Origin of the sequence: Halomarina litorea, from assembly GCF_024227715.1 — an archaeon.
Lineage (GTDB): Archaea > Halobacteriota > Halobacteria > Halobacteriales > Haloarculaceae > Halomarina > Halomarina litorea.
Genome location: NZ_CP100448.1, coordinates 1,253,896 through 1,366,317, shown reverse-complemented (window position 1 = coordinate 1,366,317; position 112,422 = coordinate 1,253,896). Strand labels below are relative to the sequence as shown.

The window sequence follows — 112,422 nt, the reverse complement described above, 5'->3', positions numbered from 1 at the left end:
CCCCGCCGGCAAGCCGGGCGAACTCGTCGTCTCGGGACCGACCGTGACACCGGGCTACTACGAGGACCCGGCGGCGACGGCCCGGGCGTTCGGCCCCTACGGATTCTACACGGGCGACGTGGGCTACTTCGACGGCGACGGTCGCCTCTGGGTCCGCTCGCGCAAGGACGAGCGCATCATCACCGGCGGGCAGAACGTCGACCCGAGCGAAGTGGCGAGCGTCATCCGAGAACTCGACGGAGTGGCCGACGCCGTCGTCCTCGGCCTCCCCGACGAGGAGTGGGGTGAGTGCGTCGCCGCACTCGTCGAACCCGTGGCCGGTGCCGACCCCGATTCGGACGCCGTCGAGGCACACTGCCGCGAGCGTCTGGCGGGCTACAAACTCCCGCGCGTCGTCGCGTTCGGCACCATCCCCCGGACGGAGTCGGGGACCGCCGACCGCGAGGCCGTCCGGACGCGACTCCGTCCGGTCCGGGAGGCCGAGGACTCGGAGACGCCCGACGAACCGGGCGTGTAACTGTTAACTGTCGGGTCGCCCTACCCCGGTCCGTGTGTACCCTCACCGTTGCCTGGCAGACGTTCCCCTCGCACCCCGTCGTCGTCGCGGCGAACCGCGACGAACGCTACGACCGCCCCTCCACACCGCCACATGCCTTCGACGTCGAGGGACGGCGGGTCGTCGCGCCGACCGACGACGAGGCCGGCGGGACGTGGATGGGGTACAACGACGCGGGCCTGTTCGTCGCGCTGACGAACCGCTGGGTACAGGTTCCCGAGGGCGAACGCTCGCGGGGATTGCTCGTCCGGGACGTTCTGGGGTGTGAGAGCGCCGAGGACGCCGCCCGACTGGTCGAACGCGAACTCGACGCGACGCGCTACGAGGGGTTCTACCTCCTGCTGGCGGACGCGAACGCCTGCATCCTCGTCTCGAACGACGGCGGCACGCACGTCACCCACCTCGACCCCGGCGTCCACGTCGTGATGAACGTCGGCTACGACACCGCGTACTTCGTCCCCGAGTTCCGCCCCGAACCGGCGGAGCGACAGGCCGAGAACGGCCGCCGACTGTACGACGCGCTCCAGCCGGACCCCGGCGAGTCGGCAGTCGAGTGGCGCGACCGGGCCGGGTCGGCGCTCGGCGACCACCGCTACGGCGTCTGCATCCACAACGAGGGCGAGTCCGGTGAGACGGCCGGCTTCGGCACCGTCTCTTCCTCGCTCGTGACCATCGACGACGACGGGCGGGGGGAGTTCCACTTCGCGGACGGCCCGCCGTGCGAGACGGCCTTCGAGCGGGTGGGCGCGGAGGCCCGAACGGACAGTCAGACTTAACCCGGGGAGCCCCCGTATTGACCGTATGAGCGCTACCGCGGAGGCCGACCTCTCCGAGGACGAGTTGGCGGGCCTCGAACTCGTCCGGGAGAGCGGCGGCATCCACCAGAGCGAGTTCTGGAAGGCCCTCGACGTCTCCTCGCGCAAGGGCAGTCGCATCGTCGAATCGCTCGTCGAGAAGGGCATGGTCCAGCGCGAGGACACCGTCTACAACGGCCACAACACCTACTTCATCACCCCGGCCGCGAAGGACCTCGACTTCTCACTGTTGATGGCCGGCGACATGCTCTCGCCGTTCGTCGCGGACGACGAACTCGGTGTCCAGAGCGACGCCTTCTCGCAGTGGATCATGCGGCTGGCCTACCAATAGCCGTACCTTTTTACTCGTCGGGTGTCCTCGCTCGCGCCTTCGGCGCTCGCTCCGGGCACCCCTCCTCGCAAAAATCTACGCTATCACCAGAACGCACAGCGTTCTGGTTAACAGCCGAAAGTCAGTGACTTTCGGCGATAAAAAGGGCCGGTTCCTCGCTCGCGCTCGGAATCGGAGAACCGCGTTCGTTCCACTCGCGCGGACACAGGATGGGTTCGTCCATCGGGACCGTACGACATCCGAGGCGCACCCGAAGTGCGTCCCCGACATACAGACGACTCGCTGTTAGACAGAGAGCGTCTGTCTAACGCTACTGGGGAGGTCCGGTCTCGGAACAGGTTACTCGTACTGACGCCATAGCTTACTACAGAAAGCAGGGAGAACCGCAGTATAGCTCCGCTCGGGGAACTTCATCGTTACCTCCATCTTCCGTGGTGTAGCTTCGACAAGCGCATCGAACTCGACCTCTGGTACTGCAATGAGTGTCCCAGCACAGTCGTACGTTGCAGTGTGGCTGATGAGTGGCCCCGATTGTCCGGGCGCGTTTGAACATCGATTCGGACAGTGGGTTTTCCGAGGACTCGGTCACGTCGGCGAGGGTACTGCCACCACTCCAGACACTGACGCCTGCTTCGAGAAGTGACCGTTCTTGGAGGCGGGTTTGAACATACGTAACGGCATGGTCTGTTGCTCGAAGCGTTCAACATCGACGGTGCTCTCACCGCTCTCGCATTACCGACCACGCGCACCTTCTCGACTGAACTGACAACGCTACGCCCCCTTCCCATAGAGTGGATAGCAGCGAACGAGTCGAACGGGGTGGTACACTCGCTTATCTGCTTGTCTCAGCGAATATATCATTTGAAATACACCACTATTTCTATACGAAGTACGGTCTTATCTCTCGCCACCTAATGCCGACACGCCGTACCTACCTGGCAGTAGCCGCAGGGGCTGGGAGCAGCGCGCTCTTTGGAGCCAGTGCAGCTTTGGCACCTCAGTCCACGCAGCCGTCGCTTCGCGTCGGGGCGACAGCACCAACGCTTGCGCACTACCGAGCGGCCGAAGCGTGGACGGGCGTGCCATATTTTGTTAGTGTTCACTATGCGTCTCCGCCGACGACGACGGCCGTCCGTGAAGAGTTCTTCCAGACACTGAGTACGACCGCCGCAGAGGGGCGAATCCCGATGGTAACCTGGCAGCCCCACCCGACATCTCCACCCCAATCGACCGAAGCGTCGTTTCTCGCAGCGATTGCTGCAGGCGAGTACGACGCACTGCTGTCGAGATGGGCTGAACGCCTCGCTCGGTGGGTAGCGGAGGGTAATGGTAGCCGCCGATTCTACTTTCGCCCGTTCCCTGAGATGAACGGGAACTGGGCACCGTACTCTGTCGATGGAACGACTGGCACGAGCAGTGAATTCGTCGCTGCCTGGCGGCACGTCTATTCATACGTGATGAACAACAGTCCGCTCACAGCAGCCGATGTTCAATGGGTCTGGAACCCGATAGCGCGCGATTTCGGACCGACACCTGCAGAGGCGTACTTCCCCGGTGCTGATGTTATCGACTGGGTTGGTATCGACGGGTACAACTGGGGCGACGTCGGTGCCCACGGCTGGCGGCCACCCACTGATGTGTTCCGACCGATGGTCGAGCGCTGCCGTGCCCTCACTGACGTACCGCTGTGCATCCCCGAATTCGGTTCGTCTTCACAGATTGCTGGTCGGTTCGACCCGGCACGAAAGACTGGCTGGCTCCACAGCGCGTTCGACCTCTTCGCCGACCTCAACGTCCAGTTCGCGTGTTACTTCGACATCGACAAGGAAACCGACTGGGCCGTCTTCGACACACCGACAGCCCCAACCGTCATCAACGAACGGGGAACCCGCGTCTACCCAGCCTACAAAGTGGAACTTACGACTGCTCGTGTTGGTGGGCAGCCGACAGAGCACACCGAGGCCGTTTTCAGAGGCATGATAACACCATAGGTCGGTAGACTGTGCGGCAGCGAACGCTTTCTGCCGGAACTGGCAACACGGATTCTCGATATTCAGAAATTAGATTTTATCAGTTGTACATATATACGAAGTGGTTGCTGGCGCGTATATATCGGTTCGGTTGCTCATTCAACTGTCAATTCCAGATAATCCCTTAGTGGAAACCCCATGAGCCCGCGAAGATTCGACGAAAATAGTCACCCGCTCTATCACGGTATATTAAGATATATTGACATATTTGGCGGGGTTCGGATTGGCTGTCAACCAAATGAGAAGAGAAAACGCTACTGACCGAAGACAGCTTATTGCTGTATCAATTGCAACTATTTTCTCGCTGACGCTCTTGCTGTATGTTCTTGATTGGCAAGTCGTCATCGTCTGTGCCGCCGTCGCAGTCCTGGGATTCATCTATCAAGTGGGTACAGCGACGATTCAAGAGCGCTGGCCTAGGGCGACGACACCAATCCCTGTCTGGGGGGTGTTGTTCATCGCAGGCATTCTGCTATTCATGTACCTCTATGCCGTCAGTGGGATTCGAAACCCCGTGAGCTACGTTCTTGCGTACGCACTCACGTTCGTCTTCTTCGACGTGTGGTTCGTCCTACCACTGGCGTGGCTCCATGCCGCCGAATCACACGACGATTCGAGTGCACTCCCCGACCCAGCACCGCCCGTGGCGGTGCTCGTCCCCGCGTACAACGAAGAGCAGTATATCGGTCGCTGTGTCGAGAGTCTCGCCAAGACAACGTATCCTGGCGAGGTCGAAATCGTTGTCATCGACGATGGGAGTACTGATGGAACGTACGAGGAAGCACTGGCCATCGACAGCGACCGCATGCGCATCCTTCAGAAAGAGAACGGTGGGAAGTTCTCGGCACTGAATTACGGGCTGGAACACACAACAGCAGAACTCATCCTGACTGTCGATGCGGACTCACTGGTTGCAGAGGATGCCATCGGGAAAATGGTCGCAAAGCTCGTCGAGAGCCCTGACGTTGGTGCTGTCGCCGGCACCGTCCGATTGCTGACTCGCGAGTCATTCCTCGAAAAACTCCAGTCGCTGGAGTACGTCTTCGGTATCAATTCGTTCCGTCGAGCGTTCGATATCTGGGGCGCAGTCAATGTTGTCCCCGGGTGTCTCGGTGGCTTCCGCCGCACGGCACTCGAAGAGGCTGGTGGATACGCCGGTGATACGCTCACGGAAGACTTCGAAATCACCGTACAGATTCTCCGCCACGGCTGGCAGGTCCGAGCGTCCAATGCGACCGTCTACACGGAAGCACCGGATACACTTCGGAGCCTCTACAAGCAACGGCTTCGCTGGCGGCGCGGAACCGTCCAGACGCTTCTCAAACACCGCGATGTGCTGTTCGCCCCGCAGATAGACAACTTCACGAGCATCGTCTACCCGTACATGATGTTCTCACGGCTGTTGTTGCCATTCCCGAGTCTCGTCGCACTGGGCGTCCTCGTCCACCTCTATCTCATCGAAGCGTACGTGTTTTTAGTCGCACTCATCGTCTCCTTCCTGTTGCTGCAGACGTTCGCTATCCTGTTCGTGCTACTTCTCGACGATGAAACCTTGCTCCTCATCGGCTTCGTGCCAATATATGCGACGTTCTTCAAGTACTTCATCGACATCGTCACCCTCAAAGCGATGTTCGAGGTGGCCACACTGAGCGACCTGTCGTGGACAACGGCCGACCGACAGCGCCAACGCCAGCCCACCGCACAGACCGAGCAGACAGGTGGTCGCGGTGACTGATATACCGCGCCGAAAGGCGTTGCTCACGATGGGCGGAACTATCACCGCGAGCCTTGGGTCGTGGTGGGGGGCCGAAGCGGTCGGCCCTGACATCTACCAAGCCGCCTATGACGCGATAGATAACTCCGAGGCAGATTACCAGCTCAATCCGGTCTTACAACAGCAGAGTCGCGAGCTCGTCGCGAAGAGCGGAACGCTCGTCGACGACTTCGCAAATCCTGACCAGTGGAAGGTGCTGGCAGGTGCACTCACTCCCGAGACCGATGAGACACATGGGCAAGGACCAGCCATTCGCCTCACGACGGAGGACGACCCGGCAGTTCTTATCGAACGAGCGTTCGACGAGCCACTCGACATCACTCAGCAGAACCTCTCGATGTGGTTCCGCCACACCACGCAGAACACACCAGTCGTCCGCGTCCGCTTACTAGCGCCGGACAGAGACAATCAGGTCATCATCTCACAGTACACCGACGGACACCTCACCGAGTTCTGGCGAGCGATGGAGTGGGGACCAACTGGTGAAGTTGGTGACCCGAATCTCCAGCAGATAGAGCGGGTGCAACTCGAGATCTCTACCGACGCGACCAACGAGACGCCACAGGTTGAACCAGTGGTGCTCGACGACATCTGGAGTACGCCGAATTACCGCACGGGGAGTGCGATGATTATCTTCGACGACGGCCGTGCCTCTATCGAGAACGCCTACGAGGAGATGGGTAAGCGCAACATGCCTGGGGCGATTGCGGTCATCCCCTGGCTGTTGAATGCGCCGAGTCAAATTACTCGTGAACAACTCGATGAGTGGACCACAGCTGGCTGGGACGCCGTTGCTCACCCGCAAGTCGAGAAGCCACTCCCAGCGTATTCGCCCGACGAGCAGCGACGACTCATCCGGCGGACGAAGTCATGGCTTGTCGCCAATGGCTTCACCGAGGGCGCAAACCACATTGTAACACCGTTCGGCATCGCCAACAAGCAGACGCTGTCGATTATCGCCGACTACCACGCGACCAACTATGTCGGTGAAGGTCTCTTGAGTGGGACCCCGCCCCGTGATCCACTAACGATGGAGCGAGTCAATGTCGATAGGTCCGAACAAGCGAAAGCACAGATTCGACGCGCAGCCACATACAATCAGTTGGTTATCCTCACGGTCCACACGGTCGGCAATCCGAAAGACGACCGTATCTCGACGCCCAAATTCGTCGAGTTGCTTGACCTCATCGAGGAACTAGAGCTCAATGTGACGACCCCGACGCGGTATTGGTCGGAGGTTCTATCGGGCACTCCCTGAGAGGCTGAGAGCCACGCGAAGTATTATATAAGTGTGGGATAAGGTCATTCAGAGAATAAGTAGTTTTCTGCTCAATGGCTGTTGCACTTGCGGTACGCGTCGAACGCTACACGCAGAGCGTGGGTGTCTCAGCCCTTCTTGACAGTCACCCACAATCGGTTTGTCAGATACTTTCCGATTCACCGTATGGACGACCGTCTTCGTCGGGGGCTGCTCAATGTCCTCATCGCCGTCGTCGGGAGTCTCGCACTGGTCGTCAGTGGCCATCCACCTCCGTGGAGTCCGGGCGTGTTCGTGGGTGAGAGCAGTTCAGTGGTCGGTCCAGAACCCGTTCCCCCATGGCTGGGATGGGCTGTGGTCGGAGCCTTCCTCGGAATCGGCAGTATCTGGATTGCGCTCTGGTACTATTCGAAGTGGTCGAGGGCTCCATTCGAATTCACCAGCTGATACACTCGCGGCACGGGTCGAACGATACAGAGGGTCTGTTTTGCACCGTGAGCTGACTGTAGCCGAGGTATTCTGTCCACTACTGTTCTTCGATTGACTTATTATATCTGCAATCTATTATTCACTGATGAATATCGAGTCGTTTCGGCAGCAGCCCGCTCTCACCGGGTTGCTTCTCGGACTGGGTATCTGGACTGCAGGGTCAAGCCTCTCTGTCGGAACAGGAATCGTCGCACTACTATTTTTCGGTATTGGTGTCGTTCTCACGGTCTTCGGAGAGCGTCCGATGCGACAGGCAGGGAAGGCGTTAGTGGCTACTGGTGTGACCGCTCTCTACCGGTCGCCTCCGATGTTGCAACCGCGATACTGGACGAACTCGAACCGTCACGCTTCTGAGTGCAATCGATTATTCTGATACCTGTAAGACTCGTGGCACGCGCCGAGCGATAGACTGAGAGCGTACGTCTATCGATTGGTGATGGACTACCGTTGCGTCCCCGCCGTCATCGAATCCCGAAGACGGCGAGGCACGTTATCCAGTCGTCTCCGTCCGGGTTTGGGACGTTGATTGCCGCTGAGTACGCTCCTGAGTTGAGCGTGGCCGACTCGTTGATGTATCCGACGACCGTTTTGGCGGTCCACGTCTCCGAGTCACCGGGTGCGACCGTCAGCTTCCCGCCACCAGAACTCTCCTGTTCAATCTCGGACCAGCCGGATGCACTCTTTTTCCACACCGACCACGAGTACGGGTTGAATGTGAGGTCGGCTTCTGACTCGTTTGTGAGGGTCAGTTCGAGCGAGTCGGGCGCGTCACCGACTGTCGGCGATGGGAGGAGGTACACCGAGGCTGTATCGGTCTCAACCGTCTGCGAACACACAGTAGCGTCCCCATCCCCGGATGGAGGACACTCGAAGCTCTCAATTTCCTCTGCCGATACTGGCGTGGCCGTTTGGTCTGTGGATTGCTCAAACCCGACGGAGGTACAGCCACTCAAGAGCGTGATTCCAGTACCTATCGAGCAGAGGACCGAACGCCGGGACCAAGGGCGAGGCATAACAATAATTCAAATTCTGATTAATATATGTTTTCGGGATAACCGGACCTGAACTCGTTGATACACACGCGACACGTGTCTAACAGCTGGCTCACTCCAATCGAGGCCGAAAATATCTCCGTTGGGTTCGCCGCCGGAGGCGCAGCCCCCGCGAAAAGCCGCCGATTCCCCGCGATCGCTCAGACGGACACTGGACTGCGCTCCACTTCGTTCCACTCCCCGGCGACGCAGACTGTCCCGCCGGTCGTCAACAACCGTTATGTTCTGTCACTCTGATATGTGGCGATTGTCGTGTCACAGTCCATCGAACCCGCCGACAGCGGCGCGATTACGAAGGGCTACGAGCAGATACTCGCGGAGGCGAACGAGGCGATTCACACGTATCCCATCGAGGAGGCCGTCGAGCGGTACGAGAAGGGCGACGCGGTGTTCGTCGACGTGCTCGACGCTCCGGAGCTCCGGAAGAACGGACAGATATCGCGTCCGGTGGTCCACGCCTCGCGCGGGATGCTGGAGTTCCACCCCGACCCCGAGAGCCCTTCCTTCGTCGAGGAACTCGGGGACGGGTCCGGACTCGTCTTCCGCTGTGCGGTCAGCGGACGCTCTGCGCTCGCGGTACAGTGCGCACAGGAGATGGGCCTGCACAACGTCGCCAGCGTCGCGGGCGGGTTCGACGCGTAGCAGGGGGCCCGACAGGCCGGTCGAGGACGCGACCTCCTCGCTGTAGTCGACGTCAGAACACCGCCTCGGCGGCGAGGGCGTCCACCGCCCGGTTGTACGATCATCGACACTTCGTCCGTGGTCGGACCACGAACCGACACACACAGCGACCGCCCAATAGTCCGTCCTGACGCGTAGTCCGCCTTGCCGTGATTCTGGAGGTGGGTCGGTCGCGTCTCTCGGTTCTCGGGCGGTGAGAACCAGCCTCCATTTATATACTCCTGTCAGTCGTTCGTTCAACCGTAAGGTGAAGACAATGACCCCCAACCCGACTGCCAACACGTTCGAAAGCCGCCTCGGTGGCATCACCGTCACCGGCCGCGCGCACAGCCTCAGCGCCTGGTTCGTCCTCGCGCTCCGCCTGACCATCGGGTTCGCGTTCCTCTACTCCGGCGTGGACAAGGTCCTCAACGGCTTCGCCGCTGGTGGGTACCTGAACAACGTCGCCGCGACCAACGGCAACCCCCTCGCCGGGCTGTTCGCGTGGATGGGCTCGACACCGTGGTTCGTCGACATCGTCAACGTCGCCGTCCCCTACGGTGAAGTCGCCATCGGCCTCGGCATCATGGTCGGCCTCATGACCCGCCTCGCGGCGTTCTTCGGCGCCAGTATGATGCTGTTGTTCTACTTCGGCAACTGGGACATGGCCCACGGCTTCATCAACTCGGACTTCATGTACATGCTGGTGTTCCTCGCCGTCGCCGCCTTCGGTGCGGGCCGCATCCTCGGCCTCGACACCATCGTCGAACGATACGAACTCGGCGGGCAACCCCTCGTCGAGAAGTACCCCGCCCTCAGCTACGTCCTCGGCTGAGTGGCCGACTGATCTCACCGGCTTCTCCCCGTCGCGTTTCTGTTCTCGCTGTCCGGTGAATGCACCCTCTCAACTCCGAACGGAACCCCTACACTGATATGCCACGCTGCGAACTCCTCGATATGGCGAACGCGTGGCCCCGAACGGACACGCCGGCTCTCCAGGACGTCCTCGACGCACTCGACGATCCGGTGTGTCGAGATCTCGTCAAACACCTCGAGGGAACCGCGACCGCGAGCGACCTGTCGGAGCGTGCGGGCGTCCCTCTATCGACGACCTACAGGAAGCTCGACCGCCTCGAGGAGGCGTCGCTGTTGACGACCCGGACGGAAATTCGTCGCGACGGTCATCACACGAGCCACTACCGGGTGGATTTCGAGCGGGTCGCCGTCGCCCTCGACGAGCATCGCGAGTTCGAGGTGTCCGTCGAGCGCCCGCCACGGGGCGCCGACGAGCGCCTCGCGTCGCTCTGGTCGGAGGTTCGAAAGGAAACATGACGCACGTCACAACGGTCCTCGTCGCGCTGAAGACGATTACGCTGGGTCTCGGTGGCCTCATCACGTTCTTCGCCTATCGGGCCTATCGACGCACGAACGCACAGGCGCTTGGCGCTCTCGCACTCGGATTCGCTATCGTCACCTTCGGGGCACTGCTCGCAGGCGCCGCCCATCAGGCCTTCGGCATGAACACCGACGTCGTCCTCGTCATCGAGAGCGCACTCACGACAGCCGGCTTCGGCGTCATCGTCTACTCGCTGTACGTCGAGTAGTTCCCTGTCGGGCCCGAGACTCGTTCGCAGTCCGTCTCCAATCAGGAGTCCGTTCCGCACCGCGAGTCTTCGAGGGTTCTGTCGGGTGTTCGTGTGACGAAGACAGCGGAACACCTCGACCCGATTGGTGTCGACGAGGGCCCGGAGCGTGCCCGGACCTCGCATTGTGCCGATTCCAAGGGAGTGAGAATCGGTTTCCCCGGTTATATCAGCTACCCTCGAACGATCAACTGTACAATGACGAACTCGATTGGCGCCCCTGGAACCGGAATCTCCCGTCGACAGTTCCTCGCCGCGACCGGCAGTGCCGGCCTCTTCGCGACCGCAGGATGCACGACGCTCTCCGAGCCCACGGCGAGCGTCGTCGATCTCGGCGGTACGACCGGGGTTCAGTCGAACCTCCCCCCGACCGGCCGCCCGGAAGTGGTCGACCTCGACGAACGCGGCCACGAGGTCACGATCAAGTCGGTGATGGCGCGTCACGCTATCCACCCCGGCGAGACGATGGGTGGGCCGGTTAACTTGCCCGTCGTCTGGGCGTTCCAGGCCGACGACGGCACGCCGAGCGTGCCCGGGCCCATCCTCCGGTGTACCGAGGGAGCCGAACTGAAGATCACCCTCGACAACACCGAGATGCAGGTCCCACACACGCTGCACTTCCACGGCGTGCGCAAGACGTGGGAGAACGACGGCGTCCCGACGACGACTGGTATCACCGTCAACCCCGGCGAGACACACACCTACACGATTCCCGCGAACGTCGCCGGGACGCACCTGTATCACTGCCACTACCAGACGCCGATGCACATGGACATGGGGATGTACGGCATCCTCCGGGTCGACCCCGAGGGCTACGAGGAGGCCGACAAGGAGTACTTCATGACGGCGAAGGAGTGGGATACGCGTCTCTCCCGCCAGCACGGCGGCCAGAACGTCCAGTACGACCTGACGAATCGTCGTGCCGACGCGTTCACGCTCAACGGGAAGGCCGCGCCCGCGACACTCCACCCCGAGACGGGCTCGCCGATTATCGTCGAATCGGGTGACACCGTCCGCGTCCACTGGGTCAACGCGGGGTTCATGAGCCACCCGCTGCACGTCCACAACCACCGCTTCCGGGTCGTCGAGAAGGACGGCAGCCCGATGCCCGAAGCCCTCCAGTTCGAACAGGACGTGTTGAACATCGCGCCCGCGGAACGCTACACCGTCGAGTTCGAGGCCGACGCCGACCCCGGCATCTACCTCATGCACTGCCACAAGGTCGACCACGTCCGTAACGGCTCGTCGTACCCCGGCGGGATGCTCAGCGCCGTCGTCTACACGGAAGCGATGGACACGGACATCTTCCGGACGTTGATGGACTACGCGGGCTACGAGGCCTGATCGATGACCGTCACCACCAGCACTCGACGGCAGTTCCTCGCCACGACGGCGGGCACGGCGGTCGGCGCCAGCGTCCTCACCGACTCAGTCGGGGCCCAGTCGGGCGGCGTGGACCTCTCGGAGTGGTTCGCGAACACCGACGGCGTAAGCGAGGTCGTCGACAAACGCGGCGAGTCCCAGGTGGTCGTCGAGGTGGGCGCGCAGGGTAACGGCGGTGCGGTCGCGTTCGCTCCGGCGGCGGTCCGTGTCGACCCCGGCACGACCGTCGTCTGGGAGTGGACGGGCGACGGCGGCACGCACAACGTCGTCGCGAAGGACGGCTCGTTCGAGTCAGAGTACCAGAACGCCGCGGGTGCCACCTTCGAGTACACACCAGAGTCGACCGGCGTACTCCGGTATGTCTGTGCGCCCCACGAAGCGATGGGGATGAAGGGCGCACTCCTCGTCGGCGACGTCGCCGTCTCCCTCGGCGCGGGTACGCAACCGACACCGGAGTCCGAACCGACAGAGACGTTCGACGGATGGCTCGAAGGGACGGACAACTACGACGGCGTCGTCGACGCCCGGGGACAGGACCGCGTGACCGTCGAGGTCGGTGCGGAGGGCAACGGCGGCCAGTTCGCGTTCGCCCCGGCAGCAGTCCGTGTCGACCCCGGCACGACCGTCGTCTGGGAGTGGGTTGGGGACAAGCGCTACGACGTTGTCGATACCGACCTCGAGTTCCGCAGCGAGGCCGTTTCCGGCGCGGGCCACCGCTTCGCCGTCGAGTTCGACGGCCGAGGCTGGAGCACCTACGAGTGCTCTGAGTACGGCCACCTCGGGATGCGTGGTGTAATCGTGGTCGGCGACGGCCCTGACGCGGTCATCTCGCGGACAGGACTGGCCGTCGGCGGTGGCCTGACGGCTGTGCTGTTCGCCCCGATGTTCTACGCACTCGGACTCCACATCAGGGATACGACTCGGTCCGATTCGGGACCGGAGTGACTGTCGTCGCCATCTCGAACAGGAACTGCCCGTCCGGCACCTGCTATCGGGGACCCCTCCCACGAACGCTCCACGCGCGGTACCCGTCTGATTTTTACTGTCGAAGGCGGCCCCGTCGAACGCGCACCCCCCTCGACACGGTCAGAACACCGCCTCGATGGCGGCGTCGAGAGCGTCCACGCCCCGGTCGATCTCCTCGGGACCGGCGACCAGCGGGGGCGAACAGATGACCTGCACGTTGGGCCGGCCGCTTCCGAGGAGGACGCCACCGTCGCTGGCGGCCGCGAGGACGTCGTCGACGGGGTTGTGGTCGTCCGAGACGCGCGGGTCGGCGAACGGTTCTCCGGTGTCGGGATCGGCGAACTCCACGCCCCAGAGGTAGCCCCGGCCGTGGACGTCGTGGACCACGTCGTGGGCCTCCAGTTCGCGGACGCGCGACTCGAAGTGTCCGGCGTGCTCCCGGACGTTCTCGATGAGGCCACCGCCCTCGCCGTACTGGTCGAGGGCGGCGACACCGGCGGCGCAGGCGACGGGGTGTCCCGAGAAGGTCTGTCCGAGGGGGAATCCCTCCTCGCGGAACTCCTCGGCGATGTCAGCGCTCACGGCGACGCCCGCCAGCGGGACGTACGCCGAGGTGACACCCTTGGCGAAGGTGAGCAGGTCCGGGTCGACGCCCTCGCCCTGGACGCCGAACCAGTCGCCACAGCGGCCGAACCCGGTGATGACCTCGTCCGCTATCAGGAGGATGCCGTACTCGTCACAGAGGTCCCGCAACTGCTGAAAGTAGTCGGCGGGCGCGGGGTACGCCCCGCTGGTCCCGCCGACGGGTTCCATGAGGACGGCGGCGATGCTGTCGGGCCCCTCGTTGTGAATCACGAACCGGAGATGCTCGATGGCCCTGTCGGCGAGTTCCTGCGGGTCCTCGACACCGCCGAACGCCCGCGGGAGGGGCGGGAGGAACTTGCCCGCGCCCGTCGTCGCGGCGTGGCGTTCGAGTGGCGCGCGCGTCTCCGGGTCGCCGGTGAACGACCCCGCGCCCGCCGTGGACCCGTGATAGGAGCGCCAGCGGGTGAGGACCTTGTTCCCTCCCGTGTGCTCGCGGGCGAACCCCGCGGCGAGTTCGTTCGCCTCGCTGCCCGAGACGGAGAAACAGACGTCCGTGAGCGAGTCGGGCGTGACCTCGACCAGTCGCTCGGCGAGTTCCGAGCGGGCGTCGTTGTGCTTCGCGGCGGAGACGTACTGGACCTTCTCCAACTGGGCCTCGATTGCCTCGACGATGGCGCGGTTCCCGTGGCCCGCGTTGACACAGTAGAGCTGTGCGATGAAGTCGAGATACTCCTCGCCGTCGGCGGTCGTGACGTACGAGCCGTCGCCGTCCACGATATCGAGCGGTTCGCGCTCCGGGTCGTACCAGTGGGTGAGGGTCCGCGACCCGGCGGCCGACCGACCCGTGGGCTGCTGGCCTGACATGGCTCGTCACAGGGGGAGGCCCCCCTTGTACCTTACTGGCACACCGACTCGGCGGTCGCGTCAGTCGGCCACCGACCCGGCACACATCGGCTGTCGGCCGTCCCCGGCCGGGGGTAGAGCTATGGGACCGGCCTCTCCCTCGAACGTATGGCCACGACCGTCGACATCGACGCCGACCGGTTCCGCGAGTCGTTCGAGGCGTACTCCGCCATCGGCGCGACCGACGCGGGCGGACTGCACCGACTGGCGCTGACCGACGAGGACCGCGAGGCGCGCGACCTGTTGGCAGAGGACCTTGACGACCTCGGCCTGACCGTCCGGGTGGACGAACTCGGGAACACGTTCGCCCGCCGGCCCGGGCGGGACCCCGACGCCGCGCCGGTCCTCGTCGGGAGCCACCTCGACTCACAGCCGAACGGCGGGCGCTTCGACGGCCAGTTGGGCGTGCTGACGGCGCTGGAGACCCTGCGGGCGTTCGAGGACGCAGGCGTCGAGACGGACCGGCCCGTCGAACTCGTCAACTGGACGAACGAGGAGGGGTCGCGCTTCCAGCAGGCGATGCTCGGGTCGAGCGTCGCCGTGGGCGCGACAGACCTCGCGGACGCCCTCGCCATGGAGGACGCCGAGGGCGTCACCGTCGGCGAGGCGCTGGAACGTATCGGGTACGACGGCGACGAGTCGCCCACCATCGACCCCGGCGACGTCCACGCCTATCTCGAACTCCACGTCGAACAGGGACCGAAACTGGAGTCGAGCGGCGACAGCGTCGGCGTCGTCGACGGCGTCTTCGGCCTCTCGTGGATGGAGGTGCGGGTGGAGGGACAGGCGAACCACGCGGGACCGACCGCGATGCACGACCGGCAGGACGCCCTCGTGGCCGCGACGACGGCCGCGGGCGAGATACACGACCTGCCGAACCGACTCTCGGAGGACGCCGTCGCCACCGTCGGCCGGATGGACGTCTCGCCGAACTCCATCAACGTCGTCCCCGACGAGGTGACGTTCACCGTCGACGTGCGCTCGTACGACGAGAGGGTGGTCGCCGCCGCCCCCGACGCCGTCGAGTTCGAGGTGGCGACGGCCTGCGAGCGCGAGGGGACGACCTACGAGTTCGACCGCCTCTGGTCCATCGACCCGCTGACGTTCTCGCCGGTGGTCCGCGACGCGGTGGCGGCGGGGGCCGAAGCCGCGGGCGCGTCCCACCGACGCCTCGTGAGTGGAGCGGGCCACGACGCGAACTACATGGCGCAGGTGACGGAGTCGGGGATGCTGTTCGTCCCGAGCGTCGACGGCATCACCCACGCCGAGTCGGAGTTCACCGAGTGGGCCGACTGCGTCGCGGGCGCGGAGGCGTTCGCCAACGCGACGCTGGGACTGGCGACGGAGTAGGGGAGTCAGGACTCCCGGACGAACGAGAGGAGGGCGACGGCGACACAGCCGAGGGCGATTGCGAGCGCGACGGGGTGCCTCTCGCCGCCGAATTGCCACCCGAAGACGGTGTGGCCGACGAGGCCGCAGACGAACGCGAGGGCGCCGACGACGGTGAGCAGAGTGGACGTGGAGGGCACGTACACGGACTGTCGGCGCGGCGGTGAAAAATCCCGTGGCGGGGTTCAGCCGACGAGGCGCTCCTCGTCCTCCCAGTACTCCTCCCTGAGCTGGTACTTCTGGACCTTGCCGGTGGCCGTCTCGGGCAGGTCGTCGACGAACTCGATCCGGCGGGGAATCTTGTACGCCGCGAGGTGTTCGCGCGTGAACGCCTCGATGTCCTCGGCGGTGAGGTCCGCACCCTCCTTGGTGACGATGAGGGCCGTCACGAGTTCGCCCCACTCGTCGCTCGGGGTGGGGATGACCGCGGCCTTCGCGATGTCGGGGTGGTCGTAGAGGACGTCCTCCACCTCGATGGAGGAGACGTTCTCCCCGCCGGAGATGATGATGTCCTTCTTGCGGTCCTGGATGGATATCATCCCGTCCTCGTTCCACGTCGCGAGGTCACCGGTGTGGAAGTACCCCGGCTTGCGGGCGTTGAACGCCTCGTGGGTCTCCTCTTCCTTGTTGAGGTAGCGGTCCATCACCTGGTTGCCCTTGACGACGATTTCGCCCATCGCGCGGTTGTTCCGGGGCACGTCGTTGCCGTCCTCGTCGACGACGCGCACGTCGGTACAGAGCGTCTCCGCACCCTGGAACGTCTTGAGTTCGCGACCGTGTTCGGCCAGTCGCCGGGGGGAGTTCGAGGAGGTGATGATGGGGGCCGTCTCGGTCAGGCCGTAGAGGTGGATGATGCGCCACCCGATGTCGTCCTCGATGGCTTCGAGGGAGGCCTTCGGCGGTGCGCTCCCGGCGGTGGCGAGGCGCACCTCGTTGTCGCCGGTCGTCACGGTGTCCGGGTTGTTCTCGTGGAACTGGATGAGGCGGTTGAGGACAGTGGGCGCGCCACAGAGGAACGACACGTCGTACTCCCGCACCCGCCGGAACGTGCCCTCGGCGTCGAAGGTGCGCTGGCAGACGTGGGTGCCGCCCGTCCCCGTGATGGAGTAGGTGTGCCCCCAGCCGTTGCAGTGGAACATCGGCAGCGTCCAGAGGTAGACGTCGTCGTCCTCTATCTCGTGGTGCTGGTTGAGCACGAGCGAGTGGTAGTGCTCCGTCCGGTGGGTCCGGACGACGCCCTTCGGGTCGCCTGTCGTCCCGGAGGTGTAGTTGATGGACGCGTCGTCGTCCTCGGAGATATCGGGCCGTTCGGGCGCCTCGGCGGAGTGGTCCGCGAGGAGGTCCTCGTAGTCCGTCCAGTCGCCCTCGATGTCGTCGGCCCGGTAGCCGATGTAGTTCTCTGCGGGCACCGAATCGCGGACCGCCTCGATGTTCTCGGCGTAGTCGTAGTCGGCGATGACCGTGTCCGCCGCACAGTCGTTGAGGATGTACTCGAACTCCTCGGGGATGAGGCGGTAGTTCATCGGCACGAACACCGCACCCAGTTGGTTCGTCGCGTACAGCGTCTCCAGGAAGTAGTGGGTGTTCGGCGCGAGCAACGCCACCCTGTCGCCCTGTTCGACGCCGTGGTCGGCCAGTGCGTTCGACAGTCGGTTGACCCGCTCGCCGAACTCGGCGTAGGTGTACTCGGTCCCGTCGTGCGCGACGACTCCCACGACGTCGTCGTACAGGTCGAGCGCCCGGTCGAGGAAGTCCGTCGTTCGCATCTCAACCTTCATGAACTTTCGGCCGGTGGTTTCGGGGGCGACGACTAAGCCGTTTCGACCGAGCGCGTTTCTTTCAGCCGATTCGAGTGCCGAAGCAGTCGCCCGTAGAACAGGTCAGTAAGAGTGAGTCACTCGCCGAATCGGGAGTCCGACGGTGGGCTACAGAAGTGGGCGGTGGGTCCCGGGTCGGGCCGGGGGTCGTACGACTGATCGCGCGCGACGACCGTCTCGGGGTCGAATCGGACGAACGCGTACTCGTCGGGGTGTCGAGGGGGTGGCGAAAGCGGTCCGGCCACGTCGCGGGTTCGCCGTCGAGGTACCGGTCGAGCAGGCTGACCGCCCGCGCCCCGTCGAACGGTTCGACCGTCGCCCGCCCCCGGAGCCCGACGTGCTGGACGACGCCCGACGTCCGGTCGAAGTCCACGACGCCGACGGCGGTCCGCGGGTACGACGCGACGCGTTCGGGGAACGTGGCCGTCTCGTGGCCGATGAACCAGAGCGCCTCGCCGTCCCAGTGGAACCAGAGGGGCGACTCGCGGGGGCCGTCCGGCGACTGCGTCGCCAGGTGGGCGAACAGCGGTCGCGAGAGGAAGGCGTCGAGCGGGACGCCCAGCGAGTCCTCCACGAGGTCCATGCGGGAGGCCCACCTTCCGGGAACAAACCGCTATCGGTGTGCTAGCCCGGACCGGTCAGGCCAGCGCGCTCCCCATCCGGACGATGTCGCGTTCGCCGAAGGAGGGACCGACGAACTGGATACCGACCGGGAGGCCATCCGTCTCGCCGGCCGGGACGGAGATAGCCGGGAGGTTCGCGAGGTTCGCGGGGACGGTGTTGGCGTCCGAGAGGTACAGTTGGAGGGGGTCGTCGAGACGCTCGCCCCGTTCGAACGGCGGGACGGGCATCGTCGGGGAGGCGAGCACGTCGGCCTCGCCGAGGGCCTCGTCGACGTCCTGCTGGAGCCACGCGCGGGCGTCCTGTGCCTTCGCGTAGTACTTGTCGTGGTAGCCCGCCGAGAGCGCGTACGTCCCGAGGAGGACGCGGCGCTTGACCTCCTCGCCGAAGCCCGCCTCGCGGGCGCGGGCGAAGGCGTCGTTCCAGTTGCCCTCGTAGCCTCCGGAGACGCCGTAGCGCACGCCGTCGAAGCGCGCGAGGTTCGAGGACGCCTCGCTCATCGCGATGACGTAGTACGCCTCGACGGCGCGCTCGACGGAGGGGAGCGAGACCTCCGTGGTCTCGACGCCCTGCGAGCGCAACTCGTCGAGTGCGGCCTCGAACTGCGCGACGACGCCCTCGTCGGCCCCCTCGACGAGTTCCGTGGGGACGCCGACGGTCATGCCCGACACGTCGCCGTCGGCGGCGCTCGCGTAGTCCGAGTTCTCGCCCTCAGTGCGGGTGGTCGCGTCGTTCGGGTCCGGGCCCGCAACGACGTCGAGGAGTTCGGCGGCTTCCTCGACGGTGGGCGCGAGCGGTCCGATCTGTTCCAGCGAGTTGGCGTAGGCGACGAGGCCGTACCGCGAGACCAGCCCGTAGGTGGGCTTGATGCCGACGACGCCGCAGAACGCGGCGGGATTGCGGATGGACCCGCCCGTGTCGCTCCCGAGGGCGAGGTCGGCCTCCCCCGCGGCGACGGCGGCCGCGCTGCCGCCCGAGGAGCCACCGGGGACCCGCCCCGGTGCGGCGGGATTCTCGGTGGGACCGAACGCCGACGTCTCGGTGGTCGACCCCATCCCGAACTCGTCCATGTTGGCCTTCCCGACGATGGTCGCCCCGGCGTCTTTCAGGCGTTCGACGACCGTCGCGTCGTAGGGCGGGACGTACTCTTCGAGCATCGCCGACCCGCAGGTGGTCCGGACGCCCTTCGTGGAGATGTTGTCCTTGACGGCGACGGTCCGCCCGGCGAGGGGGCCGTCCTCGGCCCCCTCGATGGTCTCGCGGGTGACAAAGGCGTTGAGGTCGGAGCTCATCTCACGACACCCGCGGTCCCTTGAAGTAGCCGTCCTCGGTCTCGGGGGCGTTCGCCAGCGCCTCCTCCTGTGAGAGGCAGTCGCGGGCCTCGTCGGCGCGCATCACGTTCGCGAGGTCGGCCTCGCGGTCCACCTCGGGGACCTCGTCCAGCGAGTCGAAGTACGCGAGGATGTCGGCGAACTGCCCGGCGAAGCGGTCCACCTCCTCGTCGTCGAGGTCGACGCGCGCGAGGGCCGCGACGTGGCGGACCTCCTCTGCGTCGACGGCTGCGTCGCTCATACCCGGACCTGCCCCGGCCCGACACTAAGGGTTTCGATAGCCGGAAATCGACCGACTGCGGGCCGCTCGGACGTTCTCCGGGTTCATCAGATTTAAGTCGCTCGCTGTCCAACAGATGAACACGGAAACGGATTCTGGGCCGCGCGCCCACCCCCAACCTCCCCACAATGTCAGACATGAGTATCCGCCGACCGACGGGCGAGGAGCGCGAGGACGAACACACCGCGGAGGAGGAGAGCGAGGACGAACTGGTCTGCCCCGAGTGTGGCAGCCGACTCGAGAGCGACAGCAAACGGGGTGAGACGGTCTGTGGCGAGTGCGGACTCGTCGTCGAGGAAGACGAGATCGACCACGGCCCCGAGTGGCGAGCCTTCGACGCCAGCGAGAAGGACAACAAGTCGCGAGTCGGTGCCCCCACCACGAACATGATGCACGACAAGGGGCTCTCGACGAACATCGGCTGGCAGAACAAGGACGCCTACGGCAACTCCCTGTCCAGTCGCCAGCGCGAAAAGATGCAGCGCCTGCGCACGTGGAACGAGCGCTTCCGGACGCGCGACTCCAAGGAGCGCAACCTCAAGCAGGCGCTCGGTGAGATCGACCGCATGGCGAGTGCGCTCGGCCTGCCCGAGAACGTCCGCGAGACGGCCAGCGTTATCTACCGCCGCGCGCTCGCAGAGGACCTGCTCCCGGGGCGGTCCATCGAGGGTGTCGCGACGAGTGCGCTGTACGCCGCCGCGCGACAGGCCGGCACCCCCCGAAGCCTCGACGAGATTACGGGCGTCTCCCGGGTCGACAAGGACGAGATCGCGCGCACCTACCGCTACGTGGTCCGCCAGTTGAACCTCGAGATTCAGCCCGCCGACCCCGAGAGCTACGTCCCCCGGTTCGCCAGCGACCTCGGAATGTCCGACGAGGCCGAACGGCGCGCCCGCGACCTGCTGAAGGGCGCGAAGGAGGCCGGCATCCACTCGGGCAAGTCGCCGGTGGGCCTCGCCGCCGCCGCCGTCTACGCCGCCTCCCTGCTCACCAACGAGAAGGTGACCCAGAGTGAGGTCAGCGACGTGGCCAACATCAGCGAAGTGACCATCCGCAACCGCTACCACGAACTGCTGGAGACGGAGAGCGGGACCGCGGCGCTCTGATGGCGACGGCGAGGTACGTCTGCCCCGAGTGCGGGGCGACCGTCGAACGACCCTTCCGCACCGCGTCGGTGATGCGCACCTGCGAGAACGGCTGTGCCTTCGACCACCACGTCCGCGAGGACCTGCTGGCGCGAATCGAGGACGTCCCCGCGTCCGAGCGACCCGACGACTGGGCCGAACTGTCGGTGAAAGAACGGCTGTTCGTCGCGATGCGGGCGGGCGTCGTCTCGCGAAGCGACCTCTAGGTCAGTTCTCCGCGGCGCGAACCTGCCTCGTCAGCAACAGCGCCGACCCGCCCGTGAACAGCGCCAGCGCCACTGCGTGCGCCACGAGCGAGGCGACCACCTCCGGGTGACCCGAGGCGAACGGGACGAGGACGAGTTGCAGGCCGCCGAAGGCGGCCGTCGCGGCGTCCGCCCGGCGGAGCGTCCGGGCCGTGGTCGAACCGTAGTCGTAGCGCCACGACCGCCACAGCGAGGTGGCCGCTATCCACCACCCGGCCGCGATGCGGTAACAGACGTCCCAGAGGAGGAGGAGCGCGAAGAAGAGGACGACCATGCCCGGGTCGGGACCGACCAGTTCCGTGAGGAGCCCCGGCGTCCGCCGGGCGGGGTCGTAGCTGAACAGGTAGACGACCATCGAGACGAACGCGAACACCGCGAGCACCGTCTCGATGTTCGCGCCGAACAGCAGGCGGCGGTAGGTGTCCGGGAGGTCCCGCGAGCGCACGTCGGTGGCGATGCGCGTCATGAGGACGCTCCCGCCCGTGGCGACGAGGACGGCTGCGGTCCCCGGCAGCACCGCCCCCCAGGCGTCGGTGAGGGCGGCGAACAGGAGGACGCCGGCCTCGAAGACGGCGAACTGGATGGGCGCGAGCGCCCGCTCCGAGAGGTCGATTCCGGGGAGGGGGAACGCGCCGACGATGCTCTCGTAGGTCCACGCCGACCCGTAGATGTCCGTCTCGCCCTCGCCGGACACGGTCAGAGGACGCTCGTCGCGGCCCGTCCGATGCGACGCTTGACGCCGCCGCCGAACTGGCGCATGCTGATGCGCCACGGCGTCCGCTGGCCGACGACGGTGGTCCGCCCGTCCGTGAGGGCGTCGAGGATACCCGCAGGCGAGCGGTCGTCGGTCGCCACCTGCGTCACCGCCTGCCCGACCATCTCGGCGATGTGGGCGTCGCTCCCCGCGGTCTGTGGCAGGTCGCGTCGTTCCGCGAACCGTTCGGCCCGCCGGTTCGACCGGCCCGTGAACAGTCTGGAGTTGTACACCTCGATGGCGTCGGCGCTGGCGAGTTCCTCCTGGCTGATGTGGGGGGCGACGCCGTGGCGCGCCCGCTGGAACGGGTGGGGGACGACGGCGACGCCGTCCTGCTCCCAGATGCGGTCGAGAGTCTCCGTGAACGACAAACCGGCGGGGATGCGCTCGGAGAGACCGAGGCCGAGGACGTGACCCGCCTCGCTGGTTATCTCCATGCCCGTGATGCCGACCAGCCCGTACTCGGGAGCGATCTCCGCCATCCGCAGGCTCTCGTCTATCTCGTCGTGGTCCGTCACGGCGAGGGCGTCGAGGCCCACGGCGGCCGCCTGCTCCAAGAGTAGTTCGACGGGGTCGCGGCCGTCGTACGAGAGGTCGGAGTGGGCGTGAAGCTCGACCGATAGCACATCCGGTATCTGGCGCGGCGACGAAAAAAGCAGTCCGGTATCGGCGGTCCACCGGGGGTTCGCCGCGACACCCTCTCGCGCTCGATTGCACGAACGTGCACATAGAAACGCTCTAATCCCGCCTGCCCCAGCACATGGATGAATGACTCTCGCGCCCGCGGACCGCGAACTCGTCGTCGACGAACTCGGTCGGGACCCGACGCCCGCGGAGGAAGCGCTCTTCGAGAACCTCTGGAGCGAACACTGCGCCTACCGCTCCTCGCGCCCCCTCCTCTCGGCGTTCGAGAGCGAGGGCGAACAGGTGGTCGTGGGGCCGGGCGACGACGCCGCCGTCGTCGCCCTTCCCGAACAGGGAGGGGTGGAGGAGGACGACCGGTGGTACGTCACGCTCGGCATCGAGAGCCACAACCACCCCTCCTACGTCGACCCGTACGACGGCGCGGCGACGGGCGTCGGCGGCATCGTCCGCGACACGCTCTCGATGGGTGCCTACCCCATCGCGCTGGCCGACTCGCTGTACTTCGGCCCGTTCGACGACGAACACTCGCGGTACCTCTTCGAGGGTGTCGTGGAGGGCATCGCGGACTACGGCAACTCCATCGGCGTCCCGACGGTGGCGGGAAGCGTCGCGTTCCACGACGACTACGAGGGCAACCCGCTGGTGAACGTCGCCTGCGTCGGCCTCCTGCGCGCCGACCGCCTCGTCACGGCGGACGCGAAGCGCGCCGGAAACAAGCTAGTCCTCGTCGGCAACGCGACGGGGCGCGACGGCCTCGGCGGGGCGAGTTTCGCGAGCGAGGACCTCGCGGAGGACGCCGAGACCGAGGACCGACCCGCCGTACAGGTCGGCGACCCCTACGCCGAGAAACTGCTCGTCGAGTGCAACGAGGCCCTCCTCGACGAGTCGCTGGTCGAGGCGGCGCGTGACCTCGGTGCCGCCGGCCTCGGCGGCGCGTCGAGCGAACTCGTCGCCAAGGGCGGTCTCGGGGCGCGAATCGACCTCGAAGCAGTCCACCAGCGCGAACCGAACATGAACGCCCTCGAGATACTGCTCGCCGAGTCGCAGGAGCGCATGTGCTACGAGGTGCGCCCCGAGAACGTCGACCGGGTCCGTGAACTCGCCGACCGCTTCGACCTCGGCTGTTCGGTCATCGGCGAGGTAGTCGATGGGAACTACGTCTGCACGTTCGAGGGGGAGACGGTCGTGGACGTTCCCGCCGAGTACCTGGCGGACGGCGCGCCGATGAACGACCTCGCGTCCGTCGAACCCGACGAACCAGAGCGTGACCTGCCCGAGACAGACCTCGCCGCGGCCTTCGAGGCCGTCGTCGGCAGTCCGAACACCGCGAGCAAACGCTGGGTCTACCGCCAGTACGACCACGAGGTCGGTGCCCGGACGGCGCTCAGGCCCGGCGACGACGCGGCCGTCATGTCCATCCAGGAGACCGGGACCGGACTGGCGTTCACCTCCGGCGCGGATCCCAACTGGACGAGTGCCGCCCCCTACGAGGGTGCCCGCGCCGTCGCACTGGAGAACGCGACCAACCTCGCGGCGAAGGGCGCACGCCCCCTCGCCGCCGTGGACTGCCTCAACGGGGGCAACCCGGAGAAGCCCGAGGTGTACGGCGGCTTCCGGGGTATCGTCGACGGCCTCGCGGACATGTGCGCCGACCTCTCGGTGCCCGTCGTCGGCGGGAACGTCTCACTGTACAACGACTCCGTCTCGGGACCCATCCCGCCGACGCCGACGCTGGCGATGGTCGGGACGAAATTGGGTTACGACGCCCCGCCGATGGCCCTCTCGGGCGAGGGAACCCTGCTGGTCGTCGGCGACGGGGTTCTCGCCGGGGAAGCGGCGGGCCTCGGCGGGTCCGAGTACCTCGCGCAGTTCGGCGGGGGCGACGGGTTCCCGACACTCCCCGAGGACGGTCCGGCGTTCGTCGAGGCGCTCGCGAGCGTGGCCGACGACGAGTCGACGCTCGCGGTCCACGACGCCAGTCACGGCGGACTGACGGTGACGCTCGCCGAAATGGTCGGCGAGGCGGGCGCGACAGTCGCCCTGAAGGGCGGGGCGAGTGCCGCCGAACTCCTCTTCCACGAGCAACCCGGACGCGCCGTCGTGGAGACGACGGACCCGGAGACCGCCCGCACGGCCTTCGAGGGGGTCGCGCCAGTCCACGAGGTCGGCAAGGCTGACGGGTCGGGGGCGCTCGACCTGACCGTCGGGAGGGAGACGCTTCGCTACGACGCGGCGGAGATCGAGGCACTGCGGGCGGTCATCGACCGCGAACTCGCGTAGCGTCCTTCGTCTCGTCCGTGGGGGGCCGTCCCCCGTCGGCCCACCCGTAGTGCTCGACGAGTTGCGGTGCGACCCTGACGCTCGCGACGGCGAGGACCACGCCCGCCAGGACGTCGATTCCCCAGTGGATACCGAGATACATCGTCGAGACGACGACGCTCGCGGCGAGGAGACCGGCGACCGGAACCCACCGCGGGTACGTCTCGCGGGTCTCCCACGCGAGCAACGCGACGGTCACCGACAACGAGGTGTGGAGCGAGGGGAAGACGTTCGTGTTGGCGTTCACCTCGCTCGTGAGCAACTGCGAACTGGGGTAGGTGGTGTACAGCAGCGCGTCGACCAGTTCCGGCATGACGTTGCGCGGGCCGTAGGAGATGAACAGCGTGTAGCAGACGAGACCGACGCCGTAGTTGACGCTGTAGGCGACGGCGGTACGCTGGAGCGCGTCGGTCCGTTCCAGCGCGAAGTACGCGACGAGTGGGAAGACCAGCAGGAAGACGTAGCCGTAGACGTAGACGAACGAGAGGTACGCCGTGAGCGGCGGCGTCGCGAACGACTGGACGCTCGCGACGAACGTCCCCTCGAACTCGAGGATAGCGGCGGTCACGTTGATCCCGACGAGCCACGATACCTCGGGGCCGTAGTCCCGTGCGAGCTTGCTCACGACCAGGCTCCCGGCGAGGACCGCGAGGGAGGGGGCTGCGACCCGGAGACGGCGGCGGGCGTCGCCGTACGTTCCGCGGAGGCGACCGACGCCGACGATGCCGAGTGTGGCCACGACGAGCATGCACCCACAGACGAGGACGAGACTGACGAGGACGGACGTGAGACTCATGGCCGATTCACCGCTGGTGGAGTGCCCCGTCACGGAAGCGATAGCCCGCCTCGACGAACGCGGCGCGTGCGCGTTCGACGTCGAGTTCGCCGTCGCTCCCGAAGTAGGGGAGCACGGGGTCGGTTCCGTCCCACGCCAGAGCCGATGAGAGCCAGTCCGTCGTCGCGAGGGGACTGGTGGCTGGCATCGCGTAGCCGTCGAACACGGACTCGACGACGTGTCGCTTGTCGAGGAGGCGAGCGACGGCCCGGCGGAACCGGGGGTTCGACAGCGGCGCTCGCCGCACGTTGTAGCCGACGTGGTAGAACACGGGGGAGGGGTCGACGACCATCTCGATCGGGTCGTCCGCGACGGCGGCCTCCAGTTCGGAGACGACGGGTGCGCCGAGCGGTGTGGCGGTCACGTCTACCTGCCCCTCACGGACCGCCTGGACAGCGACGGCGTCCGACGGGACCACCTCGAACACCAGTCGGTCGAACGCGGGACCGTCGCCGACGACCTCACCGATTTCCCCGTCGAGAGACCCGGAGAAGTGGTCCCGGACGGGAGTGAGGACGACCCGGCGGTCCTCTTCGAGTGCGTGCAGACGCAGCGGACCGCTCCCGATGGGGTTCGTGTTGCTCCAGACGAGGGCGCGCGTCGTCTCCTCGGAGACGGACACCCCGGCGACCGTCGCCGCCCCGGTCCGGGAGCGCCAGACGTGACGCGGCAGTATCGGGACGGTGAGCGCGCGACGGGCGACGCCCCGAGCGGTGTCACCGAAGGCGAGTTCGACGGTCCGGTCGTCGACCACCGAGGCGTCGGTCACGAGCGACCCGCGCCCGCGGAACCGCTCGGCCGGGACCGGCGCGTCCGCCTCCCCGAGTGACGTATCTCGGAGGAAGCGGTAGGTGAACGCGACGTCGGCAGCGGTGAGCGCACGCCCGTCGTGCCACGTCGCCTCGCGGAGGTGGACCGTCGCCCTCAGACCGCCGTCGGTGCCGTCGACCCACTCCCAGCGAGTCGCGAGCCAGGGGGAGACGGCCTCGCCGTGCTCCCGGGCGAGCGAGTCGTAGAGGAGGTCCGTCACCGTCCCCCGGCCCCGGTACTCCGCAGCGATGGGGTTGAGGTTCCGCGTCGGTCGCGGGTCGCGGAGTGCCGCCGTGAGGACGTCCGCATCGGGTCGTTCGCGGGTGGCCGCGAGGTAGGCGATGGCGGTCGTCGGCGGGTGCTCGCTCCACCCCGAGAACCGGTCCGTCCGGCCCGCGATGACGTCGTCCGGGTACGCGAGGACGGTGAACGGCTGTGCCTGGGCGACCGCCTCCTGCAGGTCGACGACGGGGGACTGGCGGTCCCTCCGGCTGGCCCGCCGCTGTGCGTCGAGGAGGTCGTCCGTCGCGAGGTCGACGTAGCCGAAGGGGTTCTGGTTGCCACGCTCGCCGACGAACTGCGAGTGGAGGAGCGGTCGGAGGAAGTCGGGGTCGGTCTGCCCGAGGAGCGGAGCGACGTAGAGGTCGAAGTCGTGGGTGACGAGCAACTGCCGGTACAGTTCCTCGCGCGCCATCGGGTGGAGCTGCGTCTCGACGCCGACGGTTTCGAGTGCGTCCGCGAGCGTGCGGGCGATGCGGATGGCGTAGGGGTCCGCGTCGGTCGGGAGGGTCTTGATGGAGAGCGAGAGCGGTGAGGAGCGCTCGCGCCCCGCGAGGTTCCGAATCTGCTGCAGGCAGCCGGCCGTGGCGGCGAGCGCCACACTGGCACCGGAGAGTATCTGTCGCCTGCGCAGTCGGTCGGTTCGTGTGGGGGACATCCGTTGCGTACGTCGGGAGTTCGTCTACAGTACGTAACTCTCCGGAGGGATAACTGGTCCGATGTAGGCCCCCGACCGAAGCGACCCGGTCAGACCAGTCCGGCGAGCGGGAGGACGAGCGTCGTCACCCAGCAGGCTGCACCGAACGCGACGGTCCTCCGGTCCGAGTCGGCCCCGCCCGCGGCGAGGACGCCCGCCGAGAGGAGCACCGCGCCGCGGTGGAGAACCACCGGAATCGGGAGCGTCGCGACCCCGAGGAACGCGTAGTCGAGGACGACGGCCGCCCCGAGACCGGTCGCGACGAGCGTGAACGCGAACTCGCGGTCGTGGACGCGCGAGGCGACCACCGCCGCGACGGGCACACCGAACGCGAGGACGGGGTAGAGGAGGGCCGCCGCTACCTTCGGCGTGACGCCGCCGAGCAGTCCCTCCAGTGCGACACCGCCCACCCGGACGCCGAGGTACAATCCCGCCGGCCCGACGGCCGGGGCGAACGTCCGAACGAGCGAGCGCGGGTCGCGGCCGTCGAGCCACCGTCGGACGTCGCGACCGAAGGGGACGACCAGCAGGGCGGCCGCGGGGACGGTCGCTCCGGCGACGAACCGCACCGCGGTGACCCACCCGTCGCCGTCGGACATCCCCCCGTTGTCGAAGTAGACGCGGACGACGTCGTGGACGTACGGCTTGCCCATGAAGTCGGCCTCGACGCGCCGCTGAGCAGCGGTGATACCCGAGACGGTGTGGCGCAGCCTGAACCAGTCCCAGTGCTCGCTGTGGGCCTGCATCGCCGTCCAGTCGGCGTCGGGCGGCGCGTAGACCCGGACGTGGTCGCGCGCGCCGAGGTACGACCCGTCGTGGAGCTGGTAGTACTCGCGGAGCCACTCGCCGTCGCCCTCCGGGTCGTCGTCGACGCGTTCGACGTACGTGTAGCGCCTCGCGCCGTGGGCGTCGCGCCAGACGAGGCGGTCGTCGACCACCTCGAAGGGCGCGTCCGCGAGGGTGTCGTTGGTATCGTTCTCGGGGACGACGCTCTCGTCGACCGGACTGTCGGCCGTCTCGTTCACCTGCCAGTTGGCGGCGGTGCCGCGCGTCATCGCCGCGCGGACCGTCACCGGGTCGGCGTAGACCACGACGTTGACCGCGAGGGTACGCGAGGAGAAGGCCTGGCGCTTGCTCGTGTACGGCCACAGTCGGTCGCCGTCGGGCCACAGTTCGACGAGGGGGGAACTCCCCGTTCGTTCGACCCGTTCGCGTTCCTGCTGGGCCCCGATGTCGTCGACGACCGTCGCTCCCGCGAGGAGAACGACGACCAGTACGCCGACGACGCGTAGCGCCCCGTCCTCTGCCATGCAAGTCCCCAGGTACGGACGGTTCCGGTATATAGGTTCTCGCCGGCAGAGGGCGTCCGTTCAGAGCGTGAGCAGTATCGGGACGACGAAGACGACGAGCATCCCGACGAGGGCGACGACGAACCCGACGCCGACGTCCCGGTTCGTGTAGGGCGACTGGGGTGCTGTCGTCCGGTGGTCGGGCCGGGGTTCGGGCGTGTCGCTGTCGTGGTGGTCGTGTTCGTCCGGCGCGAGCGTGTCGTCGGTGTCGCGGTCGCTCATACCTCGTACAGACAGGGGAGCGTACTTTGCCCTGTCGGAGTTCGGGAGGGTCCAAAGGTACTTGCTACCAGTGGGCATAGGTCGCGTATGTCCATCCCCGGTTACGACCTCGAGGACCTCGACCGGATACTGCTGGAGCGACTCGGCGACAGGGGCCTCTCGGACGTGCTGACGGCGGAACAGCTCGCGCGCTACGAGGCGGGCGAGAGCCTCGTGGACGTCATGGACGAGGAGACGGCGAGCGAACTCCTCGGAACGCGAAAGGCCGGCGGGTAGTCGATAGCGCCGCAGTCGCGTCCCTTTTGAGTACCCCCCGACCTACCTAGTGGCAATGACGCTCACCAAGCGTATCATCCCGTGCATCGACGTGGCACTCGATGACGACGGGGACGCCGCCGTCTACACCGGGGTCAACTTCGAGGACCTGAAGTACACCGGCGACCCCGTCGAGATGGCCAAACGGTACAACGAGGCGGGGGCCGACGAGTTCGTCTTCCTCGACATCACCGCGAGCGCCGACGGCCGCGAGACGATGCTCACCGTCGTCGAGAACGTCGCGGACGAGGTGTTCATCCCCCTGACCGTCGGCGGGGGCATCCGCACCCGCGAGGACATCAAGGAGACCCTGCGCGCCGGCGCGGACAAGGTGTCCATCACCACGGGCGCACTCGAACGCCCGGAACTCATCACGGAGGGCGCGCGCGCCTTCGGCAACCAGTGCATCGTCATCAGCGTGGACGCGCGCCGGCGCTACGACGAGCAGGGCGAACACTACGAACGGGTCGACGGCGAGTCGGTCTGGTTCGAGTGCACGAAGAAGGGCGGCCGAGAGGGCACCGGCGTCGACGTCATCGAGTGGGCGCGGGAGGCCGAAGAACGCGGCGCGGGCGAACTGTTCGTCAACTCCATCGATTCGGACGGGACGAAAGACGGCTACGACATCCCCCTCACGCGGGCCGTCTGCGACGCCGTCTCGACGCCCGTCATCGCCTCCTCGGGGTGTGGCGGCCCCGAGGACGCCTACGAGGTGTTCACCGAGGCGAACGCCGACGCCGCCCTCGCCGCCAGCATCTTCCACTTCGACGAGTACTCCATTCGGGAGGTCAAGGAGTACCTTGCGGAGCGGGACCTCCCCGTTCGTCTGTAGCGCCCCCGTCCAGACCAGTCCTCGACCGTCGGGCGGAACTGCGTTCCCACGCGTCGAGGGCCTCGAAGACGACCCGAAGAACCGGTCGGATTCTTCACTTTCACCGAGCTAGGCGGCCCCTTTAGCCGCTGTAGCTCCTGTATTCTACTGTCTCCCCCCGAACACACCACGGAGACCGGACGAACTGTGGTCGGTTCTCACCGTGTGGTGTCGAGGGAGACGGATGGCGCAGAGTGAACCCGGCGTCGCGGACCGAACGCGGGTGCAGACGGCACCCGGACGCCGCGTTCGAGGAGACCCGGAAGCCGCAGCTACACCACACCCGATGCACACCAACACCGCACACCACCCCGAGGCGACCGGTCCCGCGTCACGACGGGCGAGGGTCACCGGACCGCACGCGGGCTACGACCGCCACGGCCGCCTTGACCACTACTACTGGCGCTGTGAGCGGTGCGGCCTCGAAGCGACCGACCACACCCTCGAATCGGGGTGCTGGCGCTGCGAGGACGATGCCTGACGAGCGCTCCTCGCCCAGTGGTGGGTGGCGGGAGGTGTACCGGGAGATGGGCGTCTCGACGCGCTTCGAGGCCGACAGTCTCGACTGCCCGGACTGCGGCGGTGACTCCCCGCGCCTCCACGGGCAGACGTTCTGGTGTCCGACCCACGGGACGTGGGAACAGGCGGCCGTCGGGTGAGGCGGGACGCGCCGCTCCCGGGTCCGGTGTGGAGACGAGAGATGCGAGAGAGCGGGGTTACGCGGCGGCCTCGAACGCGTCGCGGAAGTCGGTCGCCTTCTCCTTGACGTTTCCCGCGGCGGCGGCGAGTGCGTCGAGCGGTTCGGTCCCCTCCTCGGTCTTGACGGTGAGGATGGGGTCCGTCTGCCCGCCCGACTGCTCGGGGTTCATGTCGTAGGTCGCGGCCGCGACGCCCTCGGTCTCCAGCAGTGCCCCCTTCAGCACGTTCATGAACGTGTGGTCCTCGCCGGCGATCTCTATCGAGAGTTCGGTCGGCTCGTTCTCGATGACCCGTAGTTCCATACCGGACAGTGTCGCATAACGCGTTTCAACGTTTCGAACGTGGGACCCGCGGCGGCGATAGAACTACAACCCGCGGCGTATCGTGTCAGGTGTATGCATCCCACGATAGCGGACACCCTCGAACTGAGCGCGGAGAAGTACCCCGACCGCGACGCCCTCGTCTACCCACGCAAGGACCAGTGGTGGACGTTCCGCGAGTTCGACGAGCGAGCCAATCGACTGGCGAACGCCCTCTCCGACCTCGGCGTCGGGAAGGGCGACCGGGTCTCCACGATGCTGTTCAACGGGTCGGAACTCGTCGTGACGGTGTACGCCTGCGCGAAACTCGGCGCGGTGTTCAACCCGCTAAACTACCGCCTGCCCGCCGGCGAGGTGGAGTTCATCCTCGACGACGCCGAGTCGAGCGTCCTCGTCTTCGAGGAGGACACCCGCGAGGCGACCGAGGGCGCCCGTGGAAACCTCGACACCGTCGAGGAGTACCTCTACGTCGACGGCCCCGACTCGCCGGGCGAGGCGGGCGGCAACGACCTCCCCGAGTTCGCCCGCGACTTCTACGCCGTCCTCGAATCGGGCGACGCCGAGCGCCCCGACGTCACCGTCGCCGAGGACGACGTCTACGCCTTCATCTACACCTCGGGGACGACGGGCCGCCCGAAGGGCGTCGTCCACGAACACCGCGACATGGTCGAGCACAACCTCGTCTGTCTGGCCGAGAGCGGCATCGGCAAGGACGCGGTGGGTCTGTCGGCGCTTCCCCTGTATCACTGCGCGGAACTCCACGCCAACCTCTTCCCGCGGGTGCACGTCGGCGCGACGAGCGTCGTCCACCACGAGTTCGACCCCGTCGCAGTCCTGCAGGCCATCGAGGAACACGGCGTGACCCAGTTGTTCGCCGCGCCGACGGCGTGGAACGCGCTGGCACAGGTCGCCCCCGACGTGGACGCAGACACCTCCACGCTCGAAATCGGGTTCTACGGCGCCGCACCGATGCCCAAGCGCGTCCTCGACGCCTGCCGCGAGCAGTTCTGTGAAGACTACCTGCAGGCCTACGGGATGACCGAAATCGGCCCCTGCGGCACGTTCCAGCACCCCGACGAGCAGGTGAGCAAGCAGGGGTCGGCGGGCCTCCCGGCGCTCAACCACGACATGCGCATCGTCGAACCCGACGCCGCCCCCGACCAGACGGTCGAACAGGGCGACATCGGGGAGATTCTGTTCGCCGGGCCGTGTACGATGCGCGAGTACTGGAACCGGCCGGACGCCACCGCGGAGTCCCTGCGTGAGGCCGACGGCAAGACGTGGTACTACTCGGGCGACCTCGGCTACCGCGACGAGGACGGCTACCTGTTCGTCGTGGACCGCAAGGACGACATGATCATCTCCGGCGGCGAGAACATCTACCCGACGGAGGTGGAGGACGTCCTGTTCTCGCACCCCGACGTGGTCGAGGCCGCCGTCGTGGGCCAACCGGACGACGAGTGGGGCGAACTGGTGATGGCGTACGTCGTGGGCGACACGACGGGACAGGAACTGGACGAGTTCCTGCTGGCATCGGACGATCTGGCGGACTTCAAGCGCCCGCGCGAGTACGAGTTCGTCGAGGAACTGCCGAAGAACCCGAGCGGGAAGGTCCAGAAGTTCAAGCTGCGGGATTCGAGCGAGTGAAACGAGCGAGAATCTCGGGAAGGCGAGCGGGGAGTGGAACGACCCGTGAGTTTCGAGGCGGTTCGTTCCCGTCGGTCACTCACCGCCTCGGGGAGTCGGGGTGACGAGCGCAATGAGTGAGAGCCGCGGAGCGACGACTCGAACCCGCTCACCGGACAGTCCCGACCGGTGGGCGTCGGGGTGGAAGGCGGCGGTCGGTTCGTTCGGGATGCGGGAGAGACAGGACTGTTCTGCCCGGGAGAGCGTCGATAGGGAACGACGATCAGCGTCCGACACGAGGGCAGACCGGAGATACAAGAACCATGCCAACGGTTACCGAGTTAACCCTTCCCGGCGACTCTTTCGCTCTCGGGACGCTCCTCTGGGACCATCCGGACATCCAGATACAACCGATGCCGAGACTGTCACGGTCGTCCCGCCACGCGAGGGGCGGTCGGACGGTGTGTCCTGATCGGGAGTCACGACCCGGGCAGTTGCTAACGCTGTTCGACGACTCTCGAACTGAGTTGCCAGTGTACGCCCAGTCGCGAGGAAGGTGGTCAATGGTAACCGCCCCCGGTGGAATTAAGCCGTCCGCGACTGCCTTCGACCCATGGAGCTAGACGACATCGACCGCGTCACCGTCCTCGGTGCGGGGAGCATGGGTCACGGCATCACGGAAGTCGTCGCGCTGGCGGGCTACCAAGTCACGATGCGCGACATCGAACAGGAGTACGTCGACGACGGCTACGACTCCATCAAGTGGTCGCTGGAGAAACTCGCGGAGAAGGGCATCGTCGACCAGACGCCCGAGGAGGTCCTGAACCGCATCGAGACGGCGGTCGACCTCGGGGAGGCCGTCTCCGACGCCGACCTCGTCATCGAGGCCGCGCCCGAGCAGATGAGCCTGAAGAAGGACATCTTCGGCGAGCTCGACGACCTCGCGCCCGAGGGGGCCATCCTCGCGACGAACACCTCTTCGCTGTCCATCACCGAGATAGCGAGCGCCACCGACCGGCCCGAGAGCGTCGTCGGGACGCACTTCTTCAACCCGCCCGTGAAGATGGACCTCGTCGAGGTCATCTACGGCGCGGAAACGGCGGACGAGACGGCGGAGACGGCCTACGCGTTCGTCGAGGCCATCGGCAAGACGCCCATCTACGTCCGCAAGGACGTCAACGGCTTCGTCGTCAACTCCGTGCTCGGCCCGTTCGGCGACGAGGCGGCGTGGATGGTCTCGGGCGAGGAGGCGTCGGTGCGGCAGGCCGACGCCACGATGGTCCACGAACGGGGTTACCCGATGGGACCGTTCGAACTCTCGGACCTGACGGGCATCGACATCGGCTACAGCGTACGCAAGGAGGCGGGGAAACCCATCCCGCCCGTCGTCCAAGAGAAGGTCGACGCCGAGGAACTCGGCCAGAAGACCGGCAAGGGCTACTACGACTACGAGTCGGGCGACGGCGCGGACTACCAGCCGGAGGACGCCGACGGCGAGTTCGACTGGTTGCGTATCGAGGCACGCATGATAAACGAGGCGGCGAAGCTCATCGGGGACGACGTCGCCACCGCGGAGGCCATCGACATCGGGATGCGCCTCGGTGCCGGCTTCCCCGAGGGCCCGTGTCGCCGAGCAGACAAGCTCGGCCTCGACACCGTCCTCGAGAAGCTCCGCGAGCGCCACGAGGCGACCGGCGAGGACCGCTACGACCCCGCCGCGTACCTCGAAGACCTCGTCGAGGCGGGCAAGACCGGCGAGGACGCCAGCGAGGGCTTCTACAACTACGGCGGCGAGGGAGGCGAGCGCCACTACACGACCATCAACGCCGACCTGAACGAGGACGGCCTCCTCGAAGTCGAACTCGACCGTCCCGAACGCCTGAACGCGCTCAACGGCGATCTGATGGACGAGGTGGTCCACCTGCTGGAGACGACGCCGACCGAGGACGTGCGCTGTGTCACCTTCGAGGGGACCGGCGACCGGGCGTTCTCCGCCGGGGCGGACATCACCGGCTTCTCCGGGATGGAACCGCACGAGGCGGGCGTCACGGAGTTCTTCGAGGTCGTCGCAGAGTACCCCCGGCCCACGCTGGCGAAGATTCAGGGCTTCTGTCTCGGCGGGGGTCACGAACTCGCTCTCGCCTGCGACCTGCGAATCGCCACCGAGGACTCGGAGTTCGGCTTCCCCGAAATCAACCTCGGCCTCATCCCCGGCGGCGGCGGCACCCAGCGTGCGATGCGGATGCTCACCGACGCTCGCGCGAAGGAACTCGTCTTCCGCGGGAACCGCATCGACGCCGAGACCGCAGAGGAGTGGGGTCTCATCAACCGGGCCGTCCCCGAGAGCGAGTTCGACGACACGGTCGAGGAGTTCCTCGACGACCTCGTCCACGGCGCGCCCATCGCACTGGGGAAGGCGAAGCAAGTGATGAACGCCGGTCGCGACCAGGACCTCTCGGCGGGCCTCGAACTGGAGTCCCAGGCGTTCGGCCTCCTGCTCACCACCGAGGACATGAAGGAGGGCACCAGCGCGTTCATGGAGAAACGCGACGCCGAGTTCGAGGGCAGGTAGATGGGCGAGTCGGACGCGAGTTCGAGACGCGAGGACGACGCCGAGGAGACGGTCGAGGCCCGCGAGCGCCGCCTGCGGGAGGAGGCCGCCCAGCACGGCCTGTTCGGGTTGCTCGGACTGGACGTCGAGTCCGCCCGCGAGGGCCGCGCCGTGCTGACCGTCCCGTTCGACGAGACGTTCACCAACCTCCCGAACGACTCGATGCACGGCGGCGTCACGGCCGCACTCATCGACACGGCCAGCGGGTTCGCCCTCCGGTCGACGTTCGGGTCCGGCGTGGGCCTGACGACGACGGACATGAACGTGCGCTACGTCCGGCCGGCGACGGCCGACCTGCGCGCCGAGGCGCACGTCGTCCGCGCGGGCACGTCGGTAGGCGTCACCGAGTGCGAGGTGACGAGCGTCGCCCCCGACGGCGACCGGAAGGTGGTCGCGACGGGGGGGACAACCTACCGCCTGTTCCGGGGTGACTCGGCGTGAGCGCCGACGACGCCACCGGAGAGAGTGACTACAGCTACTTCGCGGACTGCGAGGTGGGAATGACCGTCACCACGCAGGGCCGGACCATCACGGGGGCGACGGTGGAGAACTTCGCGGGCGTCAGCGGCGACTTCAACCACCTCCACACCGACGCCGAGGCGATGGCCGAGTCGGACTTCGGCGAGCGAATCGCCCACGGCGCGCTCGTCTTCTCGGTCATGACGGGTCTGCTCTGGCAGTCCAGAAGCGAGGCGGAACGCGACGCCGTCGTCGCCTTCTACGGCGTCGACCGCCTCCGGTTCCGCGCGCCCACGTTCGTCGGCGACACGGTCCACGTCGAACTCGAAGTCGTGGAGAAGACCGAACGCGACCACCCGGTGGGGAACGGCGTCATCACCTACGACGCCGAGGTGCTGAATCAGGACGACGACGTCGTCCTCTCCTGTCAGTTGCGGTCGCTGGTGGTCTGAGTCGGCGCCCCACTCCGCGTCGCCCTTCTTCCGTCTCGACGACGCACACCCGCCGGAGAAACGCGCGCATCTCGGCGAACGCGGCGTCGTACTCGCTCCGGAACACACCGTGGCCCGCGCCGGGGACGTGGACGAGTCGTCCGTCCCCGAGTGCGTCGGCGATGTCGAGGTCCGTCACCCTCCGCTCGGTGTCGGCGTCGGCCTTCAGGACGAGCGTCGGGCAGGTGATTCGCTCGAACGCGTCCCCCAGGAGGGGGTAGCCCTCGCGTGCGATTTCGGCGATTTCCGGACTGCACTCGGCGTTCGCGACGGCGACCCGCCGTTCCCACCCGGCCTCGTCGGCGGTGTCGTTTGTGGACGACTCTTCCACTGTCGACTCGTCGGCCCACTCACGGAGGGTCTCGCGGACGAACCGCGCCCGCTCTGCGGGTCCCAACTCCGGGTCGCCGTACATCCCGGCGGGGTCTTCGAGGACCAGTGCACGCGGGAGGTCGGGGTGGGTCGCCGCAGTCCACGCGGCGGTCGACCCACCCATCGAGTGGCCGAGCAGAATCGGGTCGGCGAGCGACAGGGCCTCGACGAGCCCGACGAGGTCCGCGATGCGGCTCCCAACGTCGTACCCCGACGCCGGCGCGTCCGACCGGCCGTGGCCGCGGGCGTCGTACGTCACCACGTCGTAGTCGGTGGCGAGGTCGGACACCAGTCGTTCCCAGCATCGCCCGTTCTCGTAGAACCCGTGTGCCATGACCAGCGGCGGGCCGTCGCCGGTACGATAGTACCGGAGTTCGACACCGCCCAGGTGGACGGTTCCGGCGGTCCAGCCGTCGGGGAGGTCCATACCGCGTGGTGATGGAGTGTCGGTAAAGCGATACCGACCGGGTCACGGTCCCCTGCGGTCGCCGTTCGCCACTCCGCGGTTCTCGGACGCTACGCGTCCTCCGAACCGCGCTACTCGCTCGAATCTCGCATCTCTCCGAACATCTCGTCTGCGTCCCCGGGCGTGTCGAAGTCGTGGAAGTGGTCGCCCTTCTCCTTCGTGAGGATGTTCAGCGCGGCGGCCGCGCCGTCGCCCGCCGAGATGACCGCCTGCCACTCCTCGGCGCGGACCATCGCGCCCGTCGCGTAGGCGTTCTCGACGCTCGTCTCCATCGTCACGTCCACCTCCACGACGTCCTCGTCGGTGAAGTCACAGCCGAGCGACTCGGCGAGGTCACGGTTCGCGCCCGTCGCGAGGACGAGATAGGGCGCGGACGCCTCGCTCCCCTCGCTCGTGACGGTGAAGCCGTCGTCCGACTGGTCGACCCCGGTGACCTCCTCGCCCTGCCTGCGGTCGACGCCGAAGTCGTCGGCCTGCTGGCGGGCGGTGGTCATGAACGAGTCGCCGCCGATGGACCCGACCCCGAGGTAGTTGAACAGGTGGGCCTTGTGCATCCACGTCCCGTCGGTGTCGAAACAAACGGTGTCGAGGCCGTTCTTCGAGGCGAACAGCGCCGCGCTCAGTCCGGCCGGTCCGCCGCCGACCACGATGACGTCAGTCATGGCGGGGCATACGTGACAGGTGGGGAAAAGTTCTTCCCGACGAGTTCGGACTCAGAGCAGGCCGGCGGCCGTCTCCTGCAGTTCCGGACCGTACTTCAGCGCGACGTAGAGCAGGCCGAACTGGAGGGCGTTGTACGCCCCGTGGATGAGGGAGGGGACGAGGATGTTGTTCGTCCGCTCGTAGCTGACGGCGAAGACGAGAGCCGGCGGGACCAGCGCCGTGATGTAGACCAGCCGCTGGGTAGCGCTCCCCGACAGCGAGAAGTAGTGGAGGGCGACGAAGATGAACGTCGCCACGCCGATGGCGAGAGCGGGGCCGAACGCCTCGCGGAGGCGACCCTGCACGATGCCCCGGAAGAGCAGTTCCTCGCCGGGGCCGATGAGGAGAAAGGAGAGGGGGACGAGCCACAGCAGCAGGTCCGGGTTCCCCTCGACGATGCCGACGACCTCGTTCTGGGCCGACTGGGTTCCGGTCGAGGCCATCACGACGGCGACGGCGACGTAGCCGAGCACCGAGAGCAGGAAGCCGCCGCCGACCCACGCGAAGTCGCCGAGCGTCGGCGTCCGCAGGCCGACGAACCCGAACGACCGGTCGGTGACCGCGAAGTAGATGGCCGCGACGAGGAGAACGCCGACTCCCTGGACGAGGACGAGCGAGAGGACGAGCGACAGCGTCTCCGTGATGGTGACCGACGCGGCGGTGAGGACCTGCGCCGCAACGACGACGAGGAGGATACCGGTGCCGAGACCGGCGACGGAGAGACCAGTGGCGGCGAGGACCGCGACGACCCGCGAGTCGACGCCCTTCAGGCGCGAAGTGGTAGCCATACGGGACTGTTCGGGCGGGACGCGCAAAAGCCCTCCCCCGGCGGTCAGTCCCGGCAGTCAGTCCTCGTAGAGCGTCCCGAGCAGTTCCGGGTCGGTGCGGAACTTCAGGACGTTGTGGACGACACTGTTGCGGATGTTCTGGACGGACTTCCCGTGGTCCTTGTAGAACTGGTGGATCCAGCGTGACTCGGCGCGACGGTTCGGGAACATCATGATGGACTTCCACTGGTACTCGCCGTCCGAGAGGAACATGAACAGGGTGTTGGGCGACCCGCGGATGGCTTCGAGGGCGTCGCGCCACGTCTCGTCGAAGTGCTCGGGGTCGAGTTTGAACTCGAACATCCCGAAGATGAAGTACTCCTCGTTGGGGACGATGGCCTCGCGGAACACCCCCTGTTCGCGCATCCCGCGGATGGACTCGCTGACCGTGACGTGCGAGACGTCGATGTCGTACTCCTCGTCGAGGATGCGCGCCAGTTCCCGCGAGGAGAGCTGTGGGTCGTCCGACAATTCCTGCAGGATGTAGACGTCCCGTTCCTTGAACTCCCACTCCGGAGCGTTCTCGGGGTCGGTGTTGGTGGTACTCATGGGCGGGACATGTGTGGGGGTCCACCTGCCTGTTTCGGTCGAACCGTTGCCGAAAAAACAGGACTCGACGGTCTACTCCGCCAGCAGGAACTCCCGACAGACCTCGCGGTACTCGTCGGGGCGGTCCTCGACGACCCAGTGGTAGGCGTCCGACAGGCGGTGGACCTCGCCGTCGAGGTCCTCAGCCAGTCGCTCGCCGTACTCGACGGGTTGCATCACGTCGTCCTCGCCCCACAGACAGAGCACGTCGGCGTTGATGGCCTCGTAGTCTATCTCGGTCGTGTGGTTGGTGTTGGTGGCGACGGCGGCCCGCGCGAGCGCCCGCCGGCCGTCCTCGGCCAGCCACGGCGCCTTGATGCCCTCGACGAACGAGCGGTCGACGTCCTCCTCGTCGCCGTGGAGGCCCTTCACGAACGCACCGTCGAGTTTCGCCTCGAACTCCTCGGGGTCCACCTCGGCCGTCTTCGGCAGGCCGAGGTCGCTGATGAACTGGACCGGCCACGAGTCGTAACAGACGGCGTTCGAGAGGACGAGTTTGTCCACTCGCTCGGGGTTGTGCGCCGCGTAGCGGAGCGCCACCCCGCCGCCGATGTCGTGGGCGACGATGGAGAACGTCTCCAGCGAGAGGGCGTCCACGAGGTCCGCGAGCGCCTCCTCCTGTGCCCGGATGGAGCGGTCGAAGCCGTCGTGGGACGCGCTCGTCCCGTAGCCGATGAGGTCCGGGACGACGGTGCGGAACTCCGATTCGAGGGGAGGCGTGATGCGCCGCCAGAGGAACGACCACGTCGGGATGCCGTGCAGGAAGACGACGGCGTCGCCCTCCCCGCGGTCCCGGTAGGCCATCGAGACGTTGTGGCCGTCGACGGAGACCATCGTCTCCTCCTGCCGGTCGCTCCACGCCTCGTGGTCCGGTGCGGTGTCCGTGTTCGACATCAGAGCAGGCGGTCTGCGATGATGTTCTTCTGGATCTCGCTGGTCCCCTCGTAGATCTTCGTGATGCGCGCGTCGCGGTAGAACCGCTCGACGGGGTAGTCGGAGACGTACCCAGAGCCGCCGAACACCTGGATGGCGTCGTCAGCCACCTCGACGCTCCGCTCGGAGGCGAACAGCTTCGCCATGCTAGCGTACTTCATGCCGAGTTCGCGGTCGCCCTCCGCGGCGTAGCCGGCCGCGCGGTATGTCAGCGACCGGGCGGCCTCGACCTTCGTCGCCATCTCCGCGAGTTTGTGCTGGATGGCCTGGAACTCGCCGATCTTCTGGCCGAACTGGTCGCGCTCGCCCGCGTACTCGATGGCGGCGTCGAGGGCGCCCTGCGCGGCACCGACCGCCTGGGAAGCGACGCTCGCGCGTCCGCCGGCGAAGAAGTTCATGAGCTGGTAGAAGCCCTTGTCCTCCTCGCCGATGAGGTTCTCCTGCGGGACACGCACGTCGTCGAGGGTGATCTCGGCGAGGTCGCTCGCGCGGATGCCGAGTTTGTTGTCGATCTTCGACGGCTCGAAGCCCTCGGTGTCCGTGGGGACGAGGATGGCCGAGATGCCCTTGCGGCCCGCGTCGGGGGTCGTCTTGGCCATGACGACGCCGACGTCCGCGACGGTGCCGTTGGTGATCCACATCTTGTTCCCGTTGATGACGTAGTCGTCACCGTCCTTCTCGGCGGTCGTCTCGATGCCCGCCACGTTCGACCCGTGGGCGGGCTCCGAGATGCACGAGCAGGAGACGGCATCGCCGGCCGCGACGGCGGGCAGCCACTCCTCTTTCATCCACTCGTCGCCGAACTTCTGGATCATCGAGGTGCCGAAGCCGGCGCTCCCGATGGCCGACCCGATACCGGGGTCCGCGCGCCAGAGTTCCTCCGTCACGATGATGCCTTCGAGCAGGCTCATGCCAGCGCCGCCGTACTCCTCCTCGATGGTCGGCGCGACGAGGTCGTACTGTGCGGCCTTCTTGCGCAGGTCCGCGGGATACTTCTTCTCCTCGTCGTGCTCGCGCGCGACGGGGGTGATCTCGTTCTCGCCGAACTCTCGAACGGCGTCGCGAATCGCCTCCTGTTCTGCCGTCAGCTGGAACGCCATACCCGGGCCTTGGTTTCCACCGAAAAGTAGTCTCCGGATGGAGGCAAACAACAGTAACCCCACGGGGCCGTCTCTGGTCAGTCGCTCTCCAGACTCGTCAGCGCGTCGACGTCCGGAATCGGCTCCGTCGGGACCGTTATCTGCTTCATGCGCTGGGTGTGCTTGCCCGCCGCGTACGTCCGCAGGTCGTCGGCGGAGGGGCCCGGTCGCTCCTCGTCCAGTCGGTCGGTCGTGATGCCGTCGACGAGGGGGAGGAGTTCGCCCACCGTCTCGTGGAGGAGGGCCGGGTCGACGCCCGCCGCGAGCAACTCCTTCAACTGCGCCATCCCGAAGCCGACGTGTCGCCCCTCGTCGCGCCGGATGAAGTCGAGCCCCTCGACGAGTCCCGGGAGGCGTGGTAGTCCCTCCGTCTCGCCGCCGTAGGCCCGCTGGAGGCCGTAGTAGCCCGTCTGCGCGAGGATGCCCTCCACCACGAGGTGGTAGTGACAGAACGCCTGCGCCCGCGTCTCGGGGGTGTCCTCCGACAGCAGACGCGCCATCGCCGCCTCGTTGCGCGCGAACAGTTCGTCGTACGCCTCGTTGAACCACCGCCCGTCGTTCGGCGAGGTGGGCGCCATCCCGCGTTCGTCCTCGACTCGATGAACGACCTCGCGCCAGTAGCGGTCGAAGAAGTCGGTGTGCTTGGCCTCCTCGTACAGTTGGGTGGTGACGAACAGCTGTGATTCGGGGTCGTCGAGGACGACCCCCAGCGGTGCGAGGTCCGTCGTCACTGCGAGTTCGCCCGCGCCGAACTTCGCGACGGCGGCACGGAGGCCGTCGAAGACTTCTTCCTCGACGTCGAGCAGTCGCTCGGCGTCCGTCGAGAGGTCGATGTCCGCGGGGTCCCAGTGTCGCTCGACCGCGTTGCGGTAGTACCGGAACGGGCGCGCCGAGCGGTCCAACTGGTGGGGTGCGGTCGCGTCGTGCTGCATAACCCTAGAGGGTTGGTGCCAACGAACAAGAACGTTGCGCGGGTCGCGGGGTCGCTCGGCGCGTTCCCGTGTTCGCCCTATCGGCCCTCGAACTCCGGTTCGCGCTTGCCCATGAACGCCTCCGCGCCCTCGCGGTGGTCGTGCGTCTCGAAGACGGCCGCCTGGTGCTGTGCCTCGCGGGTCATCGCCTGGTCGAGCGACTGCTCGAAGCCCTGCGCGAGCGTCTCCTTCGAGTGGGCCAGCGCCACCGTCGGCCCGTTCGCTATCTCGCCGATGAACTCGTCTGCCTCGCCGATGTCGTCGTAGACGCGGTTGAACAGGCCGAGGTCCTCCGCCCGGTCGGCGTCGACGAGTTCGCCCGTGAAGACGAGTTCCTTCGCGGTGTTCATCCCCACGATTCGCGGGAGGAAGTACGACGTGCCCGTGTCCACGGCGAGACCGACCTGCTTGAACCCGAACGATATCTTCGAGTCCGCGCTCGCCAGCTGGATGTCGCAGGCCAGCGCGAGGTTCGCGCCCGCGCCGAAGGCGACGCCGTCTATCTTGGCGAACGTCGGCAGGTAGAACGTCGCCACGCGGGCGATGGCGCGACTCGTCGCTTGCCGGATGTGCCGGACCGCCTCGTGGGTCGGCATGTCGCCGCTCAGTCGCTCGGTCATCGAGTTGATGTCGCCGCCGGCGGAGAAGGCCCCGCCAGCGCCCGTCACGACCAGCGCGCGGGCGTCGCTCTCCTCCACCTCGTCGAGGGTGTCGATGAGCGCCATCGACACCTCGTGGGTGAGGGCGTTTCGCATGTCCGGGCGGTTGAGCGTAATCGTGGCAATCTCGTCGTCGATGTCGAGGAGGACGGCGTCGTCAGTGGTACTCTCACTCATGAATCGGACACCGGAGCGTGGGGTGAAATATGTTCGCCTGCCTCACTCCCGATCTTCGGTGTCGAAGAACTCCGAGAACGCCCGCTCGGCCTCGCTGCCGGGCGGCGACCCGACGTAGACGCCCACCTTCCCGATGTCGGGGTGCATCGTTACGTCCGGGTCGCGCATCGTCGAGACGGCGAGGTATCGTAGGGGGTCGTCGGAGTCGTTGACGACGCAGTGCGCGCCCGACTCGTCGGCCGGACAGGCCACGTAGTCGCCCTCCCGAACCCGGTACGTCTCGCCGTCGAGGCGGACGGTGCCCTCGCCCGAGAGGACGTACAGCGCCTCCTCGTTGGCCGCGTGGTAGTGGTACGACCACGGCTGGCATCCCGGCGGGAGTTCGTACAGGCTACAGCCGAGTCGCTCGCCCGCCGCCGCGCCCAACTGCTTCTGCGTGAAGCGCCCCTCCACGCCCTCGTGTTCGACGGGTTCGACGTCGGCTTCGTTCGTGGGACCCATGCTCGGCGGTGTGTTCGACCGGACGAATAGGTTGGGGCGGAGGACGTTCGTTCGCACGCTGGCTCGCGGCTTCGCCGCTCGCGTAGCGCGGATCTCGCTCACTTCGTTCGCTCTGACCCGCGCTACTCCGAATCTCGCAACTCGCGGGTCACGTTCGTTCCCCGCTCGCCGTCCCGAGATTCTCGTTCGCGGCTCCCTCCGGTCACCGCTCACTCCGAATCTCGCAACTCGAACTTCTGGACCTTCCCCGTCGTCGTCCGGGGCAGTTCCTCAACGAACGCCACCTCGCGCGGGTGCTTGTACTCCGCGAGGTTCTCCAGACAGTACTCGCGGACCGCCTCCTCGGTCAGGTCGGTGTCCGACGGACCGGCGTCCGCGGGGACGACGAACGTCTTGACCGTCTCGCCGCGGCGGTCGTCCGGGATGCCGACGACGGCGGCGTCCGCGATGTCGGGGTGCTCGAAGAGCAGTTCCTCCACCTCGCGGGGGTAGACGTTGTAGCCTGCGGTGTTGATCATGTGCTTCTCGCGGTCCACGACGTAGAAGTAGCCGTCCTCGTCGTGGTAGCCCACGTCGCCCGTGTGGAACCAGCGCGTGCCGTCCTCCTCGGTGAAGGCGGCCTCGTTCGCTTCGGGGAGACCGTAGTACCCCTTCATCACGTTCGGCCCGGCGACGACGAGTTCACCCGTGATGTCGTCGAGGTTCACTTCCTCCTCGTCGACCGGGCCGCGTTCGACCGGCGGCACCTCCTCGAACTCGTGGTCGACGATCTTCGACTGGACGCCGTCGATGGGCCGGCCGATGGACCCGGCGCGCCGGTCGTCGGGACGGTTGGCGTGCGTGACGGGGCTGGTCTCGGTCAGGCCGTAGCCCTCGAACAGTTCCACGCTGAACAGTTCCTCGAAGCGGCGCATCACCTCGATGGGGAGGCTACTGCCCCCGGAGTTGGCGAACCGCACCGATGAGAGGTCGAACTCCTCGACGTTGGGCTGGTTGATGAGGTCGTTGTACATCGCGGGAACGCCGTGGAGGATGGTGATGTCCGCCTCCTCGACGAGCGAGACGGCCTCCTGTGCGTCCCACGAGGGCAGGGGGTAGTACGCCGCGCCGTTGAACAGCGTCCCAAGCATCGTCACCGTCATCCCGTAGATGTGGAACAGGGGGAGGACGCCGAGCATCCGGTCGTCCGCCCGGAACCCGCCCGGCATCAGTGCGCCCGTCGACCGGGCGTTCGACCCGAGGTTCTCGTGGGTCAGGAGGACGCCCTTCGGCTGGCCGGTGGTCCCCGAGGTGTAGGGCTGGCAGGCCACGTCGTCCGGGTCGCGGTCCACGACATCGAGTTCGTCGTCCGCGAGGAACGCGTCGAAGGAGGTGGCCCCCTCCGCTTCGCCACCGACGCTCACGACGTGTTCGACGTCCGTCTCCTCGACCACCTCGTTGACGACGGGCACGAGGTCCGCGAGGGTGACGACGACCGCCGCCCCGCTGTCAGAGAGAAGGTGGGATATCTCGCGGGCCTTGTACTGCGGGTTCATCGGGACGACGATGCCGCCCGCCCGGAGCGTCCCGTGGAACGCCGTGACGAACTGCGGGAGGTTCGGGAGGTAGATGCCGACCCGGTCGCCCGCGCCGACGCCCCGTTCGTCGAGGGCGGCGGCGAACCGTCCTGCCTCACTCCAGAACTGTTCGTAACTCACCTGCTCGCCGCGGAACCCGATGGCCGTCCGGTCGGGGAACTCCGCGGCGGTCTCTGCGACGTCGGAAACGAGGTTGACCATGCGTGCGAAAATCAGCCACGAAGGAGTGATGAGCGTTTCCGTTCCGACTCAGCTACCCGCCGAGGTACGATTCGCGGATGTAGTCGTCGTCGCGGAGGTCTTCGGGCGTCCCCTCGCGGACGACATCGCCCTGCTCCAGCAGGTAGATGCGGTCGGCGTGCTTCATCGCGAAGGTCACGTTCTGCTCGCAGAGCAGGATGGTGACCCCCGACTCGCGTATCTCGTCGATACCCTCGGAGATGTCCTCGAGGATGACCGGCGCGAGACCGAGCGTCGGTTCGTCGAGGACGAGGAGGTCCGGGTCGCCCATCAGCGCTCGCCCGATGGCGAGCATCTGCTGTTCGCCCCCGCTCATCGTCCGGGCGTCCTGTTCCGTCCGCTCTTCGAGCGCCGGGAACAGGTCGTAGACGAACCGGAGTCGCTCGTCGGCGTCCGTCTGAGCGCGGTAGGCCCCCAGTTTGAGGTTGTCCTCGACGGACATGTGTCCGAACAGGTCACGGGACTCCGTACAGTGGACGAGGCCGTTCTGGACGAGTTGGCGCGGACGCTGCCCGCGCACCTCGTCGCCGCGGTACTGGACGGACCCGCCGTACTCCCGGAACCCGGAAACGGTGTTACAGAGCGTCGACTTCCCGGCCCCGTTCGGGCCGATGGCGGCGACGAACTCCCCGCTGTCTACGTGGATATCGACGCCACGGAGTGCCGCCACCTTCCCGTAGGAGACCGAACAGTCCTCGACGGCCAGCAGTCGGTCGCCGCCCGCGGCCGCGTCAGTCCCGGTCGTGGTCGTCTCGTCGCTCGCACTAGCGAGCACCGACGCGACGCCGAAGGGGGCGTTCACAGGTCACCCCCGAGGTACGCACGCTGAACCTCCGGATCGTTGCGTATCTCGTCGGGCGTCCCCTCGGCGAGTTTCGAGCCGAAGTTGATGACCACCGCGCGGTCGATAAGCGACAGCAGACCGCGCATGTTGTGGTCGACGACGACGAGCGTCAGCCCCTCCTCGCGGAGTTCACGTAGGAGGTTCGAGACGCTCTCGACTTCGCTCCCCGCCAGCCCCGCAAACGGCTCGTCGACGAGCAACAGCGATGGGTCGGTCGCCAGTGCGCGCCCCAGTTCGAGGCGCAACAGCCCCGCGTGGGGCAGTTCGTCCGGCGTCCGGTGTAAGTCATCACCGAGGCCGACGCGTTCACAGAGCTGTGCGGCACGTTCGCGCGTCTCGCCGCGCAACCCGCCGAACGAGAACAGTTTGTCCGGGACGAGCCCCAGTGCGACGTTGTCGACCACCGAGCGGTCGTGGAGCGGCCGGAAGTGCTGGAACGTCCGGGCGAGGCCCTTGTTGACCATCTCGTAGGACGGCCGCCCGGTGACGTCCTCGCCGTGGTACCAGACGGTCCCGCCGGTCGGTTCGTAGAAGCCCGTCACGCAGTTGAACGTCGTGGACTTCCCGGCCCCGTTCGGGCCGATAAACCCGAGAATCTCCTGTTCGGCGACGGCGAAGGAGAAGTCCTCCACCGCGACGAGACCGCCGAACTCCTTTCGCAGGTTGTCGACGACCAGCACCCCGTCGTCAGGGCCGTACGACTCCGTACCGTCGGTGCCCGCAGTTTCGGGCTGTCGTGGCTCGCTACTCATCGTCGTCACCTCCCTCCTCCCGCAGGCCGTCGTACCAGCGACGGGCGACGCGCGTCACGACGCGTTCGGGGCGGCCGCCGTCGGTCGCCACCTCGTCGCCGCGCCGCCAGCCGCGGACCCGACTGCCCGCGTTGAGCACGCTCCGCAGGATTCCCCCCGGCAGGACGAACAGTAAGAACAGCGTGATGACGGCGAACAGCAGGAAGTCTATCTCGCCGACGGGCACGCCGAGGACGGGGATGACGACCCCCACCTCGTCCAGCAGAATCGGGACGAGGCCGACGAAGATACCCCCGATGGCGGCACCGACGATGGTGCCCATCCCGCCGAGGACGGCTGCGATGATGACCTCGACGTTGACCGTCGTCGAGAACAGTTCCGACGGCGTCGGCCCGCCGATGGGAGTGTGGACGTACATCGCCCCCGCGAGGCCGCCGACGGCCGCGCTGAGGACGAACGCGAATATCTTGAACTTCGCCGGGTTCAGCCCGACGCTCGCCACGGCGTCCTCGTCCTCGCGGATGGCTGTGAACACTCGCCCGGCATCCGACCGTGTCACGAGGAGCAACAGCGCCATGATGAGGACGAACAGGGCGAGTGCGATGTAGAACACCGTGCTCGCCTGCGAGACGCCGAAGCCGAGGAACGGTTCGGGATCGCGCAGGCCGAGTTCGCCGCCGAACACGTCGCTCCGGAAGATGAACAACTGGAGCAGGATGAGCGGCGCGACCAGCGTCACCAGCGAGAGGTACGGCCCGCGCAGCCGCAGGGCTGGCACGCCGATGAGGATTCCCGCGACGGCCGCGAGCACGATTCCCACCGGTATCGACAGCAGTGGGTCGATGCCGAAGCCGAGGTTCAACAGCGCCGACGTGTAGCCGCCGACGGCGAAGAACAGGCCGTGGCCGAACGATATCTGCCCGGTGTACCCCGAGACGGTGTCCCAGCTCATCGCGAACATGCCGAAGTACAGCGCGGCGGTCAGGTCGAGCAGGAACAGTTGGTCGACGGTGAAGACGAACACGCCCGGCACGCCGAGGCCGATTTCCATGTCCGCCAGCACCGGCATAGCCGCGAGGACGAGCAGTCCGACGACGCCGGCGACGTACCGGCCGGGTATCGACGGGAGCGAGCGCCCGCTCTGGTCGTCCGCGACGCGTTCCGAGGCGGTGTCCTCGCTCATACGGACCTCCCGTCGTTCGTGTGCGTCGTTGTCATGCTTCCACCAGTTCGCGACCGAACAATCCCTCGGGTCTGAGCAGCAACACGGCGACCAGCACCAGCAGCGGCGTCAGTCCCGTGAGGCTCGAATCGATGTACTGGACGGTCAGAATCTCCAGTGTGCCCACGATGAACGCCCCGAGGACGCTCCCTCGGATGGAGCCGATACCGCCGAGGACGACGATGGTGAACGAGAGCACTAGCGGTCCGCGGCCCATCGCATAGGAGGCACCCTGTGTCGCGCCGAGGAACACCCCGGCGACGCCCGCGAGTGCACCCGCGGCGACCCAGACGAGCAGGTTGATGCGGTCGGCCTCGATGCCGACCAGTGCCGCGCCCTTCCGGGTCATGCTCGTCGCCAGCAGCGCCTTTCCCTGTCGCGTGTAGTTGACGAACGCGAACAGGGCGGCGATGAGTAGCGCCGAGAGGACGAACGCCACCAGCGTCGCGGAGGTCACGGTCGACCCTCCGATGATGAACCGGCCGTCGACGAGGGGGAGTACCTTCGGCTGGGAGCCGTAGATGAATCGGATGACCTCCTCGACGGCGACGGCGGTGACGAGCGTGATGATCATCACCATGATGGGTTCGTCCTGAATACGCTTGATGAGTCCGAGGTAGTAGACCCCGCTCAGAACGCCCGTGACGACGAACGCCGCCAACAGGCCCGCGACGCCGCCCAGACCCCACTGGGAGGAGACGACGAACGCGGCGAACGCCCCAATGGTGATGTTCGCGCCGTGCGCGAGGTTCAGGACGCCACCGACCCCGAAGATGAGGGTGAACCCGAGGGCCACCAGCGCGTACAGGGCGCTGATGGTGACGATCTGTACCAGCACCGTGGTAGCGTCGGCCTGAAGCGGGACGAGCAGTCCGGACATCTACAGCCACGACGGGGCTTTGTAGTCCGCCGTCGCGAGGGCGTCCGGGTAGATGACCTCCTGGTCGCCGTCTTGCCACTGCATGTAGACGGGGTCGACCTTCCCGTCGGCGTAGACGACGTCGTGGGCGAACTCGTCGTCCTTCGGGTAGTACTCGACAGTGCCCGTCGTCCCCGTGTACGAGGACCCTTCGAGTCCCTGGATGACCGGGTCGGCCTCGACGCTCCCGGCCTGGCTGATGACCTCGGCGTACTGCTTGACCGCGTCGAAGGTGATGTAGCCGGTGTACACCGGGTAGCTCCCGAACTCCTCGTTGTAGGCGTTGGCGAACGGGACCGTCTTTTTGGTCACCTCGCTCTTGGGCGTCGCGGAGTTCTGCGTGACGCCGAAGTTGCAGGCCCCGTCGGTCAACTGGTAGTACTGCGGCAGTTGCATCGGGACGTGGATGCCGCCGAAGTGGAACGGTCGCTGCTCCTGTGCCCACGAGACGACGGCGGGCGTGCCGGTGTGAGCCATCGCGATGAACGCGGCGTCCGCGCCGGAACTCTCCACCTGGTCGAAGATGGGCGTGAAGTTCTGCGTGCCCGAGGCGTAGCGCTGGCGCATGGCGATTTCGACGCCCGTGTCGCCCAGTCGCTCGTCGAGTGCCTTCGAGACGGGTTTCGTCCACTCGTAGTCCTCGACGAGGACGGCGACGGACTCCCAGCCGAGGGACTGCTGTTTCGCCGTGAGGAAATCCACCATGTTCACGCCCAGTTGGTACGCGTTGAGCGGACCGGTTCGGAAGTGGTACTTGTACTGATCGTAGTTCTCGTTGACGCGAGAGCTCGCCTCCGGCGTCGCCGCCCCGGTGGTCATGTGGACAGTCTGTTGCTCGGCGATATCGCCGAGGACCGCGAGCAACACCTCGCTCGTGAAGATGCCCGTCGTCATGTCCACCTCCTCGCCGATGGTGAGTTCCCGGTACTTCGAGCGGCCCGTGTCGGGTTGCTCCTTCGTGTCCTTGACGACGACTTCGAACTCGGGCCCCGACCCCTCCTCGTTGAGTTGCATCGCGGCGAGTTTCGCCCCGTTGGCGATGGACGCTCCGATGGGGTTGTTGGAGGGTTCGGGCGCGAGGACGCCGAGCTTCACCGTACTGGGGAGGCTCCCGCCGCCCGAGGACCCGGTCGTCGTCCCCGTGGTGTTGCCGTCACCGCCACCGTTGCCGCTACCGTCACTGCCGCCGTCGCCGTCTCCGCCGCCCGTGCTCACACAGCCCGCGAGTGTGACGCCCGCAACGCCGGCACCCGAGGCGCGGAGGAAGGCCCGCCGCCGCACACCCCGTCCAGAAGACTCGTTCCCGTCGTTCGACACGTCCCTGCGACTGTTTCCATCGTTAACCATTGCGCGTCGGTTCTTACCAGACAACAGGCATAAATGTTGAGGAAAGATACCACGTGACGACGTAGCAATTTACGCAAATATTACCAGAGAGTGTCGGGTGCTAGCAATAATTGGCGTTAGCGCGCCGTCCACCCGCCGTCCGCGGTGAGTACCGACCCGGTGACGTAACTCGCCGCGTCGCTGGCGAGGAAGACGGCGGGACCGGCGATCTCCTCGGGGTCCGCGAAGCGGTCCAGCGGCGTCTGGCGGAGGATGGCCGCCCGCAGGTCGTCGTCGGACGTGAGGTCCTCCGTGAGGTCGGTGGCGACGTACCCCGGCGCGAGGCAGTTCACCCGGACGTCGGGGGCCCAGTCGAGCGCGAGACTCTTCGTGATGCCCACCAGCCCGTGTTTCGAGGCGACGTAGGGGTGCTGGCGGGGGAGGCCGACGAGGCCGCCCACGGAGGCGACGTTGACGACGGACCCGCCGTCCTTCTGGAGGTGTTCGGTCGCCGCCCGCGCACAGAGGAACGCCCCGCGCAGGTTCACGTCCATCACCGTGTCGAAGCCCTCCGGGTCCACCCGGTCGGGCGTCCCCAGCGCGTTCCCGGGGTTGATGCCCGCGTTGTTCACAACGACGTCCGCCCCGCCGAGTTCCTCGCCCACCCGGTCGAACAGCGACTCGACGCTCTCGACGTCGGCGACGTCCACCGTCTCGGCGAGGCCCTCCCCGCCCGCGTCCTCGATGCGGTCGACCGTCTCCTGCACGTCGTCGGCGCTCCGGGCAGTGGGGACGACTGTCGCGCCGGCGTCCGCGAGACCGAGTGCGATGGCCCGCCCGATGCCGCGGCTCCCGCCCGTGACGACGGCGACGCGCCCGCTCAGGTCGAACATGTCGGTGACCATGGCCGCCGTGGCACCCACGCTCACATAAGACTACGCGTCGTGGGAGTTTTCGCCGTCCGGGAGCCACGTCTCGTGGAGGTGGACCCACGACACCCCCTCCGGCGCGTCGGGGGCGGGGGCGAACAGCGCACTGCTCAGGCGGGCCGTCCGCTCGCTCCCCCGACGCTGGTGTTCCTCGTAGGTGATCAGCGCGAGGTCACCGGTCTGCACCCGGGAGCGTACGTCCCGGACCTCGATGGCGAGGCCGGGGAGACTGCCGTGGCCCGCCCGCAGGTCAGCGAGGAGCGTCTCCCGGTCGCGACGCCCGCCGTCCGGCGAGACGAGTTCGAAGGGCGCACCCAGCGCGTCGGTCCGGGCGAACCGCGCTGCGGTGTCGGGACAGTCGCCCGCGAGCCACGACTCGAGGAACCGGTGGAACCCCCGGACCTCTCGTTCACACGCGTCGAACATACCGACCAGAGGTGCGGCAGACGGATACGGGTATCCCGACCTATAGGACCCTCGCGGACCTCCCACGAGGCATGTTGCTCCACTGGCACCGCGCCGACCTGCGGGCACACGACAACGTGGGGCTGGCCGAGGCCGCCAGCGAGGGGAAGGTCCTCCCCGTGTTCGTCTTCGACGACGCGGTGCTGGCACACGCCGCCCCCCCGCGCGTCGCCTACATGCTGGACGCCCTCGGGCGACTCAGGGAGTGGTACCGCGACCGCGGCGGCGACCTCTTGCTCGCGCGGGGGAACCCGACGGAGGTCGTACCCAGAATCGCCGAGGCCCACGACGCCGAGGGCGTGTACTGGAACCACGACTACTCGGGGCTGGCACGGGAACGCGACGAGGCCGTCCGCGAGTCCCTCTCGGAAGCGGGTCTGGACCACCGCCAGTTCCACGACGCCCTCCACCACGAACCGGGGTCCATCACGACGAACGACGGCGACCCCTACTCGGTGTACACCTACTTCTGGAAGAAGTGGAGCGACCGGGAGAAGGCCGCCCCGGTCGACCCGCCCGAATCCGGGCGTCTCGTCGCCGAGGCGGGTGAGTTCGAGGACCTCCCGTCCGTCGAGGACCTCGGGTTCGAGCAACCGGCGGCCACCGTCGAGGACGCCGGCCACGAGGCCGCCCGCGAGCGTCTGGAGGCGTTCTGCGAGTCCGATATCTACGACTACGCCGAGAAGCGCGACCGGGCGGCGGAACGCTGTACCTCGCGGCTCTCGGCACACCTCAAGTGGGGCACCGTCGGCGTCCGGGAGGTGTACGCCGCCACCGAACGGGCGATGGACGACGCCCCCGACGGCGACAGCGAGGACTCCGTCGAGGAGTTCCAGTCCCAGTTGGCGTGGCGGGAGTTCTACACCCACGTCCTCTACTTCCACCCGCGCGTGGTAACGGAGAACTACCGGGAGTACGAGGAGGGAATCGACTGGCGCGAGGACGACGAGGAGTTGCGGGCGTGGAAAGACGGCGAGACGGGCTACCCCTTCGTCGACGCAGGGATGCGCCAACTGCGCGAGGAGGCGTTCGTGCACAACCGCCTCCGGATGGTCGTCGCCTCCTTCCTCACGAAGGACCTCATGCTCGACTGGCGCGAGGGGTACGACCACTTCCGCGAGCATCTCACCGACCACGACACCGCCAACGACAACGGCGGGTGGCAGTGGGCCGCCTCCACCGGGACCGACGCCCAACCCTACTTCCGCATCTTCAACCCGACGACGCAGGGCGAGGACCACGACCCGGACGCCGAGTACATCAAGCGGTACGTCCCCGAACTCGCCGATGTCGACCCCGAGGACGTCCACTCGTGGCACGAACTGAGCGACGAACGCCGCGAGGAACTCGCCCCCGACTACCCCGCGCCCATCGTGGACCCCTCGAAACGGCGGGAGCAGGCGCTGGCGATGTTCAAGCGCGCCCGCGGGGAAGACCCGGAGGAGTAGCGAGAGGAGGAACCGGAGGAAACGTATCGAAATTCCAACGTAAATCGAGTTCGGGGGACCGAACCGCCTCCTCCTCAATCTTTTTCAGGCGTCCGACCAACTACCCGGTGGAGGTACAACTTATGTCCGAACATTCCAACCCCGAACTGCCGCCGCTACCGTACGACTACGACGCGCTCGAACCGCACCTCTCCGAGCAGGTACTCACGTGGCATCACGACACCCACCACCAGGGCTACGTGAACGGCCTCGAGAGCGCGGAGAAGACGCTCGCCGAGAACCGCGAGTCCGGTGACTTCGGCTCCTCGGGCGGTGCGATGCGCAACGTGACCCACAACGGCAGTGGGCACTATCTCCACACGCTGTTCTGGGAGAACATGTCCCAGGACGGCGGTGGTGAGCCGTCGGGCGAACTCGCCGACCGCATCGAGGAGGACTTCGGCTCCTACGAGGGCTGGAAGGGCGAGTTCGAGGCCGCTGCCTCGGCCGCCGGTGGCTGGGCGCTGCTCGTCTACGACCCCGTCGCCAAGCAACTGCGCAACCTCGTCGTCGACAAGCACGACCAGGGTGCGCTCTGGGGCAGTCACCCCATCCTCGCGCTCGACGTCTGGGAGCACTCGTACTACTACGACTACGGTCCGTCTCGCGGCGACTTCATCGACGCGTTCTTCGAGGTCGTCAACTGGGACAGCGCCGAGGAGCAGTACCAGAAGTCCGTCGAGCACTTCGAGTAAGTCGAGTCAGCAGGCGAACCTTCCCGTTTTTTTGCGCGCTACGACTGGTCGCCCAGCGACGCGAACGTCACGTCCTCCCCGACGCTCGCCAGTCGCTCGTAGAGGTCGCCGAACCGGTCGTCGACCCTCCTGACGTCGAAGCTGGCCAGCACGCCGAAGCGCGTCCCGGTGTCGTCGTCGAGGAACGTGCGGAACTGGACAAACTCGTCGAGCCCGCGGACCGTGTACTCGTAGCTGGCGTACGTGAGGTCCTCGTACGTGTCGCGCGTGATGTAGCCGTAGCGCTCGTTGTCGATGTACGGCTCCGGGTCGTGTCCCTCGAGGTAGTCGGTGACGTCGTCGCGGATGAAGAGACAGGACTCCGTGTCGCCGTCGAACACCCAGACGTCCCGGAGGGCGTCGCCGCCGAAGGCGCGAAATGGCCCGAGGAGCGGTCCGCCGCTGTCGGTCATACCTACCCGATGATGTGGGAGAATAAAAGTGTCCCTCGTTCGCCGGCGCGGTCGCTCCGTGGTACTTAATGCCCCCGTCCGCCCTATCGCGGCGTATGCCGCGCCCGAAAGCCGACTTCGAGCAGTTCCGCCCGCTCGACTTCCGCGACCCAGACGAAGTGCTCGACGAGGAGACGATGTACACCGTCTACGAGGTGGCCCGACTCCTGCAGGGACTCGACCCCGGCCGGGAACTCGACGCGGAGACGGAGAACGTCCTGCTCGACTGGGCCATCCCGTGGATGATGGTCAACGCCGAGGCGTTCGTCTTCGCCGAACCCGACGCCGACGACGAACCCGGCTACTACGGCCTCGCATGAGGCTCCTCGTCGCCGGAGCGGACCGCGTCGACGCCGGCAAGACCACCTTCGCCGTCGGGCTCGCCGCACACACCGACTCGCTCGCGGTCAAGCCGCGTGCGGGCAACGACTACTGGTTCGACTACGACGACTACCGTGCGGCCGTCGACGCCGGGCGACTCTACGGGAAGGACGCACGCCGACTCGCCGCCGTCTCCGGCGAGTCGCCCGAGGCCGTCAACCCCGTCCACCGCCTCTGGACCCCCGCCCCCGGCGAAGGAAAGGGCTTGCTCGGGCGCGAGGGGCGGGCCGTCCTCTGTGACCGCGTCACCCTCGACGGGGGGCACGAGTACGTCGTCAACGGGACGCGCGACCTCCCCGAGCGCGCCAGCGACGCCCTCCCGCTCGACGATGCCACCACGGTCGCGTCGCTCCACGAGTACAACGCGGTGATGGAGCGACTCCACCGACCCGCGCTCGACACGATGGCCGACCGGGTCGAGGCGGCCGACCGGGTGGTCGTGGAGTCCTACGCCGACATCGCCCGGCCGCTGACCGAGTTCGTCCCCGACGCCGTCGCCGTCGTGGAACCGACGCGCGTCCGTCTCTACGACGGCGGGCGCTACGCGAACGCCTGTTCGGTCGCGAGCGGGAGCGCCCGCGAGGGACGTCTCGAAGTCCGCGTCGGGAACGTCCTCGAACTCATCGAGCCGACGGCGCGGGCGACGCTCGCACCGCTCCCGGACGAGGTCCGGTCGGACCCCGAGGCCATCGCCGAGGCGAACGACCACGCCTACCGGGCACTGGTGGCGACCGCGCTGGACTAGGCCGTTCGCGAAACCGTACGCTGCCGGAGCGAGGGGACGCGCGATGGAGCAGACTCCGACGAACGCCTTCTGCGACCTGACGACCGTCGACCGGGTGGTCCACCGACTGGCGGAACTCGGCGGGTGGTTCGAGCGGTTCGACCGTGCCAGCGGTGACGGCGATGGAGCGGCGTCACCGCTCGGAACTGTGGCGTGGGGGAACGTGGCGAGTCGTAGCGAACAGGCGACTGGTTCGGTCCCGGGGCGGTCCGTCGCGCACCCGCGGCGTGGCCGTCCTCGCGGACCGACCACGACCGACCCCGGGGCGGGTCGTCAGGTCATGGGGCGGGTGGTCCCGTTCTCGCACTTGAGGGTTCGCCCGGTCAGCCCATCCGTGCCGCTTTGCTCGCGAGGTCGATGTCGTGGTACGGGTTCGTCGTGATGCTCGGCCCGTGGCCGGTGTGCATCTCGCGGAGGTCCTCGCTCACCGCCCCCTTCAGGGAGTCGATGCTCTCGACGAGCGTCGGGCGGTGGCCCTCTTCGAGGTCGGTACGCCCGAAACTCCCGTTCGCGAAGACGAGGTCGCCGGCGAACAGCACCCCGGGGTCGGCGGCGTACAGACAGAGGTGGTCGTCCTTGTGGCCGGGGGTGTGGAGTGCGAGGTACTCGTCGTCGCCCAGCAGGATGGTGTCGCCGTCGGCGATGGCGTGGTCGACGCCCTCCTGACTCGTATCGAAGCCCCACGCCTCGACGCCGAAGGCCTCCTTGACGGCGGCGAGGTTGCCCACGTGGTCGGGGTGGGTGTGCGTGAGGACGACGGCGTCGACGGCGTCGACGTGTTCCCGGATGGCGCTCACCACGTCGAAGTCGTTGCCGGGGTCCACGACGACGGTGCGTTCGCCGGTGACGAGGAAGGCGTTGCTCGTGAACACCTGCTGGCCCTGCGCGAGGTTGTAGATCATGGGCGGGGCTACGGCCAGCGGGTGTTTGTGGGTGTCGACTCCGGCGCTACTCGTCGAAGTCCGCGCCTCGGCCGACGATGAGCGTCTCCTCGACGAGGTTGCCGTGGCCCCGGCGCAGTCGGTCGGCGACGGCCTGCGCGGAGATGTCGAAGCGCTCGCCGAGGTCCTCGGTCGTCACGCCGTGCGGGAAGTCGTAGTAGTCGTTCTCGAACGCCGCCACGAGCGTCTCGTGTTGCGGGTCGGTCAGGCCGTAGCGGTCCCGGCGCTCCTCGTTCAACTCGTAGACTTTCTCCACGTGCAGGGTGAGGCCCCCTTCCTCCGCGATGTCGTGGGTCCGAGAGAGGCCCTCGCGTTCGGGGAAGAAGAGCCTGAGGTGCCACTCGTCGTGGGAACCGGCGGCCTCGAACACGGTCGCGTCCTCCTCGAGGAGCGCGTGAGAGACCAGTTCGATGCGGTCGACCCACGCCATTCGGTAGAGCCGTTCGTCCTCGAACTCGGAGACGTGTGTGACGTCCTCGACGGACGGGTCGGCGTCGAGAGCCTGGTCGAGCGCGTCGAAGTCGTCGGCCGTCGCCCAGAGGAACGGCATGACGCGGTCCGGGCCGTGCGCGACGACTCGCTGGACGTCGAGGTGCGCATCGGGCGCGTCGAGGAACGTCTGGTGTAACGCGAACTCGTCCGCCGGGATGCACACCTCCGCCATCGTACCCATAGCTGTACTATTCAACCCCGTGAGAGGACTAAGGTGTTACTTCACCAGTCCCTTTCCGAGAGTAGCCTCCTCGTGTCCGGCTCAGACGTGGGGCTTCGCCATCAGGTCCTCGCGGTCCTGCGCGTCGAGCCACTCGCAGAGCTGGACGAGCTGGTCGGTCGCGGCCTCGAACAGTTCCTCGCCCTTCTCGGCGGTGGCGTCCGTCTGGTCGCCGAGGACGCCGTTGCCCGTGTTGTCGATGGCGTCGTAGAACGTCCGCGAGCCGTGGATGACGGTGCCGGCGTCCTCGACGGAGGCGACGCCGCCGTCTCGCGCCGCTTCGAGGCGGTCCTCGCGGACGAGTTCGGGCCGGAGGTACTGGATCATCGCCGTCTCCTTCGGCCCGCCGTGGGGGCCGTTCTGGACGAACAGGTCGTTCACGAGGTCCGGGATGGACTCGTCCCACATCCACTCGACGGCGTAGGCGTCGCCCGCGTCGCGCAGGCGGCGGCCCACCTCCCGGAGGTGCTGGATGTTCCCACCGTGGGCGTTGACGAACACGATGCGGTCGACGCCGTGGTAGGTGAGATTGCGCGCCAGCGACTCCATGTAGTCGCGGAAGACTGGCGCGTCGACCCACATCGTCCCGTGAAACTGGCGGTGGTGGGGGCTGACACCGACGTTCACCGTCGGGGTACAGAGGAAGCCCGTCCGTTCGGCGGCCTCGCGGGCGTACGCCTCGGCGATGAGGTGGTCGGTGGCCTCGGGGAGGTGCGGGCCGTGCTGTTCGGTGCTCCCCGTCGGCACGAGCGCCAGTGAGTGCTCCGCGAAGTAGTCGCCCAACTCCTCCCACGTGTGCTCCGCCAGGTACATACCGGGCGTTCGGCGGGACCCGTCAAGAAGCCCCACGGTCGGCACTCCGGCGGCTCAGTCCCGGTGGAGGACGGTCCCGTCGTCGCCGACCGCGAGGTCGCCCGAGGCGAGGACGTCGCGGAGTGTCGCGTCGGAGAAGACCGACCGCGCCCCCCAGTCGGTGCCGTCGAGTTCGTACAGGGCACCGTCCTCGCCGCAGGCCAGTCCCCGTCCGCCGTGCAGGTCGACCGCCGTGAGGGGGCCGTCCGCGACCGGGCGCGGCGTCCAGACCGACCCGTCGTAGCGCGTCACACCCCCCTCGTCGTCGGTCACGACGACTGTCTCGCCACTCGCCGCCACGTCGGAGAACCCCGACCCGGCGTCCTCGACGCCCAGCACGTCGTAGCTGTCGCCCGCGTCCTCCGTCCGGAAGACCGTCGCGTTCGTGTCACAGGCGTACCCCACCTCGTCCGCGAACTCGACGGCGGAGAGACTCGACCCGCTCCCCGGTTTGGTCGGCGAGTCCCACGTCATCTCCCGTTCCACGTAGCGCCCCCGGAGCACCGCGCCGGAGCCGTTCACGAGGTAGACGTGTTCCGACCCCGCCCCGCCCGTGACGGCGACGTCGGTCCACGTCCCCGTCTCGTCGTCGGGCGCGGAGTGGTCGGCCATCCGGCCGTCCTCGACGCCCCACCGGCCGACCGCGCCGCCGTCGCCCGCTACCCACACCGCCTCGTCGTCGTCCGTGGCGGCACACCCGCGCAGGGTCTTCGACTCGGCGGCGGGTCCCGACTCAACGACCACCTCCCAGTCGGTCCCCCGTCGCGCGAGGACGACGCCGTCCGCCCCGGCGGCGTAGGGGCCGTCCGCGGCCTCGGCGACGGCGTGGAGCGTCGCGTCGGAGGGGACGCTCGCGGGCGTCCACTCGCCTGACGACGCGTTGTCGGAGTCGGTGTCGGTGTCGGTGTCCGAATCGCCGTCCGTGTCCGTATCACCGTCGCTGTCGGCGTCCGCGTCGCCGTCACCGCCCGTCGCGGTCCCCCCCGACGCGTCGCCGTGGCCTCCACGGTCGTCGGCGGTGTCCCCGGCCCGGTCGCTCCCGCTCCAGGGGGCAGTGTCGGTACTGCCGTCGGCCTCGTGGCCCGCGTCGCTCTCGGCCTCGCTCGGCCCGTCGTCGCTGAGGTAGAAGTAGACCAGCGGGAGGACGTAGGCGGCGATAGCGACCGCGATGAACCCCGGGTGGACCGTCGAGAGGAGACCGAAGGCCGTCAGTGCGGCCGTCGTGGCGGCGTGGATACCCGTCCGTGCGTAGTCGCGGTAGAACGCGAGGAAGTCCCGACGTTCGCCCTGGGCGGTGCTCATCAGTCGTCCCGACCGACGTGGGACAGGCAGAAGAGCGTTCGGCCCGCGAGTCCGGCCCGTCGGAACTCAGGGCGCGCCGGCCAACACGAGTTTCACGCGCTCGTCGCTTCGGTTGTGTATCTGTCGGCGCTGGTCGGGCGAGAGGCGGAGGGCCTCGTTCTCCCGGAGGGTGACCGTCTCGCCGTCGCAGTCAACCTCCACCTCGCCCTCCGCGACGAGGTACACCTCCTCGTGGTCGCTGTCGGCGTGGTCGTGTTCCTTGCTCTTCCCACCGGGTTCGAGTTCCAGTATCGTGAGCCCGACCGTCTCACAGCCGAGGGCGTCGCGCAGGAACCACATCCCGCCCCACTCCTCGTCTACCACCGAGTCGACGTCGTCGATACCCGCCTTCTGGTAGGTCATACGGGACCCTCCGTGGGAGAGAGTATCAACGTGGTGGCGGGGCGACTGGTTCGGCAACCTCTTATTCCGCGCTCGCCCGAGGTCCGATAGACCTCGGGCACATGCACCAGTATCTCGACCTCGTCGCCGACACCCTCCGGACCGGGACGCACAAGCCGAACCGGACCGGGGTGGACACCGTCTCGTCGTTCAGCCAGCACTACCGGGTGGACCTCCAGGAGGGCTTCCCCCTCCTGACGACGAAGGACCTCTCGGGCTTTCGCTGGGACTCCATGGTCCACGAACTGCTCTGGTACCTCTCCGGGGAGGAGCACATCCGGACGCTCCGCGAGGAGACCGGCATCTGGGACGCGTGGGCCGACGAGGAGGGCCACCTCGACACCGCCTACGGGCGGTTCTGGCGGCGCTACCCGGTCCCCGAGTCGGGCCTGCCCGGCGAGACGTGGCCCGACGACGCCCACCGCTGGCTGAACGAGGACGAACGCACCTTCGACCAGATCCAGTACGTCCTCGACACGCTCCGCGAGAACCCCAACTCGCGGCGCATCGTCGTCGACGCGTGGCACCCCGCGAACGCCACCGTCTCGACCCTCCCGCCCTGTCACTACACGTTCGTCTTCAACGTGCAGGGCGACCGCCTGAACTGCCACCTCACCCAGCGCTCCGGCGACATCGCCCTCGGGATTCCGTTCAACATCGCGGCCTACTCCCTGCTCACCCACGCAATCGCCCAGCGGACCGGCTTCGAGGTGGGCGAGTTCGCCCACACCGTCGTCGACGCCCACGTCTACTGCGGGCAGGGAGAGCGCGGCGAGTGGTACGCCGACGCCCTCCCGGACCTCCAGTCCCGCCTCGCGAACGTCGAGGACCGAGAGGACTACCTCGCGGTGCGCGAATGGGTCGAATCGGCGGCCCCCGCCGAGGCCGAGGGCGAGGAGGACTACGACCACGTCCCCGGTCTGTTGACCCAGTTGTCGCGCGAACCGCGCGAGAAGCCCACCATCGAGGTGGCGGACAAACCCCTCGACGAGTTGACCTACGAGGACGTCACGCTCTCGGGGTACGACGCGGCCGAGGGCATCCGGTTCGCCGTGGCGGAGTGATGGACGTGGTCCTCGTCGCGGCCGTCGCCGAGAACGGCGTCATCGGGGCGGACGGCGACATGCCGTGGCACTACCCCGCCGACCTCGCGCACTTCAAGGAGACGACGACGGGGTTCCCCGTAATCATGGGCCGGCGGACCTACGAGAGCATCGTCGCCGCCATCGACGGTCCCCTTCCCGACCGGACGAACGTGGTCCTCAGCACCCGCGACTTGGACCTGCCCGCGGGGGCGGTCCACGCCGACTCCGTCGAGGCGGCCCTCGAACTGGCGGCGAAGACGGGGAGCGACACCGTCTACGTGGTCGGCGGGGCGACCGTGTACGAGCAGTTCCTCCCGCGTGCGGACCGACTCGTCCTGACGGCGATTCCCGAGTCGCCGGAGGGTGACACGCACTTCCCCGCGTTCGACCGCGAGGCGTGGAAGGAGGTAGCGCGGGAGGAGGAGGGGGAACTGGCGTTCGTGACGTACGAGCGTCGGGACGGGGACGACTGAACGTCTCGGGGCACCCCCACGCCACCGCGCCCAAGAGTCATCCCCTCCGGCGACGACGTCCGGGTATGAGCGACGCGCACTTCGAACTCTACCGCGACGAGGCCGGCGAGTGGCGCTGGCGACTCGTCCACCGCAACGGGAACATCCTCGCGGACTCGGGCGAGGGCTACTCGCGGAAGGCCGACGCCCGGACCGGACTGAGGAGCGTGAAGGCGAACGCCGCGGACGCGCGCGTTGAGGAGGTGGAGTAGCCCATCAGTCGTTGACGTACAGCGCGTACCGGTACGGCTCCCCGCCGTAGAGGACGTGCCGGCCGTTCGTCGCCTCGTCGCCGAGACCCAGAACGTCGAGGAGCGCCGCGAACGCGTCGGAGAACGGCCTCGTCTCCTTGACACCGTCCGCCGCCAGCGCACGCCGGAACAGGTCGCGCGCCCCCTCGGGGAGCGTCGCGGGGTCGACCGTCTCGTCGACTATCGAGGCGGTGGCGACGTCGGCGAACGCGGCTTCCGTCCCCGCTACCTCGATGGCGTGCGCCGTGTAGACGGGTTCTGCCAGCGTCTCGGTGGCGACGCGCACGCGGTAGACCCGGCCGTGGATACGGACCCGTTCGACCGGGTCCGACGCGGTGTACGCCCCCTCGCGCTCGGCGGGGTACCGGAGGACGTAGCCCCCGTCGTCGAGGAGGTCGGTCGGATGGGACCCGCCGCTTCGCTCGTGGACGTGGAGTATCTTCGCCACCCGTTCGTCGACGCGGGGGAGAGACTCGGCCCGCGTCGCCGAGACGGACTCCGATTCTTCCTCTGGGAGCGCGTCGAACCGGACGACTGGTCGTTCCACGCGCTCTCGACCCGTGAGGACGGTGGCGACTTCGTAGTAGGTCCCGTCGCGTTCGACGTACACCCCGTCCGGGACCGGTTCGTACCCCGTGGCGGTGACCGACCCGGACTCGAAGAGCGTGTCGAGCGCGCGCTCGCGGGTGTCGTCGAACGGGGACCCCGGCGACCAGAGCGCCGCCTCGCTCAGCGTCCCGTCGAACGACCGGACGACGAGTTGGTAGGTCGGTCCCGACTCGGACTCCGAGAGCGGGGACGTCGAACAGCCCGCGAGCAGGAGACCGCCGCTCGCGGCACTCGCGAGGAGGGCGCGTCGTGTCGTGGAGGGCATCGTCGGCCCTCGGCGCTCGACCGGTAAACCTCTTGTCAACCGTGAACGACTTCGACGTTGTCGTCCGTTGTTCCCGCGGAACTAAGACCCGCGTCGCGAAATGCGGTGACATGTCACGTGACCCCATCGACTACGGTACGTTGGAGGCGGGCCGGGACTGCAACTACTGGTCGCTGGACCGGACCCTCCGGGCGGCCGCTCGCCGCGCGTACCCCGACGGGGAGTTCTCGTGGGCCGACGACCGACTCGACTCGCTAGGGGCCGAGACGGGGACCCGAATCGTCGACAATTCGGAGACCGTCGAGCGCCACCCGCCGGAACTCGACACCTACGACCGGGACGGCGAGGTGCAGAACCACGTCGAGTACCACCCCGCGCTCCTCGACACCGAACGGGCGACCTACTGCGAGTACGGCCTCGCCCACGACGTGTTCCACGCGCCCGAGAACCGCGAGGAACCACTGGGTCTCACACACGCCATCACGATGGAGGCCCTCCTCTCGTACGCCGACCCCGGGTTCGTCTGCCCGGCGTCGATGACCGTCGGGGCGGCACTCGTCCTCGACCAGTTCGGACGCGACGGCGGCGTCCTCGAGTCGTACTTCGAGCGACTCACGAGCGACGACCCCGAGGTGTACGTCGAGGGCGCGATGTTCCTCACGGAGAAACAGGGTGGGAGCGACGTCGGCGCGAACGAGACCGTCGCGGAACCCACCGACGAGGACGGCGTCTACCGCCTCACCGGCGAGAAGTGGTTCTGCTCGAACGTCGACGCCGAGGGGACCCTCGTGCTCGCCCGGCGCGAGGGCGCACCCGAAGGGACGAAGGGCCTCTCGCTGTTCCTCGTACCTCACAGTATCGATGGCGAACTCAACGACCAGTTGTACCGCCGGCTGAAGGACAAACTCGGGACGCTCTCGGTTCCCACCGGCGAGGTGGAACTGCGCGGCGCGACCGGGTATCTGGTGGGCGACCCCGAGAACGGCTTCCGGCAGATGACGGAGATGCTCAACTTCGAGCGCCTGTCGAACGCCTCCGCCTCCGTCGGCATCATGGGTCGCTGTCTCCTCGAATCGAAGGTCCACGCCGCGAACCGCGAGGCGTTCGGCGACACCATCGACCAGTATCCCCTGGTGCGCCGCGACCTGACGGACACGAGCGTCCGCTACGAGGGGGCCTGCGCGTTCGTCTTCGCCGCGAGTCGGCTGCTCGACGAGTACCGACGGTCCGAGGAAAGACACGATTCGGACGCCTTCCGCCTCATGCGCCTGCTCGTCCCCATCGCCAAACTCCGCACCGCCCGCGACGTGGTCGACACCGCCTCCTACGCCTGCGAGGTGCTGGGCGGGAACGGCTACGTCTCCGGGTTCACCACCGAGCGGATGCTCCGGGACGCGCAGGTGCTCCCCATCTGGGAGGGCACCTCGAACGTCCTCTCGCTGGACGTCCTTCGGGTGCTGGACCGAGAGGCGGCCCACGAGGTGTTCGTCCCCGCGGTGCGCGAGCGCCTCGACTCGGTGGACCACCCCGCCCTCGCGGACGCCGTCGAGACGGTCGAGGCGGAGTTCGCCGACCTGCAGGACGCGATGGCGACGCTCGCCAGCGAGGACGTCGAGTACGCCCAGTTGCAGGCGAAGGAACTCGCCAACTACGTCTACGACGTGTTCACGGCCGCCGAACTGCTGGCGATGGCCGACGAGGACATCGCCGAACGCGGGGACGCCCGCCGCGCCCTCGTCGCCCGCGAGTTCGTCGCCGAGCAGTTCGGGCGGGGGGACGCGCGGGGCATCACGAGCGGCGACCGGCGCGCGACCGAGGCGTTCGACGCCATCGTCCGCCACGCGAGCGTCCCGCCCGAGTCGCTGGTCGGGGGGACCGCCGCGGCCGACGACTGAGTGGGGCCGGACGCGGGAAAGGCCCTTTTCGTCGGCGCTCCAAGGCCCCTCATGGTCATGAAAGAATCCGAGCAGACGCTGGAACGCGGCGACGTCGCGCCCGACTTCCGACTGCCCGGGACCGACGACGCGGAACACGCACTGGGCGACTTCGCGGACCACGAGGCGCTCCTGCTGGTGTTCACGTGCAACCACTGCCCGTACGCGAAGGCGAAGTTCGAGACGCTGAACGCCATCGCGGCGGACTACGACGAGGTCGCGGTGGTCGGCATCAACCCCAACGACGCCGAGGAGTACCCCGACGACTCCTTCGACCAGATGAAAGAACTCGTCGCGGACGGCACCATCGACTACGACGCCTACCTCCGCGACGAGTCACAGGAGGTCGCCCGCACGTACGGGGCCGTCTGCACGCCCGACCCGTTCCTGTTCTCCGTCGAGGACGGGTCGTTCCTGCTGGAGTACCACGGGCGACTGGACGACGCGACGAACCCCGACGAGGACCCCTCCGGCGAACCCGGCTTCGAGATGCGCGAGGTCATCGACACCGTCCTCTCGGGCGGGCCGGTCGAACGCGAGGCGAAGCCCTCGCGTGGCTGTTCCATCAAGTGGAAAGACGAATAACGGGGGAGCCGTGTTCAGTCGCCCGTGAGGCCCTCCCCGCCGTCGTCCTCGCCGTAGCGCGACCGGCGCAGACCGTCACAGACCGCCCCCTGCCCGCTCATGTTCGTCTTCGCCAGTCGCGCCCGTCGGTGGACGAGTTCGAAGGCGTCGGGGTCGATGTCCGTGCCCTCGGGCGTGGCGAACAGGCGGTGGTCGGGGTCGGTGGCGACGCCCACCTCGACCGCCTTCTCGATGTAGTGTTCGACCGGTTCCCCGTCTGCGAACACCGCCAGTCCGTCGAGACAGACCGCGACCCGACCGTCGCCGGTCGGCGTCACGTCGCCCCTCCGTAAGGTCGCGAGCTGTTCGGGGTCACAGCCCGAATCGAGGAGCGCCTCGGCCGCGTCGTACTGGCGCTTGAGGCGCGCCTTCCCGTCGAGGACCTCGCGGACGGCCTCGACCCCTTCGGTGGCGTCCTCGAAGACGTCCTCGAACGCCCGGCCCGCGTTGACTCCCTCGGTTATCTCCTCGCCGTGGAGGTGGTCCGTGAGGCGAACTCGGGCCCGCTCACAGCCGTCGAGCGACTCGCAGGCCGCGCGCATGTCGCTGGCCATCATCCACGCGAAGGCGGGCGAACACCACGCCGTCGGGAGGCGGAACGCGACCCGGATTCGGGGGAGGGCCACCTCGACGGACTGGACGTACTCCAGTTCGACGACCGACTCGTCGAGTTCGGGGTCGGTCACCCCGTCGAGGGCGGCGAGGACCGCCTCGCGGGTGACGCCGGGCGTCGCGGAGTCGGCGTCCGCGTCGTCGGGGGCGGGCGAATCGGCGCTCATCAGTCGTCCGCGGCCGCGCCGTCGTAGCGCGCACCCATGTCGAAGCGCCGGCTCAGTTCGTCGTCGCGGAACTGTTCCTTCTTCGCCTCGATGTCGATACCGTACAGTTCCGCGGCGTTCTCGCCCACCACCTTCTTCTTGGTCTCGAGGTCGAACTCGACGCCGTACTCCGCGCGTTGTTCGGGCGTGAGTTCGGCGTCCATCACGGCCTCGATGAGCCACTCGGGTTCCCAGATGCCGTAGTCGCTCCCGAAGAGGACGCGGTCCTCGCCCAGCCACCACAGCAGTTCGCCGAGTATCTCGCCGAACTTCTCGGGGCGGTTCTGGGCGAACGGGGCGGCGACGGCGAGGCCGCCGTAGACGTTGGGTTCCTGTGCGGCGATCCAGCAGAAGTCGTCCAGTCGGGGGAGACCGACGTGTTCGACGACGAAGTTGAGTTCGGGAAAGGAGGTCGCGGCGTCGTCGACGTCGCTCACGTCGAAGGCGTCGCGGTTCAGCGGGCGGATGGTCGGTCCCTTGTGGGGGTGGACGTTCTCGATGCCGAGGTCGACGCACTTCTGGAGGTACTCGAAGGCCTCCTCGCTGTCCAGTCGCCACCCCTTCGAGTCGCCCTTCCACTCGGCGGTGTACACCTTCACGCCGCTGATGTCGTACGCCTCCTTCTGGCGTTCGAGTTCCTTCAGGCCCGCCTCCCCGTCGCGCGGGTCGAACCGCCCGTTGACGACGAACCGTTCGGGGTACTCCTCGAGGAGTTCGGCGTTGTCGTCGACGGTGTTGAACCCCTCCGCGTAGAACTCGTGGAGGTGCGTCGACTGGAAGATACCCATGTCGACGTAGCCGTCGCGGAACACGTCCTCCAGCAGTTTCTCGGCCCCGTACTTCCGGTAGGTCTCCATGTCCCACTGGCGTTCCTCCGGGGTGAACGTCGTGTGGTAGTCGTAGAAACACTGGATGAACTGCTCGCCGCCCTCGTGGGTGATGTTCTCCTCGCTGGCGTCCCAGTTGTGGATGTGCGCGTCGACGACGAACACGTCCTCGCCCTGATGTCGATACATGGTATCACAGGCCACGACACCGACCCGCATTATTCTTTGTTCGGATTCCCAGCGGAGAAAGACACTGAAGGATGACTGTTCAGCCGCTCAGGAGGAACTCCGCGAGATGGTCGCGGAACGCCTCGGTTCGGTCCTCGGGAACCCAGTGGTTCGCCTCGTCCAGTCCGACCAGTTCGGCGGAGTCGATGTCCGATTCGAGCCGCTCGGCCCACTCGACCGGCTGGAACTCGTCTTCGAGTCCCCACAGCAGGAGGGTGTTGGCCGTCACGTCGCTCGGGTCGATTTCGGTCGTGTGGCTCGTGTTCGTCCCGGAGGCGTCCCGGCAGAGCGAGACGACGCCCTCCTCGGAGTTCCACGGCGCCTTCATCCCCTCGACGAACGCTTCGTCGGCATCGTCGCCGTAGAGGGTGTCGCGGAAGAGGCCGTCGAGCATCCCCTGTATCTCCTCGACGCTGTTGTCCCGGGCCGTCTCGGGCAGGCCGACGTCGGTGATGGTCTGGATGGGCCACGAGTCGTAGGCCACCGAGTTCGAGAGGACGAGGTTGTCGACCCGGTCGGGGTCGTGCGCGGCGAGGCGGAGGCCGACGCCCCCGCCGAGGTCGTGACCGACGAAGTCCACCGTCTCGATACCGAGGTCGTCCAGCAGTCCGACCAGTGCGACCTCCTGTGCGCGGATGGAGCGGTCGAAGCCGTCGTGCATCGCCGAGCCCCCGTACCCGACCATGTCGGGGGCGACGACCCGGCGCTCCTCGGCGATAGCCGGGACCTGCCCCCGGAAGAGGAAGGAGTTCGTCGGGATACCGTGGAGGAAGACGACGGGGTTCTCGCCGTCCCCGCCCTCCCCCTCGTCGACGTACGCCACGTCGAGGTCGTGGCCGTCGACGGTCACCGTGGTGCTGTCCTGCGCGTCCGTCCAGTCGTCGTACTCGGACATGGGATACGACCCACGACCGCTCCGGTGATGTGACTGGTGCCTGTGGGCGCGACCCCCGCAACCCGAGACGTTTTCGTCCCCGTGTGCGAACGTGCCCAACGCTACCATGGATGCCGCGAGACTCCACGAGTACACCGAGGACATGAGCAGTGCGCTCTCCATCGACGAGGTGGACGAACCCCAGATAACGCGGTCGAACGGCGTCGTCATCGAGGTGGACGGCGCGGGGTGGTGCCAGACGGACAACCACGTCATCGAGGGGATGTGGGAGCAGTACATGCCACAGGACCTCCCGATGACGCTCGGCCACGAGAACGCCGGGACCGTCGTCGAGGTCGGCGAGGAGGTGACGACGGTGTCGGAGGGCGACCAGGTCATCTGCCACCCCGTCGTCCCCTGTGGGAAGTGTCGCCCCTGCCGGCAGGGCGAGGACATGTACTGCGAGAACGTCGAGTTCCCCGGCCTCTCGCGCGACGGCGGGTTCGCAGAGCAGTTGCTCACCGGCGAACGGTCGGTCATCCCGCTCCCCGACGGCGTCGACCCGGCCGAGATAGCGCCGCACGCCGACGCGGGCATCACGGCCTACCACGCGGTGAAGAAGGCGGTCCGGGAACTCGTCCCCGGCGACTACGCCGTCGTCGTGGGCGTCGGCGGCCTCGGGCACATCGGCCTGCAGTGTCTCGACGCGATGAGCGCCGCCAAAGTCGTCGCCCTCGACGTGAAGGAGGAGGCCCGGTCGCTCGCCGAGGACCTCGGGGCGGCCCACACGTTCGACCCGAGCAGCGACGACGTGGCCGCCGAACTGGAGTCGCTCACGGACGGGCGGATGGCCCCGCAGGTCCTCGACTTCGTCGGGGCGGACTCGACGCTCTCGATGGCCCCGGACATCGTCTCGGCGGGCGGCGACCACCACGTCATCGGCTACGGCGGGCACGTCCACGAACCGGCGCAGGCGCTGGTCAATGGCGAGTTCTCGTTCAAGGGGACGCTCGTCGGCCAGTACACGGAACTGCAGGAACTCGTCGCCCTCGTCGAGAGCGGCGAGGTCGAACTGCGCACCTCGCGTTACTCGCTGGACGAGGTGAACGACGTGGCCGAGGCCCTCGAACACGGTGAAATCGAGGGACGGGCCGTCATCGTCCCGTAGGGCGACTACCTCCGAAGGACCGTGACGTGGTCGCTCAGGCGTGCCCAGTCGCGTGTCCCCCGGGCGAGGTCGAACGTCATCACGACGAACGCCCCGACCAGTGCGAGGGCGAACGCGAGGGCGCCGGCGGTGCTCAGGGTGGAGACGCCGGCCAGTTCCCCGAGGAGGATGGCGGCGATACTCAGAATCTGGACGGTCGCTGCGGACTCGACGTGTGTCATGCGTTCAGATTTATTCTCCGTACGGATAAGGTCCGCGCGAGACGGGGCGTCACGCTCCGTACTCACGCGTGACGGCCTACCGTGTTACCAAGACTCACTTCCGAACCCTCACCACACCCCCGCCCCAACGGCGGGGTATGAACGTCGACGAATCACGGCTGCGGGCGGACATCGAACGGACCGGCGAGTTCGGAGCGGTCGACGGGCCCGGCCACGGCCGGACCGTCACGACGGGGAGCGAGGCCAACCGCGAGGCGCGCGAGTACCTCGTCGAGCGACTGGCGGCGGCGGGACTCGACGTTCGGGTCGACGCGGTGGGGAACGTCGCCGGACGGTGGACGCCCGAGAGCGCCGACCCGGCGGCCGCACCCGTCGCTGCGGGGAGCCACCTCGACTCCGTCCCCGAGGGCGGCATCTTCGACGGACCGCTCGGCGTCTACGCCGCCCTCGAAGCCGTCCGCGCGATGCAGGCGGCGGACGCCCGCCCCGAACGCCCGATCGAGGTGGTCTCGTTCACTGAGGAGGAGGGCACGACGTTCGCCTCCGGTCTGCTCGGGTCGTCAGTGGCGAGCGGTTCCCGGTCGGTCGAGGACGCCCTCGCCCTCACGGATGACGAGGGGAGGACGCTCGACGAGGCACTCGCGGACATCGGCTTCCGCGGGGAGGGGCGACTCGGCGCGGGCGCGTGGGACGCGTGGCTCGAACTCCACGTCGAACAGCACACCGAACTGGAGTCCACGGGGACGCAGGTGGGCGTCGTCACCGACATCACGGGTATCACGCACTGTGAGGCGGTCGTGGCGGGCGAGGCGAACCACGCGGGCGCGACGCCCATGGGTCGCGACCAGCGGACGGACGCGCTGGCGGCGGCGAGCGAGTTCGTCCTCGACGTCGAGGCGCGCGCCGAGGAACTGGCGCGAGAGGACCCGGCGGCGGTCGGTACCGTCGGGTCACTCTCCGTCGCCCCGAACGCGACGAACGTCGTTCCCGGTCGCGTCGAGATGGGCGTCGACGTCAGAAGCACGGACTACGAGTCGATGAACGCGCTCTGTGCGGGGGCGCGCGAGGACCTCGCGCGCCTCGAATCGGCGCGTGGCGTCGAGACGACGTTCGAGCGGGGGTTCGACCTCGAACCGACGCCGATGGCCGAACGCTGTCTAACCGCGGCGGAGGCGGCGGGCGAACGCGCCGGTATCGGGACACGACGGATGCACTCCGGGGCCGCCCACGACACGATGTACGTCGCGGACGTCACCGACGCGGGGATGCTCTTCGCCCCCTCGCGCGACGGCCTCTCGCACACGCCCGGGGAGTGGACCGACTGGGCGGACTGTGCGGCCGCGACGCGCGTCCTCGCGGGAGCGCTCGCAGACCTCGCGGGCGCGGACTGAGAGACTCGGCCGCGAGTCGAACTCGTGACGGCGCGCGAAGGTTCAAGTACGGGACCGCGGCCAGTCCCGCCGTGACCTGACCGCCGTCGTGTGGTGTCCCGCGGGACACCCGTCCCGGACCGAGGCGAGACGACCCCTCTCGCCCCGGAGCGCGACGCACCACCACGCGACCCGCTCGCGTTCGAGCCGCGAGCACCCGCCGCCGCGTCGCCTGCCCGCCACTCACCCGCCAGCCCCGGCCACGGCTATTTCTCGCCGCGCGTCGAACGGCCCCCCATGAGCGACACCGACGTGGTACCCGAGCGCATCGAGCGGTTCGCGCGGCTGGTCGGCCCGCGGAGCGACGGCATCGTCGCGGAGATGGACGCCTACGCCGAGGAGACGGGGTTTCCGACCGTCGGCCCCGCCGTCGGCGGGTGGCTCCGCCTGCTCGCCCGGATGGTCGACGCCCGCCGGATCTTCGAGTTCGGCTCCGGGTTCGGCTACTCGGCGTACTGGTTCGCGGGCGCGCTCCCCGAGGACGGCGAGGTGGTGCTGACGGAGTTCGACGCCGAGAACTGCGAGCGCGCCGCCGACTACCTCTCGCGTGGCGGCTTCAGCGACCGGACGGTCATCGAGCAAGGTGACGCCCTCGACGTCGTCGAGTCGTACGACGGCCCCTTCGACGTGGTCCTCGTCGACAACGAGAAGGAGCGCTACGCGGAGGCCTTCGAGGCGGTCCGGGAGAAGGTCGCACCGGGTGGCGTGGTCGTCGCGGACAACGCGATGACCGCCGGGCCGATGGACTTCGACGCGCTCGTCGAACTCGTCGCGGGGGAGGACATCGAGACGACCGACGCTACGCGCGGCGTCGCGGAGTACCTCGCGGCTGTCCACAACGCAGACGAGTTCGAGACGGGGCTGCTTCCGGTCGGCGAGGGGGTTGCAGTAAGTCATCGGCTCGCACGGAATCCGTAACAAAGGTTAGTACGGGACCCGCCGATGTGTGTGTATGCCAGGAGGCACCGATATGACACTCCGGCCGTTCCTGTGGCGGGCAGAACGGCTCTACCCAGACACGGAAATCGTCTCGCGTACCTCGGAGGGTATCGAACGGTACACCTACGCAGAGTACGGCGACCGCGTCTGCCAGCTGGCGAACGCGCTGGCCGACCTCGGCATCGAGGAGGGCGACCGCGTGGGGACGTTCTGCTGGAACCACCACCGGCACTTCGAGTCGTACTTCGCCGCCCCGTCGATGGGGGCACAGCTCCACACCATCAACCCCCTGCTCCCCGCCGAGCACATCCAGTACATCGTCGGGAACGCGGAGGACAAGGTCCTGTTCGTCGACCCGTCGCTCCTCGAGGCGTTGGAACCCGCCGTCCAGTCCCCCGAGTTCGACCAGGTGAAACGGTACGTCGTGATGGCCAGCGAGGTGCCCGAGACGGACCTCGACGCCGTCTCCTACGAGGCGTTCATCGAGGGCCACGACACCGAGTTCGACTGGCCTGACGTGAGTCAGGACCAGCCCGCGGGGATGTGCTACACCTCCGGTACCACGGGCAAACCGAAGGGCGTCGAGTACACCCAGCAGATGCTCTGGGCGCACACGATGGAGTCGCTCTCACCGCAGGGCATCCCGATGGCCGACGACGACGTCGTCATGCCCGTCGTGCCGATGTTCCACGTCAACGCCTGGGGGATGCCGTTCACGGCCACCGCGGGAGGGTCGAAACAGGTCTACCCCGGACCCTCGCCGACCCCCGAGGACCTCGCGAAACTCATCGAGGAGGAGGGCGTCACGCTCACCGCGGGCGTCCCGACGGTGTGGCTCGGCCTGATGGACTACTGCAAGGAGAACGACGTCGACCTCTCGGCGCTCGAACGGGTCATCGTCGGCGGGTCGGCCGCCCCCAAGTCGATGATCCGCTGGTTCAACGACCAGGGCGTCGAGGTGCTCCACGCGTGGGGCATGACGGAGATGTCGCCGATCGGTTCCGTCGCCCACCTCAAGAGCGACCTGGAGGACGCCGACGACTCGGTGAAAGTCGACAAACGGTCCAAGCAGGGCCTGATGGTCCCCGGACTGGAGTTCCGCGTCATCGACGACGACGGCGAGGAGATCGACTGGAACGGTGAGGACTTCGGCGAACTGTGGGTCCGCGGTCCCTCCGTCACGACGGAGTACTTCGCCCGCCCCGAGGCCAACGAGGAAGACTTCGAGGACGGGTGGCTGAAGACCGGCGACGTCGTGACCGTCGACGCGGACGGCTACCTGAAGATCGTCGACCGCGCGAAGGACGTCATCAAGTCCGGCGGCGAGTGGATTTCGAGCGTCGAACTGGAGAATTCCATCATGGCCCACGACGGCGTCGCGGAGGCCACCGTCATCGGCGTCCCCCACGAGAAGTGGCAAGAGCGGCCCGTCGCGTTCGTCGTGCCCGTCGAGGGCATCGACGAGGCCACGGTCGAGGAGGAGGTCATGGAGATGCTGAGCGAGGAGTACCCCAAGTGGTGGCTCCCCGACGACCTCGTCTTCATCGCCGAGGTGCCGAAGACCGCCACGGGCAAGTTCTCGAAGAAGGACCTGCGCGACGAGTACGCGGACGGCGACATGTTCGAGGGACAGGCACCCGAGGAAGCGGCCCCCGACGACGACTGAGTCGGTACAGTACGACCGCGGTCGGTGCCCCGACGGGGAGTGACGGACAACTGCTCTTCCGGGGCCACCGGTTCCACGAGTTTCTTTGGCGTTCCGTCCCAAGGGGGCGATAGCCATGGAGTTACTCGACGATTCGGTCGTCCCCGAGCACGCGCGGGCGGTCAAGCAGGAGGCCCGCGAGTTCGCACAGGAGCACATCGCGCCCGCGGCACAGGAGTACCACAACTCCGGGGAGTACCCGTGGGACATCCTCGAGGCGGGGATGGACGCCGGCCTCGTCGCACAGGACATCGGCGAGGAGTGGGGCGGTCGCGGCCTCGACCTCTACGAGATATTCGCCATCGCCGAGGAGTTCTACCGCGCGGACGCGGGCATCGGCCTGACGATGATGCTCGCCTCCTTCGGTGCCGAAATCGTCGAGGAGTACGGGAGCGAGGAGCAGAAAGAGGAGTTCCTCCGACCCGTCGCGGAGAACGAGCAGATCACCGGCCTCGCGGTCTCGGAACCCGACACCGGCAGCGACCTCGCGGGGATGACGACGAGCGCCGACCTCGACGAGGAGGCCGGCGAGTGGGTCATCAACGGCGAGAAGTACTGGATCGGCAACGCCGTCGAGGCCGACTGGGTCACCCTCTACGCCAAGACCGGCGACGGCGAGGACCGCTACTCGAACTACTCGATGTTCATCGTCCCGACCGACGCCCCCGGCTACGAGGCCGAGCACATCCCCGAGAAGATCGGGATGCGCGCCTCCAAGCAGGGCCACATCGTCTTCGACGACTGTCGAATCCCCGAGGAGAACCTCGTGGGCACCGAGGGCGCGGGCTTCTACATCCTCGCGGAGTTCTTCAACCACGGCCGCATCGTCGTCGGGGGCCACGGCCTCGGCCTCGCCGCGGCGGCCATCGAGGAGGCGTGGGAATTCACCCACGGGCGGCAGGCGTTCGGCCGCGACGTGAGCGACTTCCAGGCCGTCCAGCACATCCTCGCGGACATGCGCATGGAGTTCGAGGCCGCCCGCGCGCTCAACTGGCGGGCCGCCGAGAAGGTCGTCGAGAACGAGAACGGCGGGTTCTGGGCCGCGATGGCCAAGACGAAGTCCACCGAGGTGGCGAACTTCTGTGCCGAACGCGCCATGCAACTGCACGGCGGCCGGTCCATCCTGCAGGACCGGCGCATCTCGCGGGTCTACCGTGACGTGCGCATCCCGGTGGTGTACGAGGGGGCAAACGAGATCCAGCGCAACCTCATCTACCGGCAGGCGCAGTTCTAGACCCGTACCACCGCCACCGCCGGAAACTACTCCTTGCAGGCGTCCGACAGGGGAGGTATGCGCGCCTCGACACTCGTCATCGCCATCGGCGTCGTCCTGCTCGTGTTCCCCGAACCCGCGACCAGCGGCCTCGGCCTCCTGCTCATCCTCGTCGGCCTGCTGATGCGCTTCGTCTGAGCGCGGGCCGACCCCCGATTCAGAACCCCTCGCGCAGGAACGTCCCCTCGGGCGGGAACAGCGCCGCCAGCGTCTCCGCGGCACCCTCGTCCTCGACCGACAGGTCCCCGTACAGCCGCGCGTCCTCGACGGCGTGATAGCCGACTGCCACCTGCGAGAGCGTCCCGACGTCGACCCGGACGTCGGGGGCCCCGTCGGTCCGTTCGCAGGTCGCCCGTCCGTCCTCGACGGCCAGTCGGAAGGTGCCGTCGTTCCACTCAACGAGGTCGTCGCCGACGGCGAGCGTGACGGTCCCCGTGGCTTCCTCGGGGTACGAGAGGGCGTCGAGCGCTCGCTCGACGTCCACGAGTCGGCTCATCGGGCCGGGCTTGACCTCCACCTCGACGCCGCGGGGGTCCGAGACGAGGTCCTGCAGAGTGGTGTCGACCGGCCCGTACAGTCTCACGCGCTTCACCTGCGAGTCGTGGTACCGGCAGAACCGGAGGAGTTCGAGGCGTGCCTCGTGGTCCGCGGCGCACAGTTCGTTGACCCGCATCGTTCGGCCCTCGGCCTCGTCGTCGTCTTGCACGTCGTAGACGAGGTAGCCTCGGAGGTCGCCGTCGCGTTCCCACCCGTAGGCGTACGGCTCCGCCTCCCACCACGTGAGGACGCGCTTTCGCCACCACTCCTCGGTGCGGTGCATCGACAGCCCGCGGTCGTTGGCGGCGCGGTACACCGTCTCCATCGCCTTCCAGTCGTCGCCCGAGAGTTCGCGGTACCGCCCGGTTCCCTCGCCGGGGGGTTCGACGCCGTCCACGAACGACAGCGCGTCGGGGTCGAAGGTGGTCTCCGCGTACCGCGAGGTGGTCGCCCAGCCGAACTTCCGGTAGAAGGCGTACTCGAAGGGCCACAGCGCGGAGAGGTAGTGCTCGCGCTCGCGGTACTCCGCGAGGGACTCGGCGAGCAACCGACGGACGAGTCCCCGCCGTCGGTTCTGCGGGGGTGTCGAGACGGCCGACAGACCGCCGACGCCGTGTGGCTCCCCGCGCACGTCGAGGGTGAACCAGTGGTGGCGGCCGGTCGCGAGGAGTTCGTCTCCGTCGTAGATGCCGCGGGGGTCGCCCGGCTGGGCGGGTTTCGGTTCCTCGTCGTCCTCCTCGGGGTCGTAGCGCTCGGTGGGGCGGAAGGCGTAGGTGAGGAGGCGGCGGAACTCGTCGCGGTCCGACTCGGGGACGGGGCGGTAGTCGGGCATACCCGACCATTCCGGTCGGCCCGGTTAACTCCATCCCCGCCCGGTCAGGACGTGGCACGTCGGGTGACGGGGACGGCGGCGAAGTCGGCCGGTCCGGCGCGCTACAGGTCGCTCTCGCCGACCAGCAGGCGATAGCTCTCCAGCGTTCCGGCCATCCCCGTCGCCCCGTCGTCCGCCTTCGACTCCTCGCCGTAGGTGACCCACGCCGTCCCGCCCTCGTGGTGGGTGTAGCTGTACATCTCGAAGGCGTCGGCGGTTTCGACGACCACGTCGATGACCGCGTCCTCGTCGGGGTCCGGGCCGAGAATCGCCGTCCGCGTCCCCTCGTCGTGGTCCATCACCCACACCGCGACCACCTCCTCGCGGTCGAACAGCAGGTCGCGGGCGTCCTCCTCGCTCAGCGGGCCGTCGGGCCAGCCGTCGGCGGGTTCGGGTTCCATGCCCATGGGAGTCGGTAGGGGCGGCCCGCACTTAGCGCCGCGGCAAGCGGAAGCCGTCGCCCGCCCGGAACGGTCGGCCACCCCGGTCCGGTGCACCCGTTTATGTCGTGCGGGGGAGACGTCACGGTATGGCCGACATCGACCTCACCCTCGTCGACCGGGGGCGCGTCCACGCCGACATGAACTTCGTCGTCGACGGACACAGCGTGGCGACCTACTCCAACCAGAAGCCCGAACACGACTACGTCGAGTTCGCCGTCTGGAACCTCGTCATCGAGACGGCGGAAGCCACGGTACTGTGGGACACGGGGTCGCACCCGGAGGCGGGCGACGGCTACTGGCCCGCCCCCCTGTTCGACGCCTTCGCGCACGTCGACGCGGCCGACCACCACCTTCCCGACGACCTGGCGGGCGTGGGCTACTCCATCGACGACATCGACGCCGTCGTGATGAGCCACCTCCACCTCGACCACGCCGGGGGACTGGAGCACTTCGCGGGGACCGGGGTTCCGATATACGTCCACCGCGAGGAGTTGCCCTTCGCCTACTACAGCGCCACGACCACCGAGGGGTCCATCGCCTACCACGCGCCCGACTTCGACCACGACCTGAACTGGCAGGTGGTCCACGGCGACCGGACCGAACCGTTCCGCGGCGTCGAACTCCTCCACCTGCCGGGACACACCCCCGGCCTCATGGGCGCGCTAATCGACCGAGTCGACGGCCCGCCGGTCCTCGTCGTCGGCGACGAGGCGTACGTCGGCGCGAACTACGAGGACGGCCGACCGATGGCGACAGGACTGCTCTGGTCGAATCGCGACTGGCACGAGAGCCTCCAGTACGCCCGCGACATCGAACGCCGCCACGACGCGACGGTGTTACTGGGCCACGACCTCGACCGGTTCGAGCAGTTACAGGGCGAACTGTAGCGCTCAGGCGGACGCAGCGTCCGTCCCCGCCGCCTCGCTCGCCTCGCCGGGGTCGTCGCCGGCGAACCGCTCGTAGAGGCGCGCCCACACCACCAGCGCGGGCGGGAGGACGAGCAGCGACGTGAGGTAGGCGTACAGAATCGAGAGCGCCGTCAGCACGCCGAACTGCCCGAGGATGGGCGTGATGGCGAGGACGAGGACGCCGATGCCCGTCACCGTCGTGAGCATGCTCCCCGTGAGCGCCCCGCCCGTCCCCTGTACAGTGCGTTCGAGCGCCGGGAACAGCGGGCGCTCCTCGTACTCGTCGGCGAAGCGGTGGACGACGTGGACGGAGTAGTCGATGCCGAGACCGATGGTGATAGAGAGGATGGTCGCCGTCAGCGCGTTGAACGGGATGCCGAAGTAGCGCATCGACCCCGCGAGCAGTGCGAGCGTGACGACGATGGGCACGAGGTTGACGATGCCGAGCGTGCCGTACCCCGTGATGAGCCGGTAGATGGCGACGAGGAACCCCGCCGTCAGCGCCAGCGCGATGACGAGGCTCCGGAGCGCCGACGCGAAGATGGTGTCGGAGACGGCCTGGAAGACGATGGTCTGGCCCGTCGCCGTCGCCGGGTAGCGGAACCGGTCGGCGATGGCTTCGCCGTCGGCTGTCAGTTCCGCTTGCTCCACGTCGCCCTCAGCGGTGTACACCACCTGCGCGCTCCGGTGGTCCTCGGCGAGGTACCGTTCGGCCTGCGCGCCCGCGGGCGAGGACTCGAGGGCGGCGTACACCTCCCCGAGGTTGTCGTCGGGGATGCCGTCGCCGTCGCGGTCGTTCCGGTCGACCAGCGCGCGGAACTCGGGGTCCTGTGCCGCGTAGCTCTGGATGACGGTGACGATGCTCTGGGACTGAGCGCGCCGGTCGGTGACGACGAACGAGTCCGGCGGGTCCGCGCCCGCCCGGTGTATCATCTCCAGAGAGGTGTCGCGCTCCATCGGTCCCTCGACGTACACCGTCACGGACTGCTGGTTGCCCGACTCGAAGTTCTCCGAGAGGAAGTTGAGGTCCGCCGTAGCGCTGTACTCGCCGGGCGCGAGCGGTTCGGGCAGGCGGTCGAGGTACGCGGGCGTCTCCTCGGGCGGGAGGAAGTCCTCCTGCTGGAAGCTGGTGGAGATGCCCGTCGCGTAGACGCCCGCCCCCGCCGACCCGACGAGGACGAGGACGAGAAAGAGCACGGGCGCGCGCCGCCCGATTGCGACGCCGCCGGTGAGGACCCGTCCGAGCAGCGACCCCTCCTCCCCGAGGGGTGTCTGCCCGATGCGGGGGATGCCGCGCGCCTCCCGTAGCTGGTCGGTGTAGAGTTTCGCCGCGGGGAGGAAGACGCCGAAGACGAGGAACGTGAACGTGATGCCGACGGCGGCGACGAACCCGAAGTCCTTGATGGGGCCGAGCGAACTCGTCAGGTTGGCCGCGAAGCCGATGACCGTCGTGCCCGTCACGAGGAAGAACGCGACGAGCAGTTGGCGGAGGGTGACCCGCATCGAGGTGACCATGTCCTCGTGCTGGAGTTCCTCCCGGTAGCGGTTGACGGCGTGGATGCCGAAATCGATGCCCACCGCCAGCAGCAGCGGCGGGACGGCGATGAGCATCTGGGAGAACGGGATTCCGACGAGGCCCATGAACCCGAACGTCCAGACGATGGCCATGACCAGCGAGACGACGCCCAGCAGGAGGTCCACGGGGTCGCGGTAGGCCACGACGAGAAAGAGGAGGATGAACAGCGAGGCGGCGGGGACGACGATGGCCAGCGAGTCGAAGATGACGCGGCCGAACTCGTCGTTGATGATGCCCGACCCGAACACCTCGATGGTCGGCGCGGTGGCGCTCACGACGTGCTGTGCCTCTAGCTGGATGGTCGTGACCGTGTCCGCGCCGCCACCGCCGGGGCCGCCACCGCCGCCACCGCCGGAGTCGCCGGGAATCGAGTGGGAGACGGACCCGATGGCGGCGCTGGCCGTCGCCGCCTGTGCGTTGAAGTCAGTCGAGACGGTGCTGTCGAAGCCGGGGCGGGCGGCCAACTGCTGGACGGCGGCGTCTATCTCGCCGGGCGTCGCCCCCTCGACGGCCCGAATCTGCGCGTCGAGCGTCGTCGCGTCGGGGTCGAGTTGCCGGGCGACGCTCTGGGCGGCGCTGCTCGTCCCAACCACCCGGAGGTCCTCGCGGTCGCTGAGCGCGCGCTGTGCCTCCAGCATCCGCAACAGGGCGGGTTTGGCGAGCACGTTCTGTTCGCGCTGGATGAGCGAGGTGCCCGCGGTGCCGGGGGCGAAACTCGGCGAGAACTCGCGGTTGACGTCCTCGAAGGCCTGCTGGGCGGGCACGTCGCTCGTGAACTGATCGGTCCCGGAGTCGGTCGAGATGTTCCCGAGGCCGGCACCGAAGACGACGGTCAACAGGAGGAACGCGACCACCACGGTCCGCGTGTGCTCGATGACGACATCGTCGACGCGTTCGACGACCCGTTCGACGGTTTCGTTCGTCATCTACCGTCGGGAGACGACGACGTAGCCGACGCCGAGCATGAGCAGGGTCAGGAGGCCGACGGGGAGCCACCCGACCTGGAGGAGGCCCCCGTCCTCGCTCTCCGCGACCTGCACGGGGACGCGGTAGGTGTCCGAGAGCAGGGTGTCGCCGTCGGCGTCGTCGTACTGGAAGTCCACCGAGACGGGATAGGTCTTCGCCGCGGCCCCACCCGCGGCGCTGATGGTGAACTGCACGTCGGCGGACTCGCCGGGGTCGAGGCCGGTGACGAACGCCTCGTCGTCGCTCACCGAGATGGGGTCGTCGCCGAACAGTTTCGCCGAGATGCCGGTGAGCCGCTCGTCGCCGTTGTTGGTCACGCGGAGGGTGACCTGCGTTGTTCCGCCGGCGGTGACGGTGGCGTTGACGGGTTCGACGGTGAACTCGTCACGGGCGGGACCGACCTCGCCGCGGACGTACAGCGGGTCGGACTGCTTGGTCGTCCCGTCCCGACCCTCGTAGCGCACCTGGACGGTGAACTGTCGGGGGGCGGCGCCCGCGCCGTCGGCGACGGACACGTCGTAGCTGAACTCCGTGCCCTCGCCCGGACGCAGTGTCCCGACGGCGTACTCCGTCTCGCTCACGTCGAGCGACCGGGAGGAGGGCTGGAGCACCAGCACCGCGTTCTCGGCCGTGTTCGGCCCGCGGTTGACGAGGGTGCCCTCGATGGTGCCGTCCTCGCCGACCCGCAGGGAGATGGCCGCGTTCACCACGTCGAAGTCCTGTTCCCCGTCGGGCGTGATGCCCGTCGTCAGCGTGTCGGACTGACCCTTCACGCCGTCGCTCGTCGTGTAGTCGACGGTGAGGTCCACCGCGTAGGCGCGCCGTTCGGCGGTGGGCGCGGTGGTCGCCTCGACGGTGAAGCGTTTGGTCTCGCCGGGGGCCCAGTCGCCGACGAACACGCGGGCGCTCTGTGCCCCGCCGAAGGTCAGCGCCGCGTTGGGCGAGTTGACCGTCACCGCCGCCCGGGAGAGGTCCTGCGACCCCGCGTTGCGGAGCGTGTACGTCACGTTGCCCGTGTCGCCGACGTTCACCGAGGAGGTGACGTTCACCACCTCGACGTCGAAACGCTGGCTGTCGCTCGGCGTGACCCCCGCCGTGAGCGGCGAGGACCGCGCCTGCTGGCCCTCCGGCGTCGTGTAGTTCACCGTGAGGTCGACGGCGTACGAGCGGTCCTCCGCGCCGGGCGCGAGGGTCCCGTCGACGGTGATGCGCTTTCGCTCGCCGGGGACCCACTCGCCGACGAACACCCGGGCGGTGGGTGCGCCGCCGAAGGTGAGCGCCGCGTTCGACGACTGGAGGGCGACGGCGGCGTCCGTCACCGTCTCGCTGCCCGTGTTCTCGACGACGAACGTCACGTCGCCCGACTCGCCGGGGGCCACGTCGGACTCCACGTCCACGATCTCGAAGTCGGCGCTCTCCTCGACGGTGACCTCGACAGTCATCCGTTCGGTCCGGGTCCGCGTCTCCCGGTCGCCGTCGCTCGCGTCGTACTCGCTCGTGTGGCGGTACTCGACGACCACGCTCACCTCGTAGGTGCCCGGTTCGGCGTCCTCGTCGACCCGGACCTGGAAGGGGACCTGCGGCGTCGCTCCGTCGGGAACCGTCCCGAGCGAGACGGTCCCGGTCTGGACCGTCAGCGGGGCGTCCTCGGCCTCCAGTCGCGCCTCCACGCCGCGTGCGGTGGTCACTTCGCGTTCGACCTGCGGGTTGCTCGCGCCGTCGGTGATGCGACCCGTGTTCGAGAGCGTCACCTGTAGCGCGGCGGTCTGTCCGGCCCGCACGCGGCCGTCCGCGACGGACGCCGAGAAGTCGGGGCGACCCTCCGCGTCGGTGTCCGCCGTCGGCGTCGTGGGCTGGTTGCCGCCACCCGCCGTCTGCGCGACGACGGACTCGCCTGCCCCCCCGACCGCGAGAACGGGCGCGGCCCCGGAGACCAGCACGCAGCACACCACGACCACCGTCAGAACGAGGTTCCGCGCCGTCACCACCACCCACCACGGTGGTGCTCCACTGTTGTCATTGTCCTACAAACAGGCCCCAGCCGCTTAAACGGTCGTGAATCGATGAGGAGTTCTCGAGAGTTTGTCACTCAGGCTGAAGGACGTCGAGCGCGTGGCGGACGTCGCCGGCGGCACGCAATCGGTCAGGTCGCGCGGTCGCCCTGTTCGACGAGGCCGTACGCGGTGGTCAGGTGGTCGACGATCCAGTCGACCGTGTCGGGGTCGTACGTCCAGAACCCGTAGAACTCGCGGTCGGTGCGTTCCTCCGCGAGGAGCGCACACTTGCTGGAGTCGACGCCCGCGCCGTCGTAGACGACGAACCACGAGTTGGCGACCTCGTCGGCCCGTTCGGCGTGGATGGTGAACCCGTCGTGCGGTGGCATCTCGACGTCGGGGTACCCGTAGGCGTGGACCCGCAGGTTCTCGCGCGAGGCGAGCTGTTCGTAGACGTCCAACTGGGTGTCGATGATGGAGAGCTTCTGGAAGCCCGCGTGGAGTTCCCCGGCCCCGACCCGCCACGCCCGGTCCTCGATTTCGCGTGAGGCCGCGACCATCTGACGGGTGTCGTACGACGTGAACATCGTCTCGTCCATGTGGTCGAGGATGGGTGAGCGGTTGTCCTGCTCGAAGTGCGGTTCCGTCCCTCGAATCGGGTCGAGCACGTCGTCGACGCTGGTGGCCGTGAGAAACTCGTCGCCCTCGCTGAGGACGACGAACGACGACGGTCCCTCCGGCGACTCGCCGGACTGGACGGACACGTTCCGGTCGTGAAAGTGTTCGCGGAGCGTCTCGGCGACGTCGGGGTCGGCGTTGTAGACCGTCAGCGTCTTCTCGTGAGACTCGACGCCGGCGATTAGTTCGGTGAGCGACATCCTCCGTAGGTTCAGGGACGCCAGCGCTACTTATAGAGCTTTACCCGGCAGTGCCGAACCGCCGGCAGGTGCTGTGAGACGCCCCTCGAGAGCCTCCCGGGCGGCGACCGGAGCGACGTCGGGGGCGAACCACTCCACCGGTGGCGTCGGAGCGCTCCCGGTCGCACCTCGCCACGCGCGATGTTATCGGCGAGGAGAGTATCAGGACTACCTGACAGGTACCCGGGGATTCCTCATCATCAATGTGTGCTAACACATGGTAAACGCTTTAGTTGGCAGGTGGCGACGTGCGTCTAGGGCCTTCGGGCCACGAGTTCATATGACTGCAAACGAACTGGTCTGGCGAATCGCCGGTGGGTCCGGTGACGGTATCGATTCGACCAGCCAGAACTTCGCGAAAGCGCTGATGCGCAGCGGCCTCTGCGTGTTCACGCATCGACACTATCCGTCGCGAATCCGCGGCGGCCACACGTACGTCGAAGTACGCGCGGGCGAGGACGAGGTCAAGTCCCGCGGCGACGGCTACAACTTCCTCCTGGCGCTGGGCGACTCGTTCGCCCGGAACCCGAAGGAAGAGGCGTACTACGGCAACGAGGAGGTCAAGCCACTCTCGGAGAACCTCGACGAACTCCGCGAGGGCGGGGTCATCGTCTACGACGAGGGGCTCCTCGACGGCGACGAGGTCGCCGACCTCGACGAACGCGCCGAGGAGAACGGCTGGCACGTCTACCCTCTCGACCTGCGCGGGATGGCCCGTGAACACGGTCGGGAGGTCATGCGCAACACCGCCGGTGTCGGCGCGACCTGTGCGCTCATCGGCATGGACCTCGAACCCATCGAGACGCTGATGGAAGAGCGCATGAGCGGCGACATCCTCGAACAGAACATCGAGATCCTCCGGATGGCGCGCGACCAGGTCGCGGAGATGGACCACGACCACGACGTCAGCGTGCCGACGGGGAGCCACGACGAGGACCAGGTGCTCGTCTCGGGCAGCACGGGCGTCGCCTACGCCGCCCTCGACGAGGGCTGTCGGTTCATCGCGGGCTACCCGATGACCCCGTGGACCGAGGTGTTCACCATCATGTCCCAGAACCTACCCGACGTGGGCGGTATCTCCGAGCAGGTCGAGGACGAAATCGCGGCCGCGGCGCTGGCACTCGGCGCCTCGCACGCGGGCGTGAAGGCCATGTCCGGGTCCTCGGGCGGCGGGTTCGCCCTGATGAGCGAACCGCTCGGTCTCGCCGAGATGACGGAGACGCCCGTCGTCCTCGTCGAGGCGATGCGCGCCGGCCCCTCGACGGGTATGCCGACCAAGCCCGAACAGGCCGACCTCGAACACGTCCTCTACACGAGCCAGGGCGACTCCCACCGCGTCGTCTTCGCCCCCGGCAACGCGAAGGAGGCCTACGACCAGACGCGCAAGGCGTTCCAGATCGCCTACGACTACCAGCTTCCCGCCATCGTCCTCTACGACCAGAAGCTCTCGGGCGAACTGGTCAACGTCGACGAGTCGTTCTTCGACCGCGAGCCGAACCCCTCGCTGGGCGCCGTGCTCTCCGAGGACGAAATCGAGGACGCGGCCCACCACGCCTCCGGGAAGTTCCAGCGCTACCGCCACGACCCCGAGAACGGGGTCAGCCCCCGGACCATCCCGGGGCAGGTCGGCGGGCGCTTCCTCGCCTCCGGGAACGAACACACCCCCGAGGGACACATCAGCGAGGACCCGCACAACCGCATCATGCAGGTCGAGCGTCGGAACCGCAAGCTGGAGTCCATCCGTGCCGACCTCGACGGGCGCGAGAACTCGAACCAGACGCTCCACGACCCGACCGACGGCGACGCCGAGTACGGCATCATCACGTTCGGCAGCCAGCAGGGCACCGTCGAGGAGGCCACCGACCGCCTCGTTGAGGCGGGCCACGACGTGAAGGCACTCGGCGTGAGCGACCTCGCCCCCTACCCGGAAGACGAGGTGGCGGCGTTCCTCGAGTCGGTCGACGAGTGCCTCGTCGTCGAGATGAACTCCACCGCACAGTTCCGCGGGCTCACCCAGAAGGAACTGGGTCGCTTCGGCGAGAAGCTGACGAGCCTGCTGAAGTACAACGGCAACCCGTTCGAGCCGCGAGACATCGTCGAGGGGTTCGAGGCCGCCATCGACGGCGGCGACACGCCCGACGAGAACACGCGGCTCGTCCGCGCCGCAGGTGACTAACCATGAGTGCATTCAGCGCAATCGGAGAGGACCGCGAGATCGACCAGAACGAGTACACGCCGGGCATCGAACCGCAGGCGACGTGGTGTCCGGGCTGTGGTGACTTCGGCGTCCTGAAGGCGCTGAAGGGTGCGATGGCCGACGTGGGGCGAAGCCCCGAGGAGATCATGCTCGTCACGGGCATCGGCTGCTCGGGCAAGCTCTCGAGTTACTTCGAGTCCTACGGCTACCACTCCATCCACGGGCGCTCGCTGCCCGTCGCGCGGGCGGCGAAACTCGCCAACCCCGGCCTCGAAGTCGTCGCGGCGGGCGGCGACGGCGACGGCTACGGTATCGGCGGGAACCACTTCATGCACACCGCCCGGGAGAACCACGACATGGTCTACATCGTGTTCAACAACGAGATCTTCGGGCTGACGAAGGGCCAGACATCGCCCACCAGCCCGAAGGGCCACAAGTCCAAGACCCAGCCCCACGGCTCGGCGAAGGACCCCATCCGGCCCCTCTCGATGTCCCTGTCGGCCGGCGCGTCCTACATCGCCCGGACGGCCGCCGTCAACCCGAACCAGGCCAAGGAGATCATTGCCGAGGCCATCGAGCACGACGGGTTCGCCCACATCGACTTCCTGACGCAGTGTCCGACCTGGAACAAGGACGCGAAGCAGTACGTCCCCTACACCGACATCCAGCAGTCCGAGGACCACGAGTTCGACATCACCGACCGCCGCGAGGCGGGCGAGGCGATGTACGAGGCCGAGACGGCACTCCACGAGGGCGAGGTGCTCACCGGTCGGTTCTACCAGGACGACCGCCCCTCCTACGGACAGGAGAAGCGCTCGCTCGGCGAGATGCCCGAGGAACCGCTGGCGGAGCGCTACCACGACGCGGACTACGAGTGGGAGCGCTCGTACGACCTGCTCGACCGCCACAAGTAACGCGAGGCGGGTTACCCCGAACGGTGACACGTTCGACCGGAATCGCTTTTTCCGGTTCGGAAGGTATTTTTTCCCGGACGCAAAAACACAGTCCATGAGCGCAGACACCACCGAGGACCGCATCCTCTCGGTCCTCGAGGAGGACGCACAGGCCTCCTACGCGGAAATCGCGGACCGAGCGGGGGTGTCGAAGCCGACCGTCAGGAAGTACATCAACAAACTGGAGACGGAAGGCGTCATCGTCGGCTACTCCGCGGACATCGACCCGAAGAAACTCGCGAGCAAGACCATCGCCATGGTCGGCATCGACGTCGCCAGCGAGTCCTACGTGGAGGCTACCCGCAAGCTGAAAGATCTGGACGAGGTCGAGTCGCTGTACACCTCCTCGGGGGACCACATGCTGATGGCCGAGGTGCGGGGGACGGACGGCAACGCCGTCGGGGAGGTCATCTCCGAGCGAATTCTCACCATCGAGGGCGTCACCGCCGCCCACCCCTCCTTCCTGCAGGAACGCCTGAAGTAGCCCGTCACGTCGCGGGGCCGGTGCGAGCGTCGACCGAACCGCGAGCGGACGGCGCGCCCTTCCGCCACCGTCGGGATTAACCGTCGGATTCCCGTACTCCCGACCCATGCCGACGTACCAACGCCGGACGCGAGTCCGCGCGCCCTTCGACGAGGTGTGGGACTTCCACTCGCGCATCAGCGGCCTGGAGGCGCTGACGCCCCCGTTCATGAACCTCCGCGTCGAGGAGGTGGTGGGCCCGGACGGGGAACGCGACCCCGGCGTCATGGAGGCCGGGACGCGGGCGTACTCCTCGATTCGCCCCTTCGGAGTCGGTCCGCGCCAGCGGTGGGTATCGCACATCGTCGAACGGGAGGAGTGGGACGGGTCGGCGTACTTCGCCGACGAGATGGAAGAGGGGCCGTTCCCCCACTGGCGGCACACCCACGCCTTCGAGGAGGACGGCGACGGGACGATACTCGACGACCACGTCGAGTACCGCCTCCCGTTCGGTCCCGTCGGGAGCGTCGCGGGCCTGTTCGGGGACGTGGGCTTCGAGCCGATGTTCCGCTACCGACACCGCAAAACGAGGGAACTGCTGGAGTGAGGCGGCCCGCGTTCGCGTCGTTCAGTCGAGGTCGACGTCCGTCTCCCGCGAGACGCCCTCGACGTGTTTCTCGAGGAGGGCGACGTTCTTCAGGTTCACCTTGAACACGGCGTCGAAGAGGTCGCCGACGATGGGGACCGACCCCGCCGCGAAGTCCACGACGACGTTGGCAGCCATCCGCGCCACGACGTTCTTCGGGACGCCGAGGCGGAGGGCCTCGACGACGATGTACGACGAGAGCAGCGCCATCACGAGGTCACCCGCGCCGGGGAGCAGACCGATGATGGCGTCCGCGCCGATTCGACGGTCCGTGCCGGGGACGGGAATCGCGTCGTCGAGCAGTGTCGCGACGGTCCGACACCGTTCGAGCGTCGCCTCCGTACCCGCGAAGTCAGTCATGTCCGGTCGTTCACGAGCACCCCACAAAGCCGTGACGCCTGCAGATCGGGGGCGGACGGTTCGGCAGGGCCGGGGCGGCGCTCCCGGCGGGCGGAGGGCAGACCGACGCGCGGCCGAGCACAACCACTAACTCGCCACCTGCCCGACGAAGGGTGTGCAGCCCTCGTCGGAGTCGCCGCGCGTCCCTCCCGCGCTCGCGCTCGGAGTGGCCGTCGCCGCCGTCTCGACCAGCGCCATCCTCGTGGAGTGGAGCGACGCACCCAGCCTCGTGAAGGCACTCTATCGCGTGCTGTTCACCACGCTCCTCGTCGCCCCCGCCGCGATGGTCCGCAACCCGGGGGCGATGCGGTCGCTCCCCCGGCGCGACCTGCTCGGGGCGGGGGTCGCGGGGGTCGCCCTCGCGGTCCACTTTGGCGCGTGGTTCGAGAGCCTCAACTGGACCAGCGTCGCCGCGAGCGTCACCCTCGTGCAGGCCCAACCGGTGTTCGTCGCCGTCGGCGCGGTCTTCCTGCTGGACGAGCGGTTCACCCGGAAGATGGCCCTCGGCATCGCCGTCGCCCTCGGGGGGATGGTGCTCATGTCGGCCGGTGACCTCGTCGGGACGCCCGCCGCCGGGGCCACGCGCCCGCTGTACGGCGACGCGCTGGCGGTCCTCGGGGCGTTCGCGGCGGCCGTCTACGTCCTCGCCGGGCGCTCGCTCCGCCGCCGGATCAGCCTCCTCCCGTACGTCACCGTCGTCTACGCGGCGTGTACCGTCGTCCTGTTCGGCCTCGTCCTCGCCGGGGGCTACCCGCTGTTCGACTACCCGCCCGAGGAGTGGGCGCTGTTTCTCGGGATGGCCCTCGGGCCGGGCATCTTCGGGCACACCGTCGTCAACTGGGCGCTGGCGCACGTCGAATCGAGCGTGGTGAGCGTCTCGCTGCTCGGCGAACCTGTCGTGAGCACCCTGCTCGCGGTGGCACTCCTCGGTGAGGTACCCGGCGCCCTCACCGTCCTCGGGGGTGGGGTCGTCCTCGCGGGCATCTACGTCACCGCCGAGGACCGCGAGGCGTAACTGTCCGTGGCGAGGTGGGGTTGAGAGACGTGCGCGTCACCGTCAGCCGACGATGATGTCGTCGCCGATTCGTTCGACGTCGTCCTGGTCCGTCGCCTTCGAGTCCTCGGCTTCCCCCGATTCTGCCGATTCCTCCAGTTCGAGTTCCTCCACGGCGGCGGCGACTGCCGCCTGCGACGCGGGGGCCTTGGCCGCCCCCGCGAGGCCGCCGTTTTCCTCTTCGGTCCGCGAATCTGTCCTCGCGTCGTCGACTGGCCGCGAGGCGTCCGTCTCTCCGGCCGTTCCTGCCGAATCGCCCGTCTCCGGCCACGCCGTCTCCCCCTCGTCCTCCGATCCCACGGCCAGTCGGGCCGCCTTGACGGGGTCCTCGCTCGTCGCCGTTTCGAGGAGTCGGAGGTGCTCCTGGACCTCGAGGTACTCGTCGAGGAGACCGCTCATCGCCGTGCTGAGTGCTTCGATTCGACCGTCGAGGTCCTCTGCGCGGCCCATCACCACTACGGGATGTCTCGTGGAGTATAAGTCTGTGTCAGACGAATGTCTGCTTTCGGACAGTTCCGCGGGGAAGTGCAGTCTCAGGTCCGCTGGGATTCGATGGCCTCTCGGGCCTCGAACACCGCCTCGACGTCCAGCGAGAGTTCGTACTCGTAGTAGACCCCGCCGGACTGCCCCTCGTTGCGCTCCGTCCGGTTGAGGAAGCCGAGCATGGTGAGGTCCCCGAGGTGGTTCTGGATGCTCTTGAGCGTCGTCAGGGGGTCCGTGCCCGCCGACCGAGCGACCTCCTCGTAGGTCGCCTGGATGCGCTTCGAACGGACGGGCGACTCGCCGGCGTCCTCCAGTCGAGCGACGGCTTCGAGGACGAGTTGCCCGTGGCGGGTCTGGTCGCGAATCTTGTCGGTGGCGCGCCCGCGCTGAACCCGGTCCTGTGCCTCGTCGATGTGCTGGGCCGTGACGACGGACTCGCCGCGTTCCTCGGCGATGTCGCCGCCGGTCCGCAGGAGGTCGATGGCCTGCCGAGCGCTCCCCGTGTCGCGGGCGGCGAGGGCGGCGCTCTTGGAGATAGCCCCCGAGTCACAGCTCCCGTCGACGAACGCCTGTTCGACGCGGTGGTCGAGGATGGTGTACAGTTCGTCGGCGTCGTACGGCGAGAAGGAGATCTCCGTCTCCATCAGCGTGTCCTTGACCTTTGGCGCGAGCGAGTCCCGGAACGTGTAGTTGTTCGAGATGCCGATGACACCCACCTTCGCCCGGTCGAGGTGGCCGTTCGCCCGCGCTCGCGGGAGTTCGTACAGCAGGGAGTTGGCGTCCGAGAGGTGGTCGATCTCGTCGAGGACGAGGAGGAAGGTTCCACCTCGTTCTTCGAGCGCTCCGTAGAACGTCTCCAGTGCGTCGCCCATCGAGAGGCCCTTCTTCGGGAACGCGTCGTCGTGGTCCGGTCCCACGTCCCGGAGGGTGTTGATGAGCGACCGAAGCGTCCCGTAGGCGCTGTCGCCGTTGCAGTTGTGAAAGAGGACGTGGAGTTCGTCGGCCTCCTCGCGGTCGGCCGCCTCGCCCTGCAACGCGTCGAGCATGTACTGCGTCACGGCGGTCTTGCCCACTCCGGCCTTCCCGTAGACGAAGACGTTCTGGGGGTTCCGACCGAAGAGGACGTGTCTGAGCGCGTTGGTGTACGCCGATATCTCCGCGTCCCGTTCCAGTATCGTCGACGGCTGGTACTCCTCGTCGAGCACCGTCTTGTCCGCGAACAGCGTCTCGGTCACGTCGCTGAACGGGCTCGGATTCCCTGCCATGTGACTGAACGTTCCCTATGCGACGGTCTGTCTACTTACGTGTTTATCTTCGTGTGTTTCCCGTGTTTCGTCTGTCGGTCTCGTTTATACCAGAGAGAGTGAGTACGTTTCGTCTGTTCGTAGACTAGAGAGAGGGTGGTAGCTAGAGAGAGTTGATTTGCCGCAATCGAAAGTTTCAAATATCTTTTATAGGCTTCTCGGAGCTGCGTGGATACCCGCGAAGCGGCGTCGAGGAACAGGCGAAACGTACTCACTCGCCTCGGGATGCCCGCCGACGGTCCGGGACGCCCGCCGATACCCCTGAACAGGCGAAATCTACTCTCCGTCCGCGGCGGCGAGCACACGCCGGCGTGTGTGCCACCGTGACGAACAGACGAAACGTACTCACCCCCTGTCCGACCAACTCCTCCCCCACCCTCACACAGCTGAACAGACGAAACGTACTCTCTCTGTGTCGACGTCGTTCTGGAATACGTCGAGCGTCACTGGTGCGCGGGGTAACGGATATCGGGAACGAACGCGCTCACCGTCGCTCACGGGTCGGCTTCGGTAGAAGTGCTCCGACGGGGATTCGAACTCACTCGCTCACTTCCGTTCGCTCGCTGTTCGAATCCCGTCTCCACATTTCGTTTCAGAACACGCTCGCTGTCGCTCGCGGTTCGAGAGTGGGAAAATGCTCCGACGGGGATTCGAACCCCGGTCATCACCGTGAGAGGGTGATATGATTGGCCGGACTACACCATCAGAGCAGTCCTCGTCTGCAATAGATTGTATCGGGGAATCACGTTTAACGGTTGCGTTTCGGCGCGCCCGTGTTACGCGTCATCATCGAACTGCGACCTGCTCGCGGCGGGTTCGTCGCCTGCCCGCGAGATGATGTTCTCCCGACCGACCCGGAGTTTGCTGATGCGGCCCGCCTCCTCCATCTCCGAGAGGAGCATCGAGACCTTCGACTTCGACCAGTCGCTCTCCTCGACGATGTTGACCTGTTTCATCCGCCCGCCGTTGGCGTCGAGCATGGCGAGGACCCGGTCCTCGTCGGTCATGAACTCCTCGTCGGGGACGGCCGGTTCCGGCGGGTCGGTGGCCGGCACCCCGCCGTCGCCATCCGACGGGGTCCCGACGTCAGCCCCCGGGGAACCGTCCTCGCCGTCGGACTCGGGCGTCAGGTGCCCGCGTCTGGCCGCCACACCGACACTCCCGACGACGACGACCACCCCGACGACCAGCGGCCACAGGGGCAGGTCGTCGCCGTCGTCGGGCGTTCCGACATCCCCCGCCAGTCCCGAGTCGTTCGGACCGGCGGTGCCGGCGCCGCCACCCGCGCCGCTTCCGTCGCCCGTTCCGTTCGTCGCCGGGCCGAACACGACGCGCGGTTGACCGTCGAGGAACTGGATACCGTTCTCCCCGCCGCTCCAGACCAGCGAGTCGCTCGTGTTCTGCGTCGGCGGCGGTTCCGTCGTCCGCGGTTCGAGCGACGACTCCCAGCGGACGACGAACCGCTGGGTCGGACCGATGTAGAGGCCGCCCTCGAAGACGTCCCCAACGACGACGCGGTCGCCCTCGGTCACAGCGAACCCGTCCCACCGGAAGGACATCTCGACGATGCCCTGGTTGCCGAGGTTGCTGACCGAGGCCTCCCGGCGGAAGTCGGTCGCGCTCATCTCCCGGCCGGTCTCGTTTGCCCCGGCGCGGACGAGCGCGTCCGCGCGGCGCATGAAGTCGCGGTACGTCGCCGTCTCCTCCGCGTTGAACTCCTCGGCGTACGCCTCGAACTGCGCCCGCTCGGATTCGTTCGCGAGCGACCGCCGGTAGCTGAACGTCCAGCGTGCCGACCCGTTCTCGTAGACCTCGATGGAGAACACGGTCCGGTCGAACTCCTGACTCTGGGCGGCAGCGACCCCGGTACGCTCGCCGAGAGCGGCGAAGTCACCGGGGGCGGTGCGCTCGTCGGTAGCGGGACCCACGTCGACGCCGAGGCCGGAGCCGTCGCTCGCGCCGACGGCGGTGTCCGCCCCGGCGTCGAGAGCCGTCGCTACCCCGCCGTGGCCGACCGGTGCTACGAGCAGGGTGAGGAGGACGACGACGAGCCACGGGCGAGCCATCTGGCTCTCCAGTCGGAGGCGAGCTATAAAATCCGTACGGGTATCGCCGACGCGTGCTACCGTCGAGTCAGTTCGCCGACGTTTCGGAGAGCGCCGCGTCGAGGTACTGGACGGGGTGTGGCGGTTTCTCCAGGTCGTCGTACTCCTCCAGTTGGGAGCGACAGGACGCGCCGGGGGCGACGACCCGGTCGCCGGGGCTCTCGTCGACCTGTCCCTTGAGCACGTCGCCGATGGCGCGGCTCATCGAGTAGTGTTCGGCCTCGTAGCCGAACGACCCGGCCATCCCGCAGCACCCGGAGTCGAGGGGGTCCACGTCGTAGCCGGCGCGGCGCAGGACGCCGACGGCGTGGTGGTCCTTCATCGTCGACTTCTGGTGGCAGTGGCCGTGGTAGGTCAACGACCCCGACCCGGCGAACCCCATCCCCTCGTCCAGCCGGTGGACGTCGAGGTACTCACAGAGGCCGTAGCTGTTGGCCACGAGCGTCTCGACGGCCGACCCCGACAGGAGGTCAAGGTAGTCCGACTGGAGCATCACCGCGTCGGAGGGTTCGACGAGCACCACGTCCCAGCCCTCCTCGACGCGGGGGCCGAGCGTCTCGACGTTGGCCGACGCGCGCTCGCGTGCCACGTCGAGGAAGCCCTTCGAGTGGGCCGCCCGGCCGCTCGGCTCCACGTCGGGTACCTGCACGTGCGCGCCCGCGGCTTCGAGGACGCGGACGGCCGCCTTCCCGACTGCCGGGTCGTTGTAGTTGGTGTAGGTGTCGGGAAAGAGCAGGACCTTCCGGGCGGCGTCCGCCTCGGACACCGCCGGGTCGCGCGTCGCACACCAGTCGGCGAAGCTCTCGCTGTGGAACCCCGGCAGGCTCCGTTCGCGGGCGATGCCGAGCAGCGACTCCTGGAGCGTCCCCGCACCGGGCAGCGACATGAGGTAGTTCGAGAGGGGGGCGAAGGCGCTCCCGAGGCGGTTGACGACGTCGACATTGGCGAACAGTCTGTCCCGGAGGCTCGCGCCGTTGCGCTGCTTGTGGGCGAACTCGAGTTCCGCCTTCATCTTCGCCATGTCCACCTCGCTCGGGCAGTCCTTCGAACAGCCCTTGCAGCCGATACAGAGGTCGAGCACCTCCTCGACGAACTCGTCGTCGAGGGGACCGTCGAGGTCGCCGCTCATCGCCTGCCGGAGAGCGTTGGCCCGCCCGCGCGTCGAGAGGCCCTCTTCGTCGATGGCCCGATAGGTCGGACACATCACGCCGCCCGTCACGTCCTGCGACCCGCGACAGCCCCCACAGCCGTGACAGAGTTCGACCATCCCCTGGAAGCCGTTGTCGGTGTCCCAGTCGAGCGTCGGGTCGAACCCCGCCTCGAAGTCGTACTCGGGAGAAAAGCGCAGGTGCTCGCGCATGTCGACGTCGCCACAGACGGTGCCGGGGTTCAGGAGCCAGTCGGGGTCGAACGCCGACTTCAGGTCGCGGAAGGCGTTCCAGAGGCGCTCGCCGTACAGTTTCCGGTTCCACTGCGTGCGCGCGCGGCCGTCACCGTGTTCGCCCGACACCGACCCGCCGTACTCCACGACGAGGTCCGTCGCCCGGTCGGCGATGTCGTACAACTGCTCGACGCCCTCGACGGTCTTGGTGTTGACCAGCGGGCGGATGTGGAGGACGCCGGGGCCGGCGTGGGCGTAGTAGGAGGCGAACGTGCCCTCGTCGTCGAGAATCGCCTCGAAGTCCGCCACGTAGTCCGGGAGGTTCTCGGCGGGGATGGCGGTGTCCTCGATGAACGCGATGTGCTTCTCGTCGGTGGTCCGCCCGAGGAGGATGGGCAGGCCGGCCTTGCGCATCTTCCAGAACTTCGCCTGCGTCTCGGGGTCGTGGGCCTCCATCGCCTCGCGGGCGCGGTGTGGCGCGTCCGTCTCGACGCGGTCGGAACTCGGGTGGCGCGTGGTGTCCGCACTCGGGGCGCGGTCGGCGACGAGGTCGGCGGCCTGCTGGCGGCCGTCGCCATCGTCCTCGGCGTAGAACTCCACGAGGAGGACGGCGTCCGTGCCCTCGGGGAGCATCCCGACCACGTCCCGGAACTCCGCCGTCTCGCGGGCGAGGTCCAGCAACACGTCGTCCATCACCTCCACGGCCGCCGGGCCGTGGTCGAGGATGGGCGCGACGTCCGCCATCGCGTCGAGCAGGGAGTCGTACGTGAGGAGCACGTCGGCTTTCGTCTCGGGGACGGGGACCAGCGAGACGGTGGCCTCCGTGACGACGGCGAGGGTCCCCTCGCTCCCCGCGAGGAGGCGCGCGAGGTTCACGCTGCCCGGTTCGCTGTCCGGGTCGCGCCCGGAGTCGTCGGGCAGTCTGCGCTCCCCGCGCGCCTCGTCGACGAGGACGTCGAGGTTGTACCCCGAGACGTTGCGCTTCATGTCGGGGTACTGTTCGTCCACCTCCTCGGCCTCCTCGTCGATGATGCGGACCACCTCCCGGTAGATTTCGGGCAGGAGGTCGCTCTCGGCGCCCTCCGGTCCCCACGCCTCGCTGTCCGGGTCGGCCTTCTCGCGGAGTTCGTCGACCGATATCTCGCCGAAGGTGGTGACGGTGCCGTCCGCCAGCACCGCCTCCACGGACTCGAGGTAGTAGTCGGTCTTGCCGTAGACCAGCGAGTGTGCGCCCGTCGAGTTGTTGCCGATGGCCCCGCCGAGGGCGCTCTTGTCGCCCCACGCGGGGTCGGGCGCGAACTTCAGCCCGTAGGGTGCGAGTTCGGCGTTCAGTTCGCCGAGGACGGTCCCGGCCTGGGCGCGCGCGAGACGGCCGTTGGGGTCCACGTCCACGACGCCGTCCATGTGCCGCGTGAAGTCGAGGACGACGGCCGCGTTGACCGACTGGCCCGCGAGCGAGGTGCCCCCGCCCCGCGGGAGGACGGGGACGTCCCGGCGGGAGCAGTACTGGACGGCGGCGGCCACGTCGTCGGTGTCGCGCGGGAAGACGACGCCCACGGGCGTCACCTCGTAGGCGCTGGCGTCCGTCGCGTAGAGCTGTCGCGAGTACTCGTCGAAGCGAACCTCGCCGTCGACCTGTCGCTCCAGGTCGTCGACGAGGCCGGGGCGGTCGACCGCCCCCATCTGGTAGTCGTACGTCGCCCGCACGTCGTCCGCGGGGTCCCGCTCCCCTGTAGCCATAGTGGCCCCTCCCCCGCGAGGGGCATAAGCGGTTGGACTCCCGCGATTCGCACGACTGAGCTGTCCCTCGCCGCCGGTCGGAACGGCCTACCCGCTCGTCGCGAGGTAGACGCCGACGAGTGCGATGACGACGCCCGCCGCCTTCCGCAGGGTCAGCGGTTCGTCCAGCAGTACCGCGCCCACGAGGGGACTGGTCACGAGGAAGAGGCCGAAGACGGGGACGACGATGCTCACGGGGCCGAGCGACAGCGCCCGGTAGTACGAGATGATGCCGACGGCGAGACAGAGGCCGCCCGCGAGCATGTACGGCGCCTTCGGGTGGTCCAGCGCACCGACGATGGGGTCGTCGGAGACGAGGACGACGCCGAGGGCGAGAACGGCGAGGATGGCGTTTGCCCAGAAGGCGACGGTGTTGCTCGGGATGCCGTCGGTGGCCGCTTTCGTGAAGACGGGGACGAACGTGTAGGCCGCGAGGGCTACCGCCGCCCACAGGAGATAGCTCGACGTGAGGTTCATACTCGCCGAAGCACGTCTCCGGGAGTGTGGGTTTCGAATCGACCACCCGGGTGTGCCCCGGTGACGCCCCTCAAAAGCGGTTCCGCCAGCGCTCGGTACCGAGCAGTTCGTCCTTCATCGCGGCGGCCAACTGTTTCGCGCGGTCCTCGCCGAACTCGTCTGTCAGATCCGACACCGCCGACTCCCACGTCCCGCCGACGGACGACCAGAACTCGAGGACGCTCTCGCGGTCCCACCCCTCCGGCAACTCGTCGAGACCGTCCACGCCCTCGTCCACGACGGCGGTGAGGCGGTCGTCGTCCGTCGTCTCGGTCGTCGTGTCGTCCCCCTCGAAGTCGGTCCCCTCGATGGCCGAGGCGCGGTAGACCGCGGAACCGCCCGATTCGAGGCCGACGACGTGCGCTGGCCGGTCGTCGCTCGCTGTCACCTCGGTGAGGCCGCCGTTCGCCTGTGGGAACTCGAAGGAGTCGGTCGGGACGGCCGCGACGACGCCACGACCGTCCGGCGTCGCGACCACCTCGCCCTCGTCGTATCGCGTACCCATACGCGACGGGTGGGGCGGCCGCCGAGTAGTGGTTGGGCTTGCAACGGTCGGCCGCTCGACTCCCTCGGGTCCTCGGCCATCGCGCCTCCGACCTGTCGTCCGAGCGGGACGTGTGCGGCCCACTCGGTAGGTTTATTCACGCCATGGGCCACCACTCGCCAGACGACTGCATGTGCGACGGGTACGCAGAACGGGGGGTTCGGGGGGTATCGACCGATGAGTGACGGCGAGCGGTCGGAGGCGACCGGGACCGACGGGACGGTCGGGGAGCGCGAGGCGGCGAGTTTCGTCGAGTACGGCATCGAGGACCGCCCGCCGCTTGGCACGTCCGTGTTGCTCGGCTTCCAGCACTACCTGACGATGATCGGTGCCAGCGTGGCGATTCCGCTCGTGCTGGCGACGACGATGGGGATGCCCGACTGGGCGACGGCGCGCCTCATCGGGACGTTCTTCGTCGTCTCGGGGGTGGCGACGCTGGGACAGACCACGATTGGAAACCGCTACCCTATCGTGCAGGGCGGGACGTTCTCGATGCTCGCGCCCGCCATCGCCATCATCCTCGTCCTGCAGGACCGCGGGGTGGGGTGGGAGACGATGATCGTCAACCTACAGGGCGCGGTCATCGTCGCCGGCCTCACCGAGATGGGCATCGGCTACTTCGGCGTGATGGGCCGACTGAAGCGCTACGTCGGCCCGCTGGTCATCTCGCCGGTCATCACGCTCATCGGCCTCTCGCTGTTCGGCGTCCCCCAGATTACGGACGTGATGTCGGGCGTCGAGGGGGCCCAGCAGAACTGGTGGCTCCTCGGGGCGACTGTGGTGCTCATCGTCCTCTTCTCGCAGTACCTCGACCGGCGCTCGCGGGCGTTCAAGCTGTTCCCAGTCCTGCTCGGACTGGCCGTCGCGTGGATGCTCGCGGCGGTCCTCTCGGTCGCGGGCGTCTACGCGCCGGGGTCGCCCGGCTACGTCGATCTGGGTGCTGTGGCGGCCGCACAACCGCTCCAGCCCATCGTCCCGTTCCAGTGGGGGCTGCCGGCGTTCGAGGCGTCGTTCGTCGTCGGAATGTTCGCGGGGATGCTCGCGTCGGTCATCGAGAGCTTCGGGGACTACCACTCCGTCGCCCGGATGGCGGGGAAGGGCGCGCCGAGTCCCCGCCGCATCGACCACGGCATCGGAATGGAGGGGCTCGGGTCGCTGTTCGCCGGCATCATGGGTACCGGCAACGGCTGTACCTCCTATACGGAGAACGTCGGAGCCATCGGCATCACGGGCGTCGCCTCGCGGTACGTCGTCCAGATCGGCGCGGTCGTGATGCTCCTCGTGGGCTACGTGGGCTACTTCGGGACGCTGTTCGCCACCATGCCCGCGCCCATCATCGGCGGCCTCTACGTCGTCATGTTCGGGCAGATAGCCGCCGTGGGTCTGTCGAGTCTGAAGTACGTGGACCTCGACAAGCAGCGCAACATCTTCGTCGTCGGCTTCTCGCTGTTCGCGGGGCTCGCGATTCCGGCGTACATGGGTGGCATCAGCGCGGGGCAACTGCAGGCCGGACTGGCCGACGTCGCGGTGCTCGGTCCCGCCCTCGGGACAGACGTGGTCGCACAGACCGTCTACGTCATCGGCGGGACGGGGATGGCCGTGGGGGGCCTCCTCGCTTTCTTCCTCGACAACACTATCCCCGGGACCGACGAGGAACGCGGCCTGACGGCGTGGCGCGACCTCACGGAGGACGACGCCGAGTTCGTCTCCGTCGTCGACCGCATCCGGGGCCGCGACGGGGGCGCGCCCACGAGCGAGGGCGACTGAGCGCGGCCGTCGTGGACGGTGCAACCCTCGCGTTCTTGCCGACGAGGCGTGAGGGTAGGGACGTGCAACTGAAAGCGGACACCCGGACCGTCGTCGTGGGCTTCGTCGGCGGCTGCCTCGCGTTCGGACTGGTGTTCTGGCTCGTCGGGGTCGACAGCGTCCTCTCGGCGCTCCGGGACGCTCGCCCGCGATACCTCCTCGGAGTCCTCCTCGCGGCCACGGTCTGGCTCTGCTCGTGGGGACTCTCGCTCCGGGTCGTGCTGGGGTCGCTCGGCGAACGGCGCGGCGTCTTCGAGTCGCTGGTCGTCTTCGCGGGTGCGACGTTCGCCAACAACGTCACCCCGTTCGGGCAGGCCGGCGGCGAACCGCTCTCGGCGTTGCTGATCTCGCGGGCCACCGACCGCGACTACGAGGACGGCCTCGCGACCATCGCCAGCGTGGACGCACTCCACTTCGTCCCGACGCTGACACTCGGACTCCTCGGACTGGGGTTCGTCGCCACCCGCATCACGTTCGGCCAGCGACTGGAGTACGTGGCTGCGACGGTACTCGCCCTCGCCGTCGTCGTTCCGGTGGGCGTGTACGTCGGGTGGACGAACCGGTATCGAATCGAGCGGGCGGTAGTGCGGGCGCTCACCCCCGTCGTCCGGACCGTCGCGAACGCGCTCCCGGTGGTCTCGACCCCGGCGGACGACGCCGTCGAACGGCGCATCGAGGGGTTCTTCGAGTCCATCGAGCGAGTCGGCTCCGACCGGCGACGGCTGGCGCTCGCCGTCGGCTTCTCGGCGCTGGGGTGGGTCGCGCTCGCCACCTCGCTGTGGCTCGCGCTCGCCAGCCTCGGCGTGTCGGTCCCCTACCTCGTGACGTTCCTCGCCGTCCCGGTCGGCGACCTCGCGGCGCTGGCGCCGACACCGGGCGGACTCGGAGGCGTGGAGGCGCTACTCATCGGGTTGCTCGTGGCCGTCTCGCCGGCGGCGGTGGGGACGGTGAGCGCGGCGGTGCTGATCCACCGCGCGGCGACGTACTGGCTCCCGACGGTCGTGGGGGGCGGAGCGGCGTCGGTGATACTGACCGATTGACCGTACGGTGTGTGAACGAAAGACACATCGAGAACGGGCGGCACGGCGTCGGTGAACGCCGAGGCGACGCTGCCCCAGGGGGGCGGCGTCGGACGCTCGGCGACTCAGTCCGCGGCGACGGGCGTCTCCTCGACGGCGAGGGACTCGACGCGCACGTCGATGCCGCGCGCGCGGAGCGTCTCGCGCATCTTCCCGGCGGAGACACCGGCGTAATCGGCGGCCTGTGTCAGTGTGAGCGTCCCTGCCTCGTAGAGGACCGTCGCCGTCGTGACGGCGTGCTGGCGCATGGTTGGTCTGTTGTCCCTATGGCCTATAAGTATATCGTGAGATAATACATCAACCCATCACCTTATACTACCTTGCCGAAACGGTCGCGTCTGGAAGGTCGATGGAGGGGTCGGGGAGGTGGAGGCGCTCCGCGAGCCGTTCCGGGGTACAGCCGGCGTAGCCGGCCGCCTGTTCGAGCGTGAGGGTCCCGGCGAGGTAGAGTGCGCGCGCGGTGTCGACGGCGTGTCTGGTCATCGTGTACTCGTACGGCTACAGCACACCAGTACGTAAAGTTACTGGCGAGCTACCGATACACACGTCCAGAGTAGCGAGCTATTAACCGACGTGTGGCAACCAGCGCTCGCGTCGGGACCGTGTGGGTTGCTACAATCACTGACGGGTCGGAAGCCTTTTTCACGCGGTCGCTCCGTGTCGGAGCATGGACGACCGACGCGACCTCCTCGAACTGCTCCGCGAGAACGCCCGCTACACGACCGCGGACCTCGCACGCTTGCTCGGCACCGACGAGGACGCCGTGGAGGCGGCAATCGAGGAACTGGAAGCGGCGGGCGTCGTCCGGGGCTACCAGGCGGTCGTCGACCCCGACCGGCTGGACGACGGGACGGTGCGGGCCTTCCTCGAGTGCAACGTGACCCTCGACCGCGAGACGAGTTACGACGACATCGCCCGCCGACTCGCGAAGTTCGACGAGGTCCGTTCGCTCCGCCTCGTCAGCGGCGACTACGACTTCGCGCTGGAGGTCGAGGCGGACTCGCTGGGCGCGCTCTCGCGGTTCGTCAGCGAGCAGGTCGCGCCGGTCCCCGAGGTCACCCAGACGGTGACGCACTTCATCATGGACACGTACAAGGACGGCGGCCTCCAGTTCGACGACGGCGGGGACGACGACCGCCTGTCGGTCACGCCATGAGCAGGTTCACCGTCTCCGAGCGCGTCGCCTCGGTTCCCCCGTCGGGCATCCGTCGGTTCTTCGAACTCGCCGAGGAACTGGACGACGTCATCTCGCTGGGCGTCGGCGAACCGGACTTCTCCGCGCCGTGGCGCGCCCGCGAGGCCGCCATCGACTCGCTCGAACGCGGGCGCACCTCCTACACCGCCAACCGGGGACGCCGGGACCTCCGCGAGGAGATAGCGGACTACGTCACCCGCTACGACCTCGCGTACGATCCCGACGACGAAATCGTCGTCACGGCGGGTGCGAGCGAAGCCATCGACCTCGCATTCCGTGCGCTCGTCGACCCCGGTGACACCGTCGCCATCGCCCAGCCGTCGTACGTCTCGTACGTCCCGAGCGTCCAGTTCGCCGGCGGCGACCCCCTCCCGGTTCCCACCCGCGTCGAGGACGACTTCGCGCTCACCCCCGAGATCCTCGAAGCCTCGGGCGCGGCCGACGCCGAGATGCTCGTCCTCTGTTACCCCAACAACCCGACGGGGGCGACGATGAACGGGGGTGAACTGGAGGCGGTCGCCGACTTCGCCCGCGAGCACGACCTGACGGTGCTCTCCGACGAGATATACTCGGAACTCACCTACGAGGGCGAGCACACCTCCATCGCCACCCTGCCGGGGATGCGCGAGCGGACGGTGGTGTTCAACGGCTTCTCGAAGGCCTACGCGATGACCGGCCTCAGGCTGGGCTACGCCCTCGGCCCGGCGGACGCCATCGGCGCGATGAACCGCGTCCACCAGTACACGATGCTCTCGGCCCCGACCACCGCGCAGTTCGCCGCGCTCACCGCCCTGCGGGAGTGCGAGGACGACGTGGTCTCGATGCGCTCGCAGTACGACCGCCGGCGCCGGTTCGTCCTCTCCCGATTCGAGGAGATGGGCATCGACTGCTTCGAGGCGACCGGGGCGTTCTACGTCTTCCCCGAGTCACCGTGGGACGACGCCGGCGAGTTCGCCGAGGCCCTCCTCGACGAACAGGGGGTGGCGATGGTCCCCGGAAGCGCCTTCGGCGCGGGCGGCACGGGGCACCTCCGGGCGTCCTACGCAACGGGCCTAGACGACCTCAGAGAGGCGATGGACCGGTTAGAGGCGTTCCTGCACTGAGCGACGCGCCCGGCGACTCGCGCCGCCGTTTTGTTACGTAGACGCAAACCTTTTTGAAGGGAAGAACTATCCAATTTCATGGCTATTCGAGATGCTCTGCCGAGCCGAGGGGAGGAGGCCGGAGAGCAGGCACCCGGGAGTACCGACGACCCGGATGCACCGGACGTCACCGTCGGCGAGTACACGTGGGAGGACTACAAGCGGGAGTACTACTACGACGAGGAGGGCCAACCGCCCCGAGACGACGAAGGGGAGGTCGTCCCCTTCGACGAGGCGGACGCCCTCGGGTTCGACCCCGACGACCTGGAGGGGCGATTCGCGGGCGGCGGCGACGCCGCGGACGTCCTCGCCGACGTCTTCGAGGAGCGGACGGTGCGGGTGGACGAGGACCGCGACGAGGACGCCTTCTTCTCGACCGTCGAGGGTCACACCACCGTCGCCAACCGCTACGACCTCGAGAAGGCCGTCCCCCAGGAGAAGAAGTCTCACTTCGTCGAGGTGGACCGCTACTGGGTGAACAAACCCCACGCGTTCGTCGTCATCTTCCACTCCGAGAAGGAGAACGAACAGAAGTACTACGTCGTCGAACCGTACCTGACGGACATCGAGGCGGACCTCCGACAGTTCCTGTCGGGGAAGCTCAAGACCGCCATCAAGTACTCCGACGACGACGTCATCGTCCACGGCGGAATCGACGCCCGCTCGGACGTCATCGAACGCGAGACGAAGCGCCTGCTGGACCGCTACGACCTCTTCGAGGGCGACGCGTCGGTGCTGACGGACACGGCCCCCGGCGAGTCGGCCGAGGGTGGCGTCGTCGGCCAGTTGAAGGCGCTGTTCGGCTTCGAGACGGAACACGTCGAACACACGGGACAGCTGGACGGCATCGCCGCGCGTCCCGAACCCGCCCTCCTCGAGGAGGACTCGCCGACGCTCACGGAGTACCAACTCGAGAAGCTCCTCTACCTCCTCAAGCGGGACTTCGTGGGCTACGAGCGCATCGACCCCATCAAACACGACATCAACGTGGAGGACGTCTCGTGTGACGGCTACCACTCACCGGTGTTCGTCTACCACACCGACCACGAACAGATCATCTCGAACGTCTACCACGGCGAGACGGACCTCGACGACTTCGTCGTCAAGATGGCCCAGCGCTCGGGCAAGGGCATCTCCAAGCGCTCCCCGCAGGTCGACTGTACCCTCCCGGACGGCTCCCGCGCGCAACTCACCCTCGGCAAGGAGGTCTCGGACCACGGGACGAACTACACCATCCGGCAGTTCAAGGACGTCCCGTTCACGCCCATCGACCTCATCAACTGGAACACGTTCTCGCTCGACGAGATGGCGTACCTCTGGCTCTGCATCGAGAACAACAAGTCGCTCATCTTCGCGGGCGGGACGGCCTCGGGGAAGACCACCTCGCTCAACGCCGTCTCGCTGTTCATCCCCTCGAAGTCGAAGATCGTCTCCATCGAGGACACCCGCGAGGTCGAACTTCCCCAGCGCAACTGGATCGCCTCGGTGACCCGTCCCTCCTTCTCCGACGACGGGAAGGGCGACGTCGACGAGTTCGACCTCCTCGAAGCGGCGCTCCGGCAGCGACCCGAGTACATCGTGATGGGCGAGATTCGCGGGGAAGAGGGGCGGACCCTCTTCCAGGTCATGAGTACGGGCCACACCACGCTGACGACGTTCCACGCCGACTCGGTGGGGGAGGTCATCAAGCGGTTCACGACCGAACCCATCATGGTCTCGAAGACGATGTTCACCGCCCTCGACCTCGTCTCCGTCCAGACCTCCACGCGGGTGGGCGGGAACAAGGTCCGCCGGAACAAGTCGCTTACCGAGATCAACCGGTACGACCCCGAGAACGACGAGATCAACGTTCAGGACGTCTACCAGTGGCAGGCCGAGACCGACGAGTACCTCGAGATGGGCCAGTCGAACACCATCGAGGAGATCATGTTCGACCGCGGGTGGAACCGGGAGAAACTCGACCGGGAACTGCTCAAGCGGCGGGTCGTCCTCGCGTACCTCATCCGCAACAACCTGAACACGTACACGCAGGTCGCCGCGACCCTGCAGGCGTTCATCAACGACCAGGACACCATCCTCGGTCTCATCGCGGACGACGACCTCGAACAGAGTCTGGAGGACCTCCGCGAGATGGAGTCCGTCGAGATCGACATCGACCCCGAGAAGGAGGAGATGGTCCCCCGACCGGACCCGAACGAGGAGATGCTGGGGGCCGTCGAGGAACTCCTCGCGGACGCCGACCACCTCCTCGCCGAGTACCGCGAGACAGAGCGTGACACCCTCGCCGAAGCGCTCGCGATGCCCGAGACCGAGGACGACGACGAGTTCGGCGGCTTCCGACCGAAAGGTGGGGGGCAATGAGCCTCGGGTCCGGGTCGGGCGCAGAACAGGTCAGTTCCGGTGCGTTCGGCGACGCGTTCGTCCCCCTCTCCGCGATGCTGTTCGACGAGGACGGCGACTTCGTCGACTCGCTCGAACGCAAACTCGCCGCGGCGCGGATGCCACAGACCGTCGAGCTGTACCTCGCGCGGGCGCTCGCGGTCGGCGTCCTCGCCGGCTTCGTCCTCTGGCTGGTCGGGACGGTGCTGGTCTACCTCGTGTTCGAACTGTTCGTCCAGGGGACGCCGAGCATCCTCGGCCTCCCCCTGCAGGGCGAGACGCTCGCGCTGGTGCAGGCCATCAAGGTGCCCGCGCTCATCATCATCGGCGGAATCGTCTTCGGGGCCATCGGCTTCGGCCTCGGGTTCGGGACGATCGTGATGGTCCCGTACATGAAGGCCGGCGAACGGAAACGCGAGATAAACGTCCTGCTGTCGGACTCGGTGTCGTTCATGTACGCCCTCTCGGTGGGCGGGCTGAACCAACTGGAGATTCTGGAGGCCATCGCGGCGGCCGACGACACGTACGGCGAGGTGGCGAAGGAGTTCCAGGCAATCATCCTCGAGACGCAGTACTTCGACACGGACTACCGGACGGCCATCGCCAACCAGGCGATGGTCACGCCGAGCGACGAGCTGAGCCAGTTCCTCACCGACATGCTCTCCATCGTCAACTCCGGGGGGAACATGAGCCAGTTCCTCGAGGACCAGAAGGACAAGCAGATGCGGACCTCCAAGCAGGAACAGGAGACGGTCCTGGAGACGCTCGAACTGTTCGGCGAGATGTACATGACGCTCTCGCTGTTCCCGCTCTTGCTCATCATCATCCTCGTCATCATGAGCATGATGGGCGAGTCGCAGACCCAACTGCTGTACGGGACGGTCTACGGTCTCATCCCGCTGGTGGGTGCGGGCTTCCTCGTTCTCGTCTCCACCGTCGTGCAAGACGAGGTCGGAAATGGGTACCTCCGGGAGGAGGGGGACGGCCACGACGAGGCGACTGAGGGCATGTTCAGCCTCGGTCTCGTCGAGCGCTACGCCGGGACCCACAGCGTGTTCGACCGCGTGAAGAGCCGCGAGGGGAACTACGAGACGGTCCAACTCCTCAAGCGCCCGCACATCTTCTTCCGGGACCACCCGCTGACGGTACTGCTCATCACCGTCCCCGCCACCGTCGTCCTCGTCGGCATCTCCGTCCTCGCGGGGTTCGCTCCGCTGTCCATCGAGGGGCTGAAGGACGCGCCCGTCCGCGGGACGTTCTTCCTCATCTACCTCCCGCTGTACGTCAATCTGCTCCCCCTCGCCGTCTTCTACGAGTGGAACGTCAAGACCCGGCGCTCCGTGGTGGGGAAACTCTCCGAGGACCTCCGGAAACTGTCCAGCGCGAACGACACCGGGATGACGCTCCTCGAGTCCATGCGCGTCGTCGCCGACACCTCCAGCGGTCGACTGGCCGACGAGTTCGAGACCATCCACGCGAAGGTCAACTACGGCACCGGCCTCAAGGACGCCCTCCGGGAGTTCAACAACAAGTACCACATCCCCCGCCTCGCGCGGACGGTGAAGCTCATCTCGAAGGCACAGGAGGCGTCCAGTCAGATCACGGCCGTCCTCTCGACGGCCGCGCAGGCCTCCGAGAACCAGGACGACATCGACCGCGACCGGAAGTCCCGCACGCGGATGCAGGTGGTCATCATCATCATGACGTTCCTGACGCTGCTGGGCGTCATGGCCATCCTGAAGCTGAAGTTCCTCGACGTGATGGCCGACCTCGCCTCGCAGGCCTCCGGTGGGTCCGGCGGGGCGTCCGGTGGGGGCGCGGGCGGCGCGTCGTCCGGTGGGTTCACCGAGGGCGTGGACATCGAACTGCTGACGCTGCTGTTCTTCCACGCCGTCACCTTCCAGGCCATCATCTCGGGGCTCATCGCGGGGTACATCCGCGACGTGAGCCTGCTGTCCGGGATGAAGTTCGTCGTCATTCTGCCGACGTTCTCGCTACTGGTGTTTCTGGTGATCTGAGATGGACACGAAAGGACAGACCACCTTCGACTTCGCCATCGGGATGAGCGTCTTCGTCATCGCGACGGCGTTCGTCTTCGCGTTCGCTCCCGGGATGATCCAGCCGTTCACCGGTGGGCTGGAGGAAGAGACCGTGGCCACAAATCGTTTGGCAGATACGCTCGCGGACGGGATGCTCGGTGACCCCGCTGAACCGGGGGTCCTCAACCGGACATGCACGACGGAGTTCTTCGCTGAGGGACGCGACGGCAACACCAGCAACAGCGTCCCGCCCGACTGTCGATTCGAGGACGACGTGAGCCTCAACGCCCGTGTCGGAGCCGAGGGCCGGCCGGCCGGGACGGGGTTCCGTCTCTCCATCGAGATAACTGGCGATGCCGACGGCAACGGAACCCAAGGAACCCTCTGTGATACAGGGAGTGAGCTGACGGACTTCGACCCCGAAACCGAGTCGTGTAGCGGGACGGCCTACCGGATCGGTGGACCTCCGTCTAATTCGGTGGGGACTGTCGTAACGAAACGCGTAGTCTACCTCCCGGTTGGAACGGGAATCGACGCGAGACTCCGGGTGGTGGTGTGGTGATGGACCGACGTGGACAGGCACACACGCTGGAGGCCGTCGTCACCTCGATGCTGCTCCTGACCAGTCTCGTGTTCGCCTTGCAGGTGACGGCGGTGACGCCCCTCTCCGCGAGCACCTCCAGCCAGCACATCGAGAACCAGCAACAGGCGACGGCCGAGGGTCTCCTCGAAATCGCCTCCAGAGAGGGGGCGCTCAAACCCGCGCTCCTGTACGGGAACGACTCGGCCGACGGGCGGGACGACGGCCGGTTCGGGTTCCACGAGACGAGCGGCGAGGCGTTCTACACGAACGACCCGCCGACGAACCGCTTCGGCGCCCTACTCGACCGGACCTTCGGCGGGGAGGGCCTCGCGTACAACGTCTTCGTCGTCTACCAGACCGCTGGCGGCGACACCGCCCGCCTCCGCATGGTGTACCAGGGGGAACCGAGCGACAACGCCGTGGTGGCGACGACACTGGTGACGCTGTACGACGGTGACGTGCTCCACGAACCCGAGGCGGACGGCGACTCGACGGACGTCGCACGGCCGACCGGGACGACGCTCGCGGGGGCCGGCGACGAGTTCTACGCACTCGACGCCAATCCCGACAGTCCGGTGTTCAACGTCGTCCGCGTGGAGGTGGTCGTGTGGCGGCAGTGAGCGCACGGGAGCGCGGCCAGCTCATCCTCGTCGCGGGGCTCAGCCTCGCCGTCGTCCTCGTCACCCTCGCGCTGGTGTTGAACACCGCCATCTACACGGAGAACGTCGCGAGCCGCGAGGTGGACTCGGGTGCGAGGGATGCGCTCGAAGCCCACCACGCGGCAGTCGAGGGGACGGGTGTGGTCATGGACGGGGCGAACGACCGCTCGTCCCCATTGGACTACGGCACGCTCGAATCCAGGTTCGGGACGAACGTCCGGTGGTGGTCGGAAAACGCCTCCAGCTACACCGCGTTCAACGGCCGGTCACTCCGGGTCTCGTCGACGGGTGACGTCGTCCACGGTGTCCGGGTCGTCGATCGCACGTCCGGGCATTTCCTCCCGCGCGACGGAAACACTACGGACTGGACCGTCGCGTCGTCGGTGCACGTCCGAGACTTCGAGATGACCGTCACGAGCGGGGCTTCCGTCGACGAGACGACGGTGAGCGACGAACTCGACGACGGGACGTGGAGCGAGGAGACGTTCTTCAGCGTCGACTTCGACGACGGTGACTGGCGGATGGCCGTCTATAACGACAGTTCGGTGTCGGAGCTCACGGTCGGCGTCTACGACGGTACGTCGTTCGCCACCTGTCCGACGACCTCCACCTCGGAGCTTCGCATCGACGTCGGCGAAGGGACGGTCAACGGTGTCCGCTGCGATGCACTCGCGACCATCGAGTCGGTGAGTGGGCCGTACGACGTCCACTTCGCGAACGGCGACACCGTCACCGGCACGTACGAACTGACCGTCGACCGGACTATCGACGGGACGGCGAACCCGAACGGAACGTTCACCGACGCGGTCGACCGGGCGAACTACGGGTCGTTCTGCGGTTCGCCGTCGACGTACTATCTGCTCGGGAAGGGCTACCCCGCCGTCTCGCCCGCGCTCTACGCCGGGACTGTCAACATCAGCTACCACGCCGAGTCCATCGAGTACGACGACCCGACGGTTCGGGTCGCGCCGGGTGAGCTCGGTGCGGCCGCGGCCACGCCGCAGGTCACCTCGTTCATCGTCGACGACCTGAACAACAGTAGCAACGTCCGGTTCGGCGTTACCTGGACTGCGGCGGACCCCGACGACAGCCTCGGAGCGATTTCCACCACCCTCTACCTCAACGATACGTCGGGAACTAGGCTCGATTCGGCGACTGGAGGGGCCACAGGAGGTCCCGAGACCCTAACCGGACCGATACTTCCGGGAGGAGACTACGACATCAGTATCGTAGTCACGGATACCGCCGGAAACACGCGGAAGGTCACCCAACGCCACCACGCGGAGGCCGACGGCAACGACACGGGGTGCCCGCCGTGACTCGCGACACCCGCGCCACCTCGACGACTCTCGGCTACGTCCTCACGCTGGGCATCACGAGCATCCTCATCACCGGTCTCCTGATGGGTGCCGGTGGGATGGTCGAGGACCAGCGCGAGCGGACGATTCGCTCGGAGTTGCAGGTCGTCGGCCAGATGGTCGCCGCGGACGTGAGCGCGGCCGACCGCCTCGCGCAGGCGGGGGACGCCACGTTCGCTATCCGCCGGGACGTCCCCCCGACAGTCGCCGGGGCGACCTACACCGTCGAGGTGGTCGTCGACGACCCGGAGAACTTCCCGCCGACAGACACCTATCTCCGACTCAGCACGTCGAACCCCTCGGTGACCGTCGAGGTGGACATGGCGCTCCAGTCGACGCTCGTCGAGTCGTCGCTCACGGGGGATCGGGTCGTCGTCACGTACGACCCGGCGACCGGACTGGAGGTGACCGATGGATAGCCGCGGCGTGAGCGACGTGGTCGCGTTCGTCCTCGTGTTCTCGCTCATCGCGGCGACGACGGGCGTCGTCTACGCTGTCGGGTTCACTGGACTCGAGAGCGCACGTAACGCCGAACGCGTCGACAACGCCGAACGGGCGTTCGAGGTCCTCGGCGACAACATGGCCGACATCTACCGCGAGGGCGCACCCAGCCGCAAGACCGAGATCAAACTCGCAGATGCCGGCCTCTCGTTCGGCGAGACGACGTCCATGAACGTCTCCATCGAGAACGACACCGACGAAGCCGGGGAACAGATATACTACGAGGCCAACCTCCAGCCGGTGGTGTTCTCGGCGGCGGGGACGGACCTCGTCTACGAGGGAGGGGCGGTCGTCCGGTCGGCCGACGGCTATGCCCGGATGGTCACCAAACCACCGCTTCTGTTCAGTGACCAGGTAGTCGTTCTCTCGTACGTCGTCACCAGCAACACGGGACAGTCGTCGGTGACCGGCGACGCGACGGCGCTGGTCCGTGGGGTCAGAACGGGCCAGGCGTTGCTCGTGCAAAACAACTCGAACCCGAAGATGACCCTCCGCATCGAGACGACCACCCCGCGGGCGGCCATGTGGGAGCGGTACATCAACGACCGGGTGACGTGGGCTGGAGCAGACTGGACTCCCGCCGACCCGCTCTGCACGACGACGTACCTCGGCGGCGGTCGCAGCGAGGTGGTCTGCACCGTCAAGTCCGACTCGCTCTACCTCACCTCGACGGGTATCGACGTGGAACTGACCGTCTGACCCGGCCCGGGGGCCCCGTATGCCGGTCCCGTTCCCCTCGACCGCCACCGGCTACCGGCGGTCCGTGTCGTCTCTCTTTCGTCCCCCTCCGCGCTATTCGCGACGGCCAGGAGGGGTGGGGATGGGACGACTCAGACAGTGGGTTTGCCGGTCCGCCCGCCGCGGACGACTGGGGGACGCCGACCACTCGTCGTGAGCCACGCGAACTCCTCGGGACGCTCCGACGGCGGAGAGCGCGGAGCACGCACGTGGGACCTGCCCACTGCGTCCCCCGAAGTGACGAACCGGCCGAACGGTGTCGGCCACGGGTCGGCCGGAGATGCGACGGGGGTGAGCGGGGGAAGGAGGCTGTCGGTGCGGACGGCCCGCTGGCGCTCCGAGACTCACGGGGCCGGCGGCGAGCGGCGGAGGGGACGGTGTCTCGCCAGGTGAGAGGTCGGTGCTGGAACGACCGGTGTCGTCACGGTGGGACCGCGGGACGAGCCTCGGCTGGTGGCCCGAGCCGGAGACTGGGTGAGGAACTGCGCTACTCGAATCGGACCGCGATGCCGTTCTCCGTGATGTGGAGGTACGTCACGACGCGGTCGCCACCGTCGTACTCGATGACTCCGCCGGAGGCGTCCTCGTCCACCCCGGCGGCCCCGCCGCTCTGCTGGTCCGCGATTCGGAGTTCGAACGTGGGACCGAGTTCCGCGAAGTAGTGGGCGACGACGAAGTCGATGACTTCGGTGTCGAGGGCGGGAACCGCCGGATCGTACGACCGGACGGCGTGGTTGCCTTCGGAAGCCGCACCCGGGTGGTCACTGAGGTTACCGATCGGCTGGAGGTCGTTCTTGCTGAAATCGTTCTTGTAGTGGGTGAGCGAACTGGGATCGACCTTGCTGTACGTCAGGTTCTGGTCGTCCGTGTCGGCGTCCACGAGGTCAAGCGTGATACGCGCCTCCGGGTCGTCGTCTCCGTCCTCGTCGACACTACAGTCGATGGGGGCCGTCCCGCTCCAGGCCTGATACGAGGAGTGTCCGTCATCACTGTAGTAGACGTTGAGGTCGACGGACTTCGTCGTGTCATCGACGGCGTCACAGTCCGCGTTGCCGTTGCTCCTGAGTCCAATCTCGAACTTCTGCTGGCCGCTCTCGGTGTACAGCGACCAGCGGAGGTTGTTGAAGCCCGACTCCTGGTCCCCCTTCGGTTCGATGGTGAACGAGAAATCCGTCAGCGCGTGGCCCACGTCGATACCCTGGACGCGGACGCCGCCGCCGCCGTTGCTCTGGTCGCTCGGCATCGAGAACTTCCCAGTCGACCCCTTCGTGGTGAGTTCCAGCGTGACCTTCTCGTCGGCGGGGTGTTCGGTGACATTGCCGTCAGTCCGGTCGCGGAAGTACTCCGCCCACCCGTCGTAGAACTCGCTCTCGATGGTGACGACGACGTACCCCTCCGAGAGCGGGTTACCGTAGGTTTGCGTCCCGTCGTCGTAGGTGGCAGTGCCGTTGGGGTACTGCACGGAGACGGGCGCGGACTTCTCGACGACGGCTCGCACCTGGCCCGCGCCGCCGCCACCCTCGGTGACTTGGATGACGGGAAGGGTCAGCGTCCCCCCGCGGTAGTGGAACTCGGGCGGGGAGACCATCTGCGTCCCCTCCGCCCCGGCCTTCCGCCAGACGCCGCCGCCCTGGTAGGCGATGACGGTGTCGCCGTTGCGGTAGGTGACGGTCCCGAGCGTCCCGGAGTACAACTCCTCGTCCTCGTCGGTCGACCCGTTGTCGACTCCCCCGTCGTAGTTGGCGTGCGTGATGGTGATACGGCCGGCCGTCGGGTCCGTCGAGTACTCCCCCCTGCCGCCGGCGAACGACACCGTCTGCGTGGTACTGTCGCCCAGTGCGACCTGCGCGGCCCGCGAGTCGAACTGTGCCATC

At 67.6% G+C, this 112,422-nt stretch carries 113 protein-coding genes and 1 tRNA gene (2 of these 114 cut by a window edge); 56 read left to right on the top strand and 58 right to left on the bottom strand.

What is annotated here, in order from left to right; all coding sequences use genetic code 11:
* The 6 genes from NKG96_RS07440 to NKG96_RS07415 all read left to right on the top strand — a co-directional run.
* Positions 1-517: the end of a class I adenylate-forming enzyme family protein gene (locus NKG96_RS07440; protein ID WP_254537896.1), read on the top strand. The gene continues 995 nt to the left of window position 1, outside the view; 517 of the gene's 1,512 nt are visible here — the last part of the coding sequence; its start codon lies beyond the left edge, outside the window; the stop codon is at positions 515-517.
* A 32-nt stretch (positions 518-549) separates the two neighbouring features.
* Positions 550-1,332 (top strand): NRDE family protein, encoded by a 783-nt coding sequence (locus NKG96_RS07435; RefSeq protein WP_254537895.1) that lies wholly within the window; start codon positions 550-552, stop codon positions 1,330-1,332.
* Positions 1,333-1,357: 25 nt separating this feature from the next.
* Complete coding sequence (locus tag NKG96_RS07430) at positions 1,358-1,702, top strand: helix-turn-helix transcriptional regulator (RefSeq protein WP_254537894.1); 345 nt, start codon at positions 1,358-1,360, stop codon at positions 1,700-1,702.
* 1,187 nt (positions 1,703-2,889) lie between these two features.
* On the top strand, positions 2,890-3,693 hold the full coding sequence (locus tag NKG96_RS07425) for a glycoside hydrolase family 26 protein (protein WP_254537892.1): 804 nt from the start codon (positions 2,890-2,892) through the stop codon (positions 3,691-3,693).
* A 277-nt stretch (positions 3,694-3,970) separates the two neighbouring features.
* Positions 3,971-5,467: a glycosyltransferase family 2 protein gene (locus tag NKG96_RS07420; RefSeq protein WP_254537890.1), complete on the top strand. Its 1,497-nt coding sequence runs from the start codon at positions 3,971-3,973 to the stop codon at positions 5,465-5,467.
* Between the two features lie 28 nt (positions 5,468-5,495).
* Positions 5,496-6,764, top strand: a complete 1,269-nt coding sequence (locus tag NKG96_RS07415) for a polysaccharide deacetylase family protein (RefSeq protein ID WP_254537888.1) — start codon at positions 5,496-5,498, stop codon at positions 6,762-6,764.
* A gap of 950 nt (positions 6,765-7,714) precedes the next feature.
* Here NKG96_RS07415 and NKG96_RS07410 read toward each other — a convergent pair.
* Complete coding sequence (locus NKG96_RS07410) at positions 7,715-8,089, bottom strand: hypothetical protein (protein WP_254537887.1); 375 nt, start codon at positions 8,087-8,089, stop codon at positions 7,715-7,717.
* Between the two features lie 468 nt (positions 8,090-8,557).
* On the opposite strand from NKG96_RS07410, the gene NKG96_RS07405 reads away from it, so the two are divergent.
* The 6 genes from NKG96_RS07405 to NKG96_RS07380 all read left to right on the top strand — a co-directional run bounded on the left by NKG96_RS07405 (position 8,558) and on the right by NKG96_RS07380 (position 12,936).
* Entirely contained in the window at positions 8,558-8,947 is a 390-nt protein-coding gene (locus NKG96_RS07405) for a rhodanese-like domain-containing protein (RefSeq protein ID WP_254537885.1), read from the top strand.
* Between the two features lie 295 nt (positions 8,948-9,242).
* Entirely contained in the window at positions 9,243-9,800 is a 558-nt protein-coding gene (locus tag NKG96_RS07400) for a DoxX family protein (protein ID WP_254537883.1), read from the top strand.
* A 98-nt stretch (positions 9,801-9,898) separates the two neighbouring features.
* The gene (locus tag NKG96_RS07395; protein WP_254537882.1) at positions 9,899-10,297 is read left to right on the top strand and encodes a winged helix-turn-helix domain-containing protein; all 399 of its coding nucleotides are present in this window, start codon (positions 9,899-9,901) and stop codon (positions 10,295-10,297) included.
* A complete protein-coding gene (locus NKG96_RS07390; RefSeq protein ID WP_254537881.1) occupies positions 10,294-10,569 on the top strand; it encodes a DUF7521 family protein in 276 nt (91 codons plus the stop codon). The genes NKG96_RS07395 and NKG96_RS07390 overlap by 4 nt, the downstream gene beginning before the upstream one ends.
* A gap of 237 nt (positions 10,570-10,806) precedes the next feature.
* Positions 10,807-11,952 carry a multicopper oxidase domain-containing protein gene (locus NKG96_RS07385; RefSeq protein WP_254537880.1) on the top strand — a complete coding sequence of 382 codons (1,146 nt, stop codon included), beginning with the start codon at positions 10,807-10,809 and terminating at the stop codon, positions 11,950-11,952.
* Between the two features lie 3 nt (positions 11,953-11,955).
* Positions 11,956-12,936, top strand: coding sequence for a halocyanin domain-containing protein (locus NKG96_RS07380; RefSeq protein ID WP_254537879.1), 981 nt, complete (start codon positions 11,956-11,958; stop codon positions 12,934-12,936).
* Positions 12,937-13,077: 141 nt separating this feature from the next.
* Here the strand turns inward: NKG96_RS07380 and NKG96_RS07375 are convergent, their stop codons facing one another.
* The gene (locus tag NKG96_RS07375; RefSeq protein WP_254537877.1) at positions 13,078-14,406 is read right to left on the bottom strand and encodes an aminotransferase family protein; all 1,329 of its coding nucleotides are present in this window, start codon (positions 14,404-14,406) and stop codon (positions 13,078-13,080) included.
* Positions 14,407-14,553: 147 nt separating this feature from the next.
* Between NKG96_RS07375 and NKG96_RS07370 the strand changes: the two genes are divergently transcribed.
* Positions 14,554-15,795, top strand: a complete 1,242-nt coding sequence (locus NKG96_RS07370; RefSeq protein ID WP_254537876.1) for a Zn-dependent hydrolase — start codon at positions 14,554-14,556, stop codon at positions 15,793-15,795.
* Between the two features lie 5 nt (positions 15,796-15,800).
* Here NKG96_RS07370 and NKG96_RS07365 read toward each other — a convergent pair whose 3' ends face one another.
* The 5 genes from NKG96_RS07365 to gatC form a co-directional block, all read right to left on the bottom strand.
* Positions 15,801-15,974, bottom strand: a complete 174-nt coding sequence (locus tag NKG96_RS07365; RefSeq protein ID WP_254537874.1) for a hypothetical protein — start codon at positions 15,972-15,974, stop codon at positions 15,801-15,803.
* A 45-nt stretch (positions 15,975-16,019) separates the two neighbouring features.
* Positions 16,020-17,612: a class I adenylate-forming enzyme family protein gene (locus tag NKG96_RS07360; RefSeq protein WP_254537873.1), complete on the bottom strand. Its 1,593-nt coding sequence runs from the start codon at positions 17,610-17,612 to the stop codon at positions 16,020-16,022.
* Between the two features lie 61 nt (positions 17,613-17,673).
* A complete protein-coding gene (locus tag NKG96_RS07355; RefSeq protein ID WP_254537872.1) occupies positions 17,674-18,234 on the bottom strand; it encodes a pyridoxamine 5'-phosphate oxidase family protein in 561 nt (186 codons plus the stop codon).
* A gap of 55 nt (positions 18,235-18,289) precedes the next feature.
* Positions 18,290-19,564 carry an Asp-tRNA(Asn)/Glu-tRNA(Gln) amidotransferase subunit GatA gene (gene gatA / locus NKG96_RS07350; protein ID WP_254537871.1) on the bottom strand — a complete coding sequence of 425 codons (1,275 nt, stop codon included), beginning with the start codon at positions 19,562-19,564 and terminating at the stop codon, positions 18,290-18,292.
* A 1-nt stretch (position 19,565) separates the two neighbouring features.
* Positions 19,566-19,844, bottom strand: coding sequence for an Asp-tRNA(Asn)/Glu-tRNA(Gln) amidotransferase subunit GatC (gatC, locus tag NKG96_RS07345; protein ID WP_254537869.1), 279 nt, complete (start codon positions 19,842-19,844; stop codon positions 19,566-19,568).
* A 167-nt stretch (positions 19,845-20,011) separates the two neighbouring features.
* On the opposite strand from gatC, the gene NKG96_RS07340 reads away from it, so the two are divergent.
* Together NKG96_RS07340 and NKG96_RS07335 are read left to right on the top strand one after the other, a co-directional pair.
* On the top strand, positions 20,012-20,989 hold the full coding sequence (locus NKG96_RS07340) for a transcription initiation factor IIB (RefSeq protein ID WP_254537868.1): 978 nt from the start codon (positions 20,012-20,014) through the stop codon (positions 20,987-20,989).
* Entirely contained in the window at positions 20,989-21,234 is a 246-nt protein-coding gene (locus tag NKG96_RS07335) for a hypothetical protein (RefSeq protein WP_254537867.1), read from the top strand. Before NKG96_RS07340 ends, NKG96_RS07335 begins: the two co-directional genes overlap by 1 nt.
* Before the next feature lies 1 nt (position 21,235).
* Here NKG96_RS07335 and NKG96_RS07330 read toward each other — a convergent pair whose 3' ends face one another.
* A complete protein-coding gene (locus tag NKG96_RS07330; RefSeq protein WP_254537866.1) occupies positions 21,236-21,967 on the bottom strand; it encodes a DUF7530 family protein in 732 nt (243 codons plus the stop codon).
* Positions 21,968-21,969: 2 nt separating this feature from the next.
* Positions 21,970-22,653 (bottom strand): CehA/McbA family metallohydrolase, encoded by a 684-nt coding sequence (locus NKG96_RS07325; protein WP_254537865.1) that lies wholly within the window; start codon positions 22,651-22,653, stop codon positions 21,970-21,972.
* Positions 22,654-22,795: 142 nt separating this feature from the next.
* On the opposite strand from NKG96_RS07325, the gene purL reads away from it, so the two are divergent.
* Positions 22,796-24,952, top strand: coding sequence for a phosphoribosylformylglycinamidine synthase subunit PurL (gene purL, locus NKG96_RS07320; protein WP_254537864.1), 2,157 nt, complete (start codon positions 22,796-22,798; stop codon positions 24,950-24,952).
* On the opposite strand, the gene NKG96_RS07315 is transcribed toward purL, so the two are convergent.
* The 4 genes from NKG96_RS07315 to NKG96_RS07300 form a co-directional block, all read right to left on the bottom strand.
* Complete coding sequence (locus tag NKG96_RS07315; RefSeq protein WP_254537863.1) at positions 24,930-25,787, bottom strand: phosphatase PAP2 family protein; 858 nt, start codon at positions 25,785-25,787, stop codon at positions 24,930-24,932. The two genes, purL and NKG96_RS07315, sit on opposite strands and share 23 nt — an antisense overlap.
* Before the next feature lie 7 nt (positions 25,788-25,794).
* Positions 25,795-27,573, bottom strand: a complete 1,779-nt coding sequence (locus NKG96_RS07310; RefSeq protein ID WP_254537862.1) for an ABC transporter substrate-binding protein — start codon at positions 27,571-27,573, stop codon at positions 25,795-25,797.
* A gap of 89 nt (positions 27,574-27,662) precedes the next feature.
* On the bottom strand, positions 27,663-28,922 hold the full coding sequence (locus tag NKG96_RS07305; protein ID WP_254537861.1) for a hypothetical protein: 1,260 nt from the start codon (positions 28,920-28,922) through the stop codon (positions 27,663-27,665).
* A gap of 60 nt (positions 28,923-28,982) precedes the next feature.
* Complete coding sequence (locus tag NKG96_RS07300; protein WP_254537860.1) at positions 28,983-29,183, bottom strand: OadG family protein; 201 nt, start codon at positions 29,181-29,183, stop codon at positions 28,983-28,985.
* An 87-nt stretch (positions 29,184-29,270) separates the two neighbouring features.
* Between NKG96_RS07300 and NKG96_RS07295 the strand changes: the two genes are divergently transcribed.
* The 4 genes from NKG96_RS07295 (at position 29,271) to NKG96_RS07280 (ending at position 31,028) form a co-directional block, all read left to right on the top strand.
* The gene (locus tag NKG96_RS07295; RefSeq protein ID WP_254537859.1) at positions 29,271-29,459 is read left to right on the top strand and encodes a DUF8027 family protein; all 189 of its coding nucleotides are present in this window, start codon (positions 29,271-29,273) and stop codon (positions 29,457-29,459) included.
* A gap of 55 nt (positions 29,460-29,514) precedes the next feature.
* Positions 29,515-30,330 carry an imidazole glycerol phosphate synthase subunit HisF gene (hisF, locus tag NKG96_RS07290; protein WP_254537858.1) on the top strand — a complete coding sequence of 272 codons (816 nt, stop codon included), beginning with the start codon at positions 29,515-29,517 and terminating at the stop codon, positions 30,328-30,330.
* A gap of 325 nt (positions 30,331-30,655) precedes the next feature.
* Complete coding sequence (locus NKG96_RS07285) at positions 30,656-30,850, top strand: DUF8118 domain-containing protein (protein ID WP_254537857.1); 195 nt, start codon at positions 30,656-30,658, stop codon at positions 30,848-30,850.
* Entirely contained in the window at positions 30,843-31,028 is a 186-nt protein-coding gene (locus tag NKG96_RS07280) for a hypothetical protein (protein ID WP_254537856.1), read from the top strand. Before NKG96_RS07285 ends, NKG96_RS07280 begins: the two co-directional genes overlap by 8 nt.
* Positions 31,029-31,085: 57 nt before the next feature.
* Here NKG96_RS07280 and NKG96_RS07275 read toward each other — a convergent pair whose 3' ends face one another.
* The gene (locus NKG96_RS07275; RefSeq protein ID WP_254537855.1) at positions 31,086-31,370 is read right to left on the bottom strand and encodes a DNA-directed RNA polymerase subunit L; all 285 of its coding nucleotides are present in this window, start codon (positions 31,368-31,370) and stop codon (positions 31,086-31,088) included.
* Between the two features lie 93 nt (positions 31,371-31,463).
* On the opposite strand from NKG96_RS07275, the gene NKG96_RS07270 reads away from it, so the two are divergent.
* From NKG96_RS07270 to NKG96_RS07255, 4 genes are all read left to right on the top strand, one after another.
* Positions 31,464-33,035 (top strand): long-chain-fatty-acid--CoA ligase, encoded by a 1,572-nt coding sequence (locus tag NKG96_RS07270; protein ID WP_254537853.1) that lies wholly within the window; start codon positions 31,464-31,466, stop codon positions 33,033-33,035.
* Positions 33,036-33,627: 592 nt separating this feature from the next.
* A complete protein-coding gene (locus NKG96_RS07265; RefSeq protein ID WP_254537852.1) occupies positions 33,628-35,586 on the top strand; it encodes a 3-hydroxyacyl-CoA dehydrogenase/enoyl-CoA hydratase family protein in 1,959 nt (652 codons plus the stop codon).
* Positions 35,587-36,066, top strand: coding sequence for a PaaI family thioesterase (locus NKG96_RS07260; protein ID WP_254537851.1), 480 nt, complete (start codon positions 35,587-35,589; stop codon positions 36,064-36,066).
* A gap of 59 nt (positions 36,067-36,125) precedes the next feature.
* Entirely contained in the window at positions 36,126-36,536 is a 411-nt protein-coding gene (locus NKG96_RS07255) for a MaoC/PaaZ C-terminal domain-containing protein (RefSeq protein ID WP_254538128.1), read from the top strand.
* Here the strand turns inward: NKG96_RS07255 and NKG96_RS07250 are convergent.
* The 17 genes from NKG96_RS07250 to NKG96_RS07170 all read right to left on the bottom strand — a co-directional run bounded on the left by NKG96_RS07250 (position 36,460) and on the right by NKG96_RS07170 (position 52,145).
* Entirely contained in the window at positions 36,460-37,374 is a 915-nt protein-coding gene (locus NKG96_RS07250) for an alpha/beta fold hydrolase (protein ID WP_254537850.1), read from the bottom strand. The genes NKG96_RS07255 and NKG96_RS07250 overlap by 77 nt on opposite strands.
* A 110-nt stretch (positions 37,375-37,484) precedes the next feature.
* Positions 37,485-38,075 carry an FAD-dependent oxidoreductase gene (locus tag NKG96_RS07245; protein ID WP_254537849.1) on the bottom strand — a complete coding sequence of 197 codons (591 nt, stop codon included), beginning with the start codon at positions 38,073-38,075 and terminating at the stop codon, positions 37,485-37,487.
* A 51-nt stretch (positions 38,076-38,126) separates the two neighbouring features.
* Positions 38,127-38,903, bottom strand: coding sequence for a CPBP family intramembrane glutamic endopeptidase (locus NKG96_RS07240; RefSeq protein ID WP_254537848.1), 777 nt, complete (start codon positions 38,901-38,903; stop codon positions 38,127-38,129).
* A gap of 57 nt (positions 38,904-38,960) precedes the next feature.
* Entirely contained in the window at positions 38,961-39,491 is a 531-nt protein-coding gene (locus NKG96_RS07235) for an Lrp/AsnC family transcriptional regulator (protein WP_254537847.1), read from the bottom strand.
* A gap of 72 nt (positions 39,492-39,563) precedes the next feature.
* Entirely contained in the window at positions 39,564-40,424 is an 861-nt protein-coding gene (locus NKG96_RS07230) for an alpha/beta fold hydrolase (RefSeq protein WP_254537846.1), read from the bottom strand.
* Positions 40,424-41,563, bottom strand: a complete 1,140-nt coding sequence (locus NKG96_RS07225; RefSeq protein ID WP_254537844.1) for an acyl-CoA dehydrogenase family protein — start codon at positions 41,561-41,563, stop codon at positions 40,424-40,426. Before NKG96_RS07225 ends, NKG96_RS07230 begins: the two co-directional genes overlap by 1 nt.
* Positions 41,564-41,640: 77 nt before the next feature.
* Positions 41,641-42,534: a ribonucleotide-diphosphate reductase subunit beta gene (locus NKG96_RS07220; RefSeq protein WP_254537842.1), complete on the bottom strand. Its 894-nt coding sequence runs from the start codon at positions 42,532-42,534 to the stop codon at positions 41,641-41,643.
* Positions 42,535-42,611: 77 nt separating this feature from the next.
* Positions 42,612-43,409, bottom strand: coding sequence for an enoyl-CoA hydratase/isomerase family protein (locus NKG96_RS07215; protein ID WP_254537841.1), 798 nt, complete (start codon positions 43,407-43,409; stop codon positions 42,612-42,614).
* A 42-nt stretch (positions 43,410-43,451) separates the two neighbouring features.
* Positions 43,452-43,910, bottom strand: coding sequence for a cupin domain-containing protein (locus NKG96_RS07210; RefSeq protein WP_254537840.1), 459 nt, complete (start codon positions 43,908-43,910; stop codon positions 43,452-43,454).
* Positions 43,911-44,119: 209 nt separating this feature from the next.
* Entirely contained in the window at positions 44,120-45,688 is a 1,569-nt protein-coding gene (locus tag NKG96_RS07205; protein ID WP_254537839.1) for a long-chain-fatty-acid--CoA ligase, read from the bottom strand.
* 52 nt (positions 45,689-45,740) lie between these two features.
* Positions 45,741-46,436 carry an ABC transporter ATP-binding protein gene (locus NKG96_RS07200; RefSeq protein WP_368409295.1) on the bottom strand — a complete coding sequence of 232 codons (696 nt, stop codon included), beginning with the start codon at positions 46,434-46,436 and terminating at the stop codon, positions 45,741-45,743.
* Positions 46,437-46,525: 89 nt separating this feature from the next.
* On the bottom strand, positions 46,526-47,323 hold the full coding sequence (locus tag NKG96_RS07195) for an ABC transporter ATP-binding protein (RefSeq protein ID WP_254537837.1): 798 nt from the start codon (positions 47,321-47,323) through the stop codon (positions 46,526-46,528).
* The gene (locus NKG96_RS07190; protein WP_254537836.1) at positions 47,316-48,506 is read right to left on the bottom strand and encodes a branched-chain amino acid ABC transporter permease; all 1,191 of its coding nucleotides are present in this window, start codon (positions 48,504-48,506) and stop codon (positions 47,316-47,318) included. The genes NKG96_RS07195 and NKG96_RS07190 overlap by 8 nt, the downstream gene beginning before the upstream one ends.
* Before the next feature lie 31 nt (positions 48,507-48,537).
* Positions 48,538-49,425 carry a branched-chain amino acid ABC transporter permease gene (locus NKG96_RS07185; RefSeq protein WP_254537835.1) on the bottom strand — a complete coding sequence of 296 codons (888 nt, stop codon included), beginning with the start codon at positions 49,423-49,425 and terminating at the stop codon, positions 48,538-48,540.
* Positions 49,426-50,811 (bottom strand): ABC transporter substrate-binding protein, encoded by a 1,386-nt coding sequence (locus NKG96_RS07180; protein ID WP_254537834.1) that lies wholly within the window; start codon positions 50,809-50,811, stop codon positions 49,426-49,428. It lies immediately after the preceding gene.
* 116 nt (positions 50,812-50,927) lie between these two features.
* Positions 50,928-51,695, bottom strand: coding sequence for an SDR family NAD(P)-dependent oxidoreductase (locus NKG96_RS07175; RefSeq protein ID WP_254537833.1), 768 nt, complete (start codon positions 51,693-51,695; stop codon positions 50,928-50,930).
* A 30-nt stretch (positions 51,696-51,725) separates the two neighbouring features.
* Positions 51,726-52,145, bottom strand: coding sequence for a DUF4440 domain-containing protein (locus tag NKG96_RS07170; protein WP_254537832.1), 420 nt, complete (start codon positions 52,143-52,145; stop codon positions 51,726-51,728).
* A 71-nt stretch (positions 52,146-52,216) separates the two neighbouring features.
* Between NKG96_RS07170 and NKG96_RS07165 the strand changes: the two genes are divergently transcribed.
* Both NKG96_RS07165 and sod read left to right on the top strand, forming a co-directional pair.
* The gene (locus NKG96_RS07165) at positions 52,217-53,632 is read left to right on the top strand and encodes a cryptochrome/photolyase family protein (RefSeq protein WP_254537831.1); all 1,416 of its coding nucleotides are present in this window, start codon (positions 52,217-52,219) and stop codon (positions 53,630-53,632) included.
* A 122-nt stretch (positions 53,633-53,754) separates the two neighbouring features.
* Positions 53,755-54,366: a superoxide dismutase [Mn] gene (gene sod, locus NKG96_RS07160; RefSeq protein WP_254537830.1), complete on the top strand. Its 612-nt coding sequence runs from the start codon at positions 53,755-53,757 to the stop codon at positions 54,364-54,366.
* A 38-nt stretch (positions 54,367-54,404) separates the two neighbouring features.
* Here the strand turns inward: sod and NKG96_RS07155 are convergent, their stop codons facing one another.
* A complete protein-coding gene (locus tag NKG96_RS07155) occupies positions 54,405-54,818 on the bottom strand; it encodes a DUF7522 family protein (RefSeq protein WP_254537829.1) in 414 nt (137 codons plus the stop codon).
* A gap of 95 nt (positions 54,819-54,913) precedes the next feature.
* On the opposite strand from NKG96_RS07155, the gene NKG96_RS07150 reads away from it, so the two are divergent.
* Positions 54,914-55,177: a DUF5827 family protein gene (locus NKG96_RS07150; protein ID WP_254537827.1), complete on the top strand. Its 264-nt coding sequence runs from the start codon at positions 54,914-54,916 to the stop codon at positions 55,175-55,177.
* On the top strand, positions 55,174-55,983 hold the full coding sequence (locus NKG96_RS07145) for an ATPase (protein WP_254537826.1): 810 nt from the start codon (positions 55,174-55,176) through the stop codon (positions 55,981-55,983). Before NKG96_RS07150 ends, NKG96_RS07145 begins: the two co-directional genes overlap by 4 nt.
* Positions 55,984-56,345: 362 nt before the next feature.
* Here the strand turns inward: NKG96_RS07145 and NKG96_RS07140 are convergent, their stop codons facing one another.
* The 5 genes from NKG96_RS07140 to NKG96_RS07120 all read right to left on the bottom strand — a co-directional run bounded on the left by NKG96_RS07140 (position 56,346) and on the right by NKG96_RS07120 (position 60,231).
* Positions 56,346-56,924, bottom strand: coding sequence for an MBL fold metallo-hydrolase (locus tag NKG96_RS07140; protein ID WP_254537825.1), 579 nt, complete (start codon positions 56,922-56,924; stop codon positions 56,346-56,348).
* 46 nt (positions 56,925-56,970) lie between these two features.
* Positions 56,971-57,636 (bottom strand): helix-turn-helix domain-containing protein, encoded by a 666-nt coding sequence (locus NKG96_RS07135; protein ID WP_254537824.1) that lies wholly within the window; start codon positions 57,634-57,636, stop codon positions 56,971-56,973.
* 81 nt (positions 57,637-57,717) lie between these two features.
* Positions 57,718-58,488 carry a creatininase family protein gene (locus NKG96_RS07130; RefSeq protein ID WP_254537823.1) on the bottom strand — a complete coding sequence of 257 codons (771 nt, stop codon included), beginning with the start codon at positions 58,486-58,488 and terminating at the stop codon, positions 57,718-57,720.
* 54 nt (positions 58,489-58,542) lie between these two features.
* Positions 58,543-59,829, bottom strand: coding sequence for a beta propeller repeat protein (locus tag NKG96_RS07125; protein WP_254537822.1), 1,287 nt, complete (start codon positions 59,827-59,829; stop codon positions 58,543-58,545).
* Positions 59,830-59,895: 66 nt separating this feature from the next.
* On the bottom strand, positions 59,896-60,231 hold the full coding sequence (locus NKG96_RS07120) for a cupin domain-containing protein (RefSeq protein ID WP_254537821.1): 336 nt from the start codon (positions 60,229-60,231) through the stop codon (positions 59,896-59,898).
* A 101-nt stretch (positions 60,232-60,332) separates the two neighbouring features.
* On the opposite strand from NKG96_RS07120, the gene thyA reads away from it, so the two are divergent.
* The 3 genes from thyA to NKG96_RS07105 all read left to right on the top strand — a co-directional run bounded on the left by thyA (position 60,333) and on the right by NKG96_RS07105 (position 62,079).
* Positions 60,333-61,334, top strand: coding sequence for a thymidylate synthase (gene thyA / locus NKG96_RS07115; protein ID WP_254537820.1), 1,002 nt, complete (start codon positions 60,333-60,335; stop codon positions 61,332-61,334).
* On the top strand, positions 61,334-61,828 hold the full coding sequence (locus NKG96_RS07110) for a dihydrofolate reductase (RefSeq protein ID WP_254537819.1): 495 nt from the start codon (positions 61,334-61,336) through the stop codon (positions 61,826-61,828). The genes thyA and NKG96_RS07110 overlap by 1 nt, the downstream gene beginning before the upstream one ends.
* Positions 61,829-61,893: 65 nt before the next feature.
* Positions 61,894-62,079: an HVO_2922 family protein gene (locus NKG96_RS07105; RefSeq protein WP_438267404.1), complete on the top strand. Its 186-nt coding sequence runs from the start codon at positions 61,894-61,896 to the stop codon at positions 62,077-62,079.
* Positions 62,080-62,083: 4 nt separating this feature from the next.
* On the opposite strand, the gene NKG96_RS07100 is transcribed toward NKG96_RS07105, so the two are convergent.
* Complete coding sequence (locus NKG96_RS07100) at positions 62,084-62,992, bottom strand: hypothetical protein (RefSeq protein ID WP_254537818.1); 909 nt, start codon at positions 62,990-62,992, stop codon at positions 62,084-62,086.
* A 110-nt stretch (positions 62,993-63,102) separates the two neighbouring features.
* Between NKG96_RS07100 and NKG96_RS07095 the strand changes: the two genes are divergently transcribed.
* Positions 63,103-64,887 (top strand): acyl-CoA dehydrogenase family protein, encoded by a 1,785-nt coding sequence (locus tag NKG96_RS07095; RefSeq protein ID WP_254537817.1) that lies wholly within the window; start codon positions 63,103-63,105, stop codon positions 64,885-64,887.
* Positions 64,888-64,938: 51 nt separating this feature from the next.
* On the top strand, positions 64,939-65,511 hold the full coding sequence (locus NKG96_RS07090; protein ID WP_254537816.1) for a thioredoxin family protein: 573 nt from the start codon (positions 64,939-64,941) through the stop codon (positions 65,509-65,511).
* A 14-nt stretch (positions 65,512-65,525) separates the two neighbouring features.
* Here NKG96_RS07090 and NKG96_RS07085 read toward each other — a convergent pair whose 3' ends face one another.
* The 3 genes from NKG96_RS07085 to NKG96_RS07075 all read right to left on the bottom strand — a co-directional run bounded on the left by NKG96_RS07085 (position 65,526) and on the right by NKG96_RS07075 (position 68,318).
* The gene (locus tag NKG96_RS07085; RefSeq protein ID WP_254537815.1) at positions 65,526-66,329 is read right to left on the bottom strand and encodes an iron-sulfur cluster assembly protein; all 804 of its coding nucleotides are present in this window, start codon (positions 66,327-66,329) and stop codon (positions 65,526-65,528) included.
* Positions 66,329-67,384 (bottom strand): amidohydrolase family protein, encoded by a 1,056-nt coding sequence (locus tag NKG96_RS07080; RefSeq protein WP_254537814.1) that lies wholly within the window; start codon positions 67,382-67,384, stop codon positions 66,329-66,331. The genes NKG96_RS07085 and NKG96_RS07080 overlap by 1 nt, the downstream gene beginning before the upstream one ends.
* A gap of 79 nt (positions 67,385-67,463) precedes the next feature.
* Positions 67,464-68,318 carry an alpha/beta fold hydrolase gene (locus NKG96_RS07075; protein WP_254537813.1) on the bottom strand — a complete coding sequence of 285 codons (855 nt, stop codon included), beginning with the start codon at positions 68,316-68,318 and terminating at the stop codon, positions 67,464-67,466.
* A gap of 106 nt (positions 68,319-68,424) precedes the next feature.
* Here NKG96_RS07075 and NKG96_RS07070 point away from each other — a divergent pair, with 106 nt between their 5' ends.
* Positions 68,425-69,465, top strand: coding sequence for an NAD(P)-dependent alcohol dehydrogenase (locus NKG96_RS07070; protein WP_254537812.1), 1,041 nt, complete (start codon positions 68,425-68,427; stop codon positions 69,463-69,465).
* Between the two features lie 5 nt (positions 69,466-69,470).
* Here the strand turns inward: NKG96_RS07070 and NKG96_RS07065 are convergent, their stop codons facing one another.
* A complete protein-coding gene (locus NKG96_RS07065; protein ID WP_254537811.1) occupies positions 69,471-69,686 on the bottom strand; it encodes a hypothetical protein in 216 nt (71 codons plus the stop codon).
* A 137-nt stretch (positions 69,687-69,823) separates the two neighbouring features.
* On the opposite strand from NKG96_RS07065, the gene NKG96_RS07060 reads away from it, so the two are divergent.
* The 5 genes from NKG96_RS07060 to NKG96_RS21150 all read left to right on the top strand — a co-directional run bounded on the left by NKG96_RS07060 (position 69,824) and on the right by NKG96_RS21150 (position 75,171).
* A complete protein-coding gene (locus NKG96_RS07060) occupies positions 69,824-71,077 on the top strand; it encodes a M20 family metallo-hydrolase (protein WP_254537810.1) in 1,254 nt (417 codons plus the stop codon).
* 276 nt (positions 71,078-71,353) lie between these two features.
* Complete coding sequence (locus tag NKG96_RS07055; protein WP_254537809.1) at positions 71,354-72,034, top strand: O-methyltransferase; 681 nt, start codon at positions 71,354-71,356, stop codon at positions 72,032-72,034.
* Between the two features lie 34 nt (positions 72,035-72,068).
* Positions 72,069-73,721, top strand: coding sequence for a long-chain fatty acid--CoA ligase (locus NKG96_RS07050; protein WP_254537808.1), 1,653 nt, complete (start codon positions 72,069-72,071; stop codon positions 73,719-73,721).
* A 115-nt stretch (positions 73,722-73,836) separates the two neighbouring features.
* Positions 73,837-74,994, top strand: a complete 1,158-nt coding sequence (locus tag NKG96_RS07045; protein WP_254537807.1) for an acyl-CoA dehydrogenase family protein — start codon at positions 73,837-73,839, stop codon at positions 74,992-74,994.
* A 57-nt stretch (positions 74,995-75,051) separates the two neighbouring features.
* The gene (locus tag NKG96_RS21150; RefSeq protein WP_438267403.1) at positions 75,052-75,171 is read left to right on the top strand and encodes a transporter; all 120 of its coding nucleotides are present in this window, start codon (positions 75,052-75,054) and stop codon (positions 75,169-75,171) included.
* Positions 75,172-75,190: 19 nt separating this feature from the next.
* Here NKG96_RS21150 and NKG96_RS07040 read toward each other — a convergent pair whose 3' ends face one another.
* Together NKG96_RS07040 and NKG96_RS07035 are read right to left on the bottom strand one after the other, a co-directional pair.
* Positions 75,191-76,402, bottom strand: coding sequence for a GNAT family N-acetyltransferase (locus NKG96_RS07040; protein WP_254537806.1), 1,212 nt, complete (start codon positions 76,400-76,402; stop codon positions 75,191-75,193).
* 101 nt (positions 76,403-76,503) lie between these two features.
* Positions 76,504-76,848, bottom strand: a complete 345-nt coding sequence (locus tag NKG96_RS07035) for a hypothetical protein (protein WP_368409288.1) — start codon at positions 76,846-76,848, stop codon at positions 76,504-76,506.
* 122 nt (positions 76,849-76,970) lie between these two features.
* On the opposite strand from NKG96_RS07035, the gene NKG96_RS07030 reads away from it, so the two are divergent.
* The gene (locus tag NKG96_RS07030; RefSeq protein ID WP_254537805.1) at positions 76,971-77,771 is read left to right on the top strand and encodes an N-acyl homoserine lactonase family protein; all 801 of its coding nucleotides are present in this window, start codon (positions 76,971-76,973) and stop codon (positions 77,769-77,771) included.
* Between the two features lie 3 nt (positions 77,772-77,774).
* Here the strand turns inward: NKG96_RS07030 and NKG96_RS07025 are convergent, their stop codons facing one another.
* The 3 genes from NKG96_RS07025 to NKG96_RS07015 all read right to left on the bottom strand — a co-directional run bounded on the left by NKG96_RS07025 (position 77,775) and on the right by NKG96_RS07015 (position 83,206).
* A complete protein-coding gene (locus NKG96_RS07025) occupies positions 77,775-80,294 on the bottom strand; it encodes an efflux RND transporter permease subunit (RefSeq protein WP_254537804.1) in 2,520 nt (839 codons plus the stop codon).
* Positions 80,295-82,322, bottom strand: a complete 2,028-nt coding sequence (locus NKG96_RS07020) for a COG1361 S-layer family protein (RefSeq protein WP_254537803.1) — start codon at positions 82,320-82,322, stop codon at positions 80,295-80,297. It abuts the gene before it with no gap.
* 155 nt (positions 82,323-82,477) lie between these two features.
* Positions 82,478-83,206: a DICT sensory domain-containing protein gene (locus NKG96_RS07015; RefSeq protein ID WP_254537802.1), complete on the bottom strand. Its 729-nt coding sequence runs from the start codon at positions 83,204-83,206 to the stop codon at positions 82,478-82,480.
* Positions 83,207-83,525: 319 nt separating this feature from the next.
* Here NKG96_RS07015 and NKG96_RS07010 point away from each other — a divergent pair, with 319 nt between their 5' ends.
* From NKG96_RS07010 to NKG96_RS06995, 4 genes are all read left to right on the top strand, one after another.
* On the top strand, positions 83,526-85,421 hold the full coding sequence (locus tag NKG96_RS07010; RefSeq protein WP_254537801.1) for a 2-oxoacid:acceptor oxidoreductase subunit alpha: 1,896 nt from the start codon (positions 83,526-83,528) through the stop codon (positions 85,419-85,421).
* Positions 85,422-85,423: 2 nt separating this feature from the next.
* Positions 85,424-86,356 carry a thiamine pyrophosphate-dependent enzyme gene (locus NKG96_RS07005; RefSeq protein WP_254537800.1) on the top strand — a complete coding sequence of 311 codons (933 nt, stop codon included), beginning with the start codon at positions 85,424-85,426 and terminating at the stop codon, positions 86,354-86,356.
* A 94-nt stretch (positions 86,357-86,450) separates the two neighbouring features.
* Positions 86,451-86,879, top strand: a complete 429-nt coding sequence (lrpA1, locus tag NKG96_RS07000) for an HTH-type transcriptional regulator LrpA1 (protein ID WP_254537799.1) — start codon at positions 86,451-86,453, stop codon at positions 86,877-86,879.
* Between the two features lie 106 nt (positions 86,880-86,985).
* Positions 86,986-87,465 (top strand): SRPBCC family protein, encoded by a 480-nt coding sequence (locus NKG96_RS06995; protein ID WP_254537798.1) that lies wholly within the window; start codon positions 86,986-86,988, stop codon positions 87,463-87,465.
* A 21-nt stretch (positions 87,466-87,486) separates the two neighbouring features.
* Here the strand turns inward: NKG96_RS06995 and NKG96_RS06990 are convergent, their stop codons facing one another.
* Complete coding sequence (locus NKG96_RS06990; RefSeq protein WP_254537797.1) at positions 87,487-87,864, bottom strand: DUF4112 domain-containing protein; 378 nt, start codon at positions 87,862-87,864, stop codon at positions 87,487-87,489.
* 154 nt (positions 87,865-88,018) lie between these two features.
* Between NKG96_RS06990 and NKG96_RS06985 the strand changes: the two genes are divergently transcribed.
* Positions 88,019-88,918: a DMT family transporter gene (locus NKG96_RS06985; protein ID WP_254537796.1), complete on the top strand. Its 900-nt coding sequence runs from the start codon at positions 88,019-88,021 to the stop codon at positions 88,916-88,918.
* 42 nt (positions 88,919-88,960) lie between these two features.
* Here NKG96_RS06985 and NKG96_RS06980 read toward each other — a convergent pair whose 3' ends face one another.
* From NKG96_RS06980 to NKG96_RS06950, 7 genes are all read right to left on the bottom strand, one after another.
* Complete coding sequence (locus NKG96_RS06980) at positions 88,961-89,407, bottom strand: hypothetical protein (protein WP_254537795.1); 447 nt, start codon at positions 89,405-89,407, stop codon at positions 88,961-88,963.
* Between the two features lie 83 nt (positions 89,408-89,490).
* Positions 89,491-90,705, bottom strand: a complete 1,215-nt coding sequence (locus NKG96_RS06975) for an orc1/cdc6 family replication initiation protein (protein WP_254537794.1) — start codon at positions 90,703-90,705, stop codon at positions 89,491-89,493.
* A 674-nt stretch (positions 90,706-91,379) separates the two neighbouring features.
* Positions 91,380-91,454: transfer RNA gene (locus NKG96_RS06970), tRNA-Glu, on the bottom strand.
* Positions 91,455-91,520: 66 nt separating this feature from the next.
* On the bottom strand, positions 91,521-92,810 hold the full coding sequence (locus NKG96_RS06965) for a helix-turn-helix transcriptional regulator (protein ID WP_254537793.1): 1,290 nt from the start codon (positions 92,808-92,810) through the stop codon (positions 91,521-91,523).
* Positions 92,811-92,877: 67 nt separating this feature from the next.
* A complete protein-coding gene (locus tag NKG96_RS06960) occupies positions 92,878-95,970 on the bottom strand; it encodes an FAD-binding and (Fe-S)-binding domain-containing protein (RefSeq protein ID WP_254537792.1) in 3,093 nt (1,030 codons plus the stop codon).
* Between the two features lie 87 nt (positions 95,971-96,057).
* Positions 96,058-96,486, bottom strand: a complete 429-nt coding sequence (locus NKG96_RS06955) for an EamA family transporter (RefSeq protein ID WP_254537791.1) — start codon at positions 96,484-96,486, stop codon at positions 96,058-96,060.
* 70 nt (positions 96,487-96,556) lie between these two features.
* A complete protein-coding gene (locus NKG96_RS06950) occupies positions 96,557-97,030 on the bottom strand; it encodes a hypothetical protein (RefSeq protein WP_254537790.1) in 474 nt (157 codons plus the stop codon).
* A 216-nt stretch (positions 97,031-97,246) separates the two neighbouring features.
* Here NKG96_RS06950 and NKG96_RS06945 point away from each other — a divergent pair, with 216 nt between their 5' ends.
* Both NKG96_RS06945 and NKG96_RS06940 read left to right on the top strand, forming a co-directional pair.
* Positions 97,247-98,836, top strand: a complete 1,590-nt coding sequence (locus NKG96_RS06945; protein WP_254537789.1) for a uracil-xanthine permease family protein — start codon at positions 97,247-97,249, stop codon at positions 98,834-98,836.
* Positions 98,837-98,898: 62 nt separating this feature from the next.
* On the top strand, positions 98,899-99,915 hold the full coding sequence (locus NKG96_RS06940; RefSeq protein ID WP_254537788.1) for a lysylphosphatidylglycerol synthase transmembrane domain-containing protein: 1,017 nt from the start codon (positions 98,899-98,901) through the stop codon (positions 99,913-99,915).
* 104 nt (positions 99,916-100,019) lie between these two features.
* On the opposite strand, the gene NKG96_RS06935 is transcribed toward NKG96_RS06940, so the two are convergent.
* Complete coding sequence (locus NKG96_RS06935) at positions 100,020-100,202, bottom strand: DUF7317 family protein (protein WP_254537787.1); 183 nt, start codon at positions 100,200-100,202, stop codon at positions 100,020-100,022.
* 67 nt (positions 100,203-100,269) lie between these two features.
* Positions 100,270-100,437 carry a DUF7317 family protein gene (locus NKG96_RS06930; protein WP_254537786.1) on the bottom strand — a complete coding sequence of 56 codons (168 nt, stop codon included), beginning with the start codon at positions 100,435-100,437 and terminating at the stop codon, positions 100,270-100,272.
* A gap of 184 nt (positions 100,438-100,621) precedes the next feature.
* Here NKG96_RS06930 and NKG96_RS06925 point away from each other — a divergent pair, with 184 nt between their 5' ends.
* The 9 genes from NKG96_RS06925 (at position 100,622) to NKG96_RS06885 (ending at position 110,509) form a co-directional block, all read left to right on the top strand.
* On the top strand, positions 100,622-101,110 hold the full coding sequence (locus tag NKG96_RS06925; RefSeq protein WP_254537785.1) for an Lrp/AsnC family transcriptional regulator: 489 nt from the start codon (positions 100,622-100,624) through the stop codon (positions 101,108-101,110).
* On the top strand, positions 101,107-102,252 hold the full coding sequence (locus NKG96_RS06920) for a pyridoxal phosphate-dependent aminotransferase (RefSeq protein WP_254537784.1): 1,146 nt from the start codon (positions 101,107-101,109) through the stop codon (positions 102,250-102,252). Before NKG96_RS06925 ends, NKG96_RS06920 begins: the two co-directional genes overlap by 4 nt.
* Positions 102,253-102,330: 78 nt before the next feature.
* A complete protein-coding gene (locus tag NKG96_RS06915; RefSeq protein ID WP_254537783.1) occupies positions 102,331-104,652 on the top strand; it encodes a type II/IV secretion system ATPase subunit in 2,322 nt (773 codons plus the stop codon).
* A complete protein-coding gene (locus NKG96_RS06910; protein ID WP_254537782.1) occupies positions 104,649-106,688 on the top strand; it encodes a type II secretion system F family protein in 2,040 nt (679 codons plus the stop codon). Before NKG96_RS06915 ends, NKG96_RS06910 begins: the two co-directional genes overlap by 4 nt.
* Positions 106,689-106,731: 43 nt before the next feature.
* Positions 106,732-107,271 (top strand): DUF7287 family protein, encoded by a 540-nt coding sequence (locus NKG96_RS06905; RefSeq protein WP_254537781.1) that lies wholly within the window; start codon positions 106,732-106,734, stop codon positions 107,269-107,271.
* Complete coding sequence (locus NKG96_RS06900; protein ID WP_254537780.1) at positions 107,271-107,912, top strand: DUF7288 family protein; 642 nt, start codon at positions 107,271-107,273, stop codon at positions 107,910-107,912. The genes NKG96_RS06905 and NKG96_RS06900 overlap by 1 nt, the downstream gene beginning before the upstream one ends.
* A complete protein-coding gene (locus NKG96_RS06895) occupies positions 107,900-109,270 on the top strand; it encodes a DUF7261 family protein (RefSeq protein ID WP_254537779.1) in 1,371 nt (456 codons plus the stop codon). The genes NKG96_RS06900 and NKG96_RS06895 overlap by 13 nt, the downstream gene beginning before the upstream one ends.
* Positions 109,267-109,728, top strand: a complete 462-nt coding sequence (locus NKG96_RS06890) for a DUF7266 family protein (RefSeq protein ID WP_254537778.1) — start codon at positions 109,267-109,269, stop codon at positions 109,726-109,728. The genes NKG96_RS06895 and NKG96_RS06890 overlap by 4 nt, the downstream gene beginning before the upstream one ends.
* On the top strand, positions 109,721-110,509 hold the full coding sequence (locus NKG96_RS06885; RefSeq protein ID WP_254537777.1) for a DUF7289 family protein: 789 nt from the start codon (positions 109,721-109,723) through the stop codon (positions 110,507-110,509). The genes NKG96_RS06890 and NKG96_RS06885 overlap by 8 nt, the downstream gene beginning before the upstream one ends.
* Before the next feature lie 526 nt (positions 110,510-111,035).
* On the opposite strand, the gene NKG96_RS06880 is transcribed toward NKG96_RS06885, so the two are convergent.
* Positions 111,036-112,422 carry the 3' portion of a DUF7289 family protein gene (locus NKG96_RS06880; RefSeq protein WP_254537776.1) on the bottom strand. 179 nt of this gene lie beyond the right edge of the window, so only the last 1,387 of its 1,566 coding nucleotides appear in the window; the start codon falls outside the window, past its right edge; it ends in the stop codon at positions 111,036-111,038.

Coding starts and splice junctions, on each gene's coding strand:
- NKG96_RS07430 (WP_254537894.1), top strand. CDS start 1,358: ATGAGCGCTACCGCGGAGGCCGACCTCTCCGAGGACGAGTTGGCGGGC.
- NKG96_RS07425 (WP_254537892.1), top strand. CDS start 2,890: ATGGTAACCTGGCAGCCCCACCCGACATCTCCACCCCAATCGACCGAA.
- NKG96_RS07420 (WP_254537890.1), top strand. CDS start 3,971: ATGAGAAGAGAAAACGCTACTGACCGAAGACAGCTTATTGCTGTATCA.
- NKG96_RS07415 (WP_254537888.1), top strand. CDS start 5,496: ATGGGCGGAACTATCACCGCGAGCCTTGGGTCGTGGTGGGGGGCCGAA.
- NKG96_RS07400 (WP_254537883.1), top strand. CDS start 9,243: ATGACCCCCAACCCGACTGCCAACACGTTCGAAAGCCGCCTCGGTGGC.
- NKG96_RS07395 (WP_254537882.1), top strand. CDS start 9,899: ATGCCACGCTGCGAACTCCTCGATATGGCGAACGCGTGGCCCCGAACG.
- NKG96_RS07390 (WP_254537881.1), top strand. CDS start 10,294: ATGACGCACGTCACAACGGTCCTCGTCGCGCTGAAGACGATTACGCTG.
- NKG96_RS07385 (WP_254537880.1), top strand. CDS start 10,807: ATGACGAACTCGATTGGCGCCCCTGGAACCGGAATCTCCCGTCGACAG.
- NKG96_RS07380 (WP_254537879.1), top strand. CDS start 11,956: ATGACCGTCACCACCAGCACTCGACGGCAGTTCCTCGCCACGACGGCG.
- NKG96_RS07375 (WP_254537877.1), bottom strand. CDS start 14,406: ATGTCAGGCCAGCAGCCCACGGGTCGGTCGGCCGCCGGGTCGCGGACC.
- NKG96_RS07370 (WP_254537876.1), top strand. CDS start 14,554: ATGGCCACGACCGTCGACATCGACGCCGACCGGTTCCGCGAGTCGTTC.
- NKG96_RS07360 (WP_254537873.1), bottom strand. CDS start 17,612: ATGAAGGTTGAGATGCGAACGACGGACTTCCTCGACCGGGCGCTCGAC.
- NKG96_RS07355 (WP_254537872.1), bottom strand. CDS start 18,234: ATGGACCTCGTGGAGGACTCGCTGGGCGTCCCGCTCGACGCCTTCCTC.
- gatA (WP_254537871.1), bottom strand. CDS start 19,564: ATGAGCTCCGACCTCAACGCCTTTGTCACCCGCGAGACCATCGAGGGG.
- gatC (WP_254537869.1), bottom strand. CDS start 19,844: ATGAGCGACGCAGCCGTCGACGCAGAGGAGGTCCGCCACGTCGCGGCC.
- NKG96_RS07340 (WP_254537868.1), top strand. CDS start 20,012: ATGTCAGACATGAGTATCCGCCGACCGACGGGCGAGGAGCGCGAGGAC.
- NKG96_RS07335 (WP_254537867.1), top strand. CDS start 20,989: ATGGCGACGGCGAGGTACGTCTGCCCCGAGTGCGGGGCGACCGTCGAA.
- purL (WP_254537864.1), top strand. CDS start 22,796: ATGACTCTCGCGCCCGCGGACCGCGAACTCGTCGTCGACGAACTCGGT.
- NKG96_RS07315 (WP_254537863.1), bottom strand. CDS start 25,787: ATGAGTCTCACGTCCGTCCTCGTCAGTCTCGTCCTCGTCTGTGGGTGC.
- NKG96_RS07310 (WP_254537862.1), bottom strand. CDS start 27,573: ATGTCCCCCACACGAACCGACCGACTGCGCAGGCGACAGATACTCTCC.
- NKG96_RS07305 (WP_254537861.1), bottom strand. CDS start 28,922: ATGGCAGAGGACGGGGCGCTACGCGTCGTCGGCGTACTGGTCGTCGTT.
- NKG96_RS07300 (WP_254537860.1), bottom strand. CDS start 29,183: ATGAGCGACCGCGACACCGACGACACGCTCGCGCCGGACGAACACGAC.
- NKG96_RS07295 (WP_254537859.1), top strand. CDS start 29,271: ATGTCCATCCCCGGTTACGACCTCGAGGACCTCGACCGGATACTGCTG.
- hisF (WP_254537858.1), top strand. CDS start 29,515: ATGACGCTCACCAAGCGTATCATCCCGTGCATCGACGTGGCACTCGAT.
- NKG96_RS07285 (WP_254537857.1), top strand. CDS start 30,656: ATGCACACCAACACCGCACACCACCCCGAGGCGACCGGTCCCGCGTCA.
- NKG96_RS07280 (WP_254537856.1), top strand. CDS start 30,843: ATGCCTGACGAGCGCTCCTCGCCCAGTGGTGGGTGGCGGGAGGTGTAC.
- NKG96_RS07275 (WP_254537855.1), bottom strand. CDS start 31,370: ATGGAACTACGGGTCATCGAGAACGAGCCGACCGAACTCTCGATAGAG.
- NKG96_RS07270 (WP_254537853.1), top strand. CDS start 31,464: ATGCATCCCACGATAGCGGACACCCTCGAACTGAGCGCGGAGAAGTAC.
- NKG96_RS07265 (WP_254537852.1), top strand. CDS start 33,628: ATGGAGCTAGACGACATCGACCGCGTCACCGTCCTCGGTGCGGGGAGC.
- NKG96_RS07260 (WP_254537851.1), top strand. CDS start 35,587: ATGGGCGAGTCGGACGCGAGTTCGAGACGCGAGGACGACGCCGAGGAG.
- NKG96_RS07255 (WP_254538128.1), top strand. CDS start 36,126: ATGACCGTCACCACGCAGGGCCGGACCATCACGGGGGCGACGGTGGAG.
- NKG96_RS07250 (WP_254537850.1), bottom strand. CDS start 37,374: ATGGACCTCCCCGACGGCTGGACCGCCGGAACCGTCCACCTGGGCGGT.
- NKG96_RS07245 (WP_254537849.1), bottom strand. CDS start 38,075: ATGACTGACGTCATCGTGGTCGGCGGCGGACCGGCCGGACTGAGCGCG.
- NKG96_RS07240 (WP_254537848.1), bottom strand. CDS start 38,903: ATGGCTACCACTTCGCGCCTGAAGGGCGTCGACTCGCGGGTCGTCGCG.
- NKG96_RS07235 (WP_254537847.1), bottom strand. CDS start 39,491: ATGAGTACCACCAACACCGACCCCGAGAACGCTCCGGAGTGGGAGTTC.
- NKG96_RS07230 (WP_254537846.1), bottom strand. CDS start 40,424: ATGTCGAACACGGACACCGCACCGGACCACGAGGCGTGGAGCGACCGG.
- NKG96_RS07225 (WP_254537844.1), bottom strand. CDS start 41,563: ATGGCGTTCCAGCTGACGGCAGAACAGGAGGCGATTCGCGACGCCGTT.
- NKG96_RS07220 (WP_254537842.1), bottom strand. CDS start 42,534: ATGCAGCACGACGCGACCGCACCCCACCAGTTGGACCGCTCGGCGCGC.
- NKG96_RS07215 (WP_254537841.1), bottom strand. CDS start 43,409: ATGAGTGAGAGTACCACTGACGACGCCGTCCTCCTCGACATCGACGAC.
- NKG96_RS07210 (WP_254537840.1), bottom strand. CDS start 43,910: ATGGGTCCCACGAACGAAGCCGACGTCGAACCCGTCGAACACGAGGGC.
- NKG96_RS07205 (WP_254537839.1), bottom strand. CDS start 45,688: ATGGTCAACCTCGTTTCCGACGTCGCAGAGACCGCCGCGGAGTTCCCC.
- NKG96_RS07195 (WP_254537837.1), bottom strand. CDS start 47,323: ATGAGTAGCGAGCCACGACAGCCCGAAACTGCGGGCACCGACGGTACG.
- NKG96_RS07190 (WP_254537836.1), bottom strand. CDS start 48,506: ATGAGCGAGGACACCGCCTCGGAACGCGTCGCGGACGACCAGAGCGGG.
- NKG96_RS07185 (WP_254537835.1), bottom strand. CDS start 49,425: ATGTCCGGACTGCTCGTCCCGCTTCAGGCCGACGCTACCACGGTGCTG.
- NKG96_RS07180 (WP_254537834.1), bottom strand. CDS start 50,811: ATGGTTAACGATGGAAACAGTCGCAGGGACGTGTCGAACGACGGGAAC.
- NKG96_RS07175 (WP_254537833.1), bottom strand. CDS start 51,695: ATGGTCACCGACATGTTCGACCTGAGCGGGCGCGTCGCCGTCGTCACG.
- NKG96_RS07170 (WP_254537832.1), bottom strand. CDS start 52,145: ATGTTCGACGCGTGTGAACGAGAGGTCCGGGGGTTCCACCGGTTCCTC.
- NKG96_RS07165 (WP_254537831.1), top strand. CDS start 52,217: ATGTTGCTCCACTGGCACCGCGCCGACCTGCGGGCACACGACAACGTG.
- sod (WP_254537830.1), top strand. CDS start 53,755: ATGTCCGAACATTCCAACCCCGAACTGCCGCCGCTACCGTACGACTAC.
- NKG96_RS07155 (WP_254537829.1), bottom strand. CDS start 54,818: ATGACCGACAGCGGCGGACCGCTCCTCGGGCCATTTCGCGCCTTCGGC.
- NKG96_RS07150 (WP_254537827.1), top strand. CDS start 54,914: ATGCCGCGCCCGAAAGCCGACTTCGAGCAGTTCCGCCCGCTCGACTTC.
- NKG96_RS07145 (WP_254537826.1), top strand. CDS start 55,174: ATGAGGCTCCTCGTCGCCGGAGCGGACCGCGTCGACGCCGGCAAGACC.
- NKG96_RS07140 (WP_254537825.1), bottom strand. CDS start 56,924: ATGATCTACAACCTCGCGCAGGGCCAGCAGGTGTTCACGAGCAACGCC.
- NKG96_RS07135 (WP_254537824.1), bottom strand. CDS start 57,636: ATGGGTACGATGGCGGAGGTGTGCATCCCGGCGGACGAGTTCGCGTTA.
- NKG96_RS07130 (WP_254537823.1), bottom strand. CDS start 58,488: ATGTACCTGGCGGAGCACACGTGGGAGGAGTTGGGCGACTACTTCGCG.
- NKG96_RS07125 (WP_254537822.1), bottom strand. CDS start 59,829: ATGAGCACCGCCCAGGGCGAACGTCGGGACTTCCTCGCGTTCTACCGC.
- NKG96_RS07120 (WP_254537821.1), bottom strand. CDS start 60,231: ATGACCTACCAGAAGGCGGGTATCGACGACGTCGACTCGGTGGTAGAC.
- thyA (WP_254537820.1), top strand. CDS start 60,333: ATGCACCAGTATCTCGACCTCGTCGCCGACACCCTCCGGACCGGGACG.
- NKG96_RS07110 (WP_254537819.1), top strand. CDS start 61,334: ATGGACGTGGTCCTCGTCGCGGCCGTCGCCGAGAACGGCGTCATCGGG.
- NKG96_RS07105 (WP_438267404.1), top strand. CDS start 61,894: ATGAGCGACGCGCACTTCGAACTCTACCGCGACGAGGCCGGCGAGTGG.
- NKG96_RS07100 (WP_254537818.1), bottom strand. CDS start 62,992: ATGCCCTCCACGACACGACGCGCCCTCCTCGCGAGTGCCGCGAGCGGC.
- NKG96_RS07095 (WP_254537817.1), top strand. CDS start 63,103: ATGTCACGTGACCCCATCGACTACGGTACGTTGGAGGCGGGCCGGGAC.
- NKG96_RS07090 (WP_254537816.1), top strand. CDS start 64,939: ATGGTCATGAAAGAATCCGAGCAGACGCTGGAACGCGGCGACGTCGCG.
- NKG96_RS07085 (WP_254537815.1), bottom strand. CDS start 66,329: ATGAGCGCCGATTCGCCCGCCCCCGACGACGCGGACGCCGACTCCGCG.
- NKG96_RS07080 (WP_254537814.1), bottom strand. CDS start 67,384: ATGTATCGACATCAGGGCGAGGACGTGTTCGTCGTCGACGCGCACATC.
- NKG96_RS07075 (WP_254537813.1), bottom strand. CDS start 68,318: ATGTCCGAGTACGACGACTGGACGGACGCGCAGGACAGCACCACGGTG.
- NKG96_RS07070 (WP_254537812.1), top strand. CDS start 68,425: ATGGATGCCGCGAGACTCCACGAGTACACCGAGGACATGAGCAGTGCG.
- NKG96_RS07065 (WP_254537811.1), bottom strand. CDS start 69,686: ATGACACACGTCGAGTCCGCAGCGACCGTCCAGATTCTGAGTATCGCC.
- NKG96_RS07060 (WP_254537810.1), top strand. CDS start 69,824: ATGAACGTCGACGAATCACGGCTGCGGGCGGACATCGAACGGACCGGC.
- NKG96_RS07055 (WP_254537809.1), top strand. CDS start 71,354: ATGAGCGACACCGACGTGGTACCCGAGCGCATCGAGCGGTTCGCGCGG.
- NKG96_RS07050 (WP_254537808.1), top strand. CDS start 72,069: ATGCCAGGAGGCACCGATATGACACTCCGGCCGTTCCTGTGGCGGGCA.
- NKG96_RS07045 (WP_254537807.1), top strand. CDS start 73,837: ATGGAGTTACTCGACGATTCGGTCGTCCCCGAGCACGCGCGGGCGGTC.
- NKG96_RS21150 (WP_438267403.1), top strand. CDS start 75,052: ATGCGCGCCTCGACACTCGTCATCGCCATCGGCGTCGTCCTGCTCGTG.
- NKG96_RS07040 (WP_254537806.1), bottom strand. CDS start 76,402: ATGCCCGACTACCGCCCCGTCCCCGAGTCGGACCGCGACGAGTTCCGC.
- NKG96_RS07035 (WP_368409288.1), bottom strand. CDS start 76,848: ATGGGCATGGAACCCGAACCCGCCGACGGCTGGCCCGACGGCCCGCTG.
- NKG96_RS07030 (WP_254537805.1), top strand. CDS start 76,971: ATGGCCGACATCGACCTCACCCTCGTCGACCGGGGGCGCGTCCACGCC.
- NKG96_RS07025 (WP_254537804.1), bottom strand. CDS start 80,294: ATGACGAACGAAACCGTCGAACGGGTCGTCGAACGCGTCGACGATGTC.
- NKG96_RS07015 (WP_254537802.1), bottom strand. CDS start 83,206: ATGTCGCTCACCGAACTAATCGCCGGCGTCGAGTCTCACGAGAAGACG.
- NKG96_RS07010 (WP_254537801.1), top strand. CDS start 83,526: ATGACTGCAAACGAACTGGTCTGGCGAATCGCCGGTGGGTCCGGTGAC.
- NKG96_RS07005 (WP_254537800.1), top strand. CDS start 85,424: ATGAGTGCATTCAGCGCAATCGGAGAGGACCGCGAGATCGACCAGAAC.
- lrpA1 (WP_254537799.1), top strand. CDS start 86,451: ATGAGCGCAGACACCACCGAGGACCGCATCCTCTCGGTCCTCGAGGAG.
- NKG96_RS06995 (WP_254537798.1), top strand. CDS start 86,986: ATGCCGACGTACCAACGCCGGACGCGAGTCCGCGCGCCCTTCGACGAG.
- NKG96_RS06990 (WP_254537797.1), bottom strand. CDS start 87,864: ATGACTGACTTCGCGGGTACGGAGGCGACGCTCGAACGGTGTCGGACC.
- NKG96_RS06980 (WP_254537795.1), bottom strand. CDS start 89,407: ATGGGCCGCGCAGAGGACCTCGACGGTCGAATCGAAGCACTCAGCACG.
- NKG96_RS06975 (WP_254537794.1), bottom strand. CDS start 90,705: ATGGCAGGGAATCCGAGCCCGTTCAGCGACGTGACCGAGACGCTGTTC.
- NKG96_RS06965 (WP_254537793.1), bottom strand. CDS start 92,810: ATGGCTCGCCCGTGGCTCGTCGTCGTCCTCCTCACCCTGCTCGTAGCA.
- NKG96_RS06960 (WP_254537792.1), bottom strand. CDS start 95,970: ATGGCTACAGGGGAGCGGGACCCCGCGGACGACGTGCGGGCGACGTAC.
- NKG96_RS06955 (WP_254537791.1), bottom strand. CDS start 96,486: ATGAACCTCACGTCGAGCTATCTCCTGTGGGCGGCGGTAGCCCTCGCG.
- NKG96_RS06950 (WP_254537790.1), bottom strand. CDS start 97,030: ATGGGTACGCGATACGACGAGGGCGAGGTGGTCGCGACGCCGGACGGT.
- NKG96_RS06945 (WP_254537789.1), top strand. CDS start 97,247: ATGAGTGACGGCGAGCGGTCGGAGGCGACCGGGACCGACGGGACGGTC.
- NKG96_RS06935 (WP_254537787.1), bottom strand. CDS start 100,202: ATGCGCCAGCACGCCGTCACGACGGCGACGGTCCTCTACGAGGCAGGG.
- NKG96_RS06930 (WP_254537786.1), bottom strand. CDS start 100,437: ATGACCAGACACGCCGTCGACACCGCGCGCGCACTCTACCTCGCCGGG.
- NKG96_RS06925 (WP_254537785.1), top strand. CDS start 100,622: ATGGACGACCGACGCGACCTCCTCGAACTGCTCCGCGAGAACGCCCGC.
- NKG96_RS06920 (WP_254537784.1), top strand. CDS start 101,107: ATGAGCAGGTTCACCGTCTCCGAGCGCGTCGCCTCGGTTCCCCCGTCG.
- NKG96_RS06915 (WP_254537783.1), top strand. CDS start 102,331: ATGGCTATTCGAGATGCTCTGCCGAGCCGAGGGGAGGAGGCCGGAGAG.
- NKG96_RS06910 (WP_254537782.1), top strand. CDS start 104,649: ATGAGCCTCGGGTCCGGGTCGGGCGCAGAACAGGTCAGTTCCGGTGCG.
- NKG96_RS06905 (WP_254537781.1), top strand. CDS start 106,732: ATGAGCGTCTTCGTCATCGCGACGGCGTTCGTCTTCGCGTTCGCTCCC.
- NKG96_RS06900 (WP_254537780.1), top strand. CDS start 107,271: ATGGACCGACGTGGACAGGCACACACGCTGGAGGCCGTCGTCACCTCG.
- NKG96_RS06885 (WP_254537777.1), top strand. CDS start 109,721: ATGGATAGCCGCGGCGTGAGCGACGTGGTCGCGTTCGTCCTCGTGTTC.